Consider the following 92887-nt stretch of genomic DNA (forward strand, 5'->3'; position numbering starts at 1 on the left):
ATTCAATCGCGCTCAGGATCGTCCTGTGCCGGATCGTATTGAGCCTGCGGGGTGGAAAGTGACGTTGCGGTCCTCGCCGCAAGTGCCTCCGTCAGCCGCGCACTGGTGTTTGCCTTGACGGTCAGCTTGCGCGAGACATTGCGTGCAAGCGCAGTGCCTTCTTTACACCGGCCGTCATCTGGGTAGAAACCGCCGCATCCGCATCCGCGGAACCGGCATGGGACACGAATGTCACGATGTGTGGCGATCCGATCACGGGGCATCTGCCTTGGCAACCGGATAATCGGTTCATCGCCGAGGGCCACGAGACAGCTGAACCGATTGGAACTACGGCGAGGCCCAAGGATCGTGTGCCTGTCTTGACCGGGGGCAGCTCGACTTCTCGCGAACGTATCCCTCGCGCGCTTATCAAACCTTGTCCCAGTCCTGCTGTTGCGCCACCTTCCGAGCTTGGAGACCATGAAAAGCGTCGCTGTTCATTCGACAGCCTGAATGGGCGCTTGGCGCTTTGTTCGTAGCCCAGCTTGGGTCCATTCGGCTCGGAAACGGCATGCGCCTGCAGATCCTGTTCATCACACGTTTCGAACGTAAGACCGAAGCCATCGGAGTGACGCCGTGATGCGATTTTCATTTGGTACGAAATTTGCTGGTTTTGGTAACTCCGCTTGACCAAAGGCTCTGATGCCGGCCTCGTCGGACGAGGACTGATTTTAAATCAAGAGCGGAGTTTCAGAACCTGACACGATGGGGGGTTCGGTGCGTGTGGAACGCTTGGCGACACGAGGATGACACCGAAAAATTTCGCGGGGTCTAATTAATGGAGTGAAACATGAAAAAGTATGTTTGCGAATTCTTCGGAACCTTTACGCTTGTCTTCCTCGGCTGCGGCACACTGCTCTATATGCGTCTAGAGGTGGGCCTGCTGGGTGTCGCTTTAGCCTTCGGAATGACCGTGGTTGCTATGGCCTACACGATTGGCCCAGTCTCGGGTGCGCATCTTAATCCGGCGGTCAGCCTGGGTTTCCTTGTGTCGCGCCGACTGAGAGCGTGGGACTTTGTCGGGTATGCGTCTGCTCAATGTGCAGGAGCTATCGCGGCGGCGGGCACGCTCTACCTTATCGCTATGGAAAAGGTCGGCGGGTACGATATCACCATAGAAGGTTTCGCTCAAACCGGCTGGATAGTCTATGGGTGGAGAGCCGCGTTCCTTTTTGAGTTCATCGCCACGTTCCTGTTCGTGACTGTATTCCTCAAATGCACGGCAGAGGGGGGCGCTGTCGCACGATTGGCGATTGGACTTACCTTAGTTGCGGTCCACCTTGGCGGTATCACGGTTTCTGGTTCTTCTGTGAATCCAGCACGATCGATCGGCCCAGCACTTTTCGCAGGAGGGGCGGCACTCTCTCAACTGTGGCTTTATATATTTGCGCCAATGCTCGGCGCTGTTGCAGCCGGCCTTCTTCAGCTCAGGGGGATACTCGCGTCAAGCAAGCCGCAAAGTCTGCGCAAAGTTCGTGCGGCCCATCGAGCTTAAATATCGGTCTGCCCTCGCCCGGCCCCAGTTTTCGCAACGGTGCTGTAGAATCGGAAGCGCGGCAAGGATAAGCGAGCGCAGACACATTCGCTTCGAGATTTTGACTGCTCGCGCACCATAAAGCTGAGGCTGCCGCCAATTTACTCTCTAGTGCAATTGACCGGTAGAATTTTCTCGGTCCCAACACAGGCCTTCATATCGTCGCGGCGGAACCAGATCGCGCGTCCGCATCTGAGCGGCGGGTTGCCAGCGGTGAAGACGATCTGCTCGTCGGTCCGCATGCGCAGCACCTCATGCGGCTGGATCAGGGGTCTGGCGGCGAGTTGCTTCGATCGCGTGCGCGACGATCCTTTCGACTGAACACTGCGGCTGATCTGGTCGATCTCGACGGTCGCCATGCCGCAACGGCGCGAGATGTAGTCCGCGGTCTCGGAATCGTTGATCGCTGCAAAGGATATCCAGCTTGCGCTCTCGAACCATTTGCTGGCAGCGTCGCGACCGCCGTAGGTCTCGCGCATCTGGCCGATCGACTGGTAGATCGTGGTCAGCATGATACCATATTTGCGGCCGGCGTCGCGTGCGGTCTCCAGGATGCGCATGTAGCCGAGGCGCGCCACCTCATCGAGGAGGAAGAGCGCCCTCCCCCGCATCTCGCCGTTGCGGTTGTAGATCGCGTTTAGAAACGAACCGATGATGACCCGCGCCAAGCCCGAATGCGTCTCCAACGTCTTGAGATCGAGATTGATGAACACGTCCGTTTTTCCGTCTGCAAGATCACCCGTCGTAAAACTCGTTCCCGACACCAAGGCGGCGTAGTTCGGGTAGGATAGCCAGTGGGTTTCCTTGACCGCGTTAGCATAGACGCCCGAGAAGGTTTCCGGTGTCATGTTGACGAAGGCCGCGACATTTTCCTTCACGAAATCTGAACTTGAATCGTCGTAGATTTCCTGCAACCGCTTTCGCAGTTTGGGTTCGGGCTCGGACAAGTTCTTGCGTACTTGCCGGAGCGTCTGGTCGCTTTCCGTCGTGTGGCCGGAGAGGCAAACGTCGGCAATCAGCGCGGTGAGCAATTGCAAGGCCGAGGCGCGGAAGAAGTCGTCGCGAACCCACGGGCGCCACCGCTGTCGCTTATAATCCACGATGCGACGGAGGCAATATCCTCCTCCTTCGTTCCGCCGAAGCGGCCGATCCAGTCGAGCGCGTTGAAACCGATCTCCGACTGCTTCGGATCGAGGACGAAGACGTCGCGGTTGGCGTTGCCACGGTGTTTCGACACAATTGGCGCGACCTCGTTCGACGGATCGAGGACGACGAGCGCAGCGCCCCATGTCAGCGCCGTCGGAATCGTGACTGACGTCGTCTTGAAGCCGCCCGATCCGGCGAAAACGATGCCATGAGACGAGCCGAACGAGCCGTCGAAGCAAAGCAGCGGCGACTTGCCACCTGCTCCCCAGGTCTCGGCACTGCCGGCGCGAAACGGCTGGGATGCAGTGCTGTCGCGGTCGACGCGATAGCACTCGCCGATGACGACTCCGCCGGTCTCGGGAAACAATTTTTCGGCTAGTAATAGTTTCATCCAGTCCGCGTCGCCGTGCAGAGCCCGTTTTCCAACGATGCGTTTCGGCTCGGCCTTGGCGAATGCGGCATTACCGGCAATCGCCACCCGCACGCCGAACAGCGCCGACATCAGCACCGTGGTGGTGCCGATCGCCGTTGCGGGATCGAGATAGTTGAAGATCGATCTGCCGGCCGGGACTTGTTCGAAAAACGCGGAGAGTCGCGATGCCTCGCGCATGACAGCAATGAGGAGCGCGGCTATCGCGCCGGTGACAACGCCCCATCCGGCCGTCTTGATCCGCACCGAGCCGGCGCTCGCAAACAAGAAGACGATGCCGACGACCGACGCGGCGACATAGGGCAGAGCGATACCGGCGCGGCCGAGCATCTGCCGGGCGGCATCGCTCTTGCCGAAAGGGGCGAGCCAGTGTTCGATCCCTGTCGTTCCGATGGCCGCCAGCATCATCAAAGTTGAGGGTGCAACGAACAGCACGATCCTATTCATGGGTCTCTCTAAACGCCACAGCACCGATAACGGCAAGCCGTGAGCGCTCCTGTGCGTCTTCCTTCAGTCGCGCGGCGGCATCAATGAGGAGCCCGAGCAGTAGCGCGCGCTTCTCGTCTCGCAGCCCCGCCTTGACGATAAGGCCGCCGAGCTCAATCTTTTCGCGTGTGTCCTTCTTGCGGGCGTCGGATGTCGTGGATCTTCGCATTCGCTCAAGCCTCGCCAGTCCTGCCCTCAGCCGCGCCAGGCGGGTGTTGCGCGGAGAGTGTGCCCCCCTCCCCATTGTTGGAGGCGCCTTTCCCTCCGTTCGGACGGGCCTTGCCTCCGCGAAATCGTTTCGCCAGTTCCTCGAACGCTGCCTGCAATTCACTCTCGTCGATCTCGACTTCGCCGAGCCCGGCTTTCAGCGCGATCCGGCCGATCCGCTCGGCCTCCCGGGTCTCGGCGAGCTTCAATTGTTCTTGGAGCCTGGCGATTTCGTCGCGGATTTTCGAGGTAGGTTTCTTCATGTCCGGATGTCTCCTTGGGTGCGAAAGCTAGTCTTTCGGACCCATCTTCCGAATGTCGGTGCGGAACGCACTACTGTGAATACTACAATCGCCAAGGGCGATGCTTTCCTGGATGATCCCGGCCGCTCGAAAAGGGCGGCATCCGAAGGGCGCAATTATACGTCGCTGACGCGACGTCCTTTTGATAGCGCCTGGCGGGGCCGATCTCGCTGCCGAACAAGTTGATTTTGCTCGCAATCGGGAGATAACTCCTCTGTGGCCGTCCCTCATTTCTCCGTCAGCATTGTCGCCCGCGGCTCCGGCCGCAGCGCTGTGCTGTCGGCGGCCTACCGGCATTGCGCGAAGATGGAATACGAGCGCGAGGCCCGCGCGATTGACTACACGCGCAAGCAGGGCCTGCTGCATGAAGAGTTCGTGGTCCCGGTCGATGCACCGCAATGGCTGCGGGCGATGATTACCGATCGCTCCGTCTCCGGGGCCTCCGAGGCCTTCTGGAATAGCGTCGAAACCTTCGAGAAACGTGTCGATGCCCAACTCGCCAAGGACGTGACCATTGCGCTGCCGGTGGAACTCTCGACCGCGCAGAACATCGGGCTGGTGAGGGATTTCGTCGAGCGGTACATCAGATCGAAGGGGATGGTGGCCGACTGGGTCTATCACGACGCACCCGGCAATCCGCATGTGCACTTGATGACGACGCTCCGGCCGCTGACCGAAGATAGTTTCGGAGCCAAGAAGGTCGCACTGACAGGCCCTGACGGCAATCCTCTGCGCAACGATGCCGGCAAGATCGTCTACGAGGTCTGGGCCGGCAGCCTCGACGATTTCAACGCCTTTCGCGACGGCTGGTTCGCCTGTCAGAACCGGCACCTGGCTCTTGCCGGCCTAGACCTCCGCGTCGACGGCCGCTCCTTCGAGAAGCAGGGGATCGAGCTCGCGCCGACCGTCCACCTCGGTGTCGGCGCCAAGGCGATCGAACGGAAGTCGAAAGAAGCCGAGCGGGATATTTCGCTGGAGCGGCTGGAGCTGCTGGAGGAGCGCCGGGCTGAAAACTCCCGCCGCATCCAGCTCCGCCCCGAGCTCGTGCTCGACTTGATCACGCGGGAGAAGAGCGTCTTCGACGAACGCGACGTCGCCAAGATCCTCCACCGCAATATCGACGACGCTGGCCTCTTTCAAAATCTGTTGGCAAGGATCCTGCAAAGCCCGGAGACGCTCCGGCTCGAACGCGAACGCATCGAACTTTCAAGCGGCCGACGCGAGCCGGCGCGCTACACGACGCGGGATCTCATCCGGCTCGAGGCGGAGATGGCCAACCGCGCGATCTGGTTGGCTCAACGCTCCTCTCACGGGATTGCGGAAGCTGTGCGCGAAGCCACCTTCGCGCGTCACTTGCGCCTCTCGGACGAGCAGAAGACGGCGATCGCACATATTACTGGCGGCGAGCGCATCGCCGCGGTGATCGGACGTGCCGGTGCCGGCAAGACGACGACGATGAAGGCGGGGCGCGAAGCGTGGGAAGCCGCCGGCTATCGCGTTGTCGGTGGGGCGCTTGCGGGCAAGGCCGCCGAGGGTTTGGAGAAGGAAGCCGGAATTGTCTCCCGCACGCTGTCATCATGGGAACTGCGCTGGAACCAGGGCCGTAGTCAGCTCGACGACAAGACCGTATTCGTTCTCGATGAAGCGGGCATGGTGTCGTCGCGGCAGATGGCGCTGTTCGTCGAAGCGGCAACCCAGTCTGGCGCCAAACTGGTGCTTGTCGGAGATCCGGAACAGCTGCAGCCGATCGAAGCCGGAGCTGCCCTCCGCGCCATTGTCGATCGCATCGGTTATGCCGAGCTCGAAACCATCTATCGCCAGCGCCTGCAATGGATGCGCGACGCGTCGCTCGATCTGGCCCGCGGAAATATTGGCAGAGCCGTGGAAGCCTATCGCGCGCAGGGCCGTGTCCACGGAGCCGAGCTGAAGGCTGATGCCCTGCAGGCACTGATCGCCGATTGGAACCGCGACTACGATCCTGCCAAAACAGCGATAATCCTCGCCCATCTGCGTCGCGACGTGCGCATGCTTAACGAAATGGCTCGGGCAACGCTCGTCGAGCGCGGTCTCGTCGCGGAGGGTTTTGCCTTCCGAACCGAAGACGGACACCGGAAATTTGCAGCCGGCGACCAGATCGTGTTCCTGAAAAACGAGGGTTCGCTCGGCGTCAAGAACGGTATGCTCGCGAAGGTTCTTGAGGCAGGGCCCGGGCGCATCGTCGCGGAAGTCGGAGAAGGCGAGCACCGCCGCCAGGTCACGGTCGAGCAACGCTTCTACGCCAATCTCGATCACGGCTATGCCACCACGATCCACAAGAGCCAAGGTGCCACCGTCGATCGCGTGAAAGTACTGGCGTCCCTCTCGCTTGACCGCCATCTCACCTACGTTGCCATGACGCGTCATCGCGAAGACCTTGGCCTGTATTACGGCCGGCGATCCTTTGCCAAGGCAGGCGGACTGAGCCCGATCCTGTCGCGCAGACAAGCCAAGGAAACAACGCTCGACTACGCCAGCGGCCGCTTCTACGCCCAAGCCCTTCGATTCGCCGAGGCCCGTGGTCTTCACCTCGTTAACGTCGCACGCACTGTCGTTCGCGACCGCCTTGCGTGGACCGTCCGGCAAAAGTCGAAGCTCGCCGAGCTTGGCGCACGTCTGGCGGCGATCGCCGGCAGGCTTGGTCTGTCCGCCGGCGCGGCCAAGACTACTCAACCGCGCAGCATCAAGAAGGCAAAACCCATGGTATCGGGCATCACCACGTTCCCAAAATCGCTGGAACAGGCCGTCGAAGACCGGCTTGCCGCCGACCCCGGCTTGAAGAAGCAATGGGAGGAAGTCTCGGGGCGCTTCCATCTCGTCTACGCTCAGCCGGAAGAAGCGTTCAAGGCCGTCAACGTCGAGGCGATGCTGAAGGACGAAGCTGCGGCGAAATCCACTATTGCCAGGATCGGTTCCGAACCGGAGAGCTTTGGTGCCTTGAAAGGTAAGACTGGGCTCCTTGCCGGCCGCGCCGACAAGCAGGCCCGAGAAATGGCCGTCACCAATGCACCGGCGCTTGCCCGGAACCTGGAACGCTATCTGCTTCAGCGCACGGAGGCGGAACACAAATATGAAGCCGAGGAGCACGCTGCCCGCCTGAAGGTCTCCCTAGACATTCCAGCGCTGTCGCCGGCGGCAAAACAAACGCTCGAACGCGTCCGTGACGCCATCGATCGCAACGATCTTCCCGCAGGCCTCGAATACGCGCTCGCCGACAACTTGGTGAAGGCCGAACTCGAAGGCTTTGCGAGAGCCGTATCGGAACGTTTCGGGGAACGCACCTTCCTGCAGCTTGCGGCCAAGGACACGAGCGGTCAGACCTTCCAGTCAGTGACCTCAAGCATGTCTGCGGGGCAAAAGGCGGAGGTGCAAACGGCCTGGAGCGCTATGCGCACGCTTCAGCAACTTTCGGCGCATGAGCGCACGACCGAAGCACTTAAGCAGACTGTGACGCTGCGGCAAACGAGGAGCCAGGGGCTCTCGCTTAAATGACGCTTCAAGTTCGAACACACACACGAGCCTCTGCCCAGCGAAGGCGAGCCGCCAGCACTCTGTCAGTTGCTGCGGGCGCCGCCGCGCTGATGTCATTGGGTGGTTACCTGGGTGGCTATCGCGTCAACCTGACGCCGAGCGAGCCGCTCGGCCTCTGGCAGATCGTCCTCCTCAACCGTTCGCCACGCGTTGGCGACCTGGTGTTCATCTGCCCGCCAGACACAGCCACTATGCGCGAAGCGAGAACTCGGGGTTACCTCCGCTCCGGCCTTTGCCCCGGCCATCTCGCCCCGATGATCAAGTCGGTGGCTGCGGTCGGCGGTCAGCGGGTCGAGGTCGCGAACGAGGTAAGGGTCGATGGGCGCTCGGTTCGTGCTTCCGCGGTCTCGGGAAAAGATGGAGAAGGTCGGCCGCTGACACGGTTTTCCGGCGGCGTGGTGCCGCCCGGTGACGTCTTCCTGCATTCCGCCTTCGCCGGCTCGTTCGATTCGCGCTACTTCGGGCCTGTGCCGGCATCTGCCATTGTCGGTCTGGCGCGCGAGATGCTGACCTATGCGCCATAATTGGGGGTGGTCAACACTGCTTGTCATCGCCTCGCTCGGGGTCGGAACGGTCGCATGGAGTGGCCACATGCTGTTGCTGCCGGTGGCGCTCGGTTTTCCCGTCTTCTGGTCGCTGTCGAGAACGAGATCGACGGTAACGTTGGTTTCCGCCGCATATTTCCTGTCGGCGTCACGCGGCCTGCCGCAAGGCGTGGCCACCTTCTATGCAGCGGATATCTGGCCGGGCCTGCTGCTGTGGCTGGCTGCCTCCGCAAGCTTTGTGGCAGTGCACGCGCTGCTGTGGACGAAGGATGCTGGTCGTCGACCAACTCGCTGGCCGCGCTCCTAGTGGCAGTGCCCCCTTTCGGCATTACCGGCTGGGCGCATCCAATCACGGCTGCAGGCGTCGTGTTTCCGGGATGGGGATGGTGGGGACTGGCCGTCACGACAGCCGGCCTGGCGGGCCTCGTTTCCCGCCTCTGGCCAGCTGTCGCCATAGGCCTTACTGCCTTCTGGGTCTGGTCCGCCGCTTTCTGGACCGATCCGAAGCTACCCGAACAATGGCGGGGCGTCGATCTCGAATTGGGTGCCTCGCTTGGGCGGGATACCAGCATGGTTCGTCACCGTGATCTGATTGCAACGGTGCTTGACCGAGCGTCCGACAGTGCTCGAAGACTCATCCTCCCGGAAAGTGCGTTGGGCTTTTGGACGCCAACAGTAGAGCGGCTATGGAGACGCGGGCTGGAAGGACATGACACTACCGTTCTCGCGGGTGCGGCAGTCGTCGACGCGGCCGGATACGATAATGTGATTGTCGCAATATCGGCGGGTGGCAGTCGGATCCTCTACCTGGAACGGATGCCTGTCCCTGGGTCGATGTGGCAGCCCTGGCAGCCCCTCTTCGGAGGCAACGCCCGCGAAATCGCACATCTTCGCAAATCCCGTCGTGACACTCGGCTCCAGCCGGGTGGCGGTACTGATCTGCTACGAGCAACTGATCGTCTGGCCGGTGTTGCAATCGATGCTCGGAGGTCCGGACTTGATCGTTGCTGTCGGCAACGGCTGGTGGACCAAGGGAACGTCCATTGTCGCGATCCAGCGCGCCAGTACCGCCGCCTGGGCAAAACTGTTTGCCAAGCCGCTGGTTTTCTCTTTCAACAATTGATGCAGAGGAGGTCCCATGCTCGACGCGGCCCAAATCAAAGACTGCGCCGACCCTTCACTCACACCCGCGATCGTCGAACAGTTCGTCACTGCCGCGGGCTCTGCCGATCCTCTCGCGGTGACCGTCCGATCGGGCGGCCGATTGATCCTGGTGCCGAAGGCCAAATCACCTGACGAGGCGATGGACATCGTGCGTCAATATACCGGCAAGGCTGTCGTTCGTGTCGGTCTGACGCAGTTTCCGGCCGGTGTGGGGGTCAAGGACCTGGCGGATCTCAAACCAGATTTAATCGACGCCTGCCAGAACCTGCGCAAGGGAACGGCTATGTTCGCCAAGATCATCAGGATCGTCGCCAAATGGTACGGCAATCCAAAAAGCGACGATGTTTTTCCGCAGATTTTCGAGGACTCGGTCTACGCCTGGAAAACCGGCGTGTTCGAAGGGGTAGGGGTGTTTCAGGCGGATGATCCAGGCGGCGCTATCATTAATCAGACCGAGCTGAAGGACGGCGGGGAGACTGAGTTCGTGGACGAAGCCACCCCCTCCCAGACCGATGCGGAACCTCAGGAGTTGGAAGAAGTCGGCAAAGCCGGAATGCGGATTGATCTGTCGAGGATCGGCGGTCAAAAAGGCCTCTAAGTCTCTGTATCTCGATTGATCGCGTAAACGTCCCGACCTCGCTTGGTCCCGGCGCCACCATGCCACGGAACGCTGGCCACTTTGGACCATGTCCACTCGCCGGCTGCCTCCCCAATGCTATATCTGTCGTCCAATGCATGATCATGTCAAATGGACGATCGCCTGCTTCGAACAGAGGTAAAACGGTCCAAAGAGCGCAGGAGGATTCGCGTGTCAGCGCATCCAGGAATTGGTCATCGCGCGAATTTCTGCAGTTGCGGAAGCGCGTCAGGTCAGCACACTATAGTTGCCTACAGGCTGTACGGCGAAGGACCCTCGGCCTTGAGATGCGGTCGGCGCCAACGATACCGTTTTCGCTCACACTGGCTGAGCAATCGTAGCGCGAACGCGCCCGCGAAACGGTGCAACAGCTTCGAGATGAGGAATGTGCTGAAATTTACGACCGGTTGGCGCACCCAGAGCTGATGGGGGCGTTGCCACGGCAGGTCGGACTTGTTCTTGCTAAAAAATCCGATGGATCGACACCAAGGGCGTCAGAGATCTGGCCAAGGACAGTGAGGGTTGCGGACGTCTCGGCACGTTCGATGGCACCAATATGACGCATGCTCAGACCAGTTCGGTAGGCCAGTTCTTCCTGCGTCAGTTTTTTGCCATGGCGTATTCGACGCAAGTTCATCGCCATGACCTCGTTGAGATCCATGACATGAGCGGAACCTGAATCCGAACTATTGTTCTAGGAAGTATAGTTCCGATTCCGCCTGGCGCGTGCTATTGGTGGCCGCCGCGCGTTAATCTTTGAGTCGATTGAGCTGGATGATGGCGATCAGGGCCGTACACCGGCGGCCCAAACGATATACTGCGGTGAGTAGCGTTTGAAGAGTGGGGACGATGTGTGAGGAGAAGCGGATGAGCGAGTCTGATGCGTCCGGAGAGCCCGAAGAAAACGAGGGAGCTTCTCGCTATAGTTCACTCACGAAAACTGAACTGGAGGCGCTGGCCGTCTCAGCATTGCTGAAACACCGCAGTATGCTTGGCGCCGACGAGGCTGTTTACGAAGAATGGCTCAGCGCCAGCCGCGATCCCACCGTATCGAGCGATGTTCTCCAGACTTTGCAGGACGAATATTTTTTAAGGCAGAAGAAGGCGCAGGACCAGCAGGAAGAGCTTTCCGAGATCATCGACGCCCTCGGCTATATTCCATTTATTTCGTCAGAGGAGGAGGGCTGACGGTCAGTACAGGCCACGGTCCTTGGCAATTGCGACGAGTTGGGGAACGGTCTTGGCCTCGAACTTTCGGCGCGCGCTGTCCAAGTAGTGCTGTACCGTCCTCGCGTTGATGCCCGTCAGCATGGCGGTTTCCGGCGCGCTTTTCCCCTTCATCGCCCACATCAGGCACCTCCCCTCCCTTGGGGAAAGCGCCTGTCTTGGAGCCACGAGCGTCGTCGCGCCAACGATCTTCAGGCTGTAATGGACAGCCATGACCGCCTGCATTGCCTTTCGAGCATCACGCAATTTCGGTATTTCCGACTTTCGTTCCGATGACGCCAATGTCAGCAACATTGTCGACCCATAGCTTCCTTCGACGGGAATGGTCACTCCACTACAAATACCGTGCTCGACTGCCTTGTCGCGAAACTGCCGGAGTTCCGAAGAACCGCGAGCCGGCCAGTCGTCGGAGGTCCAGGCGAACATGTCCATGCGGCGCTTGGCCTCCGTCACCACAGGGTCGATCCGCGCGTAGCGACGGGCAAGGTAAATCCCCTCCCAAGTTTCAGGGTAAGAATTGAACGTTTTCACTTCAGCGCCTTCGGTTTGTAGATACGCAAAATAGTCGAACCCACATGCATGCGCAAAGCTCTTGACCGCTTTCTTGATCATACGTTCATCGCGCGCGGCTTCGGCCATGTCGATGAGTGAGCGAAAGTCTTCGTCCATTGACCTTTATCCTGCCTTCTCCCGTGCCGCTAGGGCCCTGATCTCGCCGCAACTTGGCCGCCCTTGTCATCAAGGCCGGCGAAGAGCCGGCCCAAGGTCAACCAATCTCGGATTCATGAGAGCCGTGGGACGCATGCCACAGTCGCTCACCGATATGTCTACTCACGTTCTGCGCGTATTCAAGCTCTGGTCGATCTAAAACAAGACCATAAGATGGAAGATTTTACCGCCGCCAAGCCGCGCACTTCGCTTGCAGCTATCGTCTTGGCTGTTACGGGCCGCTATAGGCCGACGGGAAAACGATGTCCTGATCGACAAGAACGTTGAACTTGTAACCGGGGCGTATGCGGATGGTCGGTTGGGCGTTCAGGTTTTTCGAGATCGTCTGCTCAGCCACACGGCCGAAGCTTTCCGCGAAATTGCTCCTTGCCGCGTCAGAGGCGGATTCCTGGCTTGCGAGCGTCGAACTCTGGGGCGCCGACATTTCGATCCCGCTTCCGATCAGCGCGATTAGAGCGGCTGAACCAAAAGTCCGCCAGAGATGGCGATCGACCTTGTCCTTGAACCCGCCGTAGCCTTCAGCATCGGTGCCGGCCATGCCGCCGATCTGCAGCGTCGAACCGTTCGGGAATATGAGGTCGGTCCAGACGACGAGAACCCGCTCCTGAGCGAAGGAGATTTTCGAATCGTAGCGGCCGAATAGCTTGGCGCCCTGCGGCACGAGAAGACGGTGTCCCGTGGCGCTGTCATAGACATTCTGGCTGATCTGCGCGGTAATGCGTCCCGGTAGGTCGGAATTCAGGCCGGTGATCAGCGTGGCCGGGATGACCGCCCCCCGCTTGAGCTCATACGGCGACAACTGCGGCACAACCTCATTGGGCAGATAACCGAGGTCTTTGATATCCTGGTTGAAAAAGTCCTCCTTTGAGGCCTGGGCGTTCCCATTGACATTCTGTCCCAATAACCCCGATCTCATCGCAGCCGCATAAAGATCGGAGGCGTCGTTCGTCGTACTGTCGGTCTGTCGAGCAGTATCGTTGGTGTTCGCCGCAGCCTCTTCCGCGTCAGACACATTCACCTTTAGCGGCGAGTCCAATGCAGTTGCGCGCGCCTGTAGCCTCGCCATCAGCTGGCGCTGCTCTTCCCGAATATATTGTTCGTCCTGCTCGCGTTTCAGACGCGCCTTCCATTCCTCCTCGGACTCCATACCGGAACGCGGGTCCCGGTCCACCGGCCGCCGCTCGGGAACGGGCTCTTCAGTCTCGACCTTCTGCTCGATGACGGGCGTGGGCTGAAACGATTCGCGTTCAACCGGCTCGCCGATAATGCCGTCTGGAACCCCACGCTTGAGCTGTTCGCCGAAATTTGTCGCCGGGGTATTGGAGGCGCTGTCGATGTCGTTGCCGCGGTTGAAGGATAGTCCTCGCCACGACAGGCCGGTCACGACAATGCCGCAAAACAGCACGACCAAGATGATGGTGACGATGATCGGTAGACGGTTGAGGCGACGCATGCCGTTTTGATCGTCGGCCTGGCCGGATGCGCCAAGTTGAAGCGATTGCACCATGGTCTCCTCTTCAATTGCGCCGCATGACCGAAAGAGGACCCGCTGGCGTGGCGCCATCCGCTGTCGGCTTGTAGGCGCGGCTGATCGCGATGGAAGCGGTGGTCATCCGCGCGAGAACCTGGCCCTCAATGCTGTCGATCACATAGGCAAGCTCGACTGGCTTGATGTCCTTGCCGATCTTGTTGTCTGTAACGACGGTGTATCCCCATCCTTTGAGGGCCGCCTCAAGCGCGGTCGCAAACTCGGATTGGTCGTTGTTCATCTGGATCGTCGTCACTCTGGCAGAGCCGATCTGCTCGGCCAACCGACCGGCCATGTCACCGGCAACGGCGCTTGTGGCCGGTCCGGTGACAGCCCTCTGTGTTATACCGGTGGTCAATGCTTCATCGGCCGTCTGGCAACCGGAAGAGAAGGCGACGGCGATCGAGGCTAACAGCAGCTTGCGCATGATCACCCTCCCCGCTTGATCGTGATCTTCTGTTGTCGCCATCCGACGCCGGAAAGGAGGATCGCCTTGTCGACCACGTAGTCGACGATCATCATGTCATTCTTCATGCGAAAATTGACGATGCGGTTCTGACCGCCCGAGACGACGAAGAGGACCGGAGCGTCCTGGCCAGCGATCGCCTTTGAAAACTGAATGTAGGTCTTTGCTCCATCGGAATAGACCTGTTTTGGTTTCCAGGCGGCGGTGCCGCTCACCGAATAGGAGAAGTTAAGCTTATCGGGTGCGGCGCCTTGAATGCCTCCGGTTTCCAGCCGCGCATTGATGTCGCCGAGCTTCATCGAGACATCGTCGGGATACTCAAAACCGATGCGGGCCATGTATTGGGTCGGATGCGACTTGAGCTGGATATGGTATGTGCGTCGCGACGTCGTAACCACCATCGAGGTAAGGAGCCCGGCTTCGGATGGTTTGACGACCAAATGGATGGCCTGCCCACCGGTCGCGCCCGACGTCGCCGGCTCGACCTTCCATCGCACCGTGTCGCCGACAAGCACGTCGCGGACGATCTCGCCGCCCTGCAACTCGATATCGCATACCTGCAGCGGCGAGCAGACGACCGAGGGTTGGGTTTCGCCGAACAGGAAGATGACCTTTCCATCCGGACCGGTCGTGACGAGACCGGCCGTTCCGCGCCACGTCCTGGAAATTCTCGTTCCCTTCGCCTCGTTCGAGGTCATGCCTTGCGCCAATGTGCCGCTCGCAAGAGCGAGCCCTGCAATGCAGCCGGCGGCCATGATCAATCCTGTTCTGTTCATTTAATTTCCCCGCATCAAAGCTGTGCCGTCCAGTCGAAATCACGGACGAAAAGGCCGATCGGATTGACCCGGATCGTCGCCTCGTCCTGAGGCGTGGTCAGCGTGACCGTGGCGATTCCCCGAAACCGGCGCGTGCCCATCTCCTTTCCCTTGCGGTCGCGCTCATATTCGGTCCAGTCGATCTGATATGTCTGGTTGGAGAGCGCGACGATGTTGTTGACTTCGATCGCGACCGTCGACGTCTTCCCCTTCTCGAATGGCGAGTTGCCACGGAACCAGGCATTGATCTTCTCCGTGGACGGGTCCGAAGTCCTCAGGAGTGCGTAGGTCCGGTCGATATATTGCTTCTGGACCACGGCGTCCGGTGTAATGGAGCGAAAGCTGCTCACGAAGTTGCCGATGGTCGCGCGGACCACGCGTTCGTCGGCATATTCAATTCGCGCTGGAAAGCCGGCCATCACCGACGTCCCAAGTTTGTCGACCTCGACAATGTAGGGCACGAGCTTGACCTGTGCGCTTAGATATAAGGCGTAAGTGAAGCCGATCACAGCCATTGTCATGCCGAGGATCCCGACCAGTCTCCAGGCGGCTGCGGCTTTGACGTATGAGCCATATCGTTCCGACCATTCCTGGCGTGCGGCGAGATACGGGCTTTCGGGAGCGCTGTTTGCTGCCATGGATCCATCCATTTCTGTTTCTTGCTAGTCGTTGAGTTCGGGTGGTCGCTTGGCGGCGCTGTGCCCACTGCGGCTTTCATCAAGCTTGGCGTTTGCGAGCCCGAGGATCGACCCCGCATAGGCGCCGGGCGAGCCGATCGCCTTCTCCTTGGTTGCGGATCCCGCAGCGTTGCCAGCAGAACCGATGCCGGCGCCAAGGCCTTTGAAGGCCGCGCCCACGACTGACGAGCCCGCAGCTCGAGCGGCTTGGCCCGCCGAAAACCCGGCCCCCGCCGCCCCTGCTCCGAGAAAACCTGCGCCGGCGGCGAAGGACGCGGCTTGTCCGCCGTGGCGAATGGCCTCCATCCCTCCGGAAACTGATGCCCCCTGCACCACGCCTTGCAAGATGTTGGGGACGTAGATCGCGATGATGAAGACGACGACGGCTATACCGGCTATCGCCAATGCTGTCTGAAACTGGTCACCGATATCAGGTTGGTTCGCGAGCCCGATCAGGACCTCCGATCCGATACGCGAGATCATGACAAGCGCCATGAGCTTCATTCCCACCGAGAAGGCGTAGACCAGATAGCGGATCGCGAAATCTTTGGTGTAGGATGATCCGCCAAGCCCGAGCATGATCATCCCCGCGAGCAGACCGATATACATCTCCACCATCACGCTCACGAAAATCGCTGCAACAAGCGAAAACGAGATGACGACGACGACCATGGCGAAAGCTGCCGAGATTGCGAGCGCGTTGTCCTCGAAGAGGCCGAACTGGATCTTCTCCGACATTTTGGTTGCGACGGCGAGGCCGGCATTGAAGACGTCGGCAGGTGAAGCAGTTCCACCGCCGGCGCCAATCTGGAATAGGCTGTCGACCACGGCCTTGGCGAAGGCTGGCCCTTGCGCGAGCACGAAGGCGAAGAAGCCGACGAACATGATCCGTCGCACCAACTCTGCGAACCAACTATCAAGTGACGCGGCCTGGATTGCGAGCCAGACGGCCGCGATGCCAATCTCGATCGTCGCGAGAATCCAGAACAACGATTTCCCAGCATCCATGACGGTGGTCTCCCACCCTTTGGCAGCCGTCGTGATCTGTTTTTGAAGTGATGTCAGCACCGATCCTTCTTGGGCGAATGCAGGCTGAGCTGCCACCGCCGTAAGTGCGGCGGCCAACACCGCGGCTCGCAGCACACGGAAGCTTGTTGTGGCGCCCATGATGATCACCATTCGACCTTCATTTTATGCCCGCCAGAGGTGGGATCATCTCTCGAGGGATCAAAGACCGTGGCGCGACGCTCATGCGCCGCCTGTCTTTCGAAAATGAGCCAAGCCGTGCGTAGAATGCCGACCACGTTCAGGAAAGAGGTCAGGATCAACTTGGTTCTCACCATTCGATTTTCATCCTTTCCCCGCCGGACGTGGATGGTGCAGTCGCGCCAAAGAACTTTTCCCGACGAGCCTGTGCGAGATCCTTGTCAGTCTGCTCGGTCTGGAGCCAGGTGCCCATCATGGTCATCTGTTGTGAAACGAGCCCGCGCATTTTCTGCATCTGCGCGACTTGCTGCGAAGCGATTTCGTGACCGACCTGGAGCGCCTTCATTTGCCCGTCGGCGGTCTCGGACATCGCGCGCAGCGTTGACATCGTGTTTTCCTCGCTGTCGAATTGATCGGCCGTGAGACTTGCTGGCGATCGTGTCACGGTTGGTATCTGACCAAGTTTGATACGTGGATGTGAAGCTGGCTGCATTCGGAAGGTTGGTCTTGAGGTTGGCATAGCTCTGGAAGCGCTGCTGCAAGACATCGTCGGCATTCCCCATCGAGAACGATATGCTTTGCCCCTGGTCAACAATGCTGCGGAGCCGATTGAGGTCGCTTTCGACCTTTCCCCACATGTAAGACGGCAGTGTCGCCGTGTTCTGGAGAAGGTTCTGATAGATGTTCAGCTGGGTCTCGATCTGTTGCGCAAGCTGGCTGATCTGTGTCAGCTGATTCTGAATCTGCTCGCCGGATTGACCGACGAGGGAAACCAGTTCGCCGTTGTTGAGGACCTGAGTCCACTCGGTTGCTGCGCCGGTGGCGGTGCCAGCTTCGGCCTGCGCCACGGTAGCAACTCCGATTGCGAGGGCGCTTAAGCCCGTCAGCCATCTACTCGAAATTGAGCTGCGATGCGGCATCGTGAACTCCTCTCGTGTTCAGCCAATGGATCGGCCAGTCACGGCCGTGTTCGGCAATCAGCGCCCGGATGCGTTTTAGGTCGTCCTTGCCGGAAGCCCCGACGAAGCTCAACGCGACGGGGCCAAGCGTCATATCGAACAGCCGCCGGCCCTCTGGCGTGGCGACGTAATATTCGCGCTTTTGGGCTGCGCCCGCGACGATATCGATCTGGCGCTCGTTAAAGCCGATGCGCTCATAGAATTCCCGCGTTCCCGGCTCGCGCGCAGCACCGTTCGGAAGGCAGATTTTCGTCGGGCAAGATTCCTTCAAGACGTCGATGATCCCCGAGCGCTCCGCGTCCGAGATCGATTGTGTGGCGAGAACAACGGCACAATTCGCTTTGCGCAGCACTTTCAGCCACTCGCGGATCTTTGCGCGAAAAACGGGGTGACCGAGCATCAGCCAAGCTTCGTCCAACAGGATCAGGCTTGGAGAGCCATCGAGGCGCTTTTCGATGCGCCGGAACAAGTAGGTAAGCACCGGCACTAGATTGCGCTCTCCCAAATTCATGAGGTGATCGATCTCGAAGGTTTGCAGCGCGCCAAGCGAAAGGCCATCCTGCTCGGCGTCGAGCAACTGGCCCATCGGACCGTCGACCGTGTAATGGTGAAGCGCGTCCTTGATCTCGCGTATCTGGACCCCAGACACAAAATCTGAGAGCGATCGGCCCGGGGCGCTTGCCATTAAGCCGACCTGCCGGGAGATGGCATTGCGATAATCAGGCGAAACTGTGACGCCTTGCAACGCGATCAGCATCTCGATCCATTCGCTCGCCCAGGCCCGGTCCGCATTACTTCCGAGTTCGGAGAGCGGGCAGAAGGCAAGCGCCTTCCCCTCCCCTTCAGTGTCTCCGCCAATTTCGTAGTGGTCGCCGCCACCTGCCAACGTCAACGGCAGCAGTGAGTTGCCTTTGTCGAAGGCAAAGACCTGGGCGTTCTCGTAGCGTCGAAACTGCGCGACGATCAGCGCCAGAAGGGTCGACTTGCCGGAGCCCGTCGGACCGAACACGAGGGTATGTCCAACGTCGCCGACATGCAGGTTCAGGCGAAACGGTGTGGAGCCGCTCGCCACCTGCATAAGCGGCGCTGAATTTGGCGGATAGAATGGACACGGCGCGATCGGGCTACCTGACCAGACCGCATTGAGCGGGATAAGATCGGCCAGATTGTTGGTGTTGATCAAGGGCTCGCGAATATTGCAGTACCAATTGCCCGGCAGGCTACCAAGATAGGCATCGGTGGCGTTGAGCGTTTCGATCCGCGCTCCGAAGCCCTCGGCCTGGATCAGCCGTCGGATCGCCTCCGCCTTCTCCTGGAGTGCTTCGCGGTCGTGATCGAACAGCACGATCACCGGCGTGTAGTAGCCGTAGGCGACCCGCTGCGACAAAGCCTGTGCAATTGCGTCCTCGGTCTCGGCCACCATTGTCATGGCGTCCTGGTCAACGGACCGGCTTTGCGTCCGGAATAATTGATCAAAGAAGGGCCGGACCTTCTGCTGCCATTTCTTCCGGGTGCGTTCGAGCTTCTGTCGTGCCTCCTCGGCATCGAGGAAAATGAAGCGCGACGACCAGCGATAGGTGAGCGGCATCAGATCCAGGCTGTTGAGGATCCCCGGCCAGCTTTCCGCCGGCAACCCGTCGATTGCGACGACCCCGAGAAACTGGCTCTCGATCTTCGGCGTCAGCCCATGCTCGAGCTCGGCAGTCGCGATCCAGTCGAGGTACATGGGAACGTCGGGAAGCCGGATCGGGTGGCTCTCGCCGGTGATGCAGAAGCGAACGAACTGCAGCAACTCATCGTACCGTGCATTTCGCGTCCCGCCTCGTTCCCTGACGACGCGCGTTTCCATCCGACGGATCGAAAGGTTGTTCGCCAGATACTGCTCGATTTCCCGAATGGCGTTTTTGAACTCGAAGAGCACTGTGTCCGCATAAGACTTCTTGCGGCTTTCCTCGTCCGAATAGATGTATTTGCTCAGTGCCGTCTTCTTCGACTCCAGCGGCCGGTAGGTGAGAACGATTGCGTGCTTGCTCTCAAAATGTCCCTGTTCGCGCGCAAAATGCGCCCGGCGCTCGGCGTCGATCGCCCGTGTTACCGGATCGGGGAAATGGCACCGATCGTCGGATGGGTAGTCCATGGTCGGAATGCGGATCGCCTCGACCTGGATCATCCAGCCGCTTCCGAGCCGAGAGAGGATCGAATTGATCTGCCGCGACAGCTCGTTGCGCTCGAGAGCGGTCGCGCTTTCGGAGTCGGGGCCGGCAAAGTACCAACCCGCCATGAGACTGCCGTCCTTCAGAAGCAGAACGCCGTTATCGACAAGACCGGCGTAAGGAACGAGATCGGCAAAGGATGGGCCTGTGGTCCGCAAACGTTTCAGAGCATGGGCGCCTCCTCAGTATCGGCGCCAAGGCGAACTCGTCGCCTTGTAGGTGGGCCTGTAGGAAATGTGCCGGATGTAGACCTGTCGCATTAGTGGGTCGGACTTCGCCATGATCCTGAGAACCCCGACGACCAGGATCCAGACGGCGACACCGAAGATCGCCGAATAGATTGTGAGGACGACGAAGATTAGGATCACGGCCGCAAGTCCGGTGAGCAGCACCAGTTCGCGATCCGCTCCCATCAAAAGATTTGAACGGGAAAGAGCCCGGTGGATGAGATTGCGTTGCAATCCGGTAAGCGACTCAGCCATCGGCCGCCTCCCCGCCCGCAGGCGGGTTGAGCTGTTGTTTCGCCAATCCAATTGACGCACCGGTCGAACCGAACAGACCGACAATCTGAGTCGCACCGAGAAGGATGCCGGCAACGAGCACGACGTAGACGAGACGTCGCGCAAAATCGTTGAGCTCGCCGCCAAAGATCAGCATGCCGCCCGCTATCGCCATTGCCGCGAGCGCAATGGCGCCCGCAACCGGGCCGGTGATCGACTCCTGGATTTGCTGCAGCGGTCCTTCCCAAGGCAGACCACCGCCCGAGGAGCTGGCGAGAGCCGGACCAAATGAAGCAAGCACGACCGGGGCCGCAAGGAGCGTGATGGTGACGAGGGAAACTTTACGCGACATGGCGCGCCTCCTCTTCTTCGGTGAGCTGGCCGGACTCAGTTTCGTATTGCCCCCCAGCGAACCGTTCGACTTGAATCACGTCGCGGACGCGCCGACCGCGCGGCGTCCGCTCGATCGAGATGATCAGGTCGACCGCCTCGCCGATCACCTCTTGCATCGGCTGCTGACTTGCTTCCGCAGTTAATTGTTCCAGTCGTCGCAGCGCCGACATGGCGGTGTTGGAGTGGATTGTCGCGACGCCGCCGGGATGGCCGGTGTTCCACGCCTTGAGCAATGTGAGCGCAGCGCCATCGCGGACCTCACCAACGACTATGCGGTCAGGCCGAAGCCGCATCGTGCTCTTCAAGAGACGCCCCATGTCGACGGTATCACTGGTGTGCAGGAGAACGGCGTTTTCAGCCGTGCACTGAATCTCGGCGGTGTCCTCGAGAATGACCAGACGGTCTTCCGGCGCGGATTTGACGATTTCGCCGATCACCGCGTTCGCGAGCGTCGTCTTGCCGGAACCTGTTCCTCCCGAGATGATGATGTTGAGCCTTGCGGCGATGGCGCTTCGGATCGTCGATGCGTGATGTTCGCCCATCACCCCGGACCGGATGTAGTCGTCGAGCGGGATGAGCCGCGACGCTCGGCGCCGAATAGTGAAGGCGGGCTTGGCCACCACTGGAGGCAGCAGCCCTTCAAAACGGTGGCCGCCGATCGGCAATTCGCCCGAGATGATTGGTTGCTCGTCGTCCACCTCCGACTGAAGGGCATGAGCGACGGTTCCGATCACCATTTCCGCGGCCGCCGAGGACATTTCTCCGGCCGGGGCAACACCGTGGCCCAGCCGTTCGATAAAGAGCTTTCCATCGGGATTGAGCATGATATCGACGACCGCCGCGTCCTCGAGCGCGATGCAGAGTTGATCGCCAAGCGCCTCCTGAAGTTTGCGCACGAGCCGGGGATGAGAAGGAAGCTGGGTCAAAGTGGTCTCCGTTACGCTTGATGACTGCAGGCGGTGAGGTTGGATTGGTAGTTCGGCGGCCGTAACCTCAGGAAGGTCTCAGCGTTTGCTGGCAGCGTGCCTGCGATGGCGGTGGTGGCACCGATCTTCTCCGGCTGCCCCAGGCGCTGGAGAGGCCATTCGACGCGAGCAAGAATCCGCTCGAACCTGATATCCGTTACCGTAACGACTTCGGTGAGACCGCCCGCCAGGCACCATTCTACGATGCCGGCGAACATGGTCCGCGTTGCCTCGTGAACCGAACCGTCTCCCCTCCCCTCTTCGAGGGCGGTGTCGACGCAAAAGCGAGAGCTCTCGACCATCAGGGGATGAGCGTTCAGGCGGCCTTTTGGGAGCAGCGATGGAAATACGTCTGCCAGCATGGTCGGTCCCATCGCAGGCAAAAGGCGCGCACATCCTGCAAGTCGTCCAGCCGCGGTGACAGCCAGGATGTAAGTCGGGCCGAGAGCGTCAAACCCATCTGCCTCGCAGTCGTCGACCACTTCCACATCCCAATTCAAGCGAGTGGAAAAGACCGACGCACGTAGCCTATGATGGTCCTGAACCAGCTGCGCTTCGTAGCAATTTTTTGGTGTCGAGATCGCGAATACCTGCATGGATTTCTCCGTCGTTGTTAGGCGACGGGAACTCAGCACGAATCGGAATCGGGCGTCAGTTGTCGAATCCTACAAGGTTTTTTGTGAGTGAGTCGCGGCAAGGAGATCACCGCCTTTGCCGAAGTCTTCTGCTTTTCGCCGAAATCGCCGCGGGCACATTTGTAGGATTCACAGTAAAACATACCGTGAACCCGTCGGTGCCGCGGCCTTGCTAAGCTTCAGGCTCTAAACGGAAATATCCATTTGCTCTACGTTTCGGGCTTCTCCGCGTTAACCTTTCGTTAACCTAAAAGCCCTTGCTGAAAATGCAGAATCGGCTCTAATAGCTAGTGGCGGAACTTTACCGGTTTCGCGAAAAATTCCGCCACTTGCAGGAAATGGGTTTTGAGATGGCGAAGACCGCAGCAAAAACAGCGCCAGTCGTCGAAGGGTTGACCGCATTGATGGAGCGTCATGCCGACGCTCTCTCCAGCCAACTTCAAGCCCATCATCTCAAGGTCTTCCCGCCGACGTCCGAAAAGGGCATTCGATCCTTTGCACCGTCAGAAGCCTCAAAATTGCTTGGCATCGGTGAGTCTTATCTTAGGCAAACTGCTTCGGAAATGCCTGAATTGCACGTTAGCATGAGTCCCGGCGGTCGACGCACGTTTACGATCGAGGATATTCATTCAATCCGTAAGCACCTGGACCTGATTGGCCGCGGGAACCGGCGCTACCTGCCCCATCGTCGCACGGGAGAGCAGCTTCAAGTCATCTCGGTGATGAATTTCAAAGGCGGCTCGGGCAAGACGACGACGGCCGCGCATCTGGCACAGTACCTGGCAATGCGTGGCTACCGAATTCTGGCGATTGATCTTGATCCCCAAGCAAGCCTTTCCGCACTCTTCGGCAGTCAGCCAGAAACTGACGTTGGTCCGAACGAAACACTCTATGGCGCCATCCGGTATGATGACGAGCAGGTCCCAATCGAGCAGGTTGTCCGAGGAACGTACATCCCGGATCTTCATCTAATTCCCGGCAATCTTGAACTGATGGAGTTCGAGCACGACACCCCCCGCGCGCTTATGAACCGGAAGGAAGGCGACACGCTTTTTTACGGTCGGATCAGTCAGGTCATCGAAGACATCGCGGACAACTACGATGTCGTCGTTATCGATTGCCCTCCTCAACTTGGCTACCTCACTCTTTCGGCTCTGACTGCCGCAACCTCGATCCTCGTCACCGTCCATCCGCAGATGTTGGATGTAATGTCGATGAACCAGTTTCTGGCGATGACCTCGAATCTCCTTCGGGAAATCGAGAATGCAGGCGCCCAGTTCAAGTTCAATTGGATGCGCTACCTCGTCACTCGTTTTGAACCGAGCGATGGCCCGCAGAACCAGATGGTGGGCTATCTGCGTTCGATCTTCGGCGAAAATGTCCTCAATTTTCCGATGCTCAAGACGACGGCCGTTTCGGACGCTGGTCTGACAAATCAAACCCTCTTTGAGGTTGAGCGCGGACAGTTCACGCGCTCAACCTATGATCGGGCCTTAGAGGCGATGAACGCCGTCAACGACGAGATCGAAACTCTGATCAAAAAAGCATGGGGTAGAACCACATGAGTCGGAAGCACCTCCTTGACGTCTCCACGGACGCCCCCGACAGCTCATCAGCTGCTGAACACAGAGCGGCAAAGACTCGCTCCATGCCGCTTCTCGGCGTGACCAGAAAAGAACGAGATCCAGCGACGAAGCTGACTGCAAACATCGGTAACGCGTTGCGCGAGCAAAATGATCGTCTTGGTCGTGCCGACGAGATCGAGCGGCGTCTAGCCGAAGGTCAGGCCGTGGTTGAACTGGACACGTCGTTAATTGAGTCGTCCTTCGTTCAGGATCGTATGCAAGGTGATATCGAAGGACTTCTTGCATCCGTCCGCGAGCAAGGACAGCAGGTCCCAATCCTTGTGAGACCTCATCCCGTTAAACCCGGGCGCTACCAGGTTGCCTTTGGACACCGCCGGCTGCGCGCCGTTTCGGAGCTAGGACTGCCGGTCAAGGCGGTTGTTCGGGACTTGACGGACGAGCAGTTGGTTATCGCACAGGGTCAGGAAAACAATGAGCGCGAAGACCTCACCTTCATCGAAAAGGCACGTTTCGCACACAAGCTAAACAAGCAGTTTCCACGAGAAATCGTCATCGCGGCTATGTCAATCGACAAAAGCAACTTGTCGAAGATGCTCCTGCTTGTCGACGCCCTCCCCTCTGAATTGATCGATGCCATTGGCGCCGCTCCAGGCGTTGGACGCCCAAGTTGGCAGCAATTGGCAGAGCTGGTTGAGAAAGCATCGTCTCCGGGAGGCGCGGCGAAATATGCGGCCTCGGAAGAGGTGCAGGCGCTGCCGTCGTCAGACCGCTTCAAGGCGGTGATCGACCATTTGAAACCGCGTCGGATTGCGCGCGGGTTGCCAGACGTCATGTCGACCCCCGATGGCGACAGGCTTGCGCAGGTCACGCAGAGCAAGAGCAAGGTCGAAATTACCATTGACAGGAAAGCCACGCCGGATTTCGCGGCTTTCGTACTCGAGCATTTGCCGGCGCTCTACCAGGAGCATCGCGCAACGCATCAACGGAAACAGGGAGTGTAACCCGCAAAAGAAAAGAGCTCCCTCAACGTCGCCGTCGTGGAAGCCCTTCTGTCTCTGTAGCAAGAACAGAATCGCATTTCCTCGAATCCTCGTCAAGAGTCTTTGGCGCCGTTTTGGTGAGCGAATTTCGTTTGCCTGGTGAAAGGTGAGAGACAATGCATTCGGGGAATGTGACGACGCCGTTCGGGCGGCGGCCGATGACGCTTGCGCTCGTGCGGCGCCAGGCGGCAATAGAGATCAAGCATGGAAAGATTGCCGATAAGTGGAAAGTGTTGAGAGACGCTTCCGCCGCGATGGGACTGCTCGGGATCCAGTCGAACAGCCTGGCCGTTCTTGACGCACTTTTGAGCTTTTATCCTGACAATGAGTTGCGTCAGGACGCACAATTGATTGTCTTCCCGTCGAATGCTCAACTGGCGCTTCGGGCGCATGCAATGGCGGGCGCAACGTTGCGGCGGCATATAGCTATCCTGGTGGAGTCGGGGTTAATCGTCCGTAAGGATAGCGCAAATGGCAAGCGCTTCGCCCGTAAGGGCGACGATGGCCGGATCGAGAACGCTTTCGGCTTCGACCTGTCGCCCCTGCTGGCGCGATCGGAAGAGTTGGCGATGTTGGCGCAAAGAGTGGCGGCCGAGAGAGCCTCTCTCAGGAAGGCCAAAGAGAGCCTTACCATTTGCCGGCGGGATGTTCGCAAACTTATCACGGCTGCAATGGTCGAGGGCGCAGACGGCGATTGGCAGACGACCGAAGATATCTACGTTGCGCTCGTGAGCAGAATTCCGCGTGTTCCGACCCTTGAAGGGGTCACTAGCGTTCTCGATGAAATGTTGATGCTCCGTGAGGAAGTGCTCAATCGATTGGAAAACCTTGAGAATAATGAAAAAATTAGCACCAATGCTGCTCGTATCGAGCAGCACATACAGAATTCAAAACCCGAATCCATCAATGAATATGAACCTCGCTCCGAAAAGGAGCAGGGGGCAAAGGCTGGCTTGAGCCATCAGCCGAAGAATAAATCGCAAAGGGCGTTCCCATTGGAATTGGTGCTCAAGGCGTGCCCGATGATCAGCGACTATGCGCCACGCGGCGTGGGGAACTGGCGAGATCTGATGTCTGCCGCTGTGGTGGTTCGATCTATGCTGGGGGTAAGCCCTTCCGCCTACCAGGATGCCTGCGAGGCGCTAGGACCGGAGAACGCGGCGGTGGCAATTGCGTGCATCCTGGAAAGGGCTAATTTTATCAACTCCCCTGGAGGCTATCTGCGGGATCTAACGCGCCGGAGTGAGCGCGGTGAATTCTCGCTTGGCCCGATGTTAATGGCGTTGTTGAAGGCCAACGGACAAGGTGGTTTGAGGGCTGGGTAGGTGCGGCTGATCGTTATCCTGCCGCTGAGGATTTCGGTTGTGGTCAGCTGACCACAGAGCTAACCCCTTGGAAGACGCTGATTTTCGAAGGCGGCTTGTCGGAGGGACTGTGTGCCGGTTACCGTCGGGCCCTGAGCTAAATGACGCCTCTTAGGGGAACAGTAGACCGTGACCTCAATACGAAGTCGCTCCAAAGTCGAGCACAAACAAGCCAGGAGCGAAGTCTTCGCACGATTCAGTAATTCATTGGAACCGTCGCGGCGAGCAAATCGCAAGGTGGCCTGCTGCGCCGGCTAATCGCGAATGCGCGATTGCGCCGAAGGAATAGGACGCAAACAATAGGAACAAATACCTGCTGCTATCCGCAGAGGCCCCGATCCTGGTCGAAGCGAAAGCCGATGCCCGCTGGTAGCTGGATTTCGTTCACGACCAGTTCACTTGCGGAAGGCGGTTTCGCGTGCTCAACATCGTCGACGATGTGACGCGCGAATGCCTGGCGGCGATCCCGGACACCTCGATCTTGCGTCGTCGCGTCGCTCGAGAGCTGACGACCCTCATCCTATGCGCGGCAAACCTGGAATGGTCGTTTCCGACAGGCACCGAACTCACCTCAAATGCCATCCTTGCCCGGTCGAAAGATCATGATGTCGAGCGGCACTACATCGCGCCGGGAAAGGAGATGCAGAATGGCTATGTCGAGAGCTCCAACGGCTGCATGCGCGACGAGCTGCTCAACGAAAGCCTCTTCTTCGGCCTCGATCATGCCCGAAGTGCCATTGCCGAATGGGCCGACGATTACAACCAATTCCGGCCGCACGCATCGCTCGGATACCAGACCCCGACAAATGATGCCGAAATAACCGCCGTAACCACGCCATTTGGCCTACTCTAAACCGCTGAGGCTCTAATCGCCGCCGGATGAGGATTGAGCGCCAGCCAGCGGGTCCAGTGATCAAGGTTTTTCCGCCCGACCTGCTGTCGTGGGCCAACTGGCAGGGAGTTTTTTGGAGTAAGACGCCCCGCCAACAGCTAGTTTTCCAGTGGTCAGCTGACCACAGCTCCAACACTTTGAAAAGAAACGACTTTTCAGACGCTTCTATGAACGGTGCACGACCCGCTCCGGGGCCACCTTTCACAAGGTCAGCCATCGAGATAGGTACCGTCCTGTCGCCGCCATGGGTTCGCAGGTTTTGATGGGCAATTTTGATCGTAATGACCGTAAAGATCTCATGACATTCTAAGGTCACGGTTGACTGGGTAGAATGGCCGCCAGCCTTCTATGGGGCTGGTGTAGTAAGGTCAGTTGATGCACGGACCCGATCGAGCAGCTTCGTGTTGTGCGCCCAGCATGGGCGCACTCTTGTGGGTGGAAGTCCCCACCGTAAGTTGGTCATGGCGAGCGAAGCGAAGCGCAACTGAGGAAGGGCGACCAACCGTGAGGAGGAAGCGTGGATCGAAACTGAGGGCCGATGAACAAGAATCGGATATGGCGGTGCCGACCAGGGCGAGCGGGCAAAGAACGGCGAAGCTCTCTTGACCAAGAGGCGGTGGCGTAGATCCGGCGGTCGGGCAGTGAAGGAGTGCGCTCTTACCTGGGGATATCTCGCCTCACGCCAAAGGGCGACGGTGTCGAGCCTGAGCGAGAAGCAGAGGCCGTAGTAGTGAGCACGGAAGTGCGGACGAAGGGCCGAACGAGCGAAAGGGAGAACCGCTGGTTATCTGATTTGAACGGTCTCTGATGGTCGCGTCAGCGAAGCTCGCCGATCTGGCAGGTAGGGTGAAGCTCGAAGGGCCACGGCAGCGAGAAATGAAATCCGCCGCACCAGGATAAGCAACGCCACGCGTCAGGCTGGGAGAACTGCGATCCTGACGACTTCAACTGCTCCAACCGCCCGGTGCGGATCCGGATGCCGGGTGGCTGGGAGGGAGGAGCCCAGGCAACAGGCTCCCCCTATCCCATCAAGCGACCAATGACAATGTTTGTCACGACTGAAAGCAGACATTAGCTTGTAATCTTTGCAACGCTTCCGCGAGATGCTTCAGGACGATGACCTCCCAGGCTCCGAGGACAGTCGGAACTTGCTGGTCGCGAAACAATATGTGCGCAGATTTTGGCCGTAGTCATTCTTGTAGAAATCATAGCTGCCGGCGTGGACAAAGGCCCAACCGAATTGTCGACCATCCTCGAAAGAACGCCGAAACGCTTATGGGATTTTGAATGAAACAAACACTGTCTGACTGGGTCCTAGCTCGCGCCCGAATTCTTCGTGCGGCCGAGATGGATTGGCCGCGAGGGGAGGGGGCCGTTCTCTGCTTTCAATGGCGCCGTCGAGGGTCATGGCCCGCGCGCCTCTACGGAACGTAATCGCCGCGGCTGAAACCGCAGCATGTTCCGAGGGAGGGAGGGCGAGCAGGGGGAAGAAGCCGCCTCCGCGGTCGAGGATGTAGGCGCTGAGCCGAAACTGTGGAGCGATAGCGACTAGCGGTCCTGGCGCTGCAGATCCCCAAAGCCGGACCTGCAAGCTATGCCGTCGAATAGCGGCAAGAAGAAACACCCTGCCATCGGTTGCCGGATGAACCGTGCCCTCAGCGGCGAATGAGGCCAAACCGGTGGGCTTCGTCCAGCAGGACCCGCACCGAGGACGGTTGCCACTTCTTGCCGCCGCGGACAGGCCGTTCTCCCATCTGGTCCAGTTGCGCGGCGATGTCGCGCAGCGACAGATTGGGATCGGCAATGGCAATCGCTGCCACCAGCTTCATCAGGTAGTCTTCGGGAGCGCGGCGAGGGGACCGAGCAAGGAGTTCCTTCTCCGCCAGCTTTTCGCGGACCATGCGATGAACAGCGCGACGAAGGCGTTCGACGGTCCAGTCGTGGCCACGGCGATTGAGCACCCGCACGACATTGTCCCAACTGTGCTGCGGCCGGAGTTGCCGCACCATCGGCAGCCACGTCTGCGCCGATGCAATGAGTTCATCAAGATATAACTTATGCCGTGCTTGCGAGACTGCCTTGATCGCCTCCGGCCGTCGTTCTCGCAGACCCGGATTTCCAGGAAGCTTGCCGCGCGCCTTCGCCGCCTTAATGCCGGCTTTGGTGCGCTCGGCGATGAGCGCCCGCTCGAGCTGCGCGACCGCGCCGAGGACCTGAAGGGAAAACATGCCCTGTGGTGTGGACGTATCGATCGGATCGCGGATCGACCGGAAATGGACGCCGCGTTCTTCAAGGTCCTCGATCACCTGCAACAGATGGCTGACCGACCGAGCAAGGCGATCCAGCCGGACAACAACAAGCACGTCGCCGGCGGCGAGCTCGCCGAGCAGTCTCGTTAGGACGGGCCGTGCCCGTGAAGCACCTGATGCTTGCTCCTGAAAAATCCGCTCACAGCCGGCGGCGCGCAGCTCGTCCATCTGCGCATCATGGACCTGATCATCAGTCGAGACGCGTGCATAGCCGATAAGCCGTTTGGGTGCTGACGATGGATTGGCGCCTGGCCGTTTTGCCATGGTTTTCTCACGGGTATTTCAGGTGCTTTGTACAGATAAGGAATGCGTGAGTAAAGGGTCAGTTGCAAGCGTATTTTAGGCATTGAATAGCGGCCCGTCAGACTCGAAATGCTACCGCCGACGAGCAATGGAGCGTCCGCAGTGGCAAATGCGCGTCAGCGGGCTTCCAGGGCGGAAATGCCGGAAAAACAGCGGCTTTGGTGATGGCTGCGGGCGGAGAAGCCTGCTCAAGGGCGCCGGCGCTCAATTCCGGAAATGAGGACCAGCCATGTGCACCGACGGCGGTCGCCGAATTTTGCGATGACTGAGTCCGGTCATCCCGGCCGAAATCGCCTTGGAAGCCCGGAAAACAAGGCGTTCGGGGATCCGGGGCGACCGACACACTGATTTGCGGCTCCAAATCCGATAAGCACTACTTATCGGAAGTCAGGCGATCAACTTTCGACCATACCAAGTGAGGAACCCAAACTTTGATATAGAGTTCTGGTAAGAAATCATTTACCATGATTTCAATGGCTTACGATTTTGCAAGATTGCCCATATCGAGCTTGATGGACCCGGCTTTTCGAGCCGGCATCGAGTTGACGCGTCTCGACGAGCGCATCGCCCGCTCGCCGGTCGGACAGGGGTGGATCGAACGATCGCATTTCGCCGACGCCTGCGCCTCGCTCTGGATCGACGGCGAACTGGTCCATCTCGAGGACCTCGTCCTCCACGACGACACCCGCGATATTCGCACACCCACCCATGAACTGACAATCGCCCGCGACGTTTTGAAAACCCGCCGGCGGATTTCTTCCCAGCCGTCCGGCTGGGCCCTGTCACCCGACGGCATTCGCACGCTCAGGCAAACCTCGGACGTGACATCGGTCAGCGCCGATGATGCTGAGAGGGGCGCAGCCGGTAAGCGGCCTGTCGCTGTCGAGCCGATAGGGGAGGGGGACGATGCTGACAGTGGCGAGGGCCTCCCCGGTGTCGACTACGCCGCCATCGACGCGGTGCTGGCCCGATCCGAGGCGGCGATCGAAAACGCAACACGGCCTGGCCCTGGCAGTGGCAGTGGCCAGGACAAAGATTCGATGATCTACGATCTCGACTGGGATGAGGACGCGAGGCTGGAGGAATGGCGGGCTGTGTTACGACAGGCCCAAGACTTGCCGGCGGTGCTGCAGGCGATCGTCGCCCTCGATGCCTGGAATGAATTGTCAGTGCTGCAGCATGCGCCCTGGCTCGGCCGGCTGCTGGCCGCTTCGATCCTGCGCCAGGCCGGTGTCACCACTGACACCCACCTGGCCGCCGTCAATCTCGGCCTGAAAACCATTCCCGTCGATCGGCGCCGGCATCGCGATCGCGAGACCCGGCTGCTCGCCATCGCCCACGGTTTTTTGGCGGCCGCCGAGATCGGCCTGAAGGAGCACGACCGCCTGGCGCTGGCGCGAACAATGATGGAGCGCAAACTTTTGGGCCGGCGGGCCTCGTCAAAACTACCGGAGCTGGTCGAGCTGGTGATGGCGAAACCGCTGGTGTCGGCTAAGACGGTCGTAAAGACGCTGGGCGTCACGCCGCAGGCGGCGCGGCGGATTGTCTTGGAACTCGGGCTCAGGGAGATGACGGGGAGGGGGAGGTTTCGGGCATGGGGCGTTGTTTAGAACACTGCGCTTTTCCCGGTCCTAGTATTTCGTTCAGAGGAAGCTGCTGACGGCACTCCTTGCGAATTCAGGCGTTCGACTGTTATCTCGAGGAGCCAGCCGGGCGAAGTGAACTCGAGTGCAAGCCGATCAAACAACTGCCATGCAAGTCTGATGTTTTTTCCGGTGATGGGTTCGATGAGCTCGAATACCGAATCCTCTTCGCGCGAGAAGAGGGTCGTTTTGAGACCGCGCGATGCCGCCGCGGCCACCAGCTCGTCTAGGTCATAGATGACGAAAACAATGATATCGCCCCACATGAATCGATAGGACGATTCCCTGTCTCGAATCGAGAGGATAAGAGGGCTGTATGGCGCCCAAGACCGATTTGTCTTAACCTCGTTAAGTGGATAGACGATTGGATGCCCAAGACTGAACCCATGGATAGTGGCTTTTAAGTCAACAGCTCCATCGGCTATCGCGACATACCAGAGACCGCGCTCCGGGGATTTGAAGGCGGCGCCGGTTCTGGCCGCCGCGATGATGGTGTCCTCCATTACATGGGCGTAACATAATTCAGGAGAATGATGGGCTGTTCGGTAGATCTTTCCAAGCCCACGCAGGTTGGGTATTTCGTCGTTCTCAAAAAACTCCATCAACTGGCGGATGGAGTCGCGCTGTTGCCGCCCTCGTGTGTCCAGCTCACCAAGCTTGACTTCAATAAGAACGGGGTCCGGGCCAACCATAAGGCACACGTCTCCATGCCGGATCGTGTTTGTGAGGTCGGCGAGCAAAGCGGGGATACCCTGACGGAGCCACTTTTCAACCTCTTCCCATTCGCCAACAAATCCCGCCTTGCCTGAAAGAAAGCCGGCGTCCTGCTTAGCATTTGTATTATGCGTGTTGTAGAAAGCTTGCCTTAGCGCGAACTTGTCCATGAAAAGGAACGCAACCGCGTCCCCAAACGATCGCCATATGTACGTGAGATGGCGATAGGCCTCAACTTGCGTCATTAACGAGATCGACCTATCCGAACCATCATGCTCGGCAGTCAGCCTCAGGATCGACTTGATCCGACGAATTTTCCGTTCGGCTCGCGTAATTTCCTTCACCAGCAACCGTTGTAGCAGCCAGAGCGGATGCAGCATCGTCGGCGATGGTGTCACCCCAGCTCCCATGGCCGCCCGAAGGTTTCTTATCTCTTCAAGCAAGCCGTGGGCTCGTTCGAACGACATACGACGCTTCTTAATCATTGTCCCCAAGTACCATTGCCCAGATTCGGTTGGGTCGCCATCCTCTCTTGAGACCCCGGCCTATAGCGCCGTCAAGGGCACGGCTGCAGGTATCCTCGCAGGCAACGGAAAAATATGTTGCCAACGGACGCTTCAATGTCCGTCACGACCGTGACTTTAGTTGTCCCAGGCTTGTGGCTCGCGCAGTAAAAATTGCCGGAGCAAAACAAACCGATCTCCCCTTTTTTAGCTTTCGGTAGACCTCGACTGTACGAGAAACTCGGTCTATCAATCTTTGATTGCATTCGAGACAGGTTCTTAGAGGGGGCGGGCTGTTGCAAATAAAGAATTGCGGGCGGGGAATACATAAAAACGAAATTGCAGGTATCGATAAGCTACGCAATCTCCCGGCATCTTGGTACGCATTTACCAACCTCGACATCTCCTTAAGTGCAGGGACCACGCGCGAGGTTGATGTGATCCTCATAACGAGCAAACGAGTGCTCATAATCGACCTGAAGAACTGGGGAAGCGCGGCGATCACCGGGACAGACGGCAGGTGGTATCTCGACGGCGTAGATCACGAGCCATCACCGGTTCAAAAGGTCCTTGAGATCAAACGCCATCTCTATCAACTTCTCAAAAAAGAATTAGGCAATCGACAGGAGACCCGTAAACTTCCCGTACCTCGTATCGATGGCGTCGTTGCTCTGATCGGCAATAACGAGCGCTCAGGAATTCCTGCGACCGAGAGGGCATCGGTCTTCACCGTCGATGATCTTATAAAGCAGATAACCGACGACAGGCGAGATCGCGAGACTTTCGGCTCAATCGCCGGCGAAATATTGTCGCGGCCCCTGACCGACCCGTTCTGGAAGGAGCACCTCACCAGATTCTTCAATGGTGGGAGCAAGTCTCCTCTGGAGCCTGGCCGCCGTAAGTTTGACCGGTACGTTCCCGAAGAGGTATCGGTCTTCAATCATCCTGGACAGATTTATAGGGAATTCGAAGCCAAAGAGGCTGGTACCCCTCCGAATCTGGGCACCTTGCGCCTCTGGGATTTTGCTAAGGTCACAGATACGAGGTTTCAGAACGCGGAAGTGCGTAGTGAGATCGTGGGCCGGGAACGTCGAGTGTATCACTGGCTTCGGGACCGGGCGGACAATTTAGAAAAGTTTCTACTTGCACCGCGCGTTGACGACACTTCTGGCGGCGTAGATTACTGGGAGGTATTTGACCGGCGGCGAAGGCTGAAAAGGCTGTCGGATTGGTCGGCGACAGAGAAGGATAACGTTACGGCGGCAGGAAGGACGGAGCTCGCTCGCCAGTTGCTTTCGGCAGTCGCCGAGTTTCATCGGGTAGATGCCGCCCACCTTGACCTCGGAGGGCACAGCATTTGGCTAGAAATGCCAACAACGGTGAGGCTGTCGCATCTCTTCGCCGCCTGGCATCCGAGCGTCAAAACGCTCGGGAAGGCACGGTACAACTTTCTGGCGAGCGTGACGCTTCCTGAGGACCTGCTTGGCCTAAAATCTGATGTAGCGAGGCGGGACGTCTACCTCCTCGGCGTTGCGGTGCATCAGATTCTTTTCGGCCAAACTCCGGAGGGAGAGCCCCCGGAGTGGGACGCAGCGGTTGATCCAGATCTGGGGTTCCAGCATCTCCATGATTGGTTTGCTGAAATGCTTGACGTCGATCCGCAGAGGCGGTTCGCGAACGCGCGCAATGCGCTTGAGATGTTTAACAGGGCGACAACAGAGCATCCTACTCCTCAAGAAGTGCGAACCTCGCTGGAGAAATACCGCCTCGAGATACGATCGCAGCGAGCCCTTGCCGCAAAATTCCCGCTTGCCGACGACCTCCTAAGAGAAAGCGACAGAGTAGATGTATGGCGAAGCACGGTCGAGGGCGAGGACGTCCTCGTAAAGTTATGGAAGCAGGCCGCTTGGGGCGATCTCGATAAAGAAGGAAAACGTGTCCTCAGCTTTCTCGATGCGGCCTCCAATGCGAAGATCGACGCGCCCGCGGGGATATCGAAGATCCGAGGAGTGTACTGGCTCTCTGATGCCTTCGCTCTTGTTCAGGACTGGGCTGCGGGAAAAACGTTGGCGGAGCTGCTTGAACATCCTCCTGCCGACTGGTTGAAGCCGGAAGTGGCGATAGAGGCGGTAAGGAGGCTCGAGTCGGCTGTCTCCCGGCTGCACGAAGCCTCTCTCGCGCACGGTGATCTCAAGCCCGACAACATCGTCTTAACGGAGGGTAACGATTGGTTCTTCATCGACTTCTTTGACTTTTCGCCCACCGCGGACGGGGACCTGCAGAACGGGAACTATTCGGCAGGCGGAGATCGTTTCCAGCGAGATCGCTATGCTGTGACGAAGCTTGCGGAGGAGATGCTCGCGGTTTGTTACCTCCCCGTAGAGCTTGCCGTCGGCATAGCTAAGGCGATAGATACCTGCCGCACCAAAGAACCCCGCCTGACGACGCTCCTTCCGCTCGCGGAGGCTTTGGAGAGGGCGTTGGCAATAGCTAGGGCGCCTTTAGGCGCACCCGGCGAAGCCGGAAGACAAATTGTGATATCTGTTCGAAACGCCGAGGTGGGGCCCATTGAGCCTGACGAGGGCCGTTACTTCGTGAGAACCATGGGGCTAAACCAGACGGGGCCAGCGAAGGTGATCATCCGCGGCGCCTCCGAAGAACTTGAAGTAAAACTAGACGACAATGGGAAGCCGCGCGCGTGTTACCGTCGCACGTTAACCCTGACCCGTATTGCGATCATCAGCCGCTTCGAGAACTTCTCGTTTGAGGGGTCCGTTGCGATTCACACCTCAACTCACAACGACCTGTCCCAACTCGAACCTCTGATCACTGAGCTTGTCTCGGACAAGGCCGTGACAGAATCGGCCTCGGCGGCACCCGATGATATTGAAGATACGTCCGCACCCGCAATCCCCGAGGAAGAGGCTGAGGAAAGCTTAACCGAACTTGTGGCGGAGGAAGCCGCGAACCGCGACGTCGAAGAAGTTGATGTCCCGCTTTTGTGGCGTGAACTAATCACAATCGAGAAGGAACTGACGACTGACGCCCGGGTCATTCTCGACAGCTCGTTTGATAGATCCACCCGAAGGCATGTCGCCGCTATCGAACTGGAAAGCGGAAGTTTCGATTTCGACCGAAACGACACCGTAGGCGTGCAGCGACAATCCAAAGGCGGATGGAGGCGTGTCGGAGAGCTCGATTTATCACGCTCTACCGCGACAATCGCCGTAATCGAGCCACCCCAATTTTCGGGACCGCCACACGGGTCATTCCTCGAAGAAGGGCAACGGCTTCGGTTCGTGAGCCATTTCGAAGCAGAATCGCTCAGGAGAAGATCGGGCGCCGTCGATCGGATATTGGCCAGGGAAGGGAGAGCAGGAAACCTTGTTTCTGTATTTGATCCTCGATCTGCGGCTGAACCGACCCGGATCGAGCATATGATAGACGAGGAGCAGCTCGCTTCTTACGAACTTAACGATGACCAGACACGGGCGTTTCGCGCGATTGTGGCCGCTCGCCCGGTTGGATTGCTGCAAGGTCCGCCGGGGACGGGCAAGACTCGCTTCATAGCGGCGCTTGCGCATTATGCGATCACAAAGGGACTTGCGCGGAACGTATTGCTTTCTAGCCAAGCGCACGAAGCGGTCAACACGGCAGCGGAAGCGCTTCTCAGGTTGTTTCGGACGTCTGGAGGCGACCCGAGCATCCTCAGAGTGGCCATGAGCGAAGACCAAGTCTCGGATCAGATCAGAGAATTTCACACGCCTAAAGTGGAGCAATCCCTAAAAGATAGGTTCTCGGCCACTTTCAGTGAGAGGATGGCAATAGTCGGAAAATCCATCGGGGTCGACAGGGAGGCTGTCAACGACGTCCTTGTCTTCCAGCAACAGGTCCTGCCTATGGCCATGCGCCTAGAGGAGCTGCTGGTAGAAATTAACGAGGCTGACGCACGCGTGACGGGTCTCAGGGGTTCGCTCGAGCTTGTGCTCGAAAAGCTCGGTCTTCCCTCGCACCTTGCGGCAGAAGTCGGCTCACCATTTTCCGATTTTCAAGACGAAGCGCTCTATTACCTTATGGAAAAGCATTCCGGATCCGGTATCAGCGCGGACAAGATCAAGAAACTGCAGGCCGTCGCGGGAATAGGCCGGGATTTTGTTAGCAGCGCATCCCGATATCTGCGCAGTTTCGAACCTTTCCTGGCCGGAACGCGCCAGATAGTAGCAGGGACATGCGTGGGTCTCGGCCGGACGTCCCTCGGTTTGACCAACACGTCATTTGACCTAGTCATCATCGATGAAGCAGCGAGATGCACTGCGAGCGAACTTCTCGTTCCACTTCAAGCAGCCCGCTGGGCGGTGCTTGTTGGCGATCAGGCCCAACTAGAGCCGCAACATCGCGCTGAAGTCGTGGACCGGGTAGCAAAGCGAACAAACATTTCGAAAAGAGAGATCAAGCGGAGCGATTTCGAAAGGGTTTTTGAGGCGACCTACGGGACGCTCGCTGGAGCGCGGCTCGCTACTCAGTACAGAATGCTCGAGCCGATTGGTAAGCTGGTGTCGGAAGCGTTTTACCCAGATTTGACTCTCAAAGCTGGCAGACATCACTTCGTGCTTCCTTCCGATGTGTTGCCGGAGCCCTTCGACAAGCCACTCACCTGGATCGACACCGCTGGAATGTCAGAAAGCGCGTTTGAAGGGAAAGTCGGCGAGTTCGGCCGCGTCAATCGCATAGAAGCCGACGCTATCGTCAAGACGCTTGAGGAATGGCTAAGGCACGCCGAGTTTAGCGATTGGCTAGTCGGGCAGCGAGAATATCCATTCGGTATCGGTGTGATCTGCATGTACGCCGCCCAACGCGACCTGATACGGAAAATCATGCTGAGGTCGGCGTTGGGCGAGCATCTGGACCGCCGCATTAAGATCGGCACTGTCGACAGTTACCAGGGGAAGGAGAACCCGATCGTCCTCTTGTCGCTCGTCCGCAATAACCGTGAAGGAAAAACTACTGGGAATTCGCGCTTCATCAAGGAGGGTTTTCTGGCGACCCCCAATCGCATTAACGTGGCGGCCAGCCGTGCGATGGATAGGCTAGTGATAGTGGGGAGTCGCTCAGGATGGCGACACGGGGGGCCGGTCGCCCAAATGACCGGCAAGTTTGATATGGCATTGGGACAAGGGCACGCGCGTTGCATTGACGCCGCCGACATGCTGACGCCAAGGGACAAGTTGCGGGCAGTCGTATCAAAAAGCGAGGTGACAGATGCTTGAGAAACGCAAAATACTCAAGTTGAAGACCGATGATCTTGTTCCACCCGAGGAAGACCGCAAGGTCGAGCTGCACACATTCGACGTCCTGTTGCCATGCCGCAGATACGATGTGAGCTACAAGGTTGCCGTCCTTGGCCAGATGAGTCCAACCCTCGAATTTCTCATGCGGTTAGTTAAATCTGTCGACGGAATTGGAGAGGACGAAGCTCGGCAGTTTTTCGGTTACAATCGCGTCGAGATGGAATTCGTTCTAGGCGAAGGAACGACGCCAGGTTACATTGAGCGCCGCACGAATAGGCTTTGGCTTACGACCGCTGGAGAAGCTCTTTTCTCGAACGGTGACGACGGCCCAGCTATCTATTCTGTCGAGAACCGCCGCAATAGTTTCGGATTTGACCAGCTAGCGATAGCGCCTCAGACCCATATGCATCTCGATCAACTGGAGATGAACCTTCCCGACCTTAGCCTCGACGTTTATAAAGGAGGGGGGAGAGCGTCGAAAGTTGTAGAGGACCGTTTTCACTATTTTTTCCGAGAACTCGCCGATCGTGAAGACCGCGACCGCCTTCAGCGCCGCGACCTTTACGCAATAGGATCTGCGATTCCCGGTGATCGTTTTCAAGTCCCAGTGCGGATCAAAGTTGTCGCTCAAGCTTCAAGCCCAAGCGTCGTCGAGGCGGATCTCACCTCGTGGCGATCGGATCAGGAAATGTCTGATCGCCCCGAGATCGAACAGGCTGTTGGACGGTTTCTTTCTGAGCTTCGGCTTCCCAAGCAGGAAGCTGTTGATGCCCACGCCTACAGACTCTTGACTGAACTTGCTCCTGAATTTTTCAAGGAATTTACAATCAGCAGCGGCCTCTCTATCGGGCGATACTGGCGAGAGGCGGTTTCCCGCGCAGGCGAACCTCGAACGGATAGGCAGACGATCGCTTTGGTCGGCTCGCTTCTGACACAGGGAAACATTGAGCGGATCCTGCGAGTGATTGATTATGGCCTTCGGAAAAGCGATCCCCCGAAGATGGTCCTCTCTGTACCTCCGGTAACAAAGCATTGGGGTGCAACGACCCTTCTTAGGGATCTGAATGCCCTCATAAGAATGAAACTCCGTCATTCCGATGGGGACGAATCCAGTGAACCCGAGACATGCTGCGTTTGCACTGAAAAAGTACCAAAATACATTAGTTCTGCCTTCGACAACTCGGTTGCTATCGCATACTGCAGCCTTCCCCCTAGCCTCGAGATATATCTCATACCGGGGTTGGCCGCGGTTGCACTCGTTCATGCGCCCATCGGTCCGGCAGGAATGGGTGCGCCGGCCCCGCTTGGGTTCGCTACGTTTGATCCCGCGGTGATCCGTCGAATCGAGAATTTAATTGGTGATGAAGTCGTGCCACGCGTTAACGAAGACGCACGACGTTCGGCTATCGAACGAGCAATTGCGCCTCGAGCGGCGTTGGAAGCGAAGGTAGATTGAAAAGCTCCTGCCGATTCCGAATTGATCATTAGGTTAGATCGTCTGGTCAAAGGTTCGACTGTTCGTATCCCACACATCAACAAATCCGATTTGGTTGGCTGTGTGCTGTCGTTTTCGAGGAGGCATTGCAGCCAAGCGCAGGCCGACTGCTTTGCGCCTTCATTTCTGCCAGTTAGGCGCTGCCCTAGCGTTCCCAAAAGCGGCCAGTCCGCTGATCTACCCTCAAGCTCAGCGACGGGGTAAATCCTTTTCTGTCCGCATCTGCTACCGCCGCTCGATCGGCGGGCGCCATCCTGACAATCAACTTGCCAAAACTGCTGCAATCCGAGGTGCCGCATGAATGCGGCAGAGGCATTTATGTCGCCGCAGATGATGTCTTGCTGTCTGGCAGGACGTCAGCGGCCACGCGGGTTTTGCTTGCCTGAGCAATATGGGCAGCCATCGCGCCTTGGCGTCGCCGTTTCAGTCATCGACAGGTTTTTGAACTGGAAGACGGTCTTGGGCGAGCGTAATTCGGTTTCGCCCGAGACGACACGAAATAGGCCGGCGGCTGTTAGGATGGCAGCAGTCATGGATACGAATGATACGGAGAACTCGGGCGCTATGCGCCCGACGAAGCTTTTGACGTCACGCTCGCCTATCTGCCCGCATTTTGGTTGCTTCGACGCCAGGAAGGCCATTGCGGCATCGAGATCGTCCACATGCCCGGCCAATTCCCGGCGACGATCCGCCTCGGACATTGCCCGCAGTGCCGCTTCCCTCTCGGCGGCGCTAGCCACATAGTCGTTCGGGACATTCCAACAACCCAGACATTCGGTGCCTTCTACCAGTCCGTACGTCACCGACTGCGCCCGCAGGCTGTCCGTACTTCCGCCCATGACGATCCGCGGGTGCAAGCCCTGGATGTCCTGGCGTGACGTGTCGATATCCACGGCGGAAATGACCAAATCGAATTCGTCGTTCGCTTCCGCTTCGGCTAGTTGAGGATGCAGCCCGAGGCGGAGCCCCTTAATATAGCCGCGCAACGTGCCTGCATGCTCCATGCCACCCAAGCCGGACAGCGCGCGGTAGCGTGCCACGGCATCTGTCTTGAGGTGGCCGATGTCGGCGATGCCGGCCAAAAAACAGCGATTAAGGTTGGTCCCCTCCTTGTCGTGGTGATCATGGTCGACGGATACCACGAACGTATCAGCAAGTTCGCTGGCGCCGAGAATCTGGATGAAGCCTTGTCCAACCGCGCCAGCGCCAATGAGGTAAAGCGGCCGCAGGTGCGAGCCGACCAGATTTGGTCCGTCGTCGAGGTCGTCCCACCGGCCCGCCGAGCCGTCCCAAAGCGAATAGGCATCATCATCGGCGAAGCGACCCTTCCTGAGTCCCTTCGCGCGCTTGAAAAGCTCGCCGGCGACCAGGCAGGCCGCAAGATACGGGCCGATGCACTCCTGGCGGTCGGATCCGCGCCCGAACCGGTGCGGTTCGTGGCCGATCCATGCTTTCCATCCCGCGCCCCAGCAGTAGAGATCCGCGCCGCTGGCGCCTTCCCCGGTCAGGTCAACGATGATGTCCGCGGTACCGTCTTCCGGCAAAACCGAGATCCGTCCGCCGTTTGCCCATGTAGCTAGGTTTTCGACTCCCTCCATCGCATTGATCGGACCGGCGCCGTTTGGCCTGACCACCGAGATATCGCCTTCGACATCAACCTGGATCGCGCGAACTACGCCATGCAGCCTTGCCGTCAGGTTGGTCAGGCATACCAGCATATGCTGACGATTGACCTTGCCCGTGACGCTGCCAACGCGCAAAAGCACGGTGATCATCTCGGCCTCTTTGCCCAGCCCATCAATCGGTCTCGAATGTCGATCACCCAATGCCAAGTCCGTCATCGGAAGTCCCTCTTGTCGAGCGCAGGCCCCGGCATCATGACAAGGCGGTCTTGAACCTGTCGGGGCGCGAGCATATGCCAGTAGTCGTTTTGCCACTCGTGCACCCCGATGCCCTGGGGCCATGGTGCTGTCTGCATTCCGTAGGCCGGGAACACGAGCGACAGGATACGGCGGCTGGAAATCATGGCATCGTCGTATCGGGAGTGCTCGGTATTGGCCCCGGGGTGACTATGGATCTGGGCCAAAGGCTTCCAGCCGTCGGGCAGGTCATGCACCATTTCGCGCATCGCATCGGCCTCAACGTGATAGTTGCCAGGCGTGGATTGTTGGCGAGGGGCACGGGCCGAGCGAACCATTGCGACGTCGCCGTCCCGGTCCCCGTACCAGAACACGCACGCTTCCCGCCGACCGGCGCGTTGCAGCATCTCGCACGTCGCCGCGATCGCGGTCGGCGGCAGCTTAAGAACAAGGCGGCTGGGAACGTATGGACTCGGTGCCGGGGCACGGCGCAAGAGATACTCATCCTGCATATCGCTCGAACCTTCCCTGATAGTTGGTGCGGAAGGCCCGTTCTATCGCCGACAGGGTGTTGCGGAACGTGTCACCGGTGCGCCAGAGAATTGCGTCTTCACCGCCGTGGTTGACGTCGTAATATTCGAAGACCGCCGAACAGCAGACGAGCTGGATCACGCCGTCGGGTCCTTGGTACGCGGCATGAATGTGGACCTCGGGCGAGGTCAGCTGCGGTAGGTGATGCTGGTCGGATTGCCCCGCGTAATCGAGAGTCGCGGGATTGACGAACCTGGCGCTCGGCGGCCAGTCGGCGCCGGCGATGAAGTCCAGCCGAAGCAGATATTCCTCAGCGACCCCCTCGTGCGTACCGCGCATGGGGACGAGCAGGGTGCGGTCCGACAACTGGGTCCAACCCAGCTCCTCCATGCTTTGACCTTCGAATTCGAGGACGCGTGGCAGGTGCTGATCCAGCACCTGCCTGCCCGCCCGCAGATCGAGGCTCGGCCGTGATCCGTGCACGGCCATGTCACGCGCCCCCGGTGCGGGCTGCGATCTCGAACTTCTTGTCGCACAGCCCCTGCCGCTGCGCCGCCTCGAGAGACAGCGAAAGGTGATCCATGAGACTGACCGGCCCGCCGGCGGTGTTGGCCTGGAGCACGTCACGCTCCGTGCGCGTGACCTCGAGCTCCCGGTAAGCCTGGTCCCAGAGTTCGGCCAGCGTGATCGGGCCGTCCACCTTAAAACGTGCGGTTTCGAGTTCGCCTAGATGCTTAACCCGCACCGTCTGCTTTTTCGGACCAACAAGCTTGCCGGGCTTGAAGCTTTCCACCCCTGCCTCGTCCAGATTGATCAGCTCCTCCTCGTCGAGGGCGATGTCGGGCTCGTCAGTCTTTTCGAGGTAGATGCCCTTGTCGGCAGCCACGTTCTTGAGCTTGCGCAGCGTCGCTGCCGTGATGAAGCGCGCGGGCCAGTCAAGGGCTTCACCCGAAAAGGCGATGCGATAGGAACGATCACTGAGGGCGACCAGGAAGCGGCCGCCGTCCGACAGAGGCACGGATTCGCGGTGCCGCACATCTTCGAGCTCGCCGTCGTCGAGTAGCTGCAAGACATAAACGTACTCGTCCGATTCGAAACCAGCAGCCAGCGCGATCTGGCCACCCGACGGCGTCCGGTCCCTCATGGGAACCGTGCGGAACACCAGATCGGTGCCCGCAATCTCGATCGTGCGATTGGGATTGACGTCACTCATTTCAGAAACTCCTTCATTTCGATATTTCATCAAATACTAGCTAAAAACTAGCTAGTCAATATGGATCGGATGGCTAATTAATGTTGACAAGTTGAGTGGAGAATGGTAGAACCGCGCGTCCACACGGAGGGAAGAGCATGGTTGAAAAGCGTACGATGACGCTGAATTTGAGTTCGCAGGAGATGGATCTGGTCGACCGCCTTGCGGACGAGAAGGGCTTATCTAAGACCGCGTTGGTAAGGCAGGCACTCAGGCTCTATCAGTCCATCACGGACAGAATAGACCGAGGCGAGAAGGTGTTCTTCGAAGACCCGTCGACCAAGGAAAAGGCCGAATTGATGGTGCTGAGCTAGCACGATGTCGGGAATGTTGATCGGCACGTTCGACCTGTTCGACCGCAGAACGGGCAAGTTCGTTGAGGCCCAAGTAGTGAGCCCCGCCGGCGCGAGCAACGTCGCCGACATCGAAGCGTCGTGGCGCCCGCTCATGCAGGCCAGGATCGAGCAATTGAGGGCGCAGGATCGACTGACCATCGAATCGCTTGGCGAAAACGAACTTCAGGACGCTCATTGGCGATGGTCCGAGAAGGTCGAAAGGTCGTCCAATCGCCTTGACCGACAATCGTTCGCGATCGTGGCTGAAGGCGCCACTCAGGGCCTCATGCTCGTGACGACCGCGGGCTTCGCCAGGGAACCCACCCAACGCGGCAAACCACTGGTCACGATAGACCTGTTGGCTACTGCGCCTTGGAACAGGCGGCGGTTCGATCCCGCTGCGCGCTTCAAGGGCGTTGGGCGGATCATGATGGTTGCTGCCATCAGCCTTAGCGTCCAAGAGGAATTCAGTGGAAGAGTGGGGTTGCACGCCTTGCCACAAGCAGACGCTTGGTATCGTGATACGGTTGGAATGATCGACTTAGGGATAGACGAGACTCGCATGCGCTACTTCGAGCTGACCGAAGCTAAAGCGCGCGCGTTCCTCGCATAACAAGGGAGCAGATGATGGAGATGCTTGTCTCACGCGACTGGCTCCGGCGAAAGATCGAGTCGGATCCGGATACGGACAATGACGCAGGATGGCCGATCGAGGCTGTCGATAACATAGGCATGTTCTTGCCGTCCGAATTGGTGTCGGACGTAGGGAACGTGGTCGAACTTAAGCACGCCTTCGGCGTGTTCATTCGCCAGCTGCGACGACGCGACCAGTTGTCTGTCGAGGCGCTGGCCGAAAAAGCTCGAGTGGAAGCGCGGGAAATCAGGTTGATCGAGCTCGACCCCAACTACAAGCCTAGGCCACGGACGGTCCACCAACTGGCCGAGCACTTCGCTATGCCGCCGCAGGCGTTGATGAAGCTGTCGGGGGCGACCGTGACGCGAGACGAGGCCTTGTGGGAAGAGGCTCAAAAGTTCGCGGCTAAATCGGATGACTTGTCCAAACTGACCAAACAGGAGCGACAAGACTTGGAAGGCTTCGTCAAATTCCTGGTATTAAGTCAAAAGTGAAGCGATGAACGGAGGGACGGTCGGAGCCTACGAAGCAGAAGACATACGTCGGCTCGTCGACCGGATTCTACGCCATTTGGGCAATCCCGAACCGCCCCTCCGTCTTGCTGACGTTCGCTTGCTGCTCGAGCTCGACCTCAAGTTCTACAGCCTCACCAACCCCTCGCTGCTGCAGGAAATAGCCCACCGGATGAAAGTGGCCGGCAAGCAGGTGCTCGCGCGCCCGACTCTTCTGGTGGACGTAGTTAAGAAGGCCAAACTATCGGCGCTGTGGGTGCCTGACGGCAACCGCATCCTGATCGACGAGGGTGTTCCCGACGCCAAGAAGCGTTGGATCGAAGCGCACGAAGTCGGCCACAGCTTCATTCCGTGGCATAAGGATTTCCTCTTCGGCGACGACCAATACACCCTCGATCCGGATTGCCACGCGGATGTCGAGGCCGAGGCGAACTTCGCGGCGGCGCGGTTGCTGTTCCTCCAAGACCGTTTTTCGACCGAAGCTCGAGATATTGCGATCACCTTCAAGACCATCCAGAAGATGGCCAAGCGGTACGGCAACACCATAACCACCACGCTGTGGCGCACGGTGGAGGAACGCGACAAGCAGCAGCCGGCGTTCGGAATGGTCAGTGCCCATCCTCACCACGCCGATATCGGGCGGGAGCCCGACGGCAAGGACGTGCGGTATTTCATCCGATCGGAAGCCTTCAGGAAGCGCTTCCCAGGCATCACGCAAGAGTTCTGTTGGAACCTCCTGCGTGCCAATTGCGGAGGCACTAGAAGGGGGCCGGTTTTCGATGGCAGCATCGTACTGACGGACGTGAACGGAACCCGCCACGAGTTTGCGATGGAGTGCTTCTGCAACCAGCATGCGGTGCTGACTTACGGGGTGTATGTACGCCCAGCTCCGCTCGTCATCGGGATGAACTAAAGGCTGCCAATGCGGGGGGTTCGGCAGACAAGAAGGTCGGGGCCCAATTCCGCCATTTGTTGGTCAATGACTATCAGGCTGGCGTAGCCAGGCCCCGTGCGAATACAGCCATACCGGCCACTCGTGGGCCGGACGCCCCAAAAAAGGATCTTAGAATGCGGTGCGTCGGGCACGAAGCCTGGCCGTATCCAGACGGATAGATGCGGCGACCGTGCATCGTCCGGTCGATAGGGCCTGAAGCGGTACCATGGACTAAGGCAAAAAACTCAGTCCATGACGCCAAGCCCGGTTAGTCCTCTATCGACACCCCGTTCGCCAAAAGCTGCCAGTCCGCTTACAGCCACTTACCGGCCATTCCGAAAGTAAGTAGTTGCTCGGATTGGACAATTTAATGCGAATACAGCGACTGAACGACTGGGTCAGCGGTTCCAATCCCATCAAGGCGAGGGATGAGTTGGGTATGCCGCTCCGAATAGCCCCATTTGTCACATCACTGAAAAACTTCTGACCTAACGAGGCTTTCCGGGCCTCCGCTCAGGGTGCGGCCGTCGATCAGGAGTGACGAAATCATGTTGGAACGTGTTGGCAGCGGATCGAAAGAGGTCGAAACCCTGGTCGTGGACCTCGGCCAGAAAGACGTGACCGGCCGTTCTGCATCGGCAAAAACCATCGACGCCAGCGAAATACGCAAGATCGCGCCGAGCGGCAACGGGCAGGCACTCGACATCTCCGCTGCGCGGGGCTTCGTCGGGTTTACGCCGAGCAAACGCGGCGGCGCCGCGATCCTGGTCGATGCAAAGGTGAGCACGCCCGAAACCGACCCGGGCACCGATCTCAAGATCGACCTCGACGGTTTCTCGCCGCTGCCCTCCAGCAATCTCGCCAGCTATTCGTTCAACGACGTCATGGCGGCGATCATGATCGGCACCGGGCTGGCCGGCAAGGGCATTGCCGCCAACGGCTCAGGCGACGGACGCTTCTTCGCCGGCAGCGGCGGCGACGCCTGGATCGCCGAGCGCATGTTCGCCACCAAGGATAATGGCTGGAGCAAGACCATCCAAAGTCTCGATCTGCCTTATATCGACAGCGACTATCTGACATCCAGCCTCAAGAAGATGGACCTTGTCATGTCGGGTTCGGATGCCATCGAGCCGGTCGTGGAGCGCCCGATCGACGAGAAAGACATCCTGGAAAGCAAGGTGCTGCGCGGTTACGCTCCGTCGACCGCCTATGAGCCGACGCTGAAGAAGCTCGACGAACTCAAATACGGCATTCTCGGCGACGCCGTGAAGGACGTGAACCGGGATTTCGTAGCGCCCCACAATATGGACCACCTCGACCAGCTGGCGCCGGAACAGAAGGCAACGCTGCTCTACGATCTCATCGAGATCAAACAGCAGTTCAACGGCTATATGAACCAGTATGGCGACAGCGTGCCCGATGGCGAGCGCGTCGGCAAGGACCTCGACGCGCGGATCGAAAAGCTGACGGCCGATCCCGCGACGCAGCAGCATCTCTCAGATATCTTCGCAAGCGGCATGAAGGAATATTTGCAGCAACCGGAGAATTCCGATCTGCTCACCAACATCGAAGACGTCTATCTGATCGATATCGGCGGCGGCAAGGCGATCGACCGGGCGCTGAGCGCCGGCAAGAGCTTCGAAGATGCCCTGAAGGATTATTATTCCGAACTCAACACGCTCGTCGATCTCCTGCCCCAGGATTATATCGACGCGCATCTCGACGCCGCGAACGTCACCTTCTCAAACATCATCAAGGAACATTATATCGGCGACGGCCAGGGTGTCGATCTCGAGCAGTTGCTGTCGGGTCCGGATGACACATTTGTGCCCGGCGCAACGAATGACGCCATCAGCCAGTTGGCAAACACCTTCGCCGAGGATTTCATCAGCAAAAACGGCCCGGCAGATGGCGGCGAAACGCTGAAACAGAATCTGGCGCAGGACATAGCACGCGACGTCGACGGCGTTCTGCGCATGGTGCGCGGCGGCATGAAGCTCGACGCCGCGGTCGCCTCCTTCAAGGATTCGCTCGACCTGCCGCGCCAGACCCGCACACCTGCTGGCATCGATGCCGAAGTGTACAAGGCCGGCCTCGTCCATGCGGTCCAGATGCTCAGCATGTCGAGCGTGCTGGTGGCGCGCGGCCTCGGTGTGGGCGGCAAGTGGACGCCGGCCGATATCGCCGCTGCGGTCGGCTCGGCGACGCAGATCGTTGGCATGACGATGGAGGGTCTCGGCAAGAACCTCGACGTTGCCGGCAAGCCGTTCAGCGCCTTCGGTAGTCAGCCGGGCAGCTGGGGCAAGGGGATCTCCATGAGCTTCTCGCCGAAGACGATGGAAGCGGCGGGCAAGATTCTCGGTGCCGCCGGCGGCCTCGCCATGTCCGGCCTCGGCTTCTATCTGGCGTCGCGGTCGATGAAGACCGGCGACCGCGCCAAGGGCGCGCTCGAAATCATCGGCGGCATTGCCGGTACCGGCAACGCGCTTATCGGTTTTTCCGAAGCGATGCTTTATCTGACCAATGTCATGTCCCGCGCCTTTTCCGGACTCGAAACGGTGGCGCCGGAAGTGGTGACCATCTTCAGCAACGCCGCCAAAGCCGGCCTTGCGGCGGCCGGACTGGTCACCGGCCTCGTTGCCTCGGCCGTCGGGCTGGCACTTGGCCTGTGGGATATGGCCAATGGCGTGAAGAAGCTCGACAAGATGGAAAAGCAGCTGAACGAGAAGCTTGAGCGCTACACCGGCGAGTCCGTGCATCTCGAATTCAGGCCGGATCCGTCATTCATCTGGTAAAGGCATAGTCGGCGGCAACGATGACCGCCACCCCGGAAAAGCCTGGGAAATGCCCTGCGAGCCTGGTAAAAATGTGATTTAATCTCCCCGCGCGAGGTCGCTGCATTTATGCACCGCGATATCGCGATCGGGCTTGAATTATCGCGCAAAGGTCGATCTTATGCCTAACGTAAGGTAAACGACCTCATCCGCGAAAAGCGGACAAGAAAATCAAAGGGAACGCATGTCATCGATCGCACCAGCATCTTCGGATATCGATACGGTTTCATTTCTCAGGCTAAACGCCAATTCCGATCCGAAGTTCGAAAATTCGACAAGCCAGGGCAAGACCGCGAGCACCACGGTCAAGAAGGCATCGCCTTTTACCTATGACGGGATGACGACGGCAGGCCTGACGATTCTCTCCTCCACATCGGCGCAGACGAGTAGCCCGAAGTTCGTTTCGCAGGCCGCGACGTCAAATGGCGATTCCAGCCCTACCGCACCGATCCAGCCGGTCATCGATCTCCTGTTCAATTCCGATTTCATGAGCGAGATCAATCAGGGCTTCATGGAAGGGCTGAAGGACAAGGACAAGTCCTTCGAGAGCATCGACGTCGTCAAAAACCCTCAGAATTACACCGCCGAGCAGAAACTGATCATGTATCTCGATCTGCTTCAGACTAAGGCGACCTTCGGCAAATACAAGGACAGCCTCGGCGACAACCAGCGCGGCATCTACAACGACCAGGAGATCCTGAAGGATCTCGACAAGTCGATTGCAATCCTGGGCTCGGACGCCGACGTCAACTCACAGATGACGGAGAAGGCGCTGAAGGCCTTCAAGCTGATCTTCTCCGGTTATCGCGTCGCGCCGGCCGATACCAACAAGGACGCTTTCGAGATCATCAACGACACGATCACCCGTGACGAGAAGATGAAGGACCTGCGTACGAAGGTCGAGGATGCCTTTGAGCGCGACATCGTCAATGGCGGCCTACTGAATGACGGCCTGAAATCCGGCAAGGACGTCACCACCATTCTCAAGGAATATAATGCCGCCCTCGGCTTCTATTCCATGGTGCTTCCCGACGATTTCGTAAAGCAGCGCTCGGCGATCGCCGACAAGACCTATGCCGAATTCTTCGACAAGAACGTGCTGCCGACGATCTCCGATCCGACGACGGCGCTCGATGGCCTGATCCGCATGGGACTGGCCGGCAACAAGACCGAGCGGGAGCTGAAGGGGCTCGGCTCCATCCTGCCGGTTGTGGATTTCGACCAGTCGCTCGGGCTCGGCGGCAGTCTGTTCCCCGATCTCAAGATCGACCTCGACGGTTTGAAGAAGGTTGCCGCTTCCGAATTCGGCAGCACCGTGCCAAACAACATCACCCACCTGTTCAACCCGACCATCCAGGCGATGGCCAACCAGTTTCACGGGGGAGACAGCCCCGAGGTGCGCGATCAGTTCAAGGCCGATGTGAAGGCGCTTCTCGGCCCGCTGCTCGACAAGATCGGGGCCGGAGAAATCGGAGTCGGCGATCTTGCCGGCAATCTGGAGCGCATCACCTCGCAGCTGGCCGCCCCCGGTGGCAAGGAGGTCTGGGGCTACCGCCATGCGGTGCAGACCGCGCTCGAAGGGCTCGTCATGGGCGCCAGCCTTGTCTCGAAGATGTCGGCCAATGCTGAGTGGGACAAGAGCGTCTCGCCGCTGCCCTCCAGCAATCTCGCCAGCTATTCGTTCAACGACGTCATGGCGGCGATCATGATCGGCACCGGGCTGGCCGGCAAGGGCATTGCCGCCAACGGCTCAGGCGACGGACGCTTCTTCGCCGGCAGCGGCGGCGACGCCTGGATCGCCGAGCGCATGTTCGCCACCAAGGATAATGGCTGGAGCAAGACCATCCAGAGTCTCGATCTGCCCTATATCGACAGCGAATATCTGACATCCAGCCTGAAGGACATGGGACTTTCCATGTCGGGGCTGATGAAGACGCTGATGCCCGGCACGGATGTGATCGATCCGATCATCTTCGACGGCAAGACCGCCGAAGAGGCGATCAAGAAGATCATCGCTCCGAGCCTTGATGCGCTGGCGGAAACACTGTTCAGGGGCAATGCCGAGGCCATGGCGCAATACAAGACCAATTTCACGACGATCTTCACCGCGCTTTGGGCGACGATGCGCCCGGGCGGCAGCGTCGAAACCATCAAGGCCGACCTTGCTAAGCTGATCGACAAGACTGCGACGGCAGTGCCAGCGGGGGTCGATCCGGTCAAATACAAGGCGGCGCTCTCTTCCGGCGTGATGTCGGTGCTCACCGCCTCCCGGTCCATCTATGCCGGCCTCAACATGACGAGCCCGACCTGGGACAGCATCGGCATCGTCGTTCTGCACGCCCTTGGTGCGCTGGCGCATATGGGCAGTGCGCTCGGCTCGGCGATCAAAGCCTCGAATTTTTCGCTGCTGGATGGGATCGGCTCGCTCGTCGGCGTCTCCGACGAACTGGCGCGGGCGCAACGCAGCGTGCTCTCCGCCTTTTTCAAGAATACCGGGACGACGGTCGGCGCCGTTGCCGGGGTCGCCTGGCTGCCGGTGGAATATTACCAGTTCCTGCAAGGGCTCACGAGCGGCAAGGGCGACCCGGTCGATCTCATTTTCATGGGTATCGGAACGGTAGCGGACACGGTCGGCGCGATCGAAGGCATTGCAGGCGTTGCCAACATGCTGGTGAACTCCACCTTCCTCGGGCGCACGGGTGCAACGGTTGCCCTGGTCTCCGGCGCCTTCTCGCTCGGTTTTGCCGTTGCTTGCGCGGTGTCCTGGGCGGCCTGGTCAGGCTTTACCATCTACCAGAGCATCAAGCAGGAAAAGGCCTTCCACAAGCAGACCGACATGATGAACGACATGCTCAAGCGCACGGTCAACGACACGGTCGGCATCTACGCCAAGACCGGCCCGATCGTCGGCGCCAAGGGCGGCGTCACCCCCGCGCCCCGCGACCCGGGACAGCGCGAGCTTACGCCTGAGAACTGGGACGCGATCACCGCCGATGTCGAGAAGCGCCGCGGTACGGCGGTGGGCTGATCCGGGACGCGTTCGCAACACCAAATATCTGAGTGTTCACAGGCCCGTTGGCGTAGAGCGGTCGGGCCTGTGAACATTCGAACAAATTTAAGTATAAACTTCATGCGCAATCTGGATATCTGCTGCGTTTTATGGATAAAACGTTCCATTTTAATATAAAGATCGCTAAATTTATCATAGCCGACTGTACGTTCTGGAAATTAACCATCGGTTAAGTTTAAACAATTGACCAGCCGTTTTTTTATCCATATCAAATCATGCATTCATTTTGATAAATTCCTTGATGGAAGTGCTCATATGGCCGTAGATGCGGTGAATTCCGACCTGAACTTGGCGCCTGCAGACCCTGTCTCGGTGGAGCTGACGACTGATAAGACGGGTTCCACAGGCACCACCGGCAGCACGACGAAAAAGGTCGATCCGAACAGCGAGAGCGAGGTTCTCTCCGCTGCCGTGGACGCATTTCTGCCGGGCATGATTTCCAACACCCTGATGCTGAACAATTCGCTTTTCAATTTCGCCAAGGAGGCGATCGACGAAGGCAGCGACGAGTAGCGTTCCTGTTCATCGTTTGCAGTTGACATGTACCGAGTTGAGGAATTGCAATGAGTGGAGAAGTACTTTCCGGCCGCGCCTTCACGCCGCCCTTCGATGGCGTATCGACGGGCAATGTCCTGAAGACCTCGGAGATCGTGGCGGAGCGGATCGGGCTGCAGCCGGCGGATTTCGCTGGCATTCGGCCAACCGAACTCACCTCCATTCCCAATACCCAGGGCCGCAAGATCGCGCCTGAGTCCGACGCCGTCCTGCCCTCCTATTCACCGGAAGGCAATACCACGCCCTCCAGCATTCTCGACCGGCTGTCGGCTTTCTTCATGCCGGTGGCCGGAAACGGCCAGCTGGAGACGCCGCTGGTGCGATTTACCGCGGACAAGGATCAGAGCGGCCCGAAGATCGAAGACATCACGACATCAATCGACCGGCTGGAGAAATCACAGCAATTCGCAACCGGCACGACGCTGCTGTCGTCGCTCACCCAGTCGGTGATGTCGTCATCCAAACGGCTGACGCAGGGCCAGTGAACATCATGATCACATCGGCCCTTTCGAGATCATCGATCTCTTCGCCCGCGCGCAAAGTCCTTCCGAAGGCCGCAATGCTTGCCCTCTGCCTGTTCCTCGCCGCCTGCAGCCAGGACGTGCTCACGGGGCTCGATCAGCGCGATGCGCTGGATGCCCAGGTGCTGCTCGAACGCGCCGGCATTTCCGTCACCATGAAGAGCGAAAAGGGCGGGACCTATGCGATCACCGCTGAATCAACCGATCATGCCCGGGCGATCGAGCTGCTGGCGGGCGCCGGTCTGCCGCGTCAGTCGTTTGGAAATGTCGCCGAACTCTTTGCCGGCAACGGCTTCCTCGTGACACCTTACGAACAGAAAGCCCGGATGAGCTACGCCATCGAGCAGCAGCTTGCCGAAACGCTTTCCGGGCTCGACGGCGTGGCGACGGCGCGCGTCCATGTGGTGCTGCCGGAGGAGAACGGCCGCGGGCTCATCAAGGAGAAGGCGAGGGCAGCGGCCGTGCTGCAATATCGCCCCGGCGCCAATCTCAACGAGATCGACATGAAGAGCCGGTCCGTTCTGGTCAACAGCATCCGTGATCTCTCTTACGAAGATGTCTCGGTGGTGGTCAGCCCCTGGTCGGAGGTCGGCGCGCCGGCGGCGGTAGCGGCGGCACCGGCCCCGGCGGCAACCGTGACGCCGGCGCCCGCTACAGCGCCATCCTCGATGGTGCAAAGCGCTCTCTCGGCTTTCAAAGGCCCCAATCTTGCCGTGATCGGCGCCATCATCCTCGCCATCGGGGCATGCCTGCTGCTGCTGTTTCCGCAGCGGAAGGAGCGCTGAGCATGCGCACGCCGCGTGCGGACGGCGAGGCGATCTCGAATGCGGCGAGGATCCGCAAGGCAGCGCTGCTTTCCGCGGATATGCTGACGGCCGCCCGATGGGATGGGATCGCGCCGCTCCTTGCCGACGGATCCACCCTGTCGCCGCGGCTGCATCGGCGGCTTTTCACTGAGATAGCGGAAGCCCATGGCGATCCCGCCACGTTTGCCGACGGCGCCCGCCGCCTGACTTCCATGGCCACGGACGGACGCGCAACGGCCGCGCTCCGGGCGGGCCTCGCCTATCATCTCGCAGCCTTCTGCCCCGCGGTCGATCGCCCGACCCTTACGAGGCTCAGGGCCGCCTACGGCGAGGAAGCGGTCGCATTCGCTCTCGGCCACATCAATCTTTCCGCGGCAACGCCGCCGCTCGATCTGTTGAGCGAGCAGGCAAGGCAGGTCGTCGAGGCCGATGGCTGGTCGATGCTGGCACTTCTGGCAGACGAATACCGGATCTCCGCGGCTTGGCGGTCGGCGGGCTGGCGCGACATGGCTGAAAACGGCTCGGCTTCCCTCTTAAAGGGCCCGGCGCTCGCCCTGGCGGCGGCAGCCGTCGACGAGGTCGCCGCCTTAAAGGAAGGCGCCGGACGATGAGCTCGGGATTTGCACGCCACGACCGCATCATTCCGGCGGAGAGTTTCGGCCAGATCACAGAGGCGGCGCAAATTCTGGAGGCTGCCCAACGGGACGCCGCCCAATCTCAGGCCACACTTGCAGCCGCCAGCGAGCAAGCCGCCCAAAACGGCTATCGCGACGGGTTCGAACAGGGCGTTCGCGATGCCGCCGCACGGCTTGCCGCCTCGCTCGGAAAAGCCGAACGGGAAATTGCCAATCTCGACAGCTGGGTCGAGGCGGTGGTTCTGAAATCGGTCGGACTGATCCTCGGATCGATGGAGGCCGACGAACGCACGAGGCGATTGGTCCGCCACGCCATATCCCAGACCGCTGAGGCGCAGGAGATCGTCCTGCATGTCGCCCCCGACAATGCCGCCATGATCGCCCGGGCAATTGCGGACATCGATCATCGCATCACCATCGAAACGGATCCGCTGATGTCTGCCGGCGAGATTATTCTGGAGACGTCGGCGGGACGAAGCCAGATCGGCTTGAAAGACCAGCTCGCCACCGTGACCGAGGCCCTCGTCCATGGTTGACGCGTTGCTTCGGATGGAGCGGACACTCGAACAAACGGACGTGCGGCGGCAGAGCGGCCGCGTAAAGAGTGTGTCGGGCCTGCTGGTGCGGGCGCTCATCCCCTCGGTCAGGATCGGCGAGCTTTGTGAACTGCATGAGCCGGGCAGGGGTCGCATCGGCCTTGCCGATGTCGTCGGCATCGACGGCGAGACGGCGCTTCTCTCGCTTCACGGCGAAACCCGCGGCATCTCCCAGCGCACGGAAATCATCCCGACCGGCCGGGAACCGACGGTCTCTGTCGGCAGTTTCCTAATCGGCGCGATCGTCGACGCACACGGTAATGTCCTGCGTCCCTCCGCCAATCCCGGCGGCGAGGACGCGCGCTTCCTGCAGCCGCTCTATGGCCAGCCGGTCGATCCTCTGTCGCGCCGCCCCATCCGCCAGCCGTTTACCTCGGGAATTGCTGCCCTGGACGGATTGCTGACCTGCGGCCAGGGCCAACGCATCGGTATTTTCGGCGCGCCCGGCGCCGGCAAGTCGACGCTGGTGTCCCAGATCGTCGCCAACAGCAAGGCCGATGTGATCGTCTGCGCCCTGGTGGGCGAACGCGGACGCGAGGTCGGCGAATTCGTTGCCGGCAACATGCCGGAAGGCGTTCCGTCGAATGTGGCGCTGGTTGTCGCCACATCCGATCGCCCGGCGCTGGAGCGGTTCAAGGCGGTGATGACAGCAACGGCGATCGCCGAATATTTTCGCGAGCAGGGAAAACATGTGCTGCTCGTCATCGACAGCGTCACCCGCATGGCCCGCGCCTTGCGCGAAGTCGGACTTGCTGCCGGCGAACCGCCGGTGCGGCGCGGCTTTCCGCCTTCCGTATTCGCCGTCTTGCCGCAGATCTTCGAGCGCGCCGGCAACAGCGCAAACGGCACGATGACGGCTTTCTATACGGTCCTCGTCGAAGGCGAAGAGCAGGACGATCCGATTGCCGAAGAAACCAGGTCGCTGCTGGACGGCCATATCGTGCTCTCCGACAAGATTGCCAGGGCGGGCAATTTTCCGGCGATCGATGTTCTGGCCAGCCGAAGCCGGACGATGAGCGCGGTGGTGAGCGAGAGCCATCGCCAGGCAGCCGACAAGCTGCGCGCCCTGCTTGCCCTCTATGACGAAGTGGAACTGCTTATCCGCGTCGGCGAATATCGCCAGGGGCGCGATGCCGCTGTCGACGAGGCCGTCGCCAAACACGGCCTCATCCAGCGCTTCCTGTTTGACGGCCAGGGCAAGCCGCAGCCGTTCGGCGCGATCGTCGAAGCCCTCGATGAGCTTGTCCGATGAATGTCGCCGCGCCCGCATGGCCCCACGCATCGATGGCCGGGAACTTCTTTTCCCGTTCCGGCACGATGATGCGCGCCGCCTGGCAAATTCCGGTCCGGGAGCAGACGCTTTCCGTTCGCCCGCTGGCCCCCGATATCGCAGCCGCGCGGACCACCGATCCGGTCGGCATTCTCTGCCACGTCGGTAAACGTGAGCAGATGCTGATTGCGTCGGCCGGCGCATTGCGGCTGCTGGCCGAAAGACTGGAACCGCTGCTCCTATGGGAAAAACTGTCGCCGTCTGAAAAGGCGGCCGTGGTCGAACACCTGTTCGCCGAGGCTTTCGAGGCAATCGAGAATAGGATCGGCATGAGCCTGTCGCTGCTGCAGATCGACGCCGAGACGCAGCCGGATGTCAGCTGCAATTTCGGCTTCGACATCGGCTGGAACGGCATGAGCCTGCCCTTGAGCGGCCGCTTCGATGAAACCGCCCTTGCCGGCCTGGTCGGCTGGGCAAGCCGCCTGCCGCGCCGCACGCTCAATGTCCTGACGACGGCGGTCAGCATCCGGCGCGGTTATGCCGTGCTGTCGGTCAGTGAAATCAAATCCCTGCGGTTGGGGGACGGCATCGTCATCGATGGCGGGGCACCGGAGACCGTGGTCGCGATCACGGGTGAACGTTACCTTGCAACCTGCATGCGATCGGACAAAGGCGCGGTCCTCACCGAACCACTCCTGTCGACGCCAACCGGACCAATGAGGCATTTCATGACAAATGAAACCGTCGATCAGGAATTGCAGGGCGAGCCGCGTCCGTCGCCTGTCGACAGCATCCCGATCAAGCTGGTCTTCGATGCAGGACGGCTGGAGTTGCCGCTGCGCACACTCGAAATGATCGGCGAGGGTTATGTGTTCAACCTCGACAGGCCATTGTCGGACGCCGTCGATATCATCGCCCAAGGCCGCGTTATCGGACGGGGCGAAATCATCTCCGTGGATGGATTGAGCGCCGTTCGCGTCACGGCGCTGCACGACTGATGGAACAGAGCTTTCCTCTTGCCCAGAGCCTCGTGGCGATGGCGGCGATCTCGATGCTGCCGGTTATTGCCGTGATCGCGACCTCCTTCACCAAGATTTCGGTCGTCCTGCTGATCGTGCGTAATGCGATCGGCATCCAACAGACGCCGCCGAATCTCCTGGTCTTTGCGATTGCCATCGTGCTCTCGGCCTTCGTGATGAACCCGGTGCTGCAAAACAGCTGGCAATTGCTGCTCGCCCATAGCGGCGATTTCGGCACGGTCAGTGGCATGGTGGACGGCATGATCAAGGTGGCGGCACCGCTGAAGGATTTCATGCTGAAATTTTCCGACGCCGAGGTGCGCGAATTTTTCGTGCAGGCGTCGCAGAAGATCTGGGCAAACGCGCCGGCAACCCCCATTGCCTCCGATGACATCACCGTGCTGACGCCGAGCTTCCTCGTTTCGGAACTGACGCGGGCCTTCGAAATCGGATTTCTGATCTATCTGCCCTTTCTGATGATCGACTTTGCCGTTTCCGCCATTCTGGTGGCGCTCGGCATGCAGATGATGTCCCCGACCGTGGTGTCGACACCGCTGAAGCTGCTGCTGTTCGTCTCGATCGATGGCTGGCGGCGATTGCTGGAAGGTCTGGTGCTGTCCTATGCGCAGTGAGCATCGCCCCTTCCCGAAAACCCCGGTTCGCGTGCCTGCCACGCGAAAGGCTTGCCGTCATGAGTGAAGACCAGGTCGCAGCCGAAATCGGCATGTCCGTCATGGCGACCTTCGCCTTGGCCGGCCCCATTCTGGGCCTGGCCGCGCTTCTCGGGCTGATCATCGCCATTTTCCAGGCGGCAACGCAGATCCAGGAGCAGACCATCGCGCAGATCGTCAAGATTTTCGTGATCTCCATCACCCTGCTGCTGTTCGGCCGGGTGCTGGCAACGCTGCTGATCGAACATTCCGTTCATATCCTTAACGACTTCCCGACCATGGTTCAGTGAGGCGAGGCGGATGGGGCCGGATCATCTTCCGCTCGTCGGCATCGAGGTCGCGGCACCGGCCGCAGCGATGCTCGGCGCCGCGCGTGCGCTCGGGATCCTGCTGATCTTCCCGCTCTTCTCGCTGTTCAGCATCGTCGGCATTCTGCGTTTCGGCCTGGCAATCGGCCTTTCGGCGCCCTCCGTCGCCTTCGCCTATTCGGTGCTGGCTCTCGGAGATACGTCCTGGTTCGATCTGGCCACCCTTTCGATGAAGGAGCTTTGCTTCGGGGCGCTGATCGGCATGGGGCTCGGCATTCCCTTCTGGGCGGCCCAGGCGGCGGGCGATATGACCGATGTCTATCGCGGCGCCAATGCCGCCAATCTCTTCGACCAGATCAACGCGCTGGAAACCGCGCCGCTCGGCTCGCTGATGATGTCGATCGCCCTGGTGATTTTCGTCAGTGCCGGCGGCATCATCGATCTGGTCACGATCTTCTATAAGTCCTTCGAGCTCTGGCCGCTCTTCAAGCTCATGCCCACTATCCCCGACGATCCGCTCGACATGATATCAGGTGTTTTCGGCCGGCTGTTCAAAGCGGCCGGGTTACTCGCCGCCCCGTTCATGATCGTCACCTGCGCGCTTGAATTATCGCTGGCCTTCGTCGGCCGCTCGTCCAAACAATTCCCGCTGAACGACAGCCTGCCGGCCATCAAGAACTTCGCGGTCATGGTCATCCTCGTGATCTACACGGCCTTCATCTCCAGCTATTTCCACGATCTCTGGATCGATGGATTCAACGAGGTCAAAGCCATGCTGGAGGTGACCGATGGCCAAAAATGACGATACCGAGGAAAAAACCCTGCCGCCGAGCCGGGTGAAGCTCGATCGTCTTCGGCGCGAGGGCCAGGTTCCCCGCTCGAAGGAAATCCCGGTTGCGATTTCCGTCCTTGCCATCGCCGTCTACGTCACCTGGGGCTTGCCTGATATCCTCGAGGATTTCACCCGCAGTTTCGATGCCGGCCTGCAGTCCGCCGCGCGGGCCGACCTCTCCGACGCCGTCACTGTCGGCTTGAGCGAAACCGGCGTGGCGCTGCTCGATCTCATCTGGCTGCCGCTTGCCATAGGTCTTGCCGCAACCATCCTGGTCGCGATCCTCGACGGGCAGGGGTTTCCCGTATCGTTCAAACATATGAGCTTCGATTTTAACCGGCTCAATCCGTTCGAGGGCATCAAGAGGCTTTTTTCGCTCGCGAGCATCGCTGAGTTCGTCAAGGGGCTCGTCAAGTTTGTCCTGCTCGCGGCGGCCGGCGGCGGTGCGATCCTCTATTTTCTCAACAGCATCTTCTGGTCGCCTCTTTGCAGAGAAGCATGCACGCTCTCCGCGGCAGCCCATCTCCTCGGCTCGATCCTCGTCATTGCCGCCGGCATCATGGTGGCGGCGGCGTTTTTCGATATTCGCATTTCGCGCGCGCTGTTCAGGCACGAACACCGGATGACCAGGACGGAGGCGCGGCGCGAATACAAGGATACTCAGGGGGACCCGAAGCTGAAATCGGCGCGCCAGCAGATCGGCGCGGAAATGCGTAGCAGCTCGCCGCGCAGGCAAGGGCCTGCCCGGCAATGAAAAAGCGGGAGCCTAAGGCGCCCGCTTGATCTCAATTTGCGGTTCCAGTCGTCGGGCGTCTCAAACGCCCGATTGATTGTCACCCACACGCGTACAATTCTTCACATCGTCCAGCGTGATCTCGGACAGGAACGTCGCGCCGGCAAGCGAGCTGTCGGTGCGGAAGACGTTACTGCCGTTGGAGAACGCCCCGCCATCGATGGTGACGTCGCCGGCGCTTTTTACCGTCAGCGCATCCTCGCCGACATTCTGCCAATTGACGTTTTCGAGCGTCGGGCCGCCATAGACGTGAATGCCGTCGGGGCCATTCTCGCCGAGATTGACATTCTTGAGCGTCGCGCCGTTCTTGAAAATGAACAGCGGCGATTGGGTTTCGGACTGGCCGCCATCGCCGAGCTTGGACGAGGCCGTATAGGTCGCCCCCTTGCCGTCGAACACGCCTCCATCCACGACGATCGGCTCATTGACCACGATGACGCTGCCCTCTTTCGAGAGGTCGGGCATTTCCGTCGTGGTCTGCAAAGTCGTGGCCTGTTTCTCGTCGGAGTCTGACTGCCAGTTGATGTGCTTGCGCAGCACATCCTTGGGGTCGGACTCAGTGCCGTTTTCCGACGTTTCCCGCGAATTCCGGCACATAGGAAGTCAGCATCGGCGGGTTGCCGGAGAAATCTTCGAAGGGCGAAACCTTGCGGGTTCGGATGGCGGTGAAATCCGTGTCGGCCCTATTGCTGCCGCCAAGGCAACCGGACTCAAGGTCGAAACGGGACGTTCTGTCGAAGTCTATGGGCCTTTGTCCATCTACGCCACACATTGCATTCACCCCAGTTGGTCTCGTCTACTTCACCTGCTCTATGAGCCTGGCCTCTGTTTGGAGCCGGCAGCGTTCCGGATTTGCCCGATCTCTCCGACGGTTTCGATCGTTATATCCCTGTCGATCTCCGCCGCCGCCAGCACCGGAATGCGGCAGTTGTGGTGGATCATCAGCGTCTGGGTGAGCAGGCGCCATTCGCCCGGCACGATGATGACGGGATCGTAACCCCGCTCGTTGGTGTCCTCGAGAGCCTGCCTGGCTTTTTCGGCCAGCAGGCGCAGTCTTTCGGCTATCTCGATCTTCTCGGTCGCTCCAGCGGCATCATAGGACCGGATGAAGTGGTCCCATTCGGCCGGAAGCACCAGCGCCGGCAGCAATCCGCGCCGGTCGAGAAGCCCGAAGGCGATCTGCTTGACCAGCGCGGCGCGCGCCATTTCGGCCACGGCATCCGGCGCGTGATCGGTGCCGGCGTGCAGCATCACTTCCAGCAGTCCGCGCGGCTGGGAAAGCGTCACGCCGGAATCCAGCAGGCGCCTGACGACCGCGACCGTCAGCATCAGCGGCACCTGGGTGGCGACGTCGATCGCCAGTTTGCCGAGACGCGGTTCGAGGCTCCCCAGCCATTGTGCCGCGTCGTCGACGCTGAACAGGGCGCCGATATGGCGGCGGACGATGCGCACGATGTCGTCGGCAATCTGTTCGGCCGTCCGTTCAGGACCGCAGTTGACGAGGCCGGCGGGCACATTTTCGACCTGAAGATGGATCAGATCCTCGGCCATGCGGGGATCGGCGTTGAACGTCGGCACCGTCACGGAGACGCCGACGGCGCGCGCCGCCAGGCGAATCCGCGCGTCCAGCATTTCGCCGAGCCGCATCGCCTCAAGCCGCGCCAGCGTTTCCACCGCGCCGGTGGCGATGACGGGATCGCCATATTTCGCCCTGTCGAGCGGATAGGAATTGGCGCTTTCCACGGCATTCGCCGATCCGGCCGCGGCAGGGCCCCCGCGCCGGCGATGAATCATGAAGGCTAGGCCCGCCAGACACAGGCCGATCGCGGCGAGCACGCTCGTCGGAAATCCCGGGACGAAGCCCGCGCAGATCGTCAGCGCCGCCGCAATCGTCAATGCGCGGGGCTCCCGGAAGAGTTCGCGGCCGATATCGCTGCCGAGACTGCCGTTGCCGTCATCGGACACGCGGGTCACGACGATACCGGCCGAGACTGCCATCAGAATCGACGGAATCTGCGACACCAGACCGTCGCCGATCGACAGCAGCGTATAGAGATGGGCAGCCTCGGCGAAGCTCAGCCCCTTCTGGAAGATACCGATCGCCAGGCCGCCTATGAGATTGACGGCGACGATCACCAATCCTGCGACCGCATCGCCCTTGACGAAGCGCATGGCGCCGTCCATCGCGCCGAAGAACTGGCTCTCCTGTTCGAGACGCGACCGGCGCTTTTGCGCAGCTTCCGTGGTGATATGGCCGTTGCGCAGGTCGCTGTCGATGGCGAGCTGCTTGCCCGGCATAGCATCGAGCGTGAAACGCGCGCCGACCTCGGCGATACGCTCGGCGCCCTTCGTCACCACGATGAACTGCACCAGCGCCACGATCAGAAAAATGATCAGGCCGACGACGACATTTCCCGCAACGACGAAATCGCCGAAGGCCATGATGATCTCGCCGGCATCGGCATCCGCCAGCACGAGCCGCGTCGAGGAAATCGTCAAGGCCAAGCGGAACAGCGTGCCGATCAGAATGACCGCGGGAAAGGTCGAGATTTCAAGCACGCTCTTCAGATAGGTCGTGGTGATCAGCACCACGAAAGCGAAGGAGAGATTGAAGGCGATCAGCACGTCCAGAACGATTGTCGGAAGCGGCAGCACCATCATCGTCACGACGGAGGCGAAAAACACCGCAAGCAGCATATCGGTTCGCTGCGCAAGCATGGCGATGGCGGATGACCTTACCTTCATGATCCGGCTTCCGACGCCATCGCCTATTCTTGTTCGCTGCTGGAAATTTCGGCGAGCTTCGGCTCGGCACTGCCGGCGGAGGCGAAATTGACCGTATCGTCCTCACTGTCACGGGAAACGATCATCTGGTCTTTGCCGATCTCCTTGATCCGCCAGCCGCTCGAAACGACATCGCCTTCCTCGTATCGGCGGCCGTCGGAGCCGATGATGAACCTGACTGGCGTATAGCCGGCGGCGGCGACGAAGCCGTCGAGACCGGAAGAGAAGGCGGTGAGATCGACGATGGAAACGGAACCGCGCCGGCTCATCGAGGCGATGATGCTGCGCAGCTTGGTCTTGTCGGGCAGGCCGAGAGGCCGCGATCCTTCGCCGATGCGAATTTCGTCGGCGGTGGCGACGATGCTCAGATCTTGGGGAAGCTGAGCCATGCGAATGGCCTGGCGGATTTCGGCAGCGATCGCCGCCGATGACGGCGCCGGTTCGGGTGCGGCGGAAACCCTGACGGCCGGGCCTTCGTGAGCCGGCGCGTCGCTGTTGTAAAGGCCGACCAGCAAAAGCATCGCCGCGAGCCCGAGAAGGCCGGCAGCCGCAATCCGGCGTCGCGCGAACCGCCCGCGCCCGGCGCCGAGACCTTCGAGTTCGCAGGCCGTGCCGTCGAAGGAGATGCTCTGTCTCGTTGTAAGGCTCATCGTTCGATCACGCGGGATGGAATGACCATCGATCACCACGTCATCCCGCAGCGCGGTCAACGACACCGCGTCGGAGCCGCGGGAGCGCTGCAGACTGATGGCAAAGGCGGGTTCCGGTTTGGCGCCGAGGATGATCAGGTCGCAATCGGCGCTGCCGCCGACAACCTGCCGCTCCGCCGTCAACGGCAGAATGGAGCTGCGCCCGGCGCGCGTGATACGCAAGACCGGTCCGCCGCGGCCTGACGCAGCGTTGCCGGCGTTACCTCTGAATGTCGGCGAAGAGGGATCTAGATTCATAGCCATCTTGTTCCCGAACCGTCCGTCGAGCGGCTTTTATTGTCTTCGAGAGCGGGGAAGCGAGACGGGCGAACCCGTCGCGCCATTGTTTCAATCAGCCTGGGCCGATCTTCTTGATGGCGTTTGCGACGCCGTTGATCTTGGTGATTTCAGTTGCAACCTGCAGGCTCTGCGCGGTCGCTTCGTTCTGGGCCGACTTGAAGGCGGAAATCGCCGAGCCGATACCCGCATCGAGTGTCGAAGTACTAGTGCTGGTAGCCATGTCTTGAACTCCTTGCATGGTTTTGGCGGCCAAAACCTTGCAGAATTCCGGATCGAATTCAATAGCTTATGTTAAAAAGTTATTAATTCGCGATATGTACAACAATTGCGCGAAATGGATATCCGTCCTGTTCCCAGCGGACCGATCATCTGCAACAGTAGATCAGATAATTAATAACAGACTGGATTTCGCAGCCCCCTGATTTCCTTCGTTCATTAGTTGTCGGGCGGCATCCGGATCGTGAGGTAAACTCAGATGTTTGCGCGTTTTGTTTACATGGCCGCTATCGGACTGCTGGTCTCCTTTCCTCCATCAGCCGGCGCCGGCGAGCGGGAGGTGCGCCTGGATGTCGTCTCCCTGCCGCTTGGCGATGTCGTCCAGACGCTGTCCTTCATGTCTGGCATCCCGGTCACGACAGTCGGGACGCTGAGCGGCAAGGTCGAGCACTGGTCCGTCCGAGAAAGCGGAGCCAAGGCCTTCGTCAAGCTTGGCGATGCCAGCAATCTCTTCGTCGCCTATGACGGCAGCCGCATCATCATCGCGCCTAAGCAGGAGGTCTCCACCGTTGTCCTCGATCGCGGCGACCGCAGCTGGAAGACCGAGCAAAACGCCATTCGCGCGCTGTTCCCGCTACTGCCGGACGATGCACTGCGTGAAGATCCCGCCAGCGGCTTGGTGCTGGTGCGCGGCCCCGCCGTCTTCACCAAGGCCGTCGAAGACGTGCTGAGCCGGCAGGAAGCCGACAGCATCAAGGTCATCAAGGGCGGCCAGCTGGAAATCCTGACGACGAACAACGGTGCCTGAGCGGCTGATATGAAGGCGCTGAAGTCTCTCAGGCAGTTACTGGAGATCCGCAGCCTGCGGGCGGACAATCTTTCCCGCAGCCTCTCCGAGGCGCGGGCGGACGCCGAAAACGCGCGGGAGCGGGAAGCGAAAGCCTCCGAAGCGCTCGACATCGCAGCAAGCCGGGCCGCAGGCAATCCTATCGTCGACGAATTGCGCAAGAGCGGCGTTATCTCCGCCGCCAAGCTTCAGGACGCGTTGATGCGACAATCCGTATTGCGCAGCCATGAAGCCGATGCCGGCCGATCGCTTGCGCAGCGCAAAGACGCCCGGTGCGCCGCGCAAGAGCGGGCAGAACAAGCCGCCGCCGATTTTTCGCGAGCACTGAAGGCGGTATTGCGCGCCGAATTTTCGCTTGAAGCAGCGGAGAAAGTCGACCGGTAGAGAGCTAAGAACCAGCAGATGAACCAACCGCCTTGGCAGCGAACCAGCGTAACCGCTGTCCTGATGCAACGTTCCGCGTCATCGCTTGATCATTGATGTTCAGCCTCAGCTTGAAATTAGTGCTCACGTTACGAATGCGAAACCTACCCGGGCTCCCCTCTTGTTCAGCAATGGCTGGATGGTGAACTTCGAGCGCATCACGATACGGAGTTGATCCGCGGCGTCGACCGGCCGTAATGGCTCCGCAGCTGGTGTCTTAAGCCAGGGTCCGAGTACGGCACGCTCATTCCAGCGCGTTTCCTCCGACCGCCATCTGTTTTTCTCCCGCCAAGCCTGTTTGCTCATCGTAGCTAGGAACTGCTCAACGGCCATGCCAATGATAACGCCCTCAAACAGCGCGGCGATTAGCAGTTCAGGAATTTCGAAGTCTGCAATGGCTATACCGCCCGAAGCGCCTACTGCGGCAGCCCCGATGATCAGCCGAGGTGCTGCTCACAGCACCAACCTTTGGCCATATTGCATGCCCCTCTCCGGATTTCCCGCCGCGATAGTACAACGCGCGTACCATATCCAAAAAAATGAGGTCTCGACCGCATGAAGCTTCCCCCGAGAAACCGATATTGGCTCTAGAGGACAGTCGACATCCGCTTCCGCTCAGGACGTTCCTACGTCGTGGCACGGCGCGATTTCGAGGCCAGCGCTCCGGCTTGTTGCTATGGAGCTCACGTTTTGGACGAGGAAGATCGCATAATGGATCGTCGGGGACGGCGTGATCGCGCTGCTTGTGGGGTCGATTCGGATCCAGCCGGTGGGATTCGGGTGGCGGAAGCGCTCGCGCACTGAGAGCCTGCGCAATCGACAAAGCTAAAAGCACCTTCGCGGGCCGAAGGAACCTGTCTTAAGGAAGGGGCGGGCCCGGCATTTCTCGCCTCGGTGGAGGTGGCGAATATCCGCCAGTTAGGTTCCTATTGCGGCGCGCATATCGCGCTTGTGAAATGCAATTAGCGGAGGCACGGAGACTTCCGGTTTCAACGGCGATTTTAGACGGGAAGCCGTCATGCTTGACGAGCAAGAAAAATATGCATTAGGCCTTGCTTGACAGAAGGGCAGCTCCGGTCTTTCATGGCGGCATTCACCAGGGGGGCCCGGCAAGGGGCTGAGATACTGCTGAACAATAAGGTGTTGCTTGTTGTGGCGCAGTGACCCGTTGAACCTGATCCAGTTCATACTGGCGTAGGGACGGTGCAAGCGCTCCAAGGCTTCGGATTCACGCGTGGAATCCATGCCGGCGTCTTTTCATCATTCCGGCTGACTGGGTCTCCAACTTTCAATTTGGAGCCTCAAACTATGACATTGCCGCAAAAAACTTCATCCCAACCGTCACCACCGGCCCGCTGCCAGTGTCGCGGAAGATCCATACCGGGAGTTATCCACAGTCATATCCGCGTGCCGATGCGCGGAATCAGCGTCCATCCGACCGCCGGCGAGCCGCCTTTCGTCGTCTATGATTCCTCCCATCCCGACACCGCCCGCAGCTACCGTGACGAGACCTTGCCGAAGGAAGCGCACAGGGTGGCGCATTTCTGCTCGATGCGCATATCGCACAACATCCGCGCCGAGGCGCAGAAGGAGGGGCTGGACGCGATGGCGGCGAAATACCGACAGGGCGGCGATCTTTACATGTCGGTCGTAGAGGCCGCTAAAATACCGATTGGAGGATGACCATGCGCGTTCTTGTCAAGGGGGCCGGCGTTGCCGGCCTCACCGTGGCCTGGCAGCTTTATCGCCAAGGCTTCCGTGTCACCCTTACGGAGCTGGCCGACAAGGTCGGGGGCGGCGCCTCCGGCCTTGCCGGCGGCATGCTCGCCCCGTGGTGCGAACGGGAAAGTGCGGAGGAACCGGTGCTGACGCTCGGTCGTAATGCCGCCGATTGGTGGGAGGCAGCATTGCCCGGCCACGTCAAACGCCGAGGAACGCTGGTGGTCGCGGGTGGGCGAGATACCGCCGAGCTGGACCGCTTTTCCCGCCGCACAAGCGGATGGGAATGGCTGGACGAGGCGGCGATCGCAGCTCTGGAGCCTGATCTCGCCGGCCGCTTCCGCAGGGCGTTGTTCTTCCGGCAGGAAGCGCACCTCGATCCACGGCAGGCGCTCTCGGGACTTGCGGCAGGACTGGAGAACGCCCGCGTGCTTCTCGTGTTCGGCGTCACGGGCAATGCGAACGTTGCCCATTATGACCGGGTGATCGACTGCACCGGTGCCGCCCAGATTGGCCAACTGCCCGAATTGCGTGGTGTTCGAGGCGAGATGCTCTGCGTCGAAACGCGCGAGGTCAGTCTCTCCCGCCCCGTCCGCCTGCTGCATCCGCGCCACCCGATCTACATCGTGCCGCGCGAGAAAAACCGCTTCATGGTCGGCGCGACGATGATCGAAAGCGACGATGCCGGCCCGGTTACCGCGCGTTCGCTGATGGAGTTGCTGAACGCCGCCTATGCGATGCATCCCGCCTTTGGCGAGGCACGGGTCACGGAAATCGGCGCAGGCGTGCGCCCCGCTTATCCCGACAATCTGCCGCGTGTGACACAGGAGGGATCCACCCTCCATGTCAACGGCCTCTATCGCCACGGCTTTCTGCTGGCGCCGGCGATGGCCGGCGAGGTGGCGCGGCGTCTTCTTACAGAACAGGGACAACCGGAAGGAGGGCCTCATGACCTTCATCATTAATGGCGAGGAACAGGAGGTCGCCGCCGCGACGCTCGCAGATCTGCTTCTCGCGTTGGACTACGAAGGCGGCTGGATCGCAACTGCGGTGAACGGTGAACTGGTGCACCGCGAGGACCGCGCCGATTTCAGGCTCGGCGAAGGCGACCGCATTGAAATTCTCTCACCCATGCAAGGAGGCTGAGATGCTGAAACTTTACGATGTTGAGGTCGGCTCAAGGCTGCTGCTTGGCACCGCACGCTATCCGTCTCCCGCCGTCCTTGCAGAAGCCGTGAGACGCTCGAAGACGGAGATCGTCACCGTCTCGCTGCGGCGCGAGGCCGCCGGCGGCAAGGCGGGCGGCGCCTTCTTCGAGCTGATTCGCGAGCTTGGCGTGCGCGTGTTGCCGAATACGGCCGGATGCCACAGCGTACAGGAGGCGGTGCTGACGGCAAAGATGGCGCGCGACGTCTTCCGCACCGACTGGATCAAGCTCGAGGTGATCGGTCATCACGATACGCTGCAGCCCGACGTATTCGGACTTGTCGAGGCGGCCCGCATCCTGTCGGGCGAGGGCTTTCAGGTCTTCCCCTATACGACCGACGATCTTGTGGTCGCCGAAAAGCTGCTAGATGCCGGTTGCCGCGTTCTGATGCCTTGGTGTGCGCCGATCGGCTCCGCGATGGGACCGGTGACCCCGATGGCGCTACGGGCATTCCGAGCACATTTTCCGGATGTGCCGCTCATCGTCGATGCCGGCGTCGGCCGCCCGTCTCACGCCGCCGCTGTCATGGAATACGGCTATGATGCCGTACTTCTCAACACCGCCGTTGCCGGCGCTGGTGATCCCGCCGCCATGGCTGAGGCCTTCGCGCTTGCCATCGATGCCGGCCGTCTCGCGTATGGCGCCGTGCCGCTGGAGCCGCGCGACATGGCCGTTCCTTCTACTCCCGTCATCGGAAAGGCCGTCTTCTCATGAAGCTCGACCCCTTCTATCTTATCGTCGACAGCGCCGAATGGATCGAGCGTCTGGTGCCGCTCGGCGTCAAACTCGTCCAGTTGCGCATCAAGGACCGTTCGGAGCCAGTGCTTCGCCAGGAGATCCGGCGTTCGAAGGCCGCCTGTGCCGCAGCGGCCTGCCAATTGATCATCAACGACTACTGGAAGCTGGCGATCGATGAGGGCTGCGATTTCATTCATCTCGGGCAGGAGGACCTGATGGCTGCCGATCTGGCTGCCATTCGCCGCGCCGGCCTGAAGCTCGGCCTTTCCACGCACGACATAGCGGAACTAGAGACGGCGCTAGCCGCCCGTCCGGATTACGTGGCATTCGGACCGGTCTGGCCCACGGTGCTCAAAGAGATGAGATGGACGCCACAAGGCGTCGAACGCATTGCGAACTGGCGGCGGCGTGTCGGGCCGATGCCGCTCGTTGCCATCGGCGGGATCACCGCCGAGCGCGCGCCGCTGGTACTGGAAAACGGCGCCGATAGCGCTGCCGTGGTCACCGATATCACCCGCAACCCGGATCCCGAGGCCTGCACACGACAGTGGCTGGCCGCGACCGCGCCTTGGCGGTCCGTGACTGAGAGGCCGCACCTGGGCTCTCTACAATGAAAAGGCAACAATAAAGAGGACCAAAAGGCGGATGCGTCAGGGGCTCGCGACCACCGCTCGCTGGTTCAGACGCTGACTGAGGCACCATCGGAAGGTTACTATCGAACATCCGATCTTTGCAACGCAACGATGCCGCAGTGGTTCAGTGATCGGGCTGGCCGAGGGCGGGTCGAAACTTTGAAGTAAGGCTCTCTTCATAGAGTTAGCGCTCGCTGCAAATCATCGTGCTCGAACGCACTGGCCATACGGTTGATCTCGGCTGACCGCGCACCGACCGCCTTTGCGGTCTCGCGCCACCTTGCTGTGGAGGTCGCGACTTCCTTAATGATCGCGCGAGCCTGGGCGAGCGTGAGGGCGAAGAACCCGGCAGTTTCTTCCAGCAGATCAAGGGAGCAGGTGCCCTCATCAAGATCTATGTTGGTCGTCAGGACGCGCGCCTTGACGTCAGTAGGCACTGGATTGAGGTCATAGGCAGGGGACAACGACCAGCCGGCTTTGCCGAGCCACAGAAAGCCGTGATTTCTCAGGTGGTCATCGACGTTGGAAATCAGCACATTGAAGGCGACGCGGCGATAAAGCGCGTGCGCATCGGTCTTTCCCTGCGCGCCGTGTTCGGCCAAGGCGTCTACGATCTCCGGATAGCTTCCACGCTCGCCGTCCTTTGCGCCCATCATCGCCATCGCGGACAGGAAGGGGATCCGGACAGCACCATCACGGTCGAAGCGACGCGAGAGCATGACCTTCTTGCCGGCGACGTCGATGAGCTCGTGGAGGGGCGTGACAATGCCGGCTTGTTCAGCCAGTTGCAGAGCGACCTCTTCCCATGTCTCCATGCTGTAGTCGTCGGTTTCCTTAGGAAACTTGGCGATCGAGAGATGGCCATGTTGATCGATAACAGAAGCCTTCGGACGCGCTCCACCAAGCGAGGAGCCAGGCGCGAAGATAAGTTGGAGGTCTTCGTCGGTTTCCTCATCGCGCAGAATACGTTCGGTGATCTGCAGTAGGCGGCCGAGCTCGATGAGGGCGGGAACGCCGGCACGGATCGGCGCCTGGAATTCCTCGTCGCCAACCCGGCGGAACCGGAGCGCGCCGAGCCGTGTCTCGTCGGCGACCCCAAGCAGATAGTCGCTTTCGGCCAGCGTGCGAACGGCCCGGCCATCGCGCTCAGCCATGCGCCTTTCCGAGCGTTGCATGAGGCGTCGGCCCCATGTATCGGGTGCCGAGTCACCAATAGAGCCAAAGTTTGCGAGGCCGGCGGGTGGGGCGAACGCTCCCCGGCTCAGAGCTAGAGCGGGCTCCAGCGAGAAGCGGCCGGGGTCCTCTAGCCAGGCACGGTCATACTCAAACACGATCGTTTCGGCACCACGGACGCGATTGCTTCGCGCCAGTCCGATCGGACGGGTGTGACCGTGAAGGTCGAGATGAACTTCAAAATCAGCCATCGCGTGACGATCCCGGCGATCGCTTTGGGTGAGCGTGCTTGGGCAACTCCGCACTGGCCAAAGATTGGCCGACGCTGTCGTTACTGATGTCGGCGACTTGGCTCAGCCCAACTAGCAGGCCGAGTGCCTGGAGGACGCCTGCATAGATGCCGATGCTGACATTGGTGTCGCCGGCCTCGATCTTTTGAAGCGTTGAGCGTGAGGTGAAGGCACGTTCGGCTACTACCGCCATAGGCAGGCGGCGACGTCGACGTGCGTCGTGGATGTCTGCGCCCAGTTTGCGCAGCGCGCGCCGCACAGCGGCCGGAGGGTTATGAGGTGTAGGCATTTGTCACCTTCGCACTGCAGATAGGCCTAATATGTAGCACGAAGATGACAATTTTGCCAGAGGGATGGTCAGGTAGAAAAGCCGTTCGTCGAGCGCCACCCCGTCTGGTTCGTTTGCCGAGCAATCCTGCGAATAACTAGCGGTGTCCAATTCTCACCCTAAACTTCATCAGCAAGCAAGCAAGCAAGCAAGCAAGCAAGCAAGCGGAAAGTGAACCGTATCTTTGGCAACGTCAAAGATGGTGGAGTCGATATCGTTCGGCGTCCCGCTTGCCGCCAGGTCCCCCTTGTCCCTGATAAAGTTACGAACGTTCGCATAAGGTATCAAAAACGCTCTTCCGGGCTGTGCAAAGCAAATGACCGGGAACAACGAAAATCGCCTCAGCGGTCATGCCGAGCGGGCGCTGCTCCATGACGGCCGCTGCGGAGGGGAGCTTCGGCCAGTGATGCATGCGGGTTTCGGAGCCCATCGTCTCACGCACGAAGGAGATCATGTCTAAAGCCGGGATCCAGGGAGCACTGGGACGCGCCGTTTAATCGCCAAGCAGCGAAGATCGGCCGGCTGCACCTCGCAAGCGCCCGGACATTGCGCCTAAGCGGCATTTGGTTGCTGACGTGGCCGGAGAGATAGGCTTCCGCCGCTGCACCGGTATGCCATTCCTTCAATGTTACATCTCCGTTACGATCCCCACCGCATCTTGTCCGGTTCACAACAATGCTGTCCTCGATTAATCCTTCATAGGCTAGCTAAGAAGCGGAAAATATTACAGATTCCGTGTTCCGAACCTCACCGGAGGAGACTGCCATGAGTCTTGAACTCCTAGAACTAAGCGGCGAGCAATCCCCGTGGTGGAACGTGTCGCGTACGGTCGAAGTCTTTTGAATCTTGAAAGGGAAATACATGGCAGGTCTGCGTCAGTTCGCACTCTACGGAAAGGGGTATCGGCAAGTTCACGGCCTCTCAAAATACGCCCACTGCCCTTGTCGACCTCGAGAAGCTGGTTCAACCCGCCTAATTCTAAATCCGAAAGCCCAGGACACGGTGTTACAACTGGCGGCGAATAGGTCCGGTTGAGGATCTGGAGTTCGCGGAGAAACATACCGCCACTGAAATATCGAGACGGAAATCTCGCTTGTGAAGCGCTTTTCGTCAACCCCGTCGGCGCATGCCAGCCGCTTGCCGGTGTTGTTGCGGCCGCCCGGTTTCGAGGGGGCCATGTCTTTCGTCCGGGCCAAGTTGCGTTTCGCCACAGGTCCCATTTGTCGCACCATTTTAAGGAAGGTGTTATCGGAGGCGGGTGTGGCCGTGGTTAAACCGCATCCAGCACTCAGGAGGATTTAAGCTGATGTCAAACGTCACCCCTGTCCCCGACAATGCTCTATTAGATGAGAAAGACGCTCTCGGCACGCCTTTCGTTAAGTGTCTCTTGCGACTGATGCGTGCTCAAGACACCTTTGAATTGTGGCAAGAAAAATCGGACGCCGATTTGGTCTGTGATTTCATCGTGACGAGGCAGCAGCGTAGGGCGATTCCTCTCATCGGGGGACCTGACCTGGAGGTGCAGTGGCGGCTTGAGATCTTCTATGCCGCTGTGGCACTTGCTATAGAGGAGCAGTCCGGACTGATCGCGTCACCGGTGTTGACTGTGAACCATGAGGGATTCGGTCGGATATTACTTACGGCTGGGCGGCTCGTCGTACTGTCGAAGACGCTCCGCGACGTGCATCGATTTGGCTTCGACAACCTGCGAAAGCTTGCCGAGGCGGGAACTGGCCTGGTCGATAATGGCTTAACAACAATTAAGACCTATTCAGATGTAGCGCGCGTTTGAGTGCGGTTGAAATGGCTCATATAGGGCGGAATTCTTCGCTAATCTGGCCAGCAATCAAGCCGATCAAAGGGGACCTTACAGCTCTTGGCGCGGGGGGCGACATGGAGGAGCCCGCATGACAGTGCGTTCACTACTCGTTACGGCTCCTCTTGGCTCCGGCGTATCTTACAAGCACTGATCAAGCGACGTGTATTGGCTGCTCAGCCCATTCGGCAATGGCGCTTCGGGCATTTGGCGGACGAGGAAGAGGCTTTGGTTGACCAGCTCGTCGCGCATCTGCCGTTGAAGCTCTCGACATAAGCGTTTTGCATCGGCTTCCCGGCGTGATGTCGTGCCACTCGAGCTTATGATCTTTCGACCGGGCAAGGGTGGCATTCGAGGTCTTGTCCGAGAGATCATTGCGAGTTTGCCGCGTCGTTCGATGAGGGTCGTCAGCTCTCGAGCGACGCGACGACGCAAGATCGAGGTGTCCGGGATCGCCGCCAGGCATTCGCGCGTCACATCGTCGACGATGTTGAGCACGCGAAACCGCCTTCCGCAAGCGAACTGGTCGTGAACGAAATCCAGCTACCAGCGGGCATCGGCTTTCGCTTCGACCAGGACCGGGCGCGCGCGCCGACAGCATGCCGCCTGGCTTTCCGGTTGCGAACGAAAAGTCCTTCTTCGCAATAGAGAGGGTAGATGCGGTTGACCCCAGGCGGCTCTCCCTCCCGCCGAAGCAGACGAACAGTCGCCGATAAACCATGACGTTCGCAACCGTTTTTCAACTTGGACAAAATCCCCGCTTCGAGCCGACATGGCCTACACGGATCAAGACCTTTGCGCCCGCCACAATCGAGCGTAAGGACCATCAGTTTTCAGCAGGTCAGCGTGCTTTCCCTCCTCGATGACCCGCCCCTTGTCCAAGACCACAATATTGTCCGCCCCACGAACGGTCCTCAACCGATGAGTGATGACTATGATGGTCTTCCCAGCGCGAGACAGATCCTCAACAACCCGCAGCACAAATTCTTCGGCTGCCGAGTCCAGGGAGGAGGTCGCTTCGTCAAGGATTAGAACGTCGGGATCCCGGTACAGGGCCCGAGCCAATGCGAGGCGCTGCTTCTCGCCTCCGGAGAGGCGAACCCCGTTCTCGCCCAGATGGGCCTGGAACCGCCCGGGCCAGCGCTCGATGCACTCCCGCAGTCCTATTCGATCACAGATACGTACGATCTTATCGAACTCCGGTTCGAACTCGCCCAGGGCGATGTTCTCGATCACGGAACCGGAGAAGACGTCTATCGATTGCGGTACTGCAGCCATGACCTTGTGCAGTGATGCGCTCGAGAGGTCCTGGAGGGCATATTGGCCGATCCGAATGCATCCATCCTCAAGCTGGTAGACATTCTGCAGCAGAGCCGCAAGGGTGCTTTTGCCCGAGCCGCTCTCACCCACGACGGCCGTCAACTCTCCTTGGCGAAAGGAGACGCTTAGATCGCTGAAAACCTCCGCCTGCGCGCCATAGCGGAACGTGACGTTCTCCAGGCGAATATCTCCGAGATCGGTCTTCGTGGCATCGATGCCGCTGCTGCTTGCCGACTCCAGTTCAAAGATCTCGAAAAGTCTATCCGCCGCGATAAACGCGTCTTGAACGATCCGGTTGGTCTGGATCAGGCGGGCGACCGGCCGGGTGATATAGCCAAGCAACGTATAGCAGGACAGCAATTCGCCGGGCGTGACGGCCTGTTCGAGCGCAAGCGTGGTTCCAAACCACATCAGCACGATGGTGAACAGGACCGACAGGAACGTCGAGGCGTTGTCGCCGCAGATTAAGATCAGCCCGGAGCTGTAAACGGAATGCAGCATCTTTACGAAGCGGGTCTCCATTTTGAAGTTTGCGAAGCTCTCGACGCCGGAAGTCTTAATGGTGAAGACGGCTCCGAGTGATTCTACCAGTTGCGCCTCGAGTTTGGCGTCATTTTCCATGATGACACGTTGGAGATTTCTGTTCATCCGATTGATGGCCCAATATGCCAGGATGTACATTGGAATGGCGAGCGCCACGATCAAAGCAATATCCCAAGAATAGATGAACATCATCCCGAACGAGAACAGTATCATTAAAACGTCAACAAACATATTTATCGAAACGTCGTTCAGGAAGCTCCTGATTTTCACAGCGTCGTTCATGCGCGACACGATTTCTCCCATGCGCATGCTGTCGAAGAACTTCTGGGGCAGGGCCAGGATGTGATTGTAATAGCCGAGGATCAAGCAGACGTCGATCTTCTGCCCCGTCTGCAGGACGAGTCGGCCTCTTAGGAGGTTGATCAGGATCTGTATCACTAGGATCAGCAGCATTGCGATGCTCATCAAGTTGAGCAGGTTGCGGTTTCCCGCTGGGATCACGTGATCAACGATCTTCTGAACGTAGATCGCCGTCGAGAGACTGAGGACGGTCGTCACCAGCGCGCCGGCGAGAGCCTGCGCCATCACCGTGCGGTGTGGCGCGAGTAGGCGGGCGAATCGGGCGAGGGGCGACGTGGTCTCGTCTCGGCGATTGAATGTGTCTGCCGGAACCAGCAGAACCAGGACGCCGGTCCATTGCTCCATGAATTCCTGATGCGGCACTTTGCAGATTTGGCCAAAGGCCGGGTCCATGACGATAACCCACTTGGCGTCGATCGCATGGACCACTACGAAATGGTGCAGGCCCTCCTTGACGACGTGCGCGATAGCGGGCTTAGGGATCTTGTACAGGCTGTCGAAGCCACCTTTGACGCCTTTCGCGATGAAGCCCAGCTTCTGCGCCGCCTCCGTGAGCCCCAGCACGCTCGTACCGGAGCGGTCGGTCGACGCATACTGGCGGATGCGCGCCAATGGCAACTTGTAGCCGTAGAAGGCTGCGACAGAAGCAAGGCTGGCGGCGCCGCAATCCGTGATGTCACGCTGCTTGAACTTAATGGCCTTACTCGACATGGAGGCTCGCTGACTGTTGGGACAATATTAGCGCCCCGCCAGCATCGGGTTGAGCCAATCGTCTGCCTCGTCGTAGAGCAGTTGCAGGAGAGTGCGATTGGCCAACAGAAAGCGAGCCCGCACGGTCATGCCTTTCTTCAGGTGGCCGATGGCCCCGCTCTTTAGCGCGAGATCGCTGCGAGAGAGCGCGCACTGGACCTTGAAGACCGGGTTCCCGTCATGCAGAGTGAAGTCCTGCGCCACCTCGAGCACCCTTGCTTTGATGACACCCCATTGGTTGTAGTTAAAGGCATCCACTTGGAGCCGCACCGGCTGACCAGCCTGCACAAAGCCAATGTCGTTGGGGGAGACGTAGATTTCCGCCACCAGATCGTCGTTCGGCGAGATCCAACCAACGGTTTGCCCGATCTGAACGTAGCTTCCGTGCGCGAGGCCGGAGAACTGCTCGAGAGCACCCGATACTGGGGCGCGGATGCGGTGCAGGTCCCGTTCGTGCTCGAGCTGATGCAAGGTGGCCGTGAGTTCCTTTAAGCGCAGGTTAGCATCAAGGAGCTTCTGGTTCCAATCAGCGGTTTTGCGTCGCACGAGGATCTCCCCTTGGACCTCGATATTTTGGAGAGCGAAAGCCTTCTCGTCAACGGCCTTCGCCGGCGCCGCAGCAGCCGAGACAAGTCGCTTTGCGCGGTCGAGTTCCGCCGCGGCGTTACTGCGCGCATATTGGTTCTCGCGCAGCAAGTTGAGAAAATGCACCCTTTCAGCCGTCGCGGATTCGGTTTGGAGGGGGGACGAGACGCTGATCCTTGCGCCGGAAGAAATCAGCGTTTGGAAGTCATGGGCAAGATCGCTCTTGGCATGAATGTCGGCTAAAACGCCGCTGAGCTTTTCCTCGATTACATGATCGTCAAAGGCGATTATTTCCTTCCCCTTAGCAACGACATCGTTCTCAAAGGCAAGGACACGGGAGATGCGTCCGGAGACGGGCGCTATCAGGGGCGTCTTCTCCACGATCGGGCGAATAGTACCGGCACTCTGCATGGAGACCGGTATGGTGACGAGTGGCAGTGAGCCAAATGCCGCGACGACGAAGAGCAAGATCGCCCTATAAATGCTCAGGGATCGTCCTGATCGTCGCGACAGTATGCTTTCTGCGGTGCAGCTGGCCGTTTCAGCAGAAAGGGGAACTGCTAGTCTGTAGTCATTAGGAGCCATCGAGAGCCAGCTCGCTTTGTATCAACCAAACAAGTGCCCGTAACGTCGCAAAAACAAGTAAACCCAAAAATACAAACCTCCGGAGGTTTCAGCTGCTTCTTGAGGGGTTAATTCAGTTACACGATAGGCCGCCATGTTGTTCATCATTGGTGTCTCCGTTCAGAGCTGGATTGAGAAGATGCCAAGGCCCCGTTGGGAGCTCCTATCGGCGCGCAACAAAAAGGTTCAAGATTCGTGCCAATGCAGAAAGAGCGAAAAGCATCAGAAAACTGTTCTGAATGTTATTCAATGGCTGCCCTAGAGCGCCGAAACGTGCCAAAACGCACATCACGCTGTCGCAAGCACGACAAACCGAGTAGGGTTCTGATTGAACGTCTTGAACAGGATCGACAGCTCCGAGGTTCGGTGGGGGCGGTACAGTTGAGGCCTAGAACCTCGGCGCTCAGTGAGCACCCCAATCCGCGTGGCCCCCCATCGAGCTTGCCGTCGATTTTTGTTGTTGCTGATGCACCCTGAAACCTGTGAATTGTTAACGGACTGTGGCCCTCCGCACGATAGTGGGTGCGGATGCGCCGCTTCTGGTGCCGCAGGCCTTGTCCCTGTTAACAGATGCTATGGCCGCATGCGTCAAGTAAAAGATCCACCGGATGCGACAAGAAACACGAGACACCTATTGGGGAATGCCTGGCCGGGTCCCGATGCTATAGCGATCTCAGACCTGCACCTCGATTGCGAAGGCGTCCTGTATAGAGAGAAGCTCAAAGTTGCCGCACCGGACGGCTTTGAGGACGTGGTACTCGATCTCTACAAGCAAATCCCGCCCACGCGGATCACCTATGTCCAGACGTGGATGCTGCGACTGGCTTCTGCGAAGCATTCAATCATCTGCGGAGCGCCCTGCGATGAACGTCATCCTCGCGGAAGGGACTAACTTTGGCCTGCGCATGATGGCCGATGGCACAGAGACACCCACACCTTGTGGGTGTTAATCCGTATTCGACAGTGGCATGTCGAGGGCGAAGCCTACGACCGGGGCTAGCCAGGGTGGTCGAGGCGCAGGCGGGGTTACCGATCCATGAGCACTCCGGCTTCGAGCGACGGCCTATTATTTGCCGCCACCGCGCAAGGCGATGCCATTAGAGGGTACTGTTCAGAATAACCCTGACAGACCGGCCCCAAAACCTTCAGAAACCGACCTGTCGCTCTTTCTTCGACGCGTCGAATGGAAACCCTCTGGCCTTGGATGCAAGCGATAGTTAGGCTGATTTGTACGCGTGGATCGCACGCACCCGCCTTACAGAAGCGACCCGATGCCCGGTCCAGGTTTTTCCTTGCCCCGTTGGCATGCCCATTCGATTAAGCGACGCGGCGATATGTTCATCGGAGCAGCGACCAGCCATGCTGCGCATCACCGCCAGGGCATCCTCAGTGGTGGCACAACCGTGTTCACCGGTCTGAGGCTTACGGACCTTGAGCTCCGAAGCTGACCGCCCTTCCAATGGATCGTCAACACCACGTCACGCACCGCATCGTCGTGCCGAATGGAAACCCTCTGGCCGAAATACGGATGCCAGCGATAATAGACCTCGACTTCATCGCCGACATGGGCAGAATGAACGGGCTTTGGCGTTGGAAGAGGGAATTGGCTCTTCGCAGGAGCCGATACGGGAGCGGAGACCTTGGCGCGCGCCATGACGAACATCGAGACAGCAAAGATGAATGGTCTTGATCCGCAGGCCTATCTGGCTGACGTGCTCGATCGTATCCACGATCACAAGATCAGTCGGTTAGACGAATTGCTTCCGTGGAACTGGTCGGCGATCACCACAATCGACGCAAAGGCAGCCTGATGGCGACAGTCACCCACGTCCGTACGATCAAATTTGTTGCCGAAATTCTCGAAGAGGACCCGGAGCTTCTTCAGGCAATCGTCTCCAACGATGATAATCTGAGCTATGGCAGCATTATCTCCGTGTGCACTGGCGACGACGAATCCGTGACCGCACTGACAGACGACGGCATGGACGAATTGGAGCAGATGCTCAAAGACGCCGGCCGGTCATCCCAAGAATGGAACGACTTCCTCGACAGCTTTGTTGACGACGAGCCGCTCGTCGCTCGCATCAAAGCAAAATCTCCGCGGTAGCAATCGGGCCGGTTACGATCGAGGCGACGACCCTGGGTTCCCACTCGCCACCATCTCATGCACTGTCTCGACCAAGAGATGGACGGCCGCGTTAGCGGTTTCCGCCTCGCCTAAATAAGACAGCGTAAATGCCAAGGTATGCGCCTGAGGACGCCGCCGAACCTCCCGCGCGGTTTCCTGGCAGAAACGACGATACAGCCGCTCCCCCGTAGCAGCGCCTGCACCGGCTGCCTGGCCGGCTGGGCGATGTGGGTTAGCTCGATGAAGCTTGTATACGGAGGGGACATTTGATTGATGAAAGGCTAATCGCGCGCGAGACGGCTTCTTACTTTTGCTTCCCCACAATAGAACTCGCTAAAATTGCCTGGGCTTTTAGATCGGCTCTCTTTTGAGAGGAACCCACAGGTGCTCCAGAAGACGCTGGCGATTTATTAGTAGATGAAGACCGTGCCGTTGCCATTCCTTCCTCAGGAAGCGTAGCTACTTGAGCGGCACTGTCAATCGCTCTACGGCAGTCATCAAGGAAGTTAGCTATATATTCATTGACATAGACAACCAACGGCTCTTTTGGAACAACAATCAGACGCCGTTTGTCCGTTTTGTCCCGAGTGATGTCGATGAACCCACGCAGATGCGCTGCCTCGACATACTTTTGGCAAACAGTCTGGTTTTTAAAAGGTAGATAGCGACACGCCTGCATTTTCGTCATGGGTCTGTTATTAGCATGCATATGATATACTTTAAGCAGCAACCCAAGAATGTTCCTCAGGAAAAGTTTTTCTTCGGAATTTTCGCTAAAGAGATCTGACAAAAACGAGTCAATTTCCTCAAGCTTATGCTTTACGCCGACGTCGATCTGTTCTGGCGTATATATTACTCTTCGTGTTGTTTTCGCCACGGCCACGCCTCTGCGCAATGGGTCGTTCTGTTTTCACCCAAAGCCTGTTACCGGATCCCCTCGCGGCGACATTTATCATATGTATGTCTTTATAACTACGACGAATGTAGAGTTTTTGGCGGTCGTGCGACTGACCTTCAGGGTGCACGAGCCCCCGCTCTTGTTTTCACATCCATTTAAAAAAACAGTTACACAAGTGTAACTACCAGTGCTATCAAAAAATTCGGGAGCTTCGCTTCCGATGGAAGGTCGGTCTCTTAGTTGGCCCCCGATCCAGCTCGCCCGCCGCCCGAGCTGGCATGAAAGAGCCCGACCTTCCGTTTTGAACGTGTGGCTTTTCGAACGAGGGATCCGAAATGACCAAAGAGATCTGGACAGATTACAGCCTACCGTTCGGGACGATCGGTCCATTGATGACAGTGGGCGAAATTCTGGAAAAGAACATTGATGCCGGATACAATGCCTACGATGAGTATACAAACGCAGCTCTTCAGAAATTTGCTCGGTATGCCTCGGACTTCCTCTCCAATCCACATCCTCGCTTGGGTCGGGACGGGAGCGTTTGCCCTTTCGTTCCCGAAGCTCTGACGAAGGGACTCTTACGGATTGCCGCGTCGCAAGTTGTTGCAGTTGACGAAATCGAAAATGAGATGGCGCGTATGCTCGCCGTCTTCAGCCAGATGAAACCCGTTATGTCCTTCAACGATCGAACGGGCGACTGGATCTATAAGGCGATTATTATTGCCCTTCCTGGAATTCAGGATGAAGGAGAGATCAACATGATACGTCAACTGCAGAAACGGCTGAAGCCCGACTTCATTCAGGAAGGTTTCATGATCGGTGAATTTTATCCAGGTTGCCCTGAACCTGGGTTGCACAATAGGATGTTTCGACCGCTCGACACGCCGGTTCCAGCCTTGGCTATTCGGCATATCACCAAATATGATGCTCCTTTCATGCTTGGCAGCGATAAGTGCCTGGAGGCTTACTTCAGTATTTTTGGTGACGAGGGTCGCCGCCGCATTAGGCAACTTTTGGAGCGAACCGGCTGAAACCTACTCGCAACCGCGGTGTACTCGCAGTCGCATACAGCCATGCTCGATCATCCTACCATATGAAACGGAAGGAAACGACTATGTTGGATGTTCATCCGAACGTACTCGCTGAACTGCACCAGATCGGAGCGTCGACGGTACGATTGTGGCGATATAGTGATTTCGCCACCCCTATTACATCCCCTTCAGATTTAGCCTCTGCTATCGGGCTTCCCGTCGGACGCGTTGCAAAGACAATGATTGTTGCGGAGCAGCAAGCAGACGATGTGATGCGCCGATTGGATCCTGGACGCCACCTTTGTGCCGTTTTGCTGCCATCACCTGCAAAGATCGACATGAAAGCGGTTGCTGGCACGTATGGATGGAAACGAGCCGAACTGGCTCAGAAAGAACAGGTACTGGATCTCTTCGGCTACCCGTCAGGAAGCGTATCACCATTCGGTCTCCAGAAGATCGCCGTACTGATTGACACCGCCCTTTTTGCTTATCCTACCGTAGTCACCGGTGCGGGCAAGTTTGGAGTCGAGCTTGAGATCGACACAAGCACGCTTTGGAAGATCGGGCAGCCGTTGCAGACTCGTGCACGAGCCACCCAAACCTAACGACTCCGTCAGCTATCAAAGAGAGGCCGTGACCAAGGTTAGGTTATTTTTCGGAAGAGGAAATGCGGGTCGACATAACGGCGTCTTGATAGATTATGAGGGTTCCAATACGTATGCCGCGTAACCGGCTCACAGTCCACACTATAACGAAATTTGTCCGGAGCCGCCCGCTCTAAGGCCGAAACTCAATCAGTCGAGCGCAAGCTTCAAACGTAACGGCACGTGGGCCGTCCTGAGGATAGCTGAACACGCGAAAAAACCTTCGAGCATCTACTCGCCGGCGCATGGAATTTCTAAGTACGGATCGTACGAGTTCGCGCTGACTGGTTGTTTCAACGTGAATATCTAGTGGACTATGTCTGCGCATCGGCTCCCCATGAGTGGTAGAACCATGCGCCATGCCGGACTCGGCGCTAGCGCATGCATTTCCAACCTGAGTTCGTTCCATTAAACGCGCTCTCGATCAGATGCTGCGCTCGGTATCGTCGCCGATCAAAGCGGACAACCTTTTTTCGGTTGCGCCGACTAGGAATGATCGGTGTGCATTTCTTCGTTTGCAGCGAGCAGCGCAATTTGCCCAGCGTAATACTTTTTGGCTCCCAACAGATAACGCATTGGGCCAGCGCGGGCGATCAAGCCTGGCGTACGCATTAACTGTCTGACGTCTCCTGCTGTGAAATTGCGGGCGGGAATCACATGGTGAGCGCATAGATTTTGGTGGTCCGGCCACCGCGACAACGGCCAATGGCTTGTTCTTGCGCCCCCTTTCCACCAAATGCCGCCGCGGGTCGTGCACAATTGGCGCAGTCCGCCGTACTCTTCGTCACTGCGCCAGTCTGCACGAGCGACTTCAGCCAGGAGCCTCGTCGCGACCATCAACGGGTTGAGCGATTATAGACCTCGTCGGTGGGTCATAAGCGGCCAGGCAATCACACCAGCTGCAACCGACCTTCTGAACGTGGATGATGCCGGAATCACGCGACGGTCATCCACCCCGCGTGCACCTGGCTGGTTTTTCGGCAAGTGCGACTCCATTGTTAACCGCTCTTCCTTCGACAGCTTAGACAATTCTAGTCGTTTCTCCTGATCAATGCCCGGCAGTGAGTCAGGTAAGAAAACTTCATCAATAGCTGATTGGATTTTGACCGAGGGACGCGACGCATGGCTTTTATGCCTTATGTAGCTACGTCGGTTCCGTGTCATACTCGTCGGAACGAAAGCAGCTCTGGAATTCCTCGCATTGTTGGTAATTCGGAGGGGAGCACAGAATGAAACCTGCAGATTGACAGATTTGGTGGTAGAGGTTTTTCTTCCACTCATATTGTGGGTGTTCTCAGCAGCGAGCTGGGGGAAATGATTGGCGACCAATCTGGTTCGTTCGCCCGGGTCGTGAGGCCGAACTCCTTCTATAGGTCATCATCTCGCAAGCGCGAAGCGCAATAACTTTGGCAAATAGGCTGCTGATGAGCTCGTGCGGCCGGGCGTAATTCAGCAACAGACCATGCAACAGTCCTTGTCGACGCCAACCTCTGCATCCCGCACGTTTTCAACGGCAAATGACAAAGTAAGCGTGGTTAGATAGCGCATCTCGGAGTTCAATCTGCGAAATCCGGCACCTCCGTAGCCGTCGCCTCGCCGGCCTCAACCTCCTCCAGTGCCCGCGAAAGTACGCAAGTGATGACATACTGATCGAAGCCAATTTCGCCCTTCAGAAGGGGGTAGTGAGACAGCCACCGCTTCAGAGCGTCGCTTTGCAACGCGAATTTTTCGGAAGCTCCACTCCTGCTCACCCCGATCGGGTGCTATGGAGCTCAGCAGGATGCCTTCGCCGCGGCGGAGCCCGGAGGTACCATTCGTGCGGTCGGCGCGGCAGAAGATTGGCTTCACTTCCAGGCAGCGGAGCAGTATCCTAATGGCGCCGATGCTCACTCGCCTCTATGTGCCTCTACGCACCATGGCGATGGTCCTAGAGGCGCAGGCGTTTCTGACCCGGAAGTGTCCGTGACAAAAAACGACGAGGTATCGAAAAGACGCGCGTTCTTGGCAATCAGTGCGCAACCTCCCGGCGTTTTTTCGAGGGGCTGCCTCTAAGGAGGTATGTAATGACACTCGCCACATCAACAGTGCTGCTGATCACACTTGGGGCGATCTCCGTCTGTACTATCGTTCCAACCGACGCCCATCAAGCGAAGAGCGGCTGGACCTATCCTCCGGCGTGCTGCAAGGCCCACGGTTTGAGTGGAGATTGTCAGTCCATTCCGACTCAGAACATTCGTAGAGGGCCCCGCGGTTTTTCCGTATTACTGCATGCGGGCGACCACCACCTCGCGACAAAACCACATCTTTTCTTCATTCCGTATGGGGACGAAATCCCTTCCGGAGATGGCCGGTATCATATCTGCCTTCACCCGACTGAAAACGACGTGAACTGCTTCTTCTCGCCGCCTGACAGTACCTAACTACCTTTGCCAACTTGGCCACCGCTAGCTTCTCCACTCGTATCACTGGCCCTGAATCAGTACGCATTCTCCATTTCAAATTGGTTCTGAATTAGTTAATGACTATGGGCCAAGTGCGTATCCCGACTTTAGCTTTGAAGCGGTTTTTGAAGCGCCAGGACTCTTTCCCAATTTCTACAATGATGAGTCAAGCAATCGAGCAGTGCTGTTGGCATCACCGAACGCCGGCGGGCCGTTCACCGAAGGCCATGTTCGCCGGTGACGGTGAGCGAGGTGCGCTCGTAAAGCCTGCGGATAAGATGGAACAGGAGCGGGCCTCCGGCCTGCGCGAACGGCAGATAGCCGATCTCATGGAGGGTGATGAAGTCGAGGCGTGTGAGGTAGTCGACTATCCGCCTTGCTTGTCGTCACGGGTTTCCGGTTCCAACCGGTTGACCAGATCGATGACATTGAAGAAACGGCCGCGCATCAAGTCCATGAAGCGATCTATAGAGTCTGATCTGCCAGCCCCTACGCGGCGTCTCCTCATCTCCCTATCGTAACACCTTTCATCCTATAAAGCTAAGATCTGGAAATGCAGGGACATACAACCGCACTGGCTCCTGATCCTTGCACCTTCAGAAGGGCCCGTGATTTCGCCCGGGTCGGCCTTACGCCACTTCGATCGACCGAAGGAAAGCAACGGTTCGGACGAACATCCAAAATGGCATCGAACGCTTAGACGCCTTCTGAACATCGGGGCGAGCGCTGTTGTGCCCTGGGTCAGACGTGGCAAGAAGCGTTGACGTTTGAGCAACCCTTTGAATGTGGAGATCCCGGGTTATTCACCTGGTGGATCAATGCCATACAAACAATTAATTTTACGAAGCCATGGGATGTTATTAAACACCTCGACTATGAATTTGGGGATACCATGATGTTGCTCCACCGGAGAGCAGCCGAGGGCAAGGTCACGGACCTGGCCGACAAATGGAGACGGATATGGCCAACGTGGAAATGCAGAACGCACTCTCGTCTGCCAATCAAGTGCGGAGACATAGCTCTGGGTCCTTTCTTCCCCTACTGCAAGAGCCTCCTCGCATTACACCGAATACCAGCCATAACCCGTTCGGGTCGCCACAAAAGCTGAACAACCACTATTCGAACTTCCCAATCCTTGGGTTCTCAAAAGTGAACGGAGCTGTGGGTATGCGAGATGGGGTGTTACTCGCCGCGAAGTCATACAGGAAATACGAAGGATCCATATCATTTCAACGTGAGCATTACGTTCAGCTCATCGGCGTCAGCATCGTTTTCAGAACCAACAGCTTTACGAAGAGAACCGCAAGGATGTTAAGTATGGGTGAGGTAGTGAGCCTGGCGCTTTCGATCACCCTTTCGAAATTAACTTCGTACTTTTTAGGGCCCGGGCGGGTAAAAATGGAAGGTTTTGGCAAAGGGAATTAGAACGGAAAAATTTATACTGGCAATGTTTCCGAACGAAGCTCTTTGCCATTCCATATGCGTTATCGGTACGGCAACGCAGATAAATCCATTGATGAAACTGTAGACTGCATTTTTGGAGCAGCCACCTGATTGCGGACGCGAGAGCCGTCGCCAGCAATCGCATGCTCGTAACGGTAGATGAAGCGGGTGGCGTCCTAGTCTAGGGGGTGAAAGCTGAGCAGGTTCAATAAACTCGAAGCCCCCAACAATTATCGGCTCTGGAGGTGCGGCCTCCAATTCCTGCCAGACCCTCAAACCAACCTAGCGCAACGGGCTTCGGATAGATTTTCCGGCGCCGCCGTAACCATAAGATAATTCAGTGCAAACTTAAGAACGGCGAATATTCCTGGCGAAAGATATCGGGGCCACCCTCCGGTCCTGGCCACCGAAAACTCGCCGCCAAACTTGGAGACATTCAGATGACAAACTCTCTTCCCGCAAAGCTGATGGTTGGCATTTTCGACCATTTGGACGAAGACGGCAGAGAGATTGCGCGCCAATATGAAGATCGCATGAAGTTGGCAGAGGTTTGCGATCGCCTTGGCTTTTATGGATATCACGTCGCAGAGCACCACTGTACCCCCCATGGTAGGGGACCTTCGCCGAATCTATTTCTAGCAGGCGTAGCTCAGCGCACGCAGCATCTTCGTCTCGGTCCGTTGGTTATGCTATTGAACCTTTATCATCCGATACGTGCGTTCGAAGAAATTTGCATGCTGGATCATCTGAGTGGTGGCAGGCTCGAGTTGGGCATGGGACGCGGCTCCTTACCAATCGAATGGGGCTTTTTCGGTATTGATGAGGAGGTGGCGACATCGCGCTATCTCGAAGCCAGCGAGATCGTCATCCAAGCGATGAAGGGAGGAGCCCAAGCTCTTTCCTACAAAGGCGACCACTTTGAACTCGACAAAGTCCCGTTGATGTTGAGGCCACACCAACGTCCTCAGCCTCCGACATGGATTACAACCAGTCGTCCTGAGGTTGCGCGGTGGGCGGCTGAGAACGATACAAATCTTGCCTGCGGCGGCCCAGCTTCTGCTGTTCGCCAGATCACTGATGCCTACCGAGCACACGAGAGACATACCGCCGGGGGCAGGAAACGGGCGCCATTCCTTGGGTTGGTCCGAATGGTGGTGGCCGGCAGCACGACGAAGCACGCCATTTCGCTCGCGGCCCCGGCTTATCAACGGTGGCTTCGGAGCTTTAAGTTTCTGTACGAGTTAAACGGGATACAGACTCCTCAGAACCTCCCGCCAGATTTTGATGCAGCAGTAGACTGTCAGTTGTGCGTAGTTGGTACTGCGGCGTCAGTTAGGCAAGATCTTCTCGATCATGTCGAGGAAGCAGGTGCTAATTATCTTCTTTGCCAACTGGCGTTTGGCGATTTGCCATTGGAAGCTTCCTATTACACTGCAACGAGCGTTCACTCTGGAGTTATGGCTTAATCTGGACTGGCCTCAGGTTGCTTTCCGAGCACAGAGATTAGGTCTCTGTGGCCGCGCCCTCAAATCGGTTGAGGAGCGCCAAGGCGAATTCAGCCATCGCCGTAGGAACAACCATTGTGGAAGGGCTGCATTATTGGATAGTTAAAAGATATGCGATTTAAGGGCCTCGATCTCAACCTCCTTGTCGCGCTCGATGCACTAATGATTGAGCGCAACCTTACTGCGGCGGCACGTAGCATTAATCTAAGCCAGCCCGCAATGAGTGCAGCCGTCCGCCGGCTCCGCTCCTATTTCCGCGATGAACTTTTTACGATGCGTGGTCGTGAATTTGTTCCAACGCCGCGTGCGGAAGACCTCGCGCCTGCGATTCGTGAGACTTTACAGCATATTCGGCTCAATATCATATCCTGGGATGAATTTATTCCTGATCAATCAGATCGTCATTTCAGAGTAAGCTTGTGCGATTTCGTTACAGTTGTTCTTTTTCAGAAGATACTGGAGCGTCTTGCGCGGGAGGCGCCCGGCATTAGCTTTGACTTGCTGCCTCTTACTGACAATCCAGACGAGCTCTTGCGACGCGGCGACGTAGACTTCCTTATTAGCCCACCGTTATTCATGTCGAGCGCGCACCCTAAGATAGATCTATTTCAGGAACGACTGACTTGCGTCGGCTGCAGTAATAACAAACAACTTGAGGAAGCCCTTACTGCCGAGGAGTATTCATCGATGGGGCACGCGGTAGTTAGGTTCGGTCGGACGCAGCAGCCTACCATAGAAGATTGCTTCTTGCAGGAGCATGGCCTCAAGAGGCGGGTCGAAGTCGTTGTTTCAAGCTTTAGCATGATCCCCGCCGCCCTGATGGGCACTGATCGCATCGCAACCATTCCGTTACGATTAGTTGGGCTTTTTGAGGACATGATACCATTGCGGATGACTGCGCCCCCGATAACGCTGCCGACATTCACCGAGGCGGTCCAATGGCCGGTACTTCAAGACAAAGATCCGGCAAATATCTGGATGCGAGATATAATGGTTCAGGAGGCAGCGCGATTGCCGTGACCATCTTGAAACCTAGGAAGCTGGGCTGCGTTGGATCGATCGACCCGCGACGTAGCCGATTAGCTGAAGACGGCACCACCTGCGACTGACCCGCAGGCCATTTTATCGACGAAGCTGAGCGCCAAGTCCGTCGCCGGTCGGCCGCCCTTCGGACGATTGCGCGACCTGCGGTCTAGAATAGCACCTTCGGCGGCAAAGCGAAGGGTGCTGGGGGACCACAATTGCTGGTATTGTTCGTTTCTGATGGTTTTTGGTGGCATCTGCTAAGCTCCGACGCTGCTCCTACGTAAGCAGGGACGGAGGCCTCGGGAATGTGGCCAGTGTTCACGTTTAACCGCTTCACAGGGGATTGGATCTCGAATTCTGAACTAGATAGCAGCCTTTCTAACCGCGGCTTCTTCAGCGATCCAATGCGAGCGCTCCAATGTGAATTTTCATGCGTTTGGGCTCTGAAACGCCTGTTTGGTGGGTGCAGTATCATGACGGATCTAAATACCACATGCTCTCCTTCGGCCTCGGCCGCGAATTCTCCGCGTTAGTTGAACTTGTTCAGACTCGGCAGATCGTACTCAAGCAGGAACCTCCGTCAGGGACCGGATTATTGCAGCGAGCCATGTATTTTAGGTGCGTTGGAGGAAATCATATGGGAAGCTTCCTCAACCAATATCTCCCTAAACCAGATGCTCCCTGGATCGGCATTATGTAGCGCTGGCCATTGAACAGCTTCGCTGAAGACGGGAAGCGGTAACGGAAGGTTGATGATCCGCAGAGGGAAAGTACTTTCGTAATGCTCGACTAAGCGAAGCGGTAGGTTAGCTATGCGTTTCGTGCCACGCAGGACTGATGGTATTAAGCTAAACCCTTGCACGACGACCTCCACCCGCCTCTGAATCCCATTCTCGAGCAAGAACCAGCCCTCGACCGATGGCTTCAAAAAGCGCCCAAACGCGGCAGCGACGTGTCCCATGGAAACATATTGCTCAATCGTCAGCGCTGAAGGTAGGTCCACATTTGTCGAACAGGCTACACATACAAATTTCTCTGTGAACAGCTTTGCGCTCGGATGTGCGCCCGAGAGAAAAAATTCAGGCAGGATGAGGAAATCGACGTCACCGCGGCTAAGCATTTCGTACGGATCACTATCTAAAGGCAGCAACTCGAAGCTGACTGCGGGCGCTTCTCGAGCAACGCGCTCAATGATCTTATTGAAGTATATCAGCATCATGAAATCGGACAGAACTATTCTAAAGCATCTGTCAGACTTCGACGGGTTAAATGGCTCCCAAGAGATGATTGAGCATTGTACTTGCAAGAGAGTTTCGCGCACTGCCGAGGCAAGTCCTTCGGCACGTGGCGTCAGCCGAAGTTCTCGACCATTCATTGTAAACAATTCGTCGCGGAAATAGTCTCGCAGCCTGCCAATGGCGGCACTCATGGCTGGCTGACTTAGATTGATACTACGTGCGGCAGCCGTTAGGTTGCGCTCGGTCGTGAGCGCGTCCAGTGCAACGAGCAGGTTTAGATCAAGGCCCTTGAAACGCATCTTTAGTCACATCCAAACATCGGATATTTTATATCCAAACAATCAATTTTTCCAGTACAGAACCTTCCAGCGTAGATCCAATGAAGGTTCGTCAAAAAGGCTTAGGTTAGTTTGACGATCTATTAAGTAGCGTGCATAGTTACGATAGACGTTATAGTTGCAGATAGTCTAATTTAAGTATGGAAAGGCGCCTTAGCAATAGGCGATGTGGAGCGGCGTCACTGAGCGAGATGACATTCGGAACGCTAGTGAACGGAATGGGCGGAAGTAGGTGCATCATATCGCGACACCGGAGGGCTTTGGTGATTATCTATGGTCGCTCGCGGCGGTCGGGCGCTATGCGCAACGGATGAGCCGCACGCTGGCTATCGACGGGCGGGGCTCCTTCTGTTTGGAGCCGGTTCAAGATATTGGTGGGGTGCCAGTAATCTGTGATGAAAAGATCAACGCGCCTGAAGGCGCTTGAGGAAGAGCCGACATGTTCACGAAGAAGTTGGAGCGCGGCCGCTTCATCTGGCCGTCGGCAGCCGACGGCAGGCCGATTGATCGGAACGCATCCATTGGACGGATGAGTTCCATCCAAACAAATGATTTCACTTGCTTATACCGGTGCCATTAGAAGCGCTCAAACAGTGCGTATCAAGTAGTTGCTCTGTCGACGCCTGGACAGAGTATTAAGTGGAGGTTTAGGTATGAGCCCTCAGGTGCGGTGGAAAGTGTGCTGGGAAAACGAGTTGGAGCTCTCTGACCACACGGAGCTCGCAGATTTCTTTCGGAAGACCTATGGGCCAACTGGCGCTTACAACGCCCTTCCATTCGAAGGTGCTCGTAGTTGGTCAGGAGCTAGGCCCGAGCTTCGCGTAATAGGCTATGATGCGCACGGTGTGGCCGCTCATATGGGGTTGTTGCGTCGTTTCGTTCGGGTTGGCGAGGTCGATCTACTCGTATGCGAGCTTGGATTGTGGGGCGTGCGTCCAGATCTTGAGGGGTACGGCATCAATTCAATGCGCATTGTTTACCCAGTGCTGCAGCAACTTGGCGTTCGGTTTGCGTTCGGCGGTGTTCGGCAGGCGTTGCGCAACCTTGTTCTCAGGCTCTGCCGAAATGGTCTTGCGACTGTTTTGGAAGGGGTACGCGTGCGATCCACCCTTGCCGATGTTTATCTCAACCTCCCGCCGACGCGCTGTGAAAACGTAATTCTGGTAGTATTCCCAATAGGATGCTCAATGAGTGACTGGCCATCGGGGACCTTGATCGAGCGGAATGGCCCTGAGCTATGAAAGAGCATGGTCCCATAGCTGAAGTTATCCGAAGAGACGGTGGCGGCCCAGTGATCGGTGCGTCTATCTAACCCTCGATGACGGACTGACCCACACGATGACACATCCCGACCTTTCGATCTGCGAACGCTAAGACGTCAAGCGTGAGATATTCGAGACAAGCAGGACCATCAGGGACATATGCCCCGAAGCCTCGGTACCGCAATCCGGGCACCTGGAGCGAGGACGTATGAACATCATCGGCTAATGCCGTATTTTTGCGCGCTCGCGGGTTTACGATCCGCGCTCCTCGTTCGACCCACTAACGGACTCCTCATGAATCCGCTTCGTGGCAATCTTGTTGTATGCAACACTGTCAGCTGCCTACAAAGGCATGCAAACCTTTTTGTTTAACGAAAAAAAACCAACTCGGGGTCACTCTCCCCACTCGTGTCCTCTTCGCTGCCCAGCGCCTACGTCATCATCCCCTATTATAACGAAGATCCGCATTCTCCTTCCTCAGTTCGCTTCCGTTGCAGATCAAGACTATGCAGGCGATGCGACTACCTTGTCGACGATCGTTCTGGCAATCGCGACGTAGTCACACCTGTGCACGGATACTGTGGGCAGGCGCTTCGCGGTTTAATGTCATTCTCCCGCCAAAGAACATGGGCAAACGCAAAGTCCAGATTGTTGCTATCAGGGGATCATCGGAATAGCTCTCACCGTCGATGCGACATGGAGAATTATTCACCTCGTGCCGTAGTGGTGCTTGCGCCGCCACGGCTTGTCGTCGATACCAATCACCGAGGGCGGGGTCGATGCGGTTCCTTGCCTGCGGATGACACAGAGCAAGGTGTCGTCTCTGACGGAGGCATCAGCCGCTGGGCAAACCGCGCCGCCGGCGTCCTCCAAGCGCCAACTGGTGAACGACATGCTCGAGGCGCCCGTCTGTCATAGGGCGGCAGCAGATCGTCAAACCGCTCAGCGAATACTGGCTGCCGCAGAGCACGGCATCGGAGCCTGCGCACAAGCGCACTGCCGACCATACTCCGATGGCCGACAACCCAGATCTTCTTGTTGGACAAGTCGTACACTTAGAGCTCTTGCCGGCTGTTCAGGGCCTTCCAGTGCTTGACACCTCGCGCACCTTCTCGGCGACGAGCTCCCGAACCGGGTTCTTGTGTTGCCAGCTCAGCTTCTGGCGGGCCTTGGTCGGATCACCGGCAGAAGATCGACTTCCGTCGGGCGGAGGTATCGAGGATCGACTTCCACAAGGCAGGCACCGGACGCGGAGTCGTAGCCATTTCGTCGACGCCGGACCCATTCCAAAGCAATGTCCACTTCGGCAAAAGCCCGCTCGAGAAATTGGCGGACATTCGTCATCTCGCCGGTCGCCAAGACGTGGCCATCCGGCTTGTCCTGCTGCAGCATGCGCCACATGCCCTCGACATACTCACGTGCGTGGCCCCAGTCGCAGCTCCTGGCGCTGTTTTTGGCCAGCTGTCGGGCGCTGTGGGCCTGCGCGATCGAAGTTGGCTTGTTCAGCCACAAGGCGAAGCTCTATCACCTGGACGCTCGCAGCGTCGCCCGTGCGATACGCCATTTCTCTCTTGGCTACAGGGATGTGCGAATGTCTCCAGTTTTCGGAGCTTCGTTTGATCCTGCTGATAGTCGCGGTCTCCCTGCCGCGCGGTCAGTGATGCCCTTACGACACCGTCTGTCGGCTTTGTCTTGTCGGCGACATTAGGGTTGTGGCCAGTTTCCTGTGCTGGCTCGGGCTAACTTCCTGAAACCCAACAAAAAGACCTTTGCTTCGGCTCGATCGGCCCACATGGCACGGGTTTTGAAGACTGCCCTGGGAGGCGGCGCGAGCTGCCGGCCTTTTACTCAGCGATGGATGGAACGAAAGAAGGAAGGCGATATGTCAGATTTGCGTCAAATCGCATTTTACGGCAAAGGGGGGATCGGCAAGTCCACCACCTCCCAAAATACGCTCGCAGCGCTTGTCGACCTCGGGCAGAAGATCCTGATCGTCGGATGCGACCCGAAAGCTGACTCCACCCGGCTGATCCTGAACGCCAAAGCACAGGACACGGTTCTGCATCTGGCAGCCCAGGAAGGTTCGGTGGAAGACCTTGAGCTCGAGGACGTGCT

General features: G+C 58.6%; 77 protein-coding genes, 14 pseudogenes and 1 riboswitch. Of the genes and pseudogenes, 51 read left to right on the forward strand and 40 right to left on the reverse strand.

The genetic code is table 11. From position 1 onward, the window contains the following. Positions 1-829 precede the first annotated feature (829 nt). Positions 830-1534, forward strand: a complete 705-nt coding sequence (locus B5E41_RS26380) for an aquaporin (RefSeq protein ID WP_088396704.1) — start codon at positions 830-832, stop codon at positions 1532-1534. A 140-nt stretch (positions 1535-1674) separates the two neighbouring features. Here the strand turns inward: B5E41_RS26380 and traG are convergent. The 3 genes and pseudogenes from traG to traC form a co-directional block, all read right to left on the reverse strand. Then, positions 1675-3596: pseudogene (gene traG / locus B5E41_RS26385) on the reverse strand (Ti-type conjugative transfer system protein TraG). Then, a complete protein-coding gene (gene traD / locus B5E41_RS26390; protein ID WP_170961519.1) occupies positions 3589-3804 on the reverse strand; it encodes a type IV conjugative transfer system coupling protein TraD in 216 nt (71 codons plus the stop codon). Before traD ends, traG begins: the two are co-directional and overlap by 8 nt. A gap of 4 nt (positions 3805-3808) precedes the next feature. Next, the gene (gene traC, locus B5E41_RS26395) at positions 3809-4105 is read right to left on the reverse strand and encodes a conjugal transfer protein TraC (RefSeq protein ID WP_088396705.1); all 297 of its coding nucleotides are present in this window, start codon (positions 4103-4105) and stop codon (positions 3809-3811) included. A gap of 255 nt (positions 4106-4360) precedes the next feature. Between traC and traA the strand changes: the two genes are divergently transcribed. From traA to B5E41_RS26415, 4 genes and pseudogenes are all read left to right on the forward strand, one after another. Beyond that, positions 4361-7672, forward strand: a complete 3312-nt coding sequence (gene traA / locus B5E41_RS26400; protein ID WP_088396706.1) for a Ti-type conjugative transfer relaxase TraA — start codon at positions 4361-4363, stop codon at positions 7670-7672. Next, positions 7669-8235 carry a conjugative transfer signal peptidase TraF gene (gene traF, locus B5E41_RS26405; protein WP_088396707.1) on the forward strand — a complete coding sequence of 189 codons (567 nt, stop codon included), beginning with the start codon at positions 7669-7671 and terminating at the stop codon, positions 8233-8235. Before traA ends, traF begins: the two co-directional genes overlap by 4 nt. After that, a pseudogene (locus tag B5E41_RS26410) lies at positions 8225-9379 on the forward strand (conjugal transfer protein TraB). Before traF ends, B5E41_RS26410 begins: the two are co-directional and overlap by 11 nt. A gap of 15 nt (positions 9380-9394) precedes the next feature. Next, entirely contained in the window at positions 9395-10018 is a 624-nt protein-coding gene (locus B5E41_RS26415; RefSeq protein ID WP_088396708.1) for a TraH family protein, read from the forward strand. Positions 10019-10454: 436 nt separating this feature from the next. On the opposite strand, the gene B5E41_RS26420 is transcribed toward B5E41_RS26415, so the two are convergent. Continuing rightward, positions 10455-10718 (reverse strand): helix-turn-helix domain-containing protein, encoded by a 264-nt coding sequence (locus B5E41_RS26420; RefSeq protein WP_088396709.1) that lies wholly within the window; start codon positions 10716-10718, stop codon positions 10455-10457. Positions 10719-10924: 206 nt separating this feature from the next. On the opposite strand from B5E41_RS26420, the gene B5E41_RS26425 reads away from it, so the two are divergent. After that, entirely contained in the window at positions 10925-11245 is a 321-nt protein-coding gene (locus tag B5E41_RS26425) for a transcriptional repressor TraM (protein WP_088396710.1), read from the forward strand. A gap of 3 nt (positions 11246-11248) precedes the next feature. Here B5E41_RS26425 and B5E41_RS26430 read toward each other — a convergent pair whose 3' ends face one another. From B5E41_RS26430 to traI, 12 genes and pseudogenes are all read right to left on the reverse strand, one after another. Further along, positions 11249-11953 carry an autoinducer binding domain-containing protein gene (locus tag B5E41_RS26430; protein ID WP_088396711.1) on the reverse strand — a complete coding sequence of 235 codons (705 nt, stop codon included), beginning with the start codon at positions 11951-11953 and terminating at the stop codon, positions 11249-11251. Between the two features lie 271 nt (positions 11954-12224). Continuing rightward, a complete protein-coding gene (gene trbI, locus B5E41_RS26435) occupies positions 12225-13520 on the reverse strand; it encodes an IncP-type conjugal transfer protein TrbI (RefSeq protein WP_088396712.1) in 1296 nt (431 codons plus the stop codon). Positions 13521-13530: 10 nt separating this feature from the next. Continuing rightward, positions 13531-13968: a conjugal transfer protein TrbH gene (gene trbH, locus B5E41_RS26440; protein WP_088396713.1), complete on the reverse strand. Its 438-nt coding sequence runs from the start codon at positions 13966-13968 to the stop codon at positions 13531-13533. A 2-nt stretch (positions 13969-13970) separates the two neighbouring features. Beyond that, positions 13971-14783: a P-type conjugative transfer protein TrbG gene (trbG, locus tag B5E41_RS26445; protein ID WP_088396714.1), complete on the reverse strand. Its 813-nt coding sequence runs from the start codon at positions 14781-14783 to the stop codon at positions 13971-13973. Positions 14784-14797: 14 nt separating this feature from the next. Further along, on the reverse strand, positions 14798-15460 hold the full coding sequence (locus tag B5E41_RS26450) for a conjugal transfer protein TrbF (protein ID WP_088396766.1): 663 nt from the start codon (positions 15458-15460) through the stop codon (positions 14798-14800). A 24-nt stretch (positions 15461-15484) separates the two neighbouring features. Continuing rightward, entirely contained in the window at positions 15485-16678 is a 1194-nt protein-coding gene (gene trbL / locus B5E41_RS26455; protein ID WP_245303156.1) for a P-type conjugative transfer protein TrbL, read from the reverse strand. A 157-nt stretch (positions 16679-16835) separates the two neighbouring features. Beyond that, positions 16836-17625 (reverse strand): annotated as a pseudogene (trbJ, locus tag B5E41_RS26465) (P-type conjugative transfer protein TrbJ). Further along, the gene (locus tag B5E41_RS26470) at positions 17597-20035 is read right to left on the reverse strand and encodes a conjugal transfer protein TrbE (RefSeq protein WP_483431147.1); all 2439 of its coding nucleotides are present in this window, start codon (positions 20033-20035) and stop codon (positions 17597-17599) included. Before B5E41_RS26470 ends, trbJ begins: the two are co-directional and overlap by 29 nt. A 24-nt stretch (positions 20036-20059) precedes the next feature. After that, positions 20060-20359: a conjugal transfer protein TrbD gene (locus B5E41_RS26475; RefSeq protein WP_088396717.1), complete on the reverse strand. Its 300-nt coding sequence runs from the start codon at positions 20357-20359 to the stop codon at positions 20060-20062. After that, a complete protein-coding gene (locus tag B5E41_RS26480; RefSeq protein WP_088396718.1) occupies positions 20352-20729 on the reverse strand; it encodes a TrbC/VirB2 family protein in 378 nt (125 codons plus the stop codon). The genes B5E41_RS26475 and B5E41_RS26480 overlap by 8 nt, the downstream gene beginning before the upstream one ends. After that, a complete protein-coding gene (trbB, locus tag B5E41_RS26485; RefSeq protein WP_088396719.1) occupies positions 20719-21696 on the reverse strand; it encodes a P-type conjugative transfer ATPase TrbB in 978 nt (325 codons plus the stop codon). The genes B5E41_RS26480 and trbB overlap by 11 nt, the downstream gene beginning before the upstream one ends. A gap of 11 nt (positions 21697-21707) precedes the next feature. Next, the gene (gene traI, locus B5E41_RS26490) at positions 21708-22331 is read right to left on the reverse strand and encodes an acyl-homoserine-lactone synthase (protein WP_088396720.1); all 624 of its coding nucleotides are present in this window, start codon (positions 22329-22331) and stop codon (positions 21708-21710) included. A gap of 389 nt (positions 22332-22720) precedes the next feature. On the opposite strand from traI, the gene repA reads away from it, so the two are divergent. The 4 genes and pseudogenes from repA to B5E41_RS26515 all read left to right on the forward strand — a co-directional run. Next, positions 22721-23935: a plasmid partitioning protein RepA gene (gene repA, locus B5E41_RS26495; RefSeq protein WP_088396768.1), complete on the forward strand. Its 1215-nt coding sequence runs from the start codon at positions 22721-22723 to the stop codon at positions 23933-23935. Further along, positions 23932-24957 carry a plasmid partitioning protein RepB gene (gene repB, locus B5E41_RS26500; protein ID WP_088396721.1) on the forward strand — a complete coding sequence of 342 codons (1026 nt, stop codon included), beginning with the start codon at positions 23932-23934 and terminating at the stop codon, positions 24955-24957. Before repA ends, repB begins: the two co-directional genes overlap by 4 nt. Before the next feature lie 155 nt (positions 24958-25112). Then, positions 25113-26321, forward strand: coding sequence for a plasmid replication protein RepC (gene repC, locus B5E41_RS26505; RefSeq protein ID WP_088396722.1), 1209 nt, complete (start codon positions 25113-25115; stop codon positions 26319-26321). A gap of 361 nt (positions 26322-26682) precedes the next feature. Beyond that, positions 26683-27213, forward strand: a pseudogene (locus B5E41_RS26515) (integrase core domain-containing protein); the annotation flags it as partial. Positions 27214-28907: 1694 nt separating this feature from the next. Here the strand turns inward: B5E41_RS26515 and B5E41_RS26525 are convergent. Then, the gene (locus B5E41_RS26525; RefSeq protein ID WP_088396723.1) at positions 28908-29825 is read right to left on the reverse strand and encodes a recombinase family protein; all 918 of its coding nucleotides are present in this window, start codon (positions 29823-29825) and stop codon (positions 28908-28910) included. A 503-nt stretch (positions 29826-30328) separates the two neighbouring features. On the opposite strand from B5E41_RS26525, the gene B5E41_RS26530 reads away from it, so the two are divergent. Beyond that, positions 30329-31474, forward strand: a complete 1146-nt coding sequence (locus B5E41_RS26530) for an RHE_PE00001 family protein (protein ID WP_088396724.1) — start codon at positions 30329-30331, stop codon at positions 31472-31474. Here B5E41_RS26530 and B5E41_RS26535 read toward each other — a convergent pair. Further along, positions 31471-32688: a hypothetical protein gene (locus B5E41_RS26535; protein ID WP_088396725.1), complete on the reverse strand. Its 1218-nt coding sequence runs from the start codon at positions 32686-32688 to the stop codon at positions 31471-31473. The two genes, B5E41_RS26530 and B5E41_RS26535, sit on opposite strands and share 4 nt — an antisense overlap. A gap of 332 nt (positions 32689-33020) precedes the next feature. On the opposite strand from B5E41_RS26535, the gene B5E41_RS26540 reads away from it, so the two are divergent. Beyond that, positions 33021-37991 carry an AAA domain-containing protein gene (locus B5E41_RS26540; protein ID WP_176439493.1) on the forward strand — a complete coding sequence of 1657 codons (4971 nt, stop codon included), beginning with the start codon at positions 33021-33023 and terminating at the stop codon, positions 37989-37991. Then, positions 37984-39468: a hypothetical protein gene (locus B5E41_RS26545; RefSeq protein ID WP_088396727.1), complete on the forward strand. Its 1485-nt coding sequence runs from the start codon at positions 37984-37986 to the stop codon at positions 39466-39468. The genes B5E41_RS26540 and B5E41_RS26545 overlap by 8 nt, the downstream gene beginning before the upstream one ends. A gap of 395 nt (positions 39469-39863) precedes the next feature. Here the strand turns inward: B5E41_RS26545 and B5E41_RS26550 are convergent, their stop codons facing one another. Genes B5E41_RS26550 through B5E41_RS26565 form a run of 4 tightly spaced genes read right to left on the reverse strand, consistent with a single transcriptional unit; the run spans position 39864 to position 43110 of the window. Continuing rightward, positions 39864-41348, reverse strand: a complete 1485-nt coding sequence (locus B5E41_RS26550; protein WP_176439494.1) for a ThiF family adenylyltransferase — start codon at positions 41346-41348, stop codon at positions 39864-39866. Next, positions 41345-41878 (reverse strand): Mov34/MPN/PAD-1 family protein, encoded by a 534-nt coding sequence (locus B5E41_RS26555; RefSeq protein WP_088396729.1) that lies wholly within the window; start codon positions 41876-41878, stop codon positions 41345-41347. Before B5E41_RS26555 ends, B5E41_RS26550 begins: the two co-directional genes overlap by 4 nt. Continuing rightward, on the reverse strand, positions 41868-42386 hold the full coding sequence (locus B5E41_RS26560) for a hypothetical protein (protein WP_088396730.1): 519 nt from the start codon (positions 42384-42386) through the stop codon (positions 41868-41870). The genes B5E41_RS26555 and B5E41_RS26560 overlap by 11 nt, the downstream gene beginning before the upstream one ends. A 1-nt stretch (position 42387) precedes the next feature. Beyond that, positions 42388-43110 (reverse strand): multiubiquitin domain-containing protein, encoded by a 723-nt coding sequence (locus B5E41_RS26565; RefSeq protein WP_088396731.1) that lies wholly within the window; start codon positions 43108-43110, stop codon positions 42388-42390. 137 nt (positions 43111-43247) lie between these two features. On the opposite strand from B5E41_RS26565, the gene B5E41_RS26570 reads away from it, so the two are divergent. The 17 genes from B5E41_RS26570 to B5E41_RS26650 all read left to right on the forward strand — a co-directional run bounded on the left by B5E41_RS26570 (position 43248) and on the right by B5E41_RS26650 (position 59435). Then, a complete protein-coding gene (locus B5E41_RS26570; RefSeq protein WP_088396732.1) occupies positions 43248-43463 on the forward strand; it encodes a ribbon-helix-helix protein, CopG family in 216 nt (71 codons plus the stop codon). A 13-nt stretch (positions 43464-43476) separates the two neighbouring features. Further along, a complete protein-coding gene (locus B5E41_RS26575) occupies positions 43477-44097 on the forward strand; it encodes a GNAT family N-acetyltransferase (RefSeq protein ID WP_210191824.1) in 621 nt (206 codons plus the stop codon). A gap of 11 nt (positions 44098-44108) precedes the next feature. Continuing rightward, positions 44109-44612, forward strand: coding sequence for a helix-turn-helix domain-containing protein (locus B5E41_RS26580; RefSeq protein ID WP_210191825.1), 504 nt, complete (start codon positions 44109-44111; stop codon positions 44610-44612). 76 nt (positions 44613-44688) lie between these two features. After that, complete coding sequence (locus tag B5E41_RS26585; RefSeq protein ID WP_210191826.1) at positions 44689-45543, forward strand: ImmA/IrrE family metallo-endopeptidase; 855 nt, start codon at positions 44689-44691, stop codon at positions 45541-45543. A 569-nt stretch (positions 45544-46112) separates the two neighbouring features. Continuing rightward, positions 46113-48359: a hypothetical protein gene (locus B5E41_RS26590; protein ID WP_088396734.1), complete on the forward strand. Its 2247-nt coding sequence runs from the start codon at positions 46113-46115 to the stop codon at positions 48357-48359. Between the two features lie 223 nt (positions 48360-48582). Next, positions 48583-51426 carry a hypothetical protein gene (locus B5E41_RS26595; protein ID WP_088396735.1) on the forward strand — a complete coding sequence of 948 codons (2844 nt, stop codon included), beginning with the start codon at positions 48583-48585 and terminating at the stop codon, positions 51424-51426. A 297-nt stretch (positions 51427-51723) separates the two neighbouring features. Next, a complete protein-coding gene (locus B5E41_RS26600; protein WP_088396736.1) occupies positions 51724-51981 on the forward strand; it encodes a hypothetical protein in 258 nt (85 codons plus the stop codon). 50 nt (positions 51982-52031) lie between these two features. After that, a complete protein-coding gene (locus B5E41_RS26605) occupies positions 52032-52508 on the forward strand; it encodes a hypothetical protein (RefSeq protein ID WP_088396737.1) in 477 nt (158 codons plus the stop codon). Further along, a complete protein-coding gene (sctJ, locus tag B5E41_RS26610; RefSeq protein ID WP_088396738.1) occupies positions 52505-53329 on the forward strand; it encodes a type III secretion system inner membrane ring lipoprotein SctJ in 825 nt (274 codons plus the stop codon). The genes B5E41_RS26605 and sctJ overlap by 4 nt, the downstream gene beginning before the upstream one ends. Positions 53330-53331: 2 nt before the next feature. Then, positions 53332-53961 (forward strand): hypothetical protein, encoded by a 630-nt coding sequence (locus tag B5E41_RS26615; RefSeq protein WP_088396739.1) that lies wholly within the window; start codon positions 53332-53334, stop codon positions 53959-53961. Continuing rightward, a complete protein-coding gene (sctL, locus tag B5E41_RS26620; protein WP_088396740.1) occupies positions 53958-54521 on the forward strand; it encodes a type III secretion system stator protein SctL in 564 nt (187 codons plus the stop codon). Before B5E41_RS26615 ends, sctL begins: the two co-directional genes overlap by 4 nt. Then, complete coding sequence (locus B5E41_RS26625) at positions 54514-55833, forward strand: FliI/YscN family ATPase (RefSeq protein ID WP_088396741.1); 1320 nt, start codon at positions 54514-54516, stop codon at positions 55831-55833. The genes sctL and B5E41_RS26625 overlap by 8 nt, the downstream gene beginning before the upstream one ends. Continuing rightward, positions 55830-56849 carry a FliM/FliN family flagellar motor switch protein gene (locus B5E41_RS26630; protein ID WP_088396742.1) on the forward strand — a complete coding sequence of 340 codons (1020 nt, stop codon included), beginning with the start codon at positions 55830-55832 and terminating at the stop codon, positions 56847-56849. Before B5E41_RS26625 ends, B5E41_RS26630 begins: the two co-directional genes overlap by 4 nt. Beyond that, on the forward strand, positions 56849-57502 hold the full coding sequence (gene sctR, locus B5E41_RS26635; RefSeq protein ID WP_088396743.1) for a type III secretion system export apparatus subunit SctR: 654 nt from the start codon (positions 56849-56851) through the stop codon (positions 57500-57502). The genes B5E41_RS26630 and sctR overlap by 1 nt, the downstream gene beginning before the upstream one ends. Positions 57503-57561: 59 nt before the next feature. Next, positions 57562-57831, forward strand: coding sequence for a flagellar biosynthetic protein FliQ (locus B5E41_RS26640; RefSeq protein ID WP_088396744.1), 270 nt, complete (start codon positions 57562-57564; stop codon positions 57829-57831). A gap of 10 nt (positions 57832-57841) precedes the next feature. Further along, positions 57842-58651, forward strand: a complete 810-nt coding sequence (locus B5E41_RS26645; RefSeq protein ID WP_088396745.1) for an EscT/YscT/HrcT family type III secretion system export apparatus protein — start codon at positions 57842-57844, stop codon at positions 58649-58651. Further along, positions 58638-59435: an EscU/YscU/HrcU family type III secretion system export apparatus switch protein gene (locus B5E41_RS26650; RefSeq protein ID WP_088396746.1), complete on the forward strand. Its 798-nt coding sequence runs from the start codon at positions 58638-58640 to the stop codon at positions 59433-59435. Before B5E41_RS26645 ends, B5E41_RS26650 begins: the two co-directional genes overlap by 14 nt. Before the next feature lie 60 nt (positions 59436-59495). Here the strand turns inward: B5E41_RS26650 and B5E41_RS26655 are convergent, their stop codons facing one another. The 4 genes from B5E41_RS26655 to B5E41_RS31915 all read right to left on the reverse strand — a co-directional run bounded on the left by B5E41_RS26655 (position 59496) and on the right by B5E41_RS31915 (position 63467). After that, on the reverse strand, positions 59496-60071 hold the full coding sequence (locus tag B5E41_RS26655; protein ID WP_245303157.1) for a pectate lyase: 576 nt from the start codon (positions 60069-60071) through the stop codon (positions 59496-59498). Between the two features lie 213 nt (positions 60072-60284). Then, positions 60285-62219, reverse strand: a complete 1935-nt coding sequence (locus B5E41_RS26660) for a flagellar biosynthesis protein FlhA (RefSeq protein ID WP_088396747.1) — start codon at positions 62217-62219, stop codon at positions 60285-60287. A gap of 23 nt (positions 62220-62242) precedes the next feature. Continuing rightward, positions 62243-63211, reverse strand: coding sequence for a SctD/MshK family protein (locus B5E41_RS26665; protein WP_088396748.1), 969 nt, complete (start codon positions 63209-63211; stop codon positions 62243-62245). 88 nt (positions 63212-63299) lie between these two features. Then, the gene (locus B5E41_RS31915) at positions 63300-63467 is read right to left on the reverse strand and encodes a hypothetical protein (protein ID WP_007636000.1); all 168 of its coding nucleotides are present in this window, start codon (positions 63465-63467) and stop codon (positions 63300-63302) included. A 255-nt stretch (positions 63468-63722) separates the two neighbouring features. Here B5E41_RS31915 and B5E41_RS26670 point away from each other — a divergent pair, with 255 nt between their 5' ends. Both B5E41_RS26670 and B5E41_RS26675 read left to right on the forward strand, forming a co-directional pair. Next, positions 63723-64271 carry a hypothetical protein gene (locus B5E41_RS26670; protein ID WP_088396749.1) on the forward strand — a complete coding sequence of 183 codons (549 nt, stop codon included), beginning with the start codon at positions 63723-63725 and terminating at the stop codon, positions 64269-64271. A 9-nt stretch (positions 64272-64280) separates the two neighbouring features. Further along, on the forward strand, positions 64281-64694 hold the full coding sequence (locus tag B5E41_RS26675) for a hypothetical protein (protein ID WP_088396750.1): 414 nt from the start codon (positions 64281-64283) through the stop codon (positions 64692-64694). A 144-nt stretch (positions 64695-64838) separates the two neighbouring features. Here B5E41_RS26675 and B5E41_RS32825 read toward each other — a convergent pair. Continuing rightward, a pseudogene (locus B5E41_RS32825) lies at positions 64839-65174 on the reverse strand (DUF2726 domain-containing protein); the annotation flags it as partial. A 647-nt stretch (positions 65175-65821) separates the two neighbouring features. Further along, positions 65822-65952: riboswitch (TPP riboswitch) on the forward strand. Positions 65953-66203: 251 nt separating this feature from the next. On the opposite strand from B5E41_RS32825, the pseudogene B5E41_RS26685 reads away from it, so the two are divergent. The 5 genes and pseudogenes from B5E41_RS26685 to B5E41_RS26705 form a co-directional block, all read left to right on the forward strand. Further along, positions 66204-66416, forward strand: a pseudogene (locus tag B5E41_RS26685) (phosphomethylpyrimidine synthase ThiC); the annotation flags it as partial. A 2-nt stretch (positions 66417-66418) separates the two neighbouring features. Continuing rightward, a complete protein-coding gene (gene thiO / locus B5E41_RS26690; protein WP_176439496.1) occupies positions 66419-67417 on the forward strand; it encodes a glycine oxidase ThiO in 999 nt (332 codons plus the stop codon). After that, positions 67401-67598, forward strand: coding sequence for a sulfur carrier protein ThiS (gene thiS / locus B5E41_RS26695; protein WP_085780373.1), 198 nt, complete (start codon positions 67401-67403; stop codon positions 67596-67598). The genes thiO and thiS overlap by 17 nt, the downstream gene beginning before the upstream one ends. Position 67599: 1 nt before the next feature. Then, positions 67600-68373 (forward strand): thiazole synthase, encoded by a 774-nt coding sequence (locus tag B5E41_RS26700; RefSeq protein ID WP_088396753.1) that lies wholly within the window; start codon positions 67600-67602, stop codon positions 68371-68373. Then, the gene (locus B5E41_RS26705; protein WP_088396754.1) at positions 68370-69011 is read left to right on the forward strand and encodes a thiamine phosphate synthase; all 642 of its coding nucleotides are present in this window, start codon (positions 68370-68372) and stop codon (positions 69009-69011) included. Before B5E41_RS26700 ends, B5E41_RS26705 begins: the two co-directional genes overlap by 4 nt. A 194-nt stretch (positions 69012-69205) precedes the next feature. Here B5E41_RS26705 and B5E41_RS26710 read toward each other — a convergent pair whose 3' ends face one another. Both B5E41_RS26710 and B5E41_RS26715 read right to left on the reverse strand, forming a co-directional pair. Further along, the gene (locus B5E41_RS26710; protein WP_088396755.1) at positions 69206-70453 is read right to left on the reverse strand and encodes a type II toxin-antitoxin system HipA family toxin; all 1248 of its coding nucleotides are present in this window, start codon (positions 70451-70453) and stop codon (positions 69206-69208) included. Next, complete coding sequence (locus B5E41_RS26715) at positions 70446-70781, reverse strand: helix-turn-helix domain-containing protein (protein ID WP_007635986.1); 336 nt, start codon at positions 70779-70781, stop codon at positions 70446-70448. The genes B5E41_RS26710 and B5E41_RS26715 overlap by 8 nt, the downstream gene beginning before the upstream one ends. A 900-nt stretch (positions 70782-71681) precedes the next feature. Here B5E41_RS26715 and nifH point away from each other — a divergent pair. Both nifH and B5E41_RS26730 read left to right on the forward strand, forming a co-directional pair. Next, positions 71682-71874: pseudogene (nifH, locus tag B5E41_RS32705) on the forward strand (nitrogenase reductase); the annotation flags it as partial. 252 nt (positions 71875-72126) lie between these two features. Beyond that, complete coding sequence (locus B5E41_RS26730; protein WP_088396757.1) at positions 72127-72612, forward strand: NifX-associated nitrogen fixation protein; 486 nt, start codon at positions 72127-72129, stop codon at positions 72610-72612. 187 nt (positions 72613-72799) lie between these two features. On the opposite strand, the pseudogene B5E41_RS26735 reads toward B5E41_RS26730, so the two are convergent. From B5E41_RS26735 to B5E41_RS32450, 5 genes and pseudogenes are all read right to left on the reverse strand, one after another. Then, a pseudogene (locus B5E41_RS26735) lies at positions 72800-73418 on the reverse strand (integrase core domain-containing protein); the annotation flags it as partial. A 4-nt stretch (positions 73419-73422) separates the two neighbouring features. Beyond that, on the reverse strand, positions 73423-75570 hold the full coding sequence (locus tag B5E41_RS26740) for a peptidase domain-containing ABC transporter (RefSeq protein ID WP_054185923.1): 2148 nt from the start codon (positions 75568-75570) through the stop codon (positions 73423-73425). 27 nt (positions 75571-75597) lie between these two features. Beyond that, on the reverse strand, positions 75598-76683 hold the full coding sequence (locus B5E41_RS26745) for an HlyD family secretion protein (protein WP_088396771.1): 1086 nt from the start codon (positions 76681-76683) through the stop codon (positions 75598-75600). 117 nt (positions 76684-76800) lie between these two features. Next, complete coding sequence (locus tag B5E41_RS32595) at positions 76801-76926, reverse strand: hypothetical protein (RefSeq protein WP_280950513.1); 126 nt, start codon at positions 76924-76926, stop codon at positions 76801-76803. 1112 nt (positions 76927-78038) lie between these two features. After that, positions 78039-78313: pseudogene (locus tag B5E41_RS32450) on the reverse strand (recombinase family protein); the annotation flags it as partial. Positions 78314-78404: 91 nt separating this feature from the next. Here B5E41_RS32450 and B5E41_RS26760 point away from each other — a divergent pair. Beyond that, a pseudogene (locus tag B5E41_RS26760) lies at positions 78405-78629 on the forward strand (transposase domain-containing protein); the annotation flags it as partial. Beyond that, the gene (locus B5E41_RS26765; RefSeq protein WP_088396758.1) at positions 78629-78925 is read left to right on the forward strand and encodes a hypothetical protein; all 297 of its coding nucleotides are present in this window, start codon (positions 78629-78631) and stop codon (positions 78923-78925) included. The pseudogene B5E41_RS26760 and the gene B5E41_RS26765, both read left to right, overlap by 1 nt. A gap of 325 nt (positions 78926-79250) precedes the next feature. Here the strand turns inward: B5E41_RS26765 and B5E41_RS31920 are convergent, their stop codons facing one another. Beyond that, complete coding sequence (locus B5E41_RS31920) at positions 79251-79823, reverse strand: hypothetical protein (protein WP_245303158.1); 573 nt, start codon at positions 79821-79823, stop codon at positions 79251-79253. Between the two features lie 356 nt (positions 79824-80179). Here B5E41_RS31920 and B5E41_RS26775 point away from each other — a divergent pair, with 356 nt between their 5' ends. Continuing rightward, positions 80180-80875 (forward strand): DUF6875 domain-containing protein, encoded by a 696-nt coding sequence (locus B5E41_RS26775; protein ID WP_088396759.1) that lies wholly within the window; start codon positions 80180-80182, stop codon positions 80873-80875. An 83-nt stretch (positions 80876-80958) separates the two neighbouring features. Further along, a complete protein-coding gene (locus B5E41_RS26780; protein ID WP_088396760.1) occupies positions 80959-81480 on the forward strand; it encodes an aminoacyl-tRNA deacylase in 522 nt (173 codons plus the stop codon). A 698-nt stretch (positions 81481-82178) separates the two neighbouring features. Here the strand turns inward: B5E41_RS26780 and B5E41_RS32830 are convergent. Both B5E41_RS32830 and B5E41_RS32835 read right to left on the reverse strand, forming a co-directional pair. Next, positions 82179-82259 (reverse strand): annotated as a pseudogene (locus tag B5E41_RS32830) (IS5/IS1182 family transposase); the annotation flags it as partial. Positions 82260-82663: 404 nt separating this feature from the next. Beyond that, positions 82664-82771: a nitrogen fixation protein NifQ gene (locus B5E41_RS32835; RefSeq protein ID WP_141098812.1), complete on the reverse strand. Its 108-nt coding sequence runs from the start codon at positions 82769-82771 to the stop codon at positions 82664-82666. A gap of 811 nt (positions 82772-83582) precedes the next feature. Here B5E41_RS32835 and B5E41_RS26790 point away from each other — a divergent pair. Next, positions 83583-83939, forward strand: coding sequence for a hypothetical protein (locus tag B5E41_RS26790; RefSeq protein WP_082366430.1), 357 nt, complete (start codon positions 83583-83585; stop codon positions 83937-83939). A gap of 91 nt (positions 83940-84030) precedes the next feature. Here B5E41_RS26790 and B5E41_RS26795 read toward each other — a convergent pair. Further along, positions 84031-84414 (reverse strand): annotated as a pseudogene (locus tag B5E41_RS26795) (ATP-binding protein); the annotation flags it as partial. Between the two features lie 117 nt (positions 84415-84531). Between B5E41_RS26795 and B5E41_RS32460 the strand changes: the two are divergent. The 4 genes and pseudogenes from B5E41_RS32460 to nodD3 all read left to right on the forward strand — a co-directional run. Continuing rightward, positions 84532-84688 (forward strand): annotated as a pseudogene (locus B5E41_RS32460) (IS110 family transposase); the annotation flags it as partial. A 232-nt stretch (positions 84689-84920) separates the two neighbouring features. Beyond that, positions 84921-85385, forward strand: coding sequence for a hypothetical protein (locus tag B5E41_RS26800; RefSeq protein WP_141098810.1), 465 nt, complete (start codon positions 84921-84923; stop codon positions 85383-85385). 458 nt (positions 85386-85843) lie between these two features. After that, on the forward strand, positions 85844-86869 hold the full coding sequence (locus B5E41_RS26805) for an LLM class flavin-dependent oxidoreductase (RefSeq protein WP_088396762.1): 1026 nt from the start codon (positions 85844-85846) through the stop codon (positions 86867-86869). A 150-nt stretch (positions 86870-87019) separates the two neighbouring features. Continuing rightward, a complete protein-coding gene (gene nodD3, locus B5E41_RS26810; protein WP_088396763.1) occupies positions 87020-87928 on the forward strand; it encodes a transcriptional regulator NodD3 in 909 nt (302 codons plus the stop codon). Positions 87929-88526: 598 nt separating this feature from the next. On the opposite strand, the gene nodD2 is transcribed toward nodD3, so the two are convergent. Then, positions 88527-89471, reverse strand: a complete 945-nt coding sequence (nodD2, locus tag B5E41_RS26815) for a transcriptional regulator NodD2 (RefSeq protein ID WP_088396764.1) — start codon at positions 89469-89471, stop codon at positions 88527-88529. Positions 89472-89742: 271 nt separating this feature from the next. On the opposite strand from nodD2, the gene B5E41_RS26820 reads away from it, so the two are divergent. Both B5E41_RS26820 and nodA read left to right on the forward strand, forming a co-directional pair. Then, complete coding sequence (locus tag B5E41_RS26820; RefSeq protein WP_409527280.1) at positions 89743-89937, forward strand: nodulation protein NodZ; 195 nt, start codon at positions 89743-89745, stop codon at positions 89935-89937. A 226-nt stretch (positions 89938-90163) separates the two neighbouring features. After that, positions 90164-90751 carry a nodulation N-acyltransferase NodA gene (gene nodA, locus B5E41_RS26825; RefSeq protein WP_004679687.1) on the forward strand — a complete coding sequence of 196 codons (588 nt, stop codon included), beginning with the start codon at positions 90164-90166 and terminating at the stop codon, positions 90749-90751. Between the two features lie 1076 nt (positions 90752-91827). Here nodA and B5E41_RS26835 read toward each other — a convergent pair. Continuing rightward, positions 91828-92206, reverse strand: a pseudogene (locus tag B5E41_RS26835) (GDP-mannose 4,6-dehydratase); the annotation flags it as partial. Between the two features lie 448 nt (positions 92207-92654). Between B5E41_RS26835 and B5E41_RS26840 the strand changes: the two are divergent. After that, on the forward strand, positions 92655-92887 hold a 233-nt coding region (locus B5E41_RS26840), incomplete at its 3' end, for an AAA family ATPase (protein ID WP_176439498.1).

Origin of the sequence: Rhizobium esperanzae (genome assembly GCF_002204185.1) — a bacterium.
Taxonomy (GTDB): Bacteria; Pseudomonadota; Alphaproteobacteria; order Rhizobiales; family Rhizobiaceae; genus Rhizobium; species Rhizobium esperanzae.

What these genes read in the sequence shown, in the direction of transcription:
- B5E41_RS26420 (WP_088396709.1), bottom strand. Translation starts at nt 10,718, where the DNA reads ATGGATCTCAACGAGGTCATGGCGATGAACTTGCGTCGAATACGCCAT.
- B5E41_RS26660 (WP_088396747.1), bottom strand. Translation starts at nt 62,219, where the DNA reads ATGAAGGTAAGGTCATCCGCCATCGCCATGCTTGCGCAGCGAACCGAT.
- trbH (WP_088396713.1), bottom strand. Translation starts at nt 13,968, where the DNA reads ATGCGCAAGCTGCTGTTAGCCTCGATCGCCGTCGCCTTCTCTTCCGGT.
- thiO (WP_176439496.1), top strand. Translation starts at nt 66,419, where the DNA reads ATGCGCGTTCTTGTCAAGGGGGCCGGCGTTGCCGGCCTCACCGTGGCC.
- B5E41_RS26380 (WP_088396704.1), top strand. Translation starts at nt 830, where the DNA reads ATGAAAAAGTATGTTTGCGAATTCTTCGGAACCTTTACGCTTGTCTTC.
- B5E41_RS26595 (WP_088396735.1), top strand. Translation starts at nt 48,583, where the DNA reads ATGTCATCGATCGCACCAGCATCTTCGGATATCGATACGGTTTCATTT.
- repB (WP_088396721.1), top strand. Translation starts at nt 23,932, where the DNA reads ATGAGTCGGAAGCACCTCCTTGACGTCTCCACGGACGCCCCCGACAGC.
- B5E41_RS26675 (WP_088396750.1), top strand. Translation starts at nt 64,281, where the DNA reads ATGAAGGCGCTGAAGTCTCTCAGGCAGTTACTGGAGATCCGCAGCCTG.
- sctR (WP_088396743.1), top strand. Translation starts at nt 56,849, where the DNA reads ATGGAACAGAGCTTTCCTCTTGCCCAGAGCCTCGTGGCGATGGCGGCG.
- B5E41_RS26730 (WP_088396757.1), top strand. Translation starts at nt 72,127, where the DNA reads ATGTCAAACGTCACCCCTGTCCCCGACAATGCTCTATTAGATGAGAAA.
- nodA (WP_004679687.1), top strand. Translation starts at nt 90,164, where the DNA reads ATGAGCCCTCAGGTGCGGTGGAAAGTGTGCTGGGAAAACGAGTTGGAG.
- B5E41_RS26430 (WP_088396711.1), bottom strand. Translation starts at nt 11,953, where the DNA reads ATGGACGAAGACTTTCGCTCACTCATCGACATGGCCGAAGCCGCGCGC.
- B5E41_RS26800 (WP_141098810.1), top strand. Translation starts at nt 84,921, where the DNA reads ATGGCCAACGTGGAAATGCAGAACGCACTCTCGTCTGCCAATCAAGTG.
- B5E41_RS26740 (WP_054185923.1), bottom strand. Translation starts at nt 75,570, where the DNA reads ATGTCGAGTAAGGCCATTAAGTTCAAGCAGCGTGACATCACGGATTGC.
- B5E41_RS26715 (WP_007635986.1), bottom strand. Translation starts at nt 70,781, where the DNA reads ATGCCTACACCTCATAACCCTCCGGCCGCTGTGCGGCGCGCGCTGCGC.
- nodD2 (WP_088396764.1), bottom strand. Translation starts at nt 89,471, where the DNA reads ATGCGTTTCAAGGGCCTTGATCTAAACCTGCTCGTTGCACTGGACGCG.
- B5E41_RS31915 (WP_007636000.1), bottom strand. Translation starts at nt 63,467, where the DNA reads ATGGCTACCAGCACTAGTACTTCGACACTCGATGCGGGTATCGGCTCG.
- traI (WP_088396720.1), bottom strand. Translation starts at nt 22,331, where the DNA reads ATGCAGGTATTCGCGATCTCGACACCAAAAAATTGCTACGAAGCGCAG.
- B5E41_RS26580 (WP_210191825.1), top strand. Translation starts at nt 44,109, where the DNA reads ATGATGGAGATGCTTGTCTCACGCGACTGGCTCCGGCGAAAGATCGAG.
- B5E41_RS26700 (WP_088396753.1), top strand. Translation starts at nt 67,600, where the DNA reads ATGCTGAAACTTTACGATGTTGAGGTCGGCTCAAGGCTGCTGCTTGGC.
- B5E41_RS26790 (WP_082366430.1), top strand. Translation starts at nt 83,583, where the DNA reads ATGACACTCGCCACATCAACAGTGCTGCTGATCACACTTGGGGCGATC.
- B5E41_RS26765 (WP_088396758.1), top strand. Translation starts at nt 78,629, where the DNA reads ATGGCGACAGTCACCCACGTCCGTACGATCAAATTTGTTGCCGAAATT.
- B5E41_RS26605 (WP_088396737.1), top strand. Translation starts at nt 52,032, where the DNA reads ATGAGTGGAGAAGTACTTTCCGGCCGCGCCTTCACGCCGCCCTTCGAT.
- B5E41_RS26450 (WP_088396766.1), bottom strand. Translation starts at nt 15,460, where the DNA reads ATGGCAGCAAACAGCGCTCCCGAAAGCCCGTATCTCGCCGCACGCCAG.
- B5E41_RS26415 (WP_088396708.1), top strand. Translation starts at nt 9,395, where the DNA reads ATGCTCGACGCGGCCCAAATCAAAGACTGCGCCGACCCTTCACTCACA.
- B5E41_RS26525 (WP_088396723.1), bottom strand. Translation starts at nt 29,825, where the DNA reads ATGGCAAAACGGCCAGGCGCCAATCCATCGTCAGCACCCAAACGGCTT.
- B5E41_RS26555 (WP_088396729.1), bottom strand. Translation starts at nt 41,878, where the DNA reads ATGCAGGATGAGTATCTCTTGCGCCGTGCCCCGGCACCGAGTCCATAC.
- B5E41_RS26645 (WP_088396745.1), top strand. Translation starts at nt 57,842, where the DNA reads ATGGGGCCGGATCATCTTCCGCTCGTCGGCATCGAGGTCGCGGCACCG.
- B5E41_RS26775 (WP_088396759.1), top strand. Translation starts at nt 80,180, where the DNA reads ATGACCAAAGAGATCTGGACAGATTACAGCCTACCGTTCGGGACGATC.
- traF (WP_088396707.1), top strand. Translation starts at nt 7,669, where the DNA reads ATGACGCTTCAAGTTCGAACACACACACGAGCCTCTGCCCAGCGAAGG.
- B5E41_RS26630 (WP_088396742.1), top strand. Translation starts at nt 55,830, where the DNA reads ATGAATGTCGCCGCGCCCGCATGGCCCCACGCATCGATGGCCGGGAAC.
- B5E41_RS26560 (WP_088396730.1), bottom strand. Translation starts at nt 42,386, where the DNA reads ATGGCCGTGCACGGATCACGGCCGAGCCTCGATCTGCGGGCGGGCAGG.
- B5E41_RS32595 (WP_280950513.1), bottom strand. Translation starts at nt 76,926, where the DNA reads ATGATGAACAACATGGCGGCCTATCGTGTAACTGAATTAACCCCTCAA.
- trbI (WP_088396712.1), bottom strand. Translation starts at nt 13,520, where the DNA reads ATGGTGCAATCGCTTCAACTTGGCGCATCCGGCCAGGCCGACGATCAA.
- B5E41_RS26670 (WP_088396749.1), top strand. Translation starts at nt 63,723, where the DNA reads ATGTTTGCGCGTTTTGTTTACATGGCCGCTATCGGACTGCTGGTCTCC.
- repC (WP_088396722.1), top strand. Translation starts at nt 25,113, where the DNA reads ATGCATTCGGGGAATGTGACGACGCCGTTCGGGCGGCGGCCGATGACG.
- B5E41_RS26535 (WP_088396725.1), bottom strand. Translation starts at nt 32,688, where the DNA reads ATGTCGTTCGAACGAGCCCACGGCTTGCTTGAAGAGATAAGAAACCTT.
- B5E41_RS26780 (WP_088396760.1), top strand. Translation starts at nt 80,959, where the DNA reads ATGTTGGATGTTCATCCGAACGTACTCGCTGAACTGCACCAGATCGGA.
- B5E41_RS26655 (WP_245303157.1), bottom strand. Translation starts at nt 60,071, where the DNA reads ATGTGCCGGAATTCGCGGGAAACGTCGGAAAACGGCACTGAGTCCGAC.
- nodD3 (WP_088396763.1), top strand. Translation starts at nt 87,020, where the DNA reads ATGCGATTTAAGGGCCTCGATCTCAACCTCCTTGTCGCGCTCGATGCA.
- B5E41_RS26615 (WP_088396739.1), top strand. Translation starts at nt 53,332, where the DNA reads ATGCGCACGCCGCGTGCGGACGGCGAGGCGATCTCGAATGCGGCGAGG.
- B5E41_RS26640 (WP_088396744.1), top strand. Translation starts at nt 57,562, where the DNA reads ATGAGTGAAGACCAGGTCGCAGCCGAAATCGGCATGTCCGTCATGGCG.
- B5E41_RS26650 (WP_088396746.1), top strand. Translation starts at nt 58,638, where the DNA reads ATGGCCAAAAATGACGATACCGAGGAAAAAACCCTGCCGCCGAGCCGG.
- B5E41_RS26550 (WP_176439494.1), bottom strand. Translation starts at nt 41,348, where the DNA reads ATGACGGACTTGGCATTGGGTGATCGACATTCGAGACCGATTGATGGG.
- B5E41_RS26600 (WP_088396736.1), top strand. Translation starts at nt 51,724, where the DNA reads ATGGCCGTAGATGCGGTGAATTCCGACCTGAACTTGGCGCCTGCAGAC.
- B5E41_RS26475 (WP_088396717.1), bottom strand. Translation starts at nt 20,359, where the DNA reads ATGGCTGAGTCGCTTACCGGATTGCAACGCAATCTCATCCACCGGGCT.
- B5E41_RS26545 (WP_088396727.1), top strand. Translation starts at nt 37,984, where the DNA reads ATGCTTGAGAAACGCAAAATACTCAAGTTGAAGACCGATGATCTTGTT.
- B5E41_RS26625 (WP_088396741.1), top strand. Translation starts at nt 54,514, where the DNA reads ATGGTTGACGCGTTGCTTCGGATGGAGCGGACACTCGAACAAACGGAC.
- repA (WP_088396768.1), top strand. Translation starts at nt 22,721, where the DNA reads ATGGCGAAGACCGCAGCAAAAACAGCGCCAGTCGTCGAAGGGTTGACC.
- B5E41_RS26805 (WP_088396762.1), top strand. Translation starts at nt 85,844, where the DNA reads ATGACAAACTCTCTTCCCGCAAAGCTGATGGTTGGCATTTTCGACCAT.
- B5E41_RS26590 (WP_088396734.1), top strand. Translation starts at nt 46,113, where the DNA reads ATGTTGGAACGTGTTGGCAGCGGATCGAAAGAGGTCGAAACCCTGGTC.
- thiS (WP_085780373.1), top strand. Translation starts at nt 67,401, where the DNA reads ATGACCTTCATCATTAATGGCGAGGAACAGGAGGTCGCCGCCGCGACG.
- B5E41_RS26570 (WP_088396732.1), top strand. Translation starts at nt 43,248, where the DNA reads ATGGTTGAAAAGCGTACGATGACGCTGAATTTGAGTTCGCAGGAGATG.
- sctL (WP_088396740.1), top strand. Translation starts at nt 53,958, where the DNA reads ATGAGCTCGGGATTTGCACGCCACGACCGCATCATTCCGGCGGAGAGT.
- trbL (WP_245303156.1), bottom strand. Translation starts at nt 16,678, where the DNA reads ATGGTGATCATCATGGGCGCCACAACAAGCTTCCGTGTGCTGCGAGCC.
- B5E41_RS26710 (WP_088396755.1), bottom strand. Translation starts at nt 70,453, where the DNA reads ATGGCTGATTTTGAAGTTCATCTCGACCTTCACGGTCACACCCGTCCG.
- B5E41_RS26665 (WP_088396748.1), bottom strand. Translation starts at nt 63,211, where the DNA reads ATGGCTATGAATCTAGATCCCTCTTCGCCGACATTCAGAGGTAACGCC.
- B5E41_RS26705 (WP_088396754.1), top strand. Translation starts at nt 68,370, where the DNA reads ATGAAGCTCGACCCCTTCTATCTTATCGTCGACAGCGCCGAATGGATC.
- B5E41_RS26530 (WP_088396724.1), top strand. Translation starts at nt 30,329, where the DNA reads ATGATTTCAATGGCTTACGATTTTGCAAGATTGCCCATATCGAGCTTG.
- traD (WP_170961519.1), bottom strand. Translation starts at nt 3,804, where the DNA reads ATGCGAAGATCCACGACATCCGACGCCCGCAAGAAGGACACACGCGAA.
- B5E41_RS26480 (WP_088396718.1), bottom strand. Translation starts at nt 20,729, where the DNA reads ATGTCGCGTAAAGTTTCCCTCGTCACCATCACGCTCCTTGCGGCCCCG.
- B5E41_RS26565 (WP_088396731.1), bottom strand. Translation starts at nt 43,110, where the DNA reads ATGAGTGACGTCAATCCCAATCGCACGATCGAGATTGCGGGCACCGAT.
- B5E41_RS26425 (WP_088396710.1), top strand. Translation starts at nt 10,925, where the DNA reads ATGAGCGAGTCTGATGCGTCCGGAGAGCCCGAAGAAAACGAGGGAGCT.
- traC (WP_088396705.1), bottom strand. Translation starts at nt 4,105, where the DNA reads ATGAAGAAACCTACCTCGAAAATCCGCGACGAAATCGCCAGGCTCCAA.
- B5E41_RS26575 (WP_210191824.1), top strand. Translation starts at nt 43,477, where the DNA reads ATGTTGATCGGCACGTTCGACCTGTTCGACCGCAGAACGGGCAAGTTC.
- trbG (WP_088396714.1), bottom strand. Translation starts at nt 14,783, where the DNA reads ATGAACAGAACAGGATTGATCATGGCCGCCGGCTGCATTGCAGGGCTC.